This window comes from Flavobacterium sp. KH_001 (assembly GCF_057840745.1).
The window spans coordinates 1326444-1441786 of the sequence record NZ_CM174520.1 but is presented as its reverse complement, the minus strand read 5'-3'; the positions used below and the strand labels follow the sequence as shown (position 1 = coordinate 1441786).

At 34.2% G+C, this 115343-nt stretch carries 89 protein-coding genes (1 of these 89 only partly in view); 63 read left to right on the top strand and 26 right to left on the bottom strand.

Annotation, left to right across the window (positions count from 1 at the left end; translation table 11 throughout):
- Positions 1 to 166 precede the first annotated feature (166 nt).
- Both AC3ITQ_RS06355 and AC3ITQ_RS06350 read right to left on the bottom strand, forming a co-directional pair.
- On the bottom strand, positions 167 to 892 hold the full coding sequence (locus AC3ITQ_RS06355; protein WP_489237400.1) for a tetratricopeptide repeat protein: 726 nt from the start codon (positions 890 to 892) through the stop codon (positions 167 to 169).
- 2 nt (positions 893 to 894) lie between these two features.
- Positions 895 to 1479 carry an RNA polymerase sigma factor gene (locus tag AC3ITQ_RS06350; RefSeq protein WP_375030723.1) on the bottom strand — a complete coding sequence of 195 codons (585 nt, stop codon included), beginning with the start codon at positions 1477 to 1479 and terminating at the stop codon, positions 895 to 897.
- Between the two features lie 127 nt (positions 1480 to 1606).
- Here AC3ITQ_RS06350 and AC3ITQ_RS06345 point away from each other — a divergent pair, with 127 nt between their 5' ends.
- From AC3ITQ_RS06345 to AC3ITQ_RS06320, 6 genes are all read left to right on the top strand, one after another.
- Positions 1607 to 1906: a hypothetical protein gene (locus AC3ITQ_RS06345; RefSeq protein ID WP_489237398.1), complete on the top strand. Its 300-nt coding sequence runs from the start codon at positions 1607 to 1609 to the stop codon at positions 1904 to 1906.
- 131 nt (positions 1907 to 2037) lie between these two features.
- A complete protein-coding gene (locus tag AC3ITQ_RS06340) occupies positions 2038 to 3015 on the top strand; it encodes a hypothetical protein (RefSeq protein ID WP_489237396.1) in 978 nt (325 codons plus the stop codon).
- Between the two features lie 110 nt (positions 3016 to 3125).
- Complete coding sequence (locus AC3ITQ_RS06335) at positions 3126 to 5078, top strand: DUF7849 domain-containing protein (protein WP_489237394.1); 1953 nt, start codon at positions 3126 to 3128, stop codon at positions 5076 to 5078.
- Positions 5079 to 5220: 142 nt separating this feature from the next.
- Positions 5221 to 7878, top strand: coding sequence for a CHAT domain-containing protein (locus tag AC3ITQ_RS06330; RefSeq protein ID WP_489237392.1), 2658 nt, complete (start codon positions 5221 to 5223; stop codon positions 7876 to 7878).
- Positions 7830 to 8270, top strand: a complete 441-nt coding sequence (locus AC3ITQ_RS06325) for a retropepsin-like aspartic protease (protein WP_489237390.1) — start codon at positions 7830 to 7832, stop codon at positions 8268 to 8270. Before AC3ITQ_RS06330 ends, AC3ITQ_RS06325 begins: the two co-directional genes overlap by 49 nt.
- Before the next feature lie 164 nt (positions 8271 to 8434).
- Positions 8435 to 9946 (top strand): T9SS type A sorting domain-containing protein, encoded by a 1512-nt coding sequence (locus AC3ITQ_RS06320; RefSeq protein ID WP_489237388.1) that lies wholly within the window; start codon positions 8435 to 8437, stop codon positions 9944 to 9946.
- A 118-nt stretch (positions 9947 to 10064) separates the two neighbouring features.
- Here the strand turns inward: AC3ITQ_RS06320 and AC3ITQ_RS06315 are convergent, their stop codons facing one another.
- From AC3ITQ_RS06315 to AC3ITQ_RS06295, 5 genes are all read right to left on the bottom strand, one after another.
- A complete protein-coding gene (locus AC3ITQ_RS06315) occupies positions 10065 to 13235 on the bottom strand; it encodes an efflux RND transporter permease subunit (RefSeq protein ID WP_489237387.1) in 3171 nt (1056 codons plus the stop codon).
- Between the two features lie 88 nt (positions 13236 to 13323).
- Complete coding sequence (locus AC3ITQ_RS06310; protein WP_489237385.1) at positions 13324 to 14391, bottom strand: efflux RND transporter periplasmic adaptor subunit; 1068 nt, start codon at positions 14389 to 14391, stop codon at positions 13324 to 13326.
- A gap of 9 nt (positions 14392 to 14400) precedes the next feature.
- Positions 14401 to 15735, bottom strand: coding sequence for a TolC family protein (locus AC3ITQ_RS06305; RefSeq protein ID WP_489237384.1), 1335 nt, complete (start codon positions 15733 to 15735; stop codon positions 14401 to 14403).
- A gap of 13 nt (positions 15736 to 15748) precedes the next feature.
- Positions 15749 to 16348, bottom strand: a complete 600-nt coding sequence (locus AC3ITQ_RS06300; RefSeq protein ID WP_489237382.1) for a TetR/AcrR family transcriptional regulator — start codon at positions 16346 to 16348, stop codon at positions 15749 to 15751.
- A 105-nt stretch (positions 16349 to 16453) separates the two neighbouring features.
- A complete protein-coding gene (locus tag AC3ITQ_RS06295; RefSeq protein ID WP_489237380.1) occupies positions 16454 to 16975 on the bottom strand; it encodes a YceI family protein in 522 nt (173 codons plus the stop codon).
- A 267-nt stretch (positions 16976 to 17242) separates the two neighbouring features.
- On the opposite strand from AC3ITQ_RS06295, the gene AC3ITQ_RS06290 reads away from it, so the two are divergent.
- Entirely contained in the window at positions 17243 to 18217 is a 975-nt protein-coding gene (locus AC3ITQ_RS06290; RefSeq protein WP_489237378.1) for a polyprenyl synthetase family protein, read from the top strand.
- Positions 18218 to 18284: 67 nt separating this feature from the next.
- On the opposite strand, the gene AC3ITQ_RS06285 is transcribed toward AC3ITQ_RS06290, so the two are convergent.
- From AC3ITQ_RS06285 to AC3ITQ_RS06275, 3 genes are all read right to left on the bottom strand, one after another.
- Positions 18285 to 20153 carry a trehalase family glycosidase gene (locus AC3ITQ_RS06285; RefSeq protein ID WP_489237377.1) on the bottom strand — a complete coding sequence of 623 codons (1869 nt, stop codon included), beginning with the start codon at positions 20151 to 20153 and terminating at the stop codon, positions 18285 to 18287.
- A complete protein-coding gene (locus AC3ITQ_RS06280; RefSeq protein ID WP_489237375.1) occupies positions 20143 to 21363 on the bottom strand; it encodes an MFS transporter in 1221 nt (406 codons plus the stop codon). Before AC3ITQ_RS06280 ends, AC3ITQ_RS06285 begins: the two co-directional genes overlap by 11 nt.
- Before the next feature lie 95 nt (positions 21364 to 21458).
- Entirely contained in the window at positions 21459 to 24098 is a 2640-nt protein-coding gene (locus AC3ITQ_RS06275; protein WP_489237374.1) for a TonB-dependent receptor, read from the bottom strand.
- Between the two features lie 164 nt (positions 24099 to 24262).
- Between AC3ITQ_RS06275 and AC3ITQ_RS06270 the strand changes: the two genes are divergently transcribed.
- Both AC3ITQ_RS06270 and AC3ITQ_RS06265 read left to right on the top strand, forming a co-directional pair.
- Complete coding sequence (locus AC3ITQ_RS06270) at positions 24263 to 25288, top strand: LacI family DNA-binding transcriptional regulator (RefSeq protein WP_056189717.1); 1026 nt, start codon at positions 24263 to 24265, stop codon at positions 25286 to 25288.
- 41 nt (positions 25289 to 25329) lie between these two features.
- Entirely contained in the window at positions 25330 to 25683 is a 354-nt protein-coding gene (locus tag AC3ITQ_RS06265; protein WP_489237372.1) for a hypothetical protein, read from the top strand.
- Positions 25684 to 25705: 22 nt separating this feature from the next.
- On the opposite strand, the gene AC3ITQ_RS06260 is transcribed toward AC3ITQ_RS06265, so the two are convergent.
- Together AC3ITQ_RS06260 and AC3ITQ_RS06255 are read right to left on the bottom strand one after the other, a co-directional pair.
- Positions 25706 to 26275, bottom strand: coding sequence for a hypothetical protein (locus tag AC3ITQ_RS06260; protein WP_489237370.1), 570 nt, complete (start codon positions 26273 to 26275; stop codon positions 25706 to 25708).
- Between the two features lie 53 nt (positions 26276 to 26328).
- Positions 26329 to 26880, bottom strand: a complete 552-nt coding sequence (locus tag AC3ITQ_RS06255; RefSeq protein WP_489237368.1) for a hypothetical protein — start codon at positions 26878 to 26880, stop codon at positions 26329 to 26331.
- Positions 26881 to 26996: 116 nt separating this feature from the next.
- Between AC3ITQ_RS06255 and AC3ITQ_RS06250 the strand changes: the two genes are divergently transcribed.
- The 6 genes from AC3ITQ_RS06250 (at position 26997) to AC3ITQ_RS06225 (ending at position 34666) form a co-directional block, all read left to right on the top strand.
- Positions 26997 to 29771: a 2-oxoglutarate dehydrogenase E1 component gene (locus tag AC3ITQ_RS06250; protein WP_489237366.1), complete on the top strand. Its 2775-nt coding sequence runs from the start codon at positions 26997 to 26999 to the stop codon at positions 29769 to 29771.
- A 78-nt stretch (positions 29772 to 29849) separates the two neighbouring features.
- Positions 29850 to 31091 carry a 2-oxoglutarate dehydrogenase complex dihydrolipoyllysine-residue succinyltransferase gene (gene odhB / locus AC3ITQ_RS06245; RefSeq protein ID WP_489237364.1) on the top strand — a complete coding sequence of 414 codons (1242 nt, stop codon included), beginning with the start codon at positions 29850 to 29852 and terminating at the stop codon, positions 31089 to 31091.
- Between the two features lie 187 nt (positions 31092 to 31278).
- Positions 31279 to 31611: a hypothetical protein gene (locus AC3ITQ_RS06240; protein ID WP_489237362.1), complete on the top strand. Its 333-nt coding sequence runs from the start codon at positions 31279 to 31281 to the stop codon at positions 31609 to 31611.
- A gap of 17 nt (positions 31612 to 31628) precedes the next feature.
- Positions 31629 to 31931 carry a hypothetical protein gene (locus AC3ITQ_RS06235; protein ID WP_489237360.1) on the top strand — a complete coding sequence of 101 codons (303 nt, stop codon included), beginning with the start codon at positions 31629 to 31631 and terminating at the stop codon, positions 31929 to 31931.
- Positions 31932 to 31933: 2 nt separating this feature from the next.
- The gene (locus AC3ITQ_RS06230; protein ID WP_489237358.1) at positions 31934 to 33493 is read left to right on the top strand and encodes a PepSY-associated TM helix domain-containing protein; all 1560 of its coding nucleotides are present in this window, start codon (positions 31934 to 31936) and stop codon (positions 33491 to 33493) included.
- 57 nt (positions 33494 to 33550) lie between these two features.
- On the top strand, positions 33551 to 34666 hold the full coding sequence (locus AC3ITQ_RS06225) for a PepSY-associated TM helix domain-containing protein (protein WP_489237356.1): 1116 nt from the start codon (positions 33551 to 33553) through the stop codon (positions 34664 to 34666).
- 47 nt (positions 34667 to 34713) lie between these two features.
- Here AC3ITQ_RS06225 and AC3ITQ_RS06220 read toward each other — a convergent pair whose 3' ends face one another.
- Positions 34714 to 35061, bottom strand: a complete 348-nt coding sequence (locus AC3ITQ_RS06220) for a toxin-antitoxin system YwqK family antitoxin (protein ID WP_489237354.1) — start codon at positions 35059 to 35061, stop codon at positions 34714 to 34716.
- A gap of 209 nt (positions 35062 to 35270) precedes the next feature.
- Complete coding sequence (locus AC3ITQ_RS06215; RefSeq protein WP_489237352.1) at positions 35271 to 36269, bottom strand: TlpA family protein disulfide reductase; 999 nt, start codon at positions 36267 to 36269, stop codon at positions 35271 to 35273.
- Between the two features lie 158 nt (positions 36270 to 36427).
- Between AC3ITQ_RS06215 and aspS the strand changes: the two genes are divergently transcribed.
- From aspS to AC3ITQ_RS06125, 18 genes are all read left to right on the top strand, one after another.
- Positions 36428 to 38179, top strand: coding sequence for an aspartate--tRNA ligase (gene aspS / locus AC3ITQ_RS06210; RefSeq protein WP_489237350.1), 1752 nt, complete (start codon positions 36428 to 36430; stop codon positions 38177 to 38179).
- Positions 38180 to 38536: 357 nt separating this feature from the next.
- A complete protein-coding gene (locus AC3ITQ_RS06205) occupies positions 38537 to 38731 on the top strand; it encodes a cold-shock protein (RefSeq protein WP_007137066.1) in 195 nt (64 codons plus the stop codon).
- A 241-nt stretch (positions 38732 to 38972) separates the two neighbouring features.
- The gene (locus tag AC3ITQ_RS06200; RefSeq protein ID WP_489237348.1) at positions 38973 to 39338 is read left to right on the top strand and encodes an NADH-quinone oxidoreductase subunit A; all 366 of its coding nucleotides are present in this window, start codon (positions 38973 to 38975) and stop codon (positions 39336 to 39338) included.
- A 156-nt stretch (positions 39339 to 39494) separates the two neighbouring features.
- Positions 39495 to 40043 carry an NADH-quinone oxidoreductase subunit B gene (locus tag AC3ITQ_RS06195; protein ID WP_056189678.1) on the top strand — a complete coding sequence of 183 codons (549 nt, stop codon included), beginning with the start codon at positions 39495 to 39497 and terminating at the stop codon, positions 40041 to 40043.
- Position 40044: 1 nt separating this feature from the next.
- Entirely contained in the window at positions 40045 to 40566 is a 522-nt protein-coding gene (locus AC3ITQ_RS06190) for an NADH-quinone oxidoreductase subunit C (protein ID WP_489237346.1), read from the top strand.
- A 25-nt stretch (positions 40567 to 40591) separates the two neighbouring features.
- Positions 40592 to 41830 carry an NADH-quinone oxidoreductase subunit D gene (locus tag AC3ITQ_RS06185; protein WP_489237344.1) on the top strand — a complete coding sequence of 413 codons (1239 nt, stop codon included), beginning with the start codon at positions 40592 to 40594 and terminating at the stop codon, positions 41828 to 41830.
- Between the two features lie 195 nt (positions 41831 to 42025).
- Positions 42026 to 42556 carry a complex I 24 kDa subunit family protein gene (locus tag AC3ITQ_RS06180; RefSeq protein ID WP_026982598.1) on the top strand — a complete coding sequence of 177 codons (531 nt, stop codon included), beginning with the start codon at positions 42026 to 42028 and terminating at the stop codon, positions 42554 to 42556.
- A gap of 1 nt (position 42557) precedes the next feature.
- On the top strand, positions 42558 to 43925 hold the full coding sequence (gene nuoF, locus AC3ITQ_RS06175; protein WP_489237342.1) for an NADH-quinone oxidoreductase subunit NuoF: 1368 nt from the start codon (positions 42558 to 42560) through the stop codon (positions 43923 to 43925).
- A gap of 83 nt (positions 43926 to 44008) precedes the next feature.
- Positions 44009 to 45040 carry an NADH-quinone oxidoreductase subunit G gene (locus AC3ITQ_RS06170; RefSeq protein WP_074662550.1) on the top strand — a complete coding sequence of 344 codons (1032 nt, stop codon included), beginning with the start codon at positions 44009 to 44011 and terminating at the stop codon, positions 45038 to 45040.
- Positions 45040 to 46098 carry an NADH-quinone oxidoreductase subunit NuoH gene (nuoH, locus tag AC3ITQ_RS06165; RefSeq protein ID WP_489237339.1) on the top strand — a complete coding sequence of 353 codons (1059 nt, stop codon included), beginning with the start codon at positions 45040 to 45042 and terminating at the stop codon, positions 46096 to 46098. Before AC3ITQ_RS06170 ends, nuoH begins: the two co-directional genes overlap by 1 nt.
- Positions 46099 to 46258: 160 nt before the next feature.
- Positions 46259 to 46804 carry a NuoI/complex I 23 kDa subunit family protein gene (locus AC3ITQ_RS06160; protein WP_026982593.1) on the top strand — a complete coding sequence of 182 codons (546 nt, stop codon included), beginning with the start codon at positions 46259 to 46261 and terminating at the stop codon, positions 46802 to 46804.
- Positions 46805 to 47344 (top strand): NADH-quinone oxidoreductase subunit J family protein, encoded by a 540-nt coding sequence (locus AC3ITQ_RS06155; protein ID WP_035747761.1) that lies wholly within the window; start codon positions 46805 to 46807, stop codon positions 47342 to 47344.
- Positions 47344 to 47664 carry an NADH-quinone oxidoreductase subunit NuoK gene (gene nuoK / locus AC3ITQ_RS06150; protein ID WP_026982591.1) on the top strand — a complete coding sequence of 107 codons (321 nt, stop codon included), beginning with the start codon at positions 47344 to 47346 and terminating at the stop codon, positions 47662 to 47664. Before AC3ITQ_RS06155 ends, nuoK begins: the two co-directional genes overlap by 1 nt.
- Positions 47665 to 47670: 6 nt before the next feature.
- Complete coding sequence (gene nuoL, locus AC3ITQ_RS06145; RefSeq protein ID WP_489237336.1) at positions 47671 to 49554, top strand: NADH-quinone oxidoreductase subunit L; 1884 nt, start codon at positions 47671 to 47673, stop codon at positions 49552 to 49554.
- 10 nt (positions 49555 to 49564) lie between these two features.
- Entirely contained in the window at positions 49565 to 51004 is a 1440-nt protein-coding gene (locus tag AC3ITQ_RS06140) for a complex I subunit 4 family protein (protein WP_489237334.1), read from the top strand.
- A 63-nt stretch (positions 51005 to 51067) separates the two neighbouring features.
- The gene (locus AC3ITQ_RS06135; RefSeq protein ID WP_072970194.1) at positions 51068 to 52459 is read left to right on the top strand and encodes an NADH-quinone oxidoreductase subunit N; all 1392 of its coding nucleotides are present in this window, start codon (positions 51068 to 51070) and stop codon (positions 52457 to 52459) included.
- A 163-nt stretch (positions 52460 to 52622) separates the two neighbouring features.
- Positions 52623 to 53396 carry a Bax inhibitor-1/YccA family protein gene (locus tag AC3ITQ_RS06130; RefSeq protein ID WP_375030774.1) on the top strand — a complete coding sequence of 258 codons (774 nt, stop codon included), beginning with the start codon at positions 52623 to 52625 and terminating at the stop codon, positions 53394 to 53396.
- 527 nt (positions 53397 to 53923) lie between these two features.
- Positions 53924 to 56767, top strand: a complete 2844-nt coding sequence (locus tag AC3ITQ_RS06125) for a pectate lyase family protein (protein WP_489237332.1) — start codon at positions 53924 to 53926, stop codon at positions 56765 to 56767.
- A gap of 77 nt (positions 56768 to 56844) precedes the next feature.
- On the opposite strand, the gene amaB is transcribed toward AC3ITQ_RS06125, so the two are convergent.
- Positions 56845 to 58398: an L-piperidine-6-carboxylate dehydrogenase gene (gene amaB / locus AC3ITQ_RS06120; RefSeq protein WP_489237330.1), complete on the bottom strand. Its 1554-nt coding sequence runs from the start codon at positions 58396 to 58398 to the stop codon at positions 56845 to 56847.
- 181 nt (positions 58399 to 58579) lie between these two features.
- Between amaB and AC3ITQ_RS06115 the strand changes: the two genes are divergently transcribed.
- A complete protein-coding gene (locus AC3ITQ_RS06115; protein ID WP_489238903.1) occupies positions 58580 to 59539 on the top strand; it encodes an MBL fold metallo-hydrolase in 960 nt (319 codons plus the stop codon).
- 33 nt (positions 59540 to 59572) lie between these two features.
- On the opposite strand, the gene AC3ITQ_RS06110 is transcribed toward AC3ITQ_RS06115, so the two are convergent.
- From AC3ITQ_RS06110 to AC3ITQ_RS06100, 3 genes are all read right to left on the bottom strand, one after another.
- Positions 59573 to 59746, bottom strand: coding sequence for a hypothetical protein (locus AC3ITQ_RS06110; protein ID WP_489237328.1), 174 nt, complete (start codon positions 59744 to 59746; stop codon positions 59573 to 59575).
- A gap of 151 nt (positions 59747 to 59897) precedes the next feature.
- Entirely contained in the window at positions 59898 to 60437 is a 540-nt protein-coding gene (locus AC3ITQ_RS06105) for a 3-hydroxyanthranilate 3,4-dioxygenase (protein WP_489237326.1), read from the bottom strand.
- Positions 60438 to 60541: 104 nt separating this feature from the next.
- On the bottom strand, positions 60542 to 61651 hold the full coding sequence (locus AC3ITQ_RS06100) for an endonuclease/exonuclease/phosphatase family protein (protein WP_489237324.1): 1110 nt from the start codon (positions 61649 to 61651) through the stop codon (positions 60542 to 60544).
- A gap of 218 nt (positions 61652 to 61869) precedes the next feature.
- On the opposite strand from AC3ITQ_RS06100, the gene AC3ITQ_RS06095 reads away from it, so the two are divergent.
- From AC3ITQ_RS06095 to AC3ITQ_RS06045, 11 genes are all read left to right on the top strand, one after another.
- Positions 61870 to 62769, top strand: coding sequence for a S66 peptidase family protein (locus AC3ITQ_RS06095; protein WP_489237322.1), 900 nt, complete (start codon positions 61870 to 61872; stop codon positions 62767 to 62769).
- Positions 62770 to 62927: 158 nt separating this feature from the next.
- Positions 62928 to 63299, top strand: coding sequence for a YraN family protein (locus tag AC3ITQ_RS06090; protein WP_489237320.1), 372 nt, complete (start codon positions 62928 to 62930; stop codon positions 63297 to 63299).
- A gap of 120 nt (positions 63300 to 63419) precedes the next feature.
- Positions 63420 to 64076 (top strand): hypothetical protein, encoded by a 657-nt coding sequence (locus tag AC3ITQ_RS06085; RefSeq protein WP_008466087.1) that lies wholly within the window; start codon positions 63420 to 63422, stop codon positions 64074 to 64076.
- Between the two features lie 362 nt (positions 64077 to 64438).
- Positions 64439 to 65002, top strand: coding sequence for an RNA polymerase sigma factor (locus AC3ITQ_RS06080; RefSeq protein ID WP_489237318.1), 564 nt, complete (start codon positions 64439 to 64441; stop codon positions 65000 to 65002).
- A 423-nt stretch (positions 65003 to 65425) separates the two neighbouring features.
- Positions 65426 to 66604, top strand: a complete 1179-nt coding sequence (locus AC3ITQ_RS06075; protein WP_489237316.1) for a FecR family protein — start codon at positions 65426 to 65428, stop codon at positions 66602 to 66604.
- 188 nt (positions 66605 to 66792) lie between these two features.
- Positions 66793 to 69999: a TonB-dependent receptor gene (locus AC3ITQ_RS06070; protein WP_489237315.1), complete on the top strand. Its 3207-nt coding sequence runs from the start codon at positions 66793 to 66795 to the stop codon at positions 69997 to 69999.
- Positions 70000 to 70008: 9 nt separating this feature from the next.
- Positions 70009 to 71517, top strand: a complete 1509-nt coding sequence (locus AC3ITQ_RS06065) for a RagB/SusD family nutrient uptake outer membrane protein (protein WP_489237313.1) — start codon at positions 70009 to 70011, stop codon at positions 71515 to 71517.
- Positions 71518 to 71532: 15 nt separating this feature from the next.
- Complete coding sequence (locus tag AC3ITQ_RS06060) at positions 71533 to 72612, top strand: SusE domain-containing protein (RefSeq protein WP_489237311.1); 1080 nt, start codon at positions 71533 to 71535, stop codon at positions 72610 to 72612.
- Between the two features lie 104 nt (positions 72613 to 72716).
- Positions 72717 to 74102 (top strand): alpha-amylase family glycosyl hydrolase, encoded by a 1386-nt coding sequence (locus AC3ITQ_RS06055; RefSeq protein WP_489237309.1) that lies wholly within the window; start codon positions 72717 to 72719, stop codon positions 74100 to 74102.
- A gap of 45 nt (positions 74103 to 74147) precedes the next feature.
- A complete protein-coding gene (locus tag AC3ITQ_RS06050; protein ID WP_489237307.1) occupies positions 74148 to 76325 on the top strand; it encodes a glycoside hydrolase family 97 protein in 2178 nt (725 codons plus the stop codon).
- 251 nt (positions 76326 to 76576) lie between these two features.
- Positions 76577 to 79945: an Ig-like domain-containing protein gene (locus AC3ITQ_RS06045; protein WP_489237305.1), complete on the top strand. Its 3369-nt coding sequence runs from the start codon at positions 76577 to 76579 to the stop codon at positions 79943 to 79945.
- A 267-nt stretch (positions 79946 to 80212) separates the two neighbouring features.
- Here the strand turns inward: AC3ITQ_RS06045 and mfd are convergent, their stop codons facing one another.
- Together mfd and AC3ITQ_RS06035 are read right to left on the bottom strand one after the other, a co-directional pair.
- A complete protein-coding gene (gene mfd, locus AC3ITQ_RS06040) occupies positions 80213 to 83578 on the bottom strand; it encodes a transcription-repair coupling factor (RefSeq protein ID WP_489237303.1) in 3366 nt (1121 codons plus the stop codon).
- Positions 83571 to 84185, bottom strand: coding sequence for a hypothetical protein (locus tag AC3ITQ_RS06035; protein ID WP_489237301.1), 615 nt, complete (start codon positions 84183 to 84185; stop codon positions 83571 to 83573). The genes mfd and AC3ITQ_RS06035 overlap by 8 nt, the downstream gene beginning before the upstream one ends.
- A gap of 346 nt (positions 84186 to 84531) precedes the next feature.
- Between AC3ITQ_RS06035 and AC3ITQ_RS06030 the strand changes: the two genes are divergently transcribed.
- Together AC3ITQ_RS06030 and AC3ITQ_RS06025 are read left to right on the top strand one after the other, a co-directional pair.
- The gene (locus tag AC3ITQ_RS06030) at positions 84532 to 85470 is read left to right on the top strand and encodes an L-threonine 3-dehydrogenase (RefSeq protein ID WP_026982567.1); all 939 of its coding nucleotides are present in this window, start codon (positions 84532 to 84534) and stop codon (positions 85468 to 85470) included.
- 193 nt (positions 85471 to 85663) lie between these two features.
- A complete protein-coding gene (locus AC3ITQ_RS06025) occupies positions 85664 to 86860 on the top strand; it encodes a DUF418 domain-containing protein (protein ID WP_489237299.1) in 1197 nt (398 codons plus the stop codon).
- Positions 86861 to 86944: 84 nt separating this feature from the next.
- On the opposite strand, the gene AC3ITQ_RS06020 is transcribed toward AC3ITQ_RS06025, so the two are convergent.
- Positions 86945 to 88825, bottom strand: a complete 1881-nt coding sequence (locus tag AC3ITQ_RS06020; protein ID WP_489238901.1) for a M1 family metallopeptidase — start codon at positions 88823 to 88825, stop codon at positions 86945 to 86947.
- Positions 88826 to 88886: 61 nt separating this feature from the next.
- Positions 88887 to 90521 (bottom strand): S8 family peptidase, encoded by a 1635-nt coding sequence (locus AC3ITQ_RS06015; RefSeq protein WP_489237298.1) that lies wholly within the window; start codon positions 90519 to 90521, stop codon positions 88887 to 88889.
- Between the two features lie 346 nt (positions 90522 to 90867).
- Here AC3ITQ_RS06015 and AC3ITQ_RS06010 point away from each other — a divergent pair, with 346 nt between their 5' ends.
- The 4 genes from AC3ITQ_RS06010 (at position 90868) to AC3ITQ_RS05995 (ending at position 102460) form a co-directional block, all read left to right on the top strand.
- Positions 90868 to 95913 carry an RCC1 domain-containing protein gene (locus AC3ITQ_RS06010; protein WP_489237296.1) on the top strand — a complete coding sequence of 1682 codons (5046 nt, stop codon included), beginning with the start codon at positions 90868 to 90870 and terminating at the stop codon, positions 95911 to 95913.
- 158 nt (positions 95914 to 96071) lie between these two features.
- On the top strand, positions 96072 to 100598 hold the full coding sequence (locus tag AC3ITQ_RS06005; RefSeq protein ID WP_489237294.1) for a T9SS type A sorting domain-containing protein: 4527 nt from the start codon (positions 96072 to 96074) through the stop codon (positions 100596 to 100598).
- A 2-nt stretch (positions 100599 to 100600) separates the two neighbouring features.
- The gene (locus AC3ITQ_RS06000; protein WP_489237292.1) at positions 100601 to 101293 is read left to right on the top strand and encodes a glycoside hydrolase family 78 protein; all 693 of its coding nucleotides are present in this window, start codon (positions 100601 to 100603) and stop codon (positions 101291 to 101293) included.
- Positions 101294 to 101440: 147 nt separating this feature from the next.
- A complete protein-coding gene (locus AC3ITQ_RS05995; RefSeq protein WP_489237290.1) occupies positions 101441 to 102460 on the top strand; it encodes a DUF481 domain-containing protein in 1020 nt (339 codons plus the stop codon).
- Here the strand turns inward: AC3ITQ_RS05995 and AC3ITQ_RS05990 are convergent.
- Both AC3ITQ_RS05990 and AC3ITQ_RS05985 read right to left on the bottom strand, forming a co-directional pair.
- The gene (locus tag AC3ITQ_RS05990; protein ID WP_489237288.1) at positions 102457 to 103314 is read right to left on the bottom strand and encodes an MBL fold metallo-hydrolase; all 858 of its coding nucleotides are present in this window, start codon (positions 103312 to 103314) and stop codon (positions 102457 to 102459) included. The two genes, AC3ITQ_RS05995 and AC3ITQ_RS05990, sit on opposite strands and share 4 nt — an antisense overlap.
- A 90-nt stretch (positions 103315 to 103404) precedes the next feature.
- Positions 103405 to 104328, bottom strand: a complete 924-nt coding sequence (locus AC3ITQ_RS05985) for a hypothetical protein (RefSeq protein WP_489237286.1) — start codon at positions 104326 to 104328, stop codon at positions 103405 to 103407.
- Between the two features lie 350 nt (positions 104329 to 104678).
- Between AC3ITQ_RS05985 and AC3ITQ_RS05980 the strand changes: the two genes are divergently transcribed.
- From AC3ITQ_RS05980 to sufD, 5 genes are all read left to right on the top strand, one after another.
- Positions 104679 to 105008, top strand: a complete 330-nt coding sequence (locus AC3ITQ_RS05980; RefSeq protein ID WP_026982558.1) for a HesB/IscA family protein — start codon at positions 104679 to 104681, stop codon at positions 105006 to 105008.
- An 81-nt stretch (positions 105009 to 105089) separates the two neighbouring features.
- Entirely contained in the window at positions 105090 to 106538 is a 1449-nt protein-coding gene (gene sufB / locus AC3ITQ_RS05975; protein ID WP_489237284.1) for a Fe-S cluster assembly protein SufB, read from the top strand.
- A gap of 7 nt (positions 106539 to 106545) precedes the next feature.
- Entirely contained in the window at positions 106546 to 107034 is a 489-nt protein-coding gene (locus AC3ITQ_RS05970) for a flavodoxin family protein (protein WP_072970166.1), read from the top strand.
- A 14-nt stretch (positions 107035 to 107048) separates the two neighbouring features.
- Entirely contained in the window at positions 107049 to 107795 is a 747-nt protein-coding gene (sufC, locus tag AC3ITQ_RS05965) for a Fe-S cluster assembly ATPase SufC (protein ID WP_056189584.1), read from the top strand.
- A 66-nt stretch (positions 107796 to 107861) separates the two neighbouring features.
- Positions 107862 to 109178 carry a Fe-S cluster assembly protein SufD gene (sufD, locus tag AC3ITQ_RS05960; RefSeq protein WP_194656280.1) on the top strand — a complete coding sequence of 439 codons (1317 nt, stop codon included), beginning with the start codon at positions 107862 to 107864 and terminating at the stop codon, positions 109176 to 109178.
- Positions 109179 to 109318: 140 nt separating this feature from the next.
- Here the strand turns inward: sufD and AC3ITQ_RS05955 are convergent, their stop codons facing one another.
- Positions 109319 to 109864 (bottom strand): hypothetical protein, encoded by a 546-nt coding sequence (locus AC3ITQ_RS05955; RefSeq protein WP_489237281.1) that lies wholly within the window; start codon positions 109862 to 109864, stop codon positions 109319 to 109321.
- Between the two features lie 55 nt (positions 109865 to 109919).
- The gene (locus AC3ITQ_RS05950) at positions 109920 to 111269 is read right to left on the bottom strand and encodes a serine hydrolase domain-containing protein (protein WP_489237279.1); all 1350 of its coding nucleotides are present in this window, start codon (positions 111267 to 111269) and stop codon (positions 109920 to 109922) included.
- 221 nt (positions 111270 to 111490) lie between these two features.
- On the opposite strand from AC3ITQ_RS05950, the gene AC3ITQ_RS05945 reads away from it, so the two are divergent.
- The 7 genes from AC3ITQ_RS05945 to AC3ITQ_RS05915 all read left to right on the top strand — a co-directional run.
- Complete coding sequence (locus AC3ITQ_RS05945) at positions 111491 to 112705, top strand: aminotransferase class V-fold PLP-dependent enzyme (protein ID WP_489237277.1); 1215 nt, start codon at positions 111491 to 111493, stop codon at positions 112703 to 112705.
- A 13-nt stretch (positions 112706 to 112718) separates the two neighbouring features.
- Positions 112719 to 113144, top strand: a complete 426-nt coding sequence (locus tag AC3ITQ_RS05940; protein WP_489237275.1) for a hypothetical protein — start codon at positions 112719 to 112721, stop codon at positions 113142 to 113144.
- A gap of 2 nt (positions 113145 to 113146) precedes the next feature.
- Positions 113147 to 113572, top strand: coding sequence for a SufE family protein (locus AC3ITQ_RS05935; protein ID WP_489237273.1), 426 nt, complete (start codon positions 113147 to 113149; stop codon positions 113570 to 113572).
- Positions 113573 to 113574: 2 nt separating this feature from the next.
- Positions 113575 to 114276 (top strand): hypothetical protein, encoded by a 702-nt coding sequence (locus AC3ITQ_RS05930; RefSeq protein WP_489237271.1) that lies wholly within the window; start codon positions 113575 to 113577, stop codon positions 114274 to 114276.
- A gap of 3 nt (positions 114277 to 114279) precedes the next feature.
- Positions 114280 to 114603 (top strand): iron-sulfur cluster assembly protein, encoded by a 324-nt coding sequence (locus AC3ITQ_RS05925; protein WP_073483842.1) that lies wholly within the window; start codon positions 114280 to 114282, stop codon positions 114601 to 114603.
- Positions 114604 to 114682: 79 nt separating this feature from the next.
- Complete coding sequence (locus AC3ITQ_RS05920) at positions 114683 to 115192, top strand: DUF2480 family protein (protein ID WP_489237268.1); 510 nt, start codon at positions 114683 to 114685, stop codon at positions 115190 to 115192.
- Positions 115193 to 115271: 79 nt separating this feature from the next.
- A protein-coding gene (locus tag AC3ITQ_RS05915) for a DUF3078 domain-containing protein (protein WP_375030811.1) crosses the window boundary here: on the top strand, positions 115272 to 115343 show its beginning. It continues 879 nt past the right edge of the window; 72 of the gene's 951 nt are visible here — the first part of the coding sequence; its start codon is at positions 115272 to 115274; the stop codon falls past the right edge of the window.

The following is a 115343-nucleotide window of genomic DNA, read 5'->3' as shown; positions in this document are numbered from 1 at the left end:
CTCACAGAGATTCGCAAAGATTTAATTTGATATGCTACATTTCGCAGAGATCACAAAGCTTCATCTTTTTAATCTGTGGCAATCTGTGGCAAAAAAAAAATCGCAAAGCTGTCTAAAACTCTGCGAATCTCTGCGAAAATTCTTCGTGTATCTCTGTGAAACTACTTTAATCTAAAGCATCCAAAAGCTCCTGAACTTCATCATAATCCTCATAATCCTGAGAAATGGTTTGCAGGATTTGCTTGCAGCCTTTATAATCTTTTTGCTTCAATTTCATTATAGCTAAATTCCAAAGTGATTTGTCTTTATAAATTGGACTTGATGCTTTTAATTCATTAAAAACTACTTCTGCTTTTTGGTACTCGCTTATTTGTAATAATGAAACCCCGTAATAATATTGAACTTCTGGTGTTTTGTTGTCTTTTAAAGCCATTTCAAAAAACAGAATCGCATCTTTAAACTTTCTGCTATTAAAAGCTTTTTCTGCTTGTAAAAGATGCATATCCGTAGTGCTTCTTTCTGTAAAATGAGCTTGCCCGGGATGATTGTAATCATTAAAAGACGGATTTTGATTGTAGTCAAAAAAGAACAATCCGAATAAAATAATAACTGAGGCCGCCGCCGCTAAATACCACGGACGCATCAATACTACTTTTGGTTTTTCCTTATTGAAATGCTTTTCTGCAATTTGGTTCAGATTTTCCTTAAACGCTTCTCTTTCGGCTTCAAATCCAAATTTATTTTGCAATTGAAGCTCTACTGCTTTAAAAGTCTCAAATTCTGAAGCAAATTCCGGATCTTCGGCTAATTGTTTTTCAAAATCAGTTTTTTCGGCAGCAGTCATTTCGCTTTGAAGATATTGATCAAATAATATATAGCGTTCTTCGTTCATGACTAATTGTTTTTTAGAGAATTAAAATTTTTAGCTTCCTGAATCCACTGCGTTAACTGACCTACGCACAACGATTTCTTTTTACGGACATAACCATAAGTTACGTTGAGTTTTTCAGCAACTTCTTCCATCGATTTAATTGAAAAACTTAGTTTTAAGAGTTCCTGACATTTGTCTCCCAGTTTCTGAAACATCGTATCAAAAAGCTGTTGCCTTTCGTCAAATTCTTCTGTTTGTCCAATTAATTCGATTGCAGATTCATTCATAGATACTATATCTTCATGAATTGTTACCCCTTTATTAGATGTTTTTTTAAACTCATTCAGCCATTTTCTTTTGCACAATAGAAAGAAGTAGGCATCAAATGGGCAGGTTAATTTTAGGGTATTGGTTTTCGCCTGATTAAAAAGCAATAGCATCACTTCCTGAACAATGTCCTGCGCCTGGTCTTTATCGCCGGAATTATTCATGACGAAAAAAACGACTTTGGGAACGAACTTTTTATAAATAGACTGAATAATTGCCGAGTCATTTGCAGCAAGTCCTTCAATATACATTTGGTCAGGATGAATTTTATTTGCGCCCATAAAAAAACTTTTTGATAGCTAATTTAGAAAAAGAATCTGAAATAACTTTCATTTCATGGGGTAACAATTACAAAATCAAGTTGATATAGGAGTACAATAATCTTTTAAACCAAAATAATTAAGAGAAATGGAAACGTATCAATTCACAAACAAACAAAATCATGATCAATTTTACGAAATGATTTCAGCCAAAAAACGAAATGGTTTTGTCATTATCGAACACAACGAAAAACTACCTTATGTCGTTTTATCTAAAGAAAAAAAAGCCATCAAACATTCTTTTCATCTCTTTTTGACTTGCATCACATTCGGACTATGGTCTCTCGTCTGGCTGTATTTAATTGTTACGCTTTCGCGAAAGAAAAACATACTGGTTGCTGTCGACGAAGACGGAAATCTTTTTGAAGACAAATGCCTCTCCGCATAAATAAAAAAAAAATAAAAAACGGGGGTAACAATTTTATTAGTGAGTTGATATAAGAATATAAAATTAAAAATTAACAACCTGAATCTGAAACCGCTTGAATCATCAAGACAGATTTATAAAAACCAGAAATCATGAACACAAAATTTAAAACTATTAGTCTTTTATTTTTATTAATTATCACTTTAGTAAGTTGTGATACCAACACTGATGGCGATGATATTATTATTTCCCCACCAACATCAGCCGCTTTTAAAAGCATTAGCGAAAAAGGACTTAAAAGAAACACGCAAAACTTTACTATTACAGCCGGAGACGGAGTAGTAACCTTTACCTCTGCAAAAGGAGTTAAAGTAAACATCAACGGAAACTGTTTAACCAAAAACGGAAATCCGGCAACAGGAACTGTAAATATCGAATATATCGAACTTTTTGACAAAGGAAATATGTTAGTTACCAACAAACCAACAATGGGAATTATGCCTGACGGAAAGAAAAACCTACTGATTTCCGGAGGAGAAATCTTCATCAAAGCGACTCAGGGCGGTGTTGAACTTCAAAATTCCTGTTCAATGAGTATGATAATTCCAACTGCTTTAACTGATGGTTTGGACAATGCCATGACTTTATGGGCTGGGGTAATCGACGAAAAAGGGGAACTAGCCTGGAGAGAAGACAAAGAAGCCAATGGCGGAAAGGGCGGTGTTCAGGGCGAAGGCGCCAACTATTATGTAACTTTTGGAAACTTTGGATGGACAAATGTGGATCGTTTCTACAGCGATCCAAGACCAAAAACAACGATTCTTGTTGATGCTCCCGAAGGTTATGACAACAATAATAGTGCAGTTTATCTATCTTATGACGGAGAAGGAACTAATGCATTGGCTAAATTAGATACTTACACCACAGCCGGATTATTCAGCGAGCACTATGGTCAAATTCCGATTGGACTGGCTTGTCACGTGATTTTTGTGACCGAAGACAATGGCAACTGGCGTTACGCAATAAAAGCCGTAACCGTTGCTGCAAACGATGTTTATACTTTTACACTTGCAGAAACTGTTGTTGGAACAGAGGCACAACTGGTAGCCGCAATCAATGCTATTCAGTAACTTACAAAATACTTTTAAGAAAAAGTGGTGATTTGCTCATCACTTTTTTTTACATTTAATCCAGTTTTAAAATTAATTCTGATGATTTTAAAGCTAAAAAACTACTAGCTATGAAACCACTCTTGTCTATTTTCTTTATTCTATTTTCTATTCTCTCAATAGGACAAACCAAAGTAAAAGACACCATAACCCGAAGAGCCACTATTGGTTTTATTCAAAACGGAAATGCCGTTACCTATAAACCTGAAACGCCACCTTTGATTCCGATTGCGGGTGCACCAAAACCAAGTTATTCTTATTTATGGGAACTCGGCGATGGCCATTACAGCAAAGAAGCCCAACCGAAACACGTTTATAAAAATAAAGGAACATACACAACCCGATTGGCTGTAACCAACAATTACGACAACGGAAAACCACCTGCAACGCGACCTAAAAAAGTAGCTATAAACGATATTACGGATACGACTTATAAAGACATTGCGTCAATAGAAGATCAAAATGGGTTTGCAATCATCAAAAACTGCGACCCTATTCCGGAACAGGAAATGGTAGTTGTAGTAGGTTATCAAAATCTGGAGAATTATGTAGCGAGTGGAAAACTGTATTTGTTTTATAATGAAAAGCAATTCAAAAACAATAATTTTGAATTAGTGGATTTTAGAACCTATGCCAACGAACGCGAAGTAAAAGAAAACACTGTTGCTTCGGTTGATGATTTGGACGATTCTAAAAATTATCTGGCTTCCGCCGAAAATCGAATCAAACTCAAAAAATACCGAAATACAACTACTGAAGAAGATTTGGATGCTTCGTTATTAGAAGCCAATAAAACCTATCATAACGTTTCGGTTTTAGAATTTGATGATACCAATCCGGGCGAAACACGCAATGTTTTTTATACGTTTAAAACCACTCCGGAAATGATAAAAGATACCAGCGCAACAGTTACGATGCGTGGCATTTTTGTTCCAAATCGAAGTTATAAAAACCACAAAATTAAAAATCTGGAAATGGAGATTGTCACTTCTCACGACCCGAACAAAATGGGATCGAACGGAAGTTTTATGAATTACAGATTGGTACGTTTTAAACGGGTGAATTTTAAAACCCGTTTTCAAAACAACGGCGAAGGTCCGGCAAGAATGATTCGGTTAGAAACTGACATTCCGGATATGTTTGATAAAAAGACTTTTCAGATCGAAGACATGTATCCAAAATGTCCGATTTGTCCAAAAGATGAAGAACCAACTGTAAGTTGTCTCGATACAATTATCAAACAAAAACAGATTTTCTTCACTTTCAAAAACATTTATTTACCGGGAAGTGAACAGAAAAATGTACATGAAAAAGATTCTACAAAAGGCTTTGTAAAATATTCAATGAAGTTTGCCGAAGACTTTCACAAAATAAAAACCCGAAGCCGAACTGCGATTATTTTTGATAAAAACGAACCCATAATTACCAATTACGCCACTACCCGATTCTTGCCCGGAATTTCGATTGGTGCAAAAGCCGGATACAATTTATATCCTGATTTAGATAAATCAACGAGTTATTTTGTGGGTGCCACGATTTCGCCTTTTAAATCCTATCGTTTTTATTGGCAGGCAGAATGGGTTAATGCTTTGAACAAGTACGATAGTGAAGTTGATATTAAAAATGAAATAAACACAAACGCAAACGGAGTAAGACAATTGGTACGTACCACTACAGCAACAGAAAACAAAAATGTCAATTGGGAAGTTCCGCTTTTGATTCGGTACAACATCAATAATTATATTGGAATTGGTGCGGGAATCCAGGCGAATATCAATGTCTCTGAAGAACAAAATCAGAACATAAAAACCGAAACTTTTGAAGCTGAAAAAGAAGTTTTTTTAATTAGTACAACCACAACACCCAACACGGTAAAAAATTCTTTTACTGATATTAAAACAGGGCTTTTATTTGATTTAACGGCTGGTTTCGCGAGAATTGGTCCAAGTTTGGGTGCGAGATACGTAATCAACTTTGAACAGAATTTTAACTATTTCCAGTTTTACGGGATATGGAAGTTTTGATTTTTTCACCATATAAGTAATATAAGTTCATGTTAAAAACTGGATTACTTATTATCGAAATATGCTTCTCTATATTAAAAAGTAACATAGAAGCTTATATGACCTATTTAGTTTTATCTTCGAATTATACGCAACGATTAATATGAACTTATATCACTTATATGGTTTAATCTTTTTTTTCATAAATCTGAATGTTTTTGGACAGTATCAAGAAGATAAAATATATACTGCAATTGATGTTTTTGTCGCTCATCCTTCCGCGAAAGCGCTACAAAATTTAACGAAAACAGAAGCTGATTTCTGGAAAAGTCCAAAACCAAAAACTTCGGATGAATTATTGGCAATTGTGGTTTTAAACTGCAATAAAGCGTATTATGAAAACCAGTTCGGGCAAACGGAAAAAGCGATTTCGAGTTATGAAAAAGCCTGGCAAATTTATCAGAAAAAGAAACTTTCCAATTATGATATTATTGAATTTTGCCTTAAACCTTTAGGCAATTTATATACTGTTTTAGGTGATTATGACAGTGCAGAAAACACTATAAAACAATATTTTTTCATTGTCAATACTGCCAAAAATTATCCCGACACACAAAAACAGAAATTTGCTGCGATTTTGAATTTATCGAATGTGTATCAGAGTTCCGGGAAAACTTCTTTAGCGATTGAGTTATTGGAGAGTACTTTGAAAACAGAGAAATTATCAAATGTCCAGAAAGGAATTTTATTGAATAATTTGGGGAATAGTTATTTGTTAAGTTCCGCTGGAAATTTGATGCGCCCGGAGATTTATGACAAAGCCGAAAATGCTTTTAAGAAAACCGTAAATTATCTCAAAAACGAGAAGGAACAAACTGAAACTTTATCTAATTCTTATCGAAATTTAGCAACACTTAATCGTCAGAGACAAAAGTTTGAAGTTGCCAATTCTTATCTGGAAATGGCAGAAAAACTCTTTTTTGAAACTCCGAATCAGCAACCCAGAAAAATTGCAAAACTTTATTATGAAAAAGCACTGTTACTTTTTGACGAAGGAAAAAATGACGAAAGTATAAAACAAATTTCGGCAATTTTTGAAATTTTACTTCCGAATTACAATCCTCAAAACATTTTACCCAATCAAAACCAATTGTACTCAGAAACTGTTTTAATTGACGCGCTTGATTTACAGGCAGAAATTTCATTTTTTAAACAACCCAAAGAAGCTTTAAAAGCCTTTGAACTTTCCTTTTATATTGAAGATTTATTAATTAATTCATTGGTGTACGAGAATTCTAAAATCATTACTCAAATCAGAAATCGAAATCGTACTGAAAAATGCCTTTCTATTTACAATCGTTTGTTTAAAAAAGAAAATAAAATTCAATATTTAGAAGAGGCTTTTCAATTATCAGAAAAAACCAAGTCGGTTATTTTAAAAGACTATCGCTCAAATATTAAAACAGCTTCTTCAGAAGAAAAAATTTTTTTGCATCAACTTCAAAACTTAAGTAATGATATTTTAAAAGAGCAGCAAAAAGGAAACTCAGCTAATATTTCAACTATTAATTCGGCAATAAAAAAACAAAATGAATTAATGCTTTCGCTGAAAGAAATTCAGGCGAAAAACTTCCATTTCATTCCTGAAAAAACCGATTTAAAAGTGCTTTTTTCTAAATTAGAAAAAGATAAAGCTGTAATGGCTTATTATTTTATAGGGTTTGAAGATCAATATTTTTTCACTCTACAAAACAATCAGATTAGTTTAAATCGAATTAGCAGTAATTTGACCATCCCAAAAATCCTTCAATTTATAGATTATTTTAATACTTCAGATGCCATTACTAATGATATCTCTGGTTATAATAACTGTGGAAAAAAAGTTTATGATCTATTAAAATTACCCACAAATACCATCTACAAAAATCTTATTATTATTCCCGATGGAATTTTAAATTTCCTGCCCTTTGAAGCTTTAATTACACAGGAATCTTCTACAACAAATTTTGCCAAAATGCATTATTTGGTAAACGATTTTAAGATAGCATATAATACTTCGGCTAGTTTTTATTTAAATTCAAAACCGGTTTCCAATTCAGACAAAACAGTTTTGGGCATTTTTCCCATATTCGAAAAAACAGCTTTTGAATTGACTTATTCAAAGAAAGAATTAGAATCAATTCGTAATAATTTCAATGGAAAATATTTAGAAAATTCAAGAGCGAGTTTTTCAAATTTCAAAAACAATGCTTCCAATTATTCCATTTTACATTTAAGTACACATGCTTCTTCCGGCGATGTTGAAACTCCGGCAAGTATTAAATTCTCTGATCAGGAAATATTGTATTCTGAATTGTATAACCTCAACATCAATCCGGATTTAGTAGTTTTAAGTGCCTGTGAAACCGGAATCGGTAAACTCTATAAAGCTGAAGGCGCAATGAGTGTGGCTCGAGGTTTTCAGTTTGCGGGTGCTCAGAATTTGCTGTTTTCTTTATGGAAAGTAAACGATTATACAACCTCGGTTTTTATGACTGATTTCTATAAAAATATCAAAAATGATGTTCCTTATTTTGGGGCTAATTCCGATGCAAAAATTGCTTTTTTGAATGATAAAACCATTCCAAATGCGAAGAAATCTCCTTATTACTGGAGCTCGTTTGTGTATTACGGTTCAATCTCACAGGAAGAAAAAACATCAAATTATATCTATTACATCATTAGTTTATTGAGTGTAATTGGTTTATTTTTGATACTCAATCACTATCGAAAATGGAAAATCTTCACGAGACTCTCAAGAAAAAGAATTACAAAAAAATAAAATTCAAAGTAACCAGAACACAACATCTTTTGATAAAAGCTAAAATTAATGGTATTTTGGGGAATTTTATTCTTGATACTGGAGCTTCCAATACTTGTATAAGTTTTGAAAGTATTGAACTTTTTAGTGTTACAGCAAAAAAATCAAAAACAAAAGCTTCAGGAGCTGGTGGAACCGGTATGCGAACGCAAATTTCGGCCAGCAATCTTTTACAAATCGGAAGCTGGAAAAATGCAGATTTCAGTTTGGTCATTTTTGATCTTTCGCATGTTAATGAAGCATTGCAAGCTTATAAATCAAAGGCGGTTGATGGTATTATTGGTGCTGATGTTTTATTGGAAGGCAAGGCTATTATTGATTACTACAATCATTATTTGTACCTAAAATTATAAATTTAAGTTGTTGAAATTTATAACTCCAAGACTTTATAATTCAAGATTTCGTGTTTAAAGAAAATTTAATTTGAAGTTATTTTTGTGAGAAAATCATTCCTTATACAATTGTAGAATCGCTTTTTGTATATATTTGTTAAGTCCATTTTAACAAATCTAATACTATGAAAAAAACTCTACTTTGTTTTCTTTTCTTGTTTACTACTGTTTTTTATGCCCAGGTTACCAATATTGAACATTGTGCTGGTGATACTAATTTTGACTTAACAATTCGAAAAACAGAATTATTGGGCAATCTAAATCCTGATGAAACCTCGATTAGTTATCATTTAAGTCTTGCAGAAGCAAACAACAATACAAATGCAATTGCAAATCCTTCGAGCTATATCAGTACTGAAAATTCTAAAACTATTTATGCCCGAATTGATAATCTTGGGACTATTACAACCAATTATTTTAATTTAATTTTAAACTCTTATTTGATTTCTCTTATAACTACAGAAGGAATTTCTTGTATAAACCCCAAAGGAACTGTTACTATTATGGGAAGTGGAGGAAAATCTCCTTATCAATATGCATTTAATGGAGGCTCTTATAGCTCTGGTAATGTATTTACCAATTTAGAACCGGGAATGTACATGATAAATACAAAAGATGCTTTAGGCTGTGTCTATTCACTGATGGTTGCCCTTGTTGCTTATCAACCAATCATTGCAGACGTATTAAAAAAAGATGTAACTTGTTCTGGAATGAAAGATGGATCTATTACAATAAATATATCTGGCGGAAATTTACCTTTTACTTATTCTCTTAAAGATCTTTCCGGAACACCGATAGTAAGTGAGCAATCGACAATGGTTTTCGCAAATTTAGAGGCGGGAAATTATACTGTCGAAATTACCGATGCCACTGGATGCAAAGTATTACTTCAGACCTATATAACGGAACCTACACCTTTAATTGCAGATGTTCTTGTAGAAAATCTAACAATAACCATTACAGCAATTGGAGGAAGTGGCCAATATGAATATTCCTTAGAAGGAATTAATTTTCAGTCTAATCCTGTTTTTAAAGTCCCTAATTATGGAAATTATAAAATAACTGTAAGGGATACAAATGGCTGTGGTGTGTATGTAATTGATGTAACTGTAGACCCACCACCACCATTGATAGACGGAAAAGACGAATTAACACTTGAATTTAAACCGGGACAAACTTTAGCTGATCTTATTGTTGAAGGCGACAACATAAAATGGTATAGCAGTCATAATCCTTTGGATAATAAAGCAGGAAAATTAGCTGCTGAAACTCCTTTACCTTTAACAACAGTACTTGTAGACGGAACGACCTATTACGCTTCTCAAACCATAAACGGAATTGAAAGCAAAGAACGTCTTGCCGTAACAGCAAAATTAAATGGCAATCTTTCGACTCCGGACTTTGTTTTACCTAATTTTAAATGCTATCCAAATCCTATTGAGCATGTTTTGACTATTAATAATACTTCAAACATTGAAAAAATCGAAATAATTTCTATTTCAGGAAAATCTATTTTGGAGAAAAAAATCAACAACACACATTCAGAAATTGATTTATCAAATGTTGCATCAGGATTTTATTTCTTAAAAGTAAGCTCAGAAGGTCAAACTAAAACAATTAAAATTGTGAAAAAATAAACCTAATTAAATTCCAAATAAAGAAAATCCCAAATTCCAAATTTGAGAACTTCATACCAATAAAAAATCCCAAACTCCTTTCGGAATTTGGGATTTTTTCAATCTAAAATTAAATCAATTAATGGGTATGTTTAGGATTAAAACCGTCTTCGCTTAATTCGGTGTGCTCATAATCGGCAACCATTTCAGCTTCGTAATCGATTTTTTCTCCTTTAGATAATCTGCGGATTATTCCTTCCATTATTTGGTAAATTACAGGAACTACGATCAAGGTTAAGAATAAAGAAGATATTAATCCTCCAATAATTACCCAGGCCAAACCGTTTTTCCATTCAGCTCCGGCTCCAGATGCTAATGCAATTGGGAACATACCAAATACCATCGCAATTGTGGTCATCAAAATTGGACGTAAACGAGCGTGATTTGCCTGAATTAATGCCGTTCTGATTGATTCTCCTGCTGCTCTTCTTTGATTCGTATAATCGACAAGCATGATCGCATTCTTACACACCAGACCAATCAACATAATAATACCTAAAATGGTAAAGATATTCAATGAGTTATTGGTTAATGCAAGTGCTAATAAAGCCCCAATAAAAGATAGTGGAATAGCAAACAATACTACAAAAGGGTGAACAAAACTATCATACAAACTCACCATTACAAGATAAACTAATATAATAGCGGCTAATAACGCGATTCCTAAAGTACCAAAACCTTCACTTTGGTTTTCCTGGTCACCACCCCAAATGTAATTTACTCCAACTGGCTTTTTAAGTTTATCCAATTTGGCTTGCCATTGCGTAACAATTGTTCCGGAAGGCACCCCAACGTTTTGTCCTTTTACAGTTACAGAAGCCGATTTGTCTCTACGCTCTAACTGGCTAGGTCCAGAACCTTCAGTAATTGTAGCAAATTGAGATAATTTAATTTGTTGACCAGCTGCATTGATGAAAATCAAATTACTAACGTCAGTAATACTTTTTCTATCGAATGCATTGTATCTGATGTTGATATCGTATTCGTATTCACCAGCTCTGTATTTACCATCTGTGTTTCCGCTAAAAGCAGTTTGCATGGTTAAACCAACTGTTTGTAATGTCAATCCTAAAGCAGCCATTTTATCACGATCTACTTTAACGTTAATCTCAGGGTTACCATCTTCAACTGTTAATTTGATCTCTGTTGTTCCAGGAATAGTACGTAATTCAGCTTCTGCTTTTTTAGCAAATGCCATAGCCGCTTCTGTTGAAGGACCTGTTACAATTAATCCTAAAGTTGCATCTTCAGCAGTACCTAAGATACCAACCGGAACTGTTTTTACTTTTGCTCCAACTAATACTTTTTCTAATTTACGTTTGATTTTTGCAGCGTATACGTTTGCATCATCTGTACGATCTTTTTGCTCGATCATTTTTACATCAATCTCTGCTTTATAAGCTGTAGCTTGTGACGCTCCAAATCCTTCAGAAGTTTGTCCTACCGTTGTAATTTGACTGTGAACGTATTCTTCTCCTTTCAAAAAGGCTTCTGCTTTTTGAGTCATAAAGTTGGTTTGTTCCAGTGAAGCATCTTTTGGCATTTCAATTTGAACCAAGAACTCTCCACTATCAGAAGAAGCAAAAAATTCACCTCCAATAAAACCTCCTAAACCAAAAATGGAACCAAAGAACAAGATCAATACCAAAACAATTGTTTTTCCATAGTTATCTAAACACCAGGTTAACAAGCCTGAAATCCAGTTGGTGAAACGTGTCAAATAGCTTTCAAATCCAAGAATAATTCTTCCGAAAACATTTTTTCCTTCAATATGCTCTAATTTACCAAAACGAGAAGACAACCAAGGAATAATGGTGAAAGAAGCTAATAAAGATAGTAAAGTTGAAATAATTACCGTTACACAAAATTGAGTAATAATATTAGAAACCAAACCAGAACTCATCGCGATAGGCAAGAATACCACCACAATTACTAAGGTAATCGAAGTTACGGTTCCACCAATTTCTGCAGTACCATCGTATGATGCACGAATTCGGCTTTTACCCATTTCCATGTGCCTGTAGATATTTTCCAAAACCACAATCGCATCATCCACAAGAATACCAACCACCAGAGATAATCCTAATAAACTCATTAAGTTTAATGTATATCCCATCAAATAAATACCAATAAACGTTGCGATCAAAGAGGCAGGAATAGAAACCATTACGATCAACGAGTTTCTAATACTGTGCAGGAAGAACAACATTACAAATGCTACCAGAATTACCGCAATCAATAAATCGTGAACAACAGAATCTGCTGCTTCAAGAGTAAAGATTGTACTGTCTTTTGCAACTTCTAATTTTAAATGATTTTTTTCATAATCTTTTTCAAGAATGGCAATTGTTTTCAATAATTGCTCACTTACCGCAACCGCGTTTGCATCCGATTGTTTAACGATTTGTAAAACAATCGCACTTTTTTGATCAACACGAGATATTTTCTCTGCTACTTTTTGAGTATCCTGAACGTCTGCAATATCACTTAAACGAACTTGAATTCCGTTTTGAGAAGAAACTACTAAATTTCTTAATTCTTCAACACTTTTATATTTACCCGCTAAACGAATTAATATCTTTTGATTTCTTGTTTGGATATTTCCTGTTGGGAAATCTAAGTTTGAACTCAAAATATTTTGTTGCACCTGAGGAATAGATAATCCGTAACCCTGCATTTTTAATGCATCAAGATTTACCTGAATCTCACGTTCCTCACCACCAATAATATTTACCTGCGCCACACCTTGTACACGAGACAAAATAGGGGCGATTTTTTTATCAATTAAGTCATAAAACTCCGCCTCGTCCATTTTTCCGTTGGCACCAAGCGTCATGATTGGTAAATCACTCAGCGAGAATTTGGTTAACGAAGGTGTTTCAGCATCGTCTGGTAAATCACTAATGATCGCATTGATTTTTCGTTGTGCGTCATTTAATGAGAAATCGACTTTTGCATTTGATGTCAGTGTAATCGAAACGATAGATAAACTTTCGTATGATTTCGAGTCAATTTTCTTGACATTTTCTAGGGATGCAATCGCATCCTCAATTTTCTTGGTTACGGTGTTTTCTACCTCACTTGGAGAAGCTCCAGGATAAATCGTAGAAATTGTAATAACGTTTTGCTCAAATTTAGGGATCAGCTCATAGCCTAACTGGCTGTAACTGAACAATCCACCAAGTGTCAGAATTGTAAACAATACAATTACTAACGACGGACGTTTTATGGATATTTCGGCTAATTTCATATTTTTTTATTTATGCTTTAGGCTATAAGCAATAGGCTTTACGCTTTTAAATGCTTACGGCTTATTGCTTACGGCTTACAGCCTATAATTACTTAATAATTTCTACTTTATTACCGTCTTGTAAGTTAATTTGACCGGTAGTAATTACTTTTTCGCCATCAGATAATCCATTGATGATTTCTACCTGATCTCCTAAAATTCTTCCCGCAGTTACTTTTCTCAATTTTGCGATACCATTCTCAGCTACAAAAATTTCGTTGCTGCTTACACTTCCTACGAATGCGTTTCTAGGTACAACCATCAACTGTTGTTTTTGTTGGTTTGAAGCAAAATTTGCAGTTCCGTACATACCTGCTTTCAGGTCGTTATTTGTATTGTTAGCAATTTCGATTTCAACAGGAAAGTTTAAACTCTCATCAGCTTTTGCTGCAATAAAAGTGATTTTTCCTGAGAAATTTTTATCAGGATAAACACTAGCAGTTACATTGATAGTATTTCCAACTTTTAAACTTGCTACCTGATTTTCGTTTACTGTAACTACTAATTTTAATTTAGAAACATTTACGATATCAAACAATGCAGTTGCCGGCATTCCTGTTAAGATAGATCCTGGCTCAATGTATTTTTTATTGATAAATCCGCTGATTGGCGCTTTTACTCTAGTATCTCCAACGTTGATGTTAGCCTGAGTTAAGTTAGACTGAGCATTTGTTAAAGCCAATTTTGCCTGATCTAATTGTTGTTTTGTAACACCACCCGTTTTAAAAGCATTTTCATATCTCGCATAATCTGATTTTGCATTTGCATAAACAGCCTGTGCTTGCTGTGCATTTACATTGATTACATCACCTCTCATTGTCAATAAAGTTTGACCTACTCTTACGTAATCACCCTCTTTTGCCAAAACGCTGATTACTTTTCCTGATTTCTCAGCAGAAAATGTCAACTGTTGGATTGGTTGAAAGTTTCCGTTAGCAACGAAGTCTAGTGAAACTTCTTCTGTCTTAACAGGAGAAATTTTTACTGAAACCGCAGCATTTTTCTCAGCAACAATATCTGTTTTCTCTTTATTCTCCTTCTTATTATTATTTAAGATATATCCAATCACCCCTAAGGCAGCGATTATGATTACGATTGTTATAATAGTTTTCTTCATTGTAATTAGTTATTTAATAAGAGTTTTTAGTTCGCCTTTTGATTTGATTAGTGTTATCTCAGCAATTTTGTAATTTAAAACTGCTCTTGTAAAATTATTTTGAGCTTCAAGAGATTCGTTTTCAGCATCTAATAAATCGGTTAATGATGCTAATCCCTGAAGGTAATTGTTTTTTGTATCGCTTAAAATTTCTTTAGCTAAACGCATGTTTTCCCTTTGATTATTAATCGTGATAAGGTTGTTCTCAATTTGAGCCATTGCATTTCTGTAATCCAAATCAAGTGAAAGTTTGGTGTCTTTAATATCTTCCTGAAGCGATCTGATTTCAACATCTGCTTGTCTTACTTTAGCACGAGTTCCGAAACCTGTAAAGATTGGCACATGTAAATTCAATCCAATTGCAGAGTAATCAGACCAATAAACACCATCTTTTGGTTTACCAAAAAGTGGCATTTCCGGACCCTGACCTATATAATTATAACCTGCAACCAGGTTTAATGTTGGGTAGTACAACGCTTCAGTAGCTTTCTTATTAAATACCAAAAGCTCTTCTTGTTTTTTCAAAAGCAAATATTCTGTTCTGTTTTCAACATTAGGAACTTCAGTTAAGGCAGCAGGAACCACTTCAAATTCTTCTTTCGGAATCTCGATTTGAGCTTCAATAGGCATCCCCATATAAAACTTCAAAGCATTTTCCTGTAAAGTAATTTGATTTTTAATTTGTTGACGTTCTGTATCAATGTTTGACATTTTTACGATAATACGGTCTAAGTCAATTTTTTTAGCTAAACCATTGTCAAATTGTCCTTGTACGATATCGCGAACTTTAGTAGTATTAACGTAATTGCTATCTAGTAAAATTAATCTTTCACGTTGTACATATACTCCGTAGTAGTTATTTGCAACTCTTTCAATAACTTGTTCCTCTGTCAACTGATCGTTTATTTGATAAAATTCACGAGTAGATTTAGCCGCTCTTAAACCTGTAAAAACAGATTGATCAAACAATGCCTGAGTCAAAGAGATTCCGGCTCCAGAAGTCCATTTTTGACCAAAAGTAGCCTGAATAGAAGTTCCCGGCTGACCAAAAGATCCTCCATCGATTACACTGGTTTGCAAAATTGGATTATAAGTTAAACTTGCATTACCTGAGATTTGTGGTAAAGCTCTTGAGCGAATTTCCTGAATTTGATACTCACTATTTTCAACCTGTAGTTTCGATTTTTTTGCATCCGCTTTGTTTTGCAACGCGTACGTAAGAGCCTCTTTTAAGGTTAGGGTTTTGACTTGTGCGTTGGCAGTCAAGCCAATTGAACACAAAAATATAAGAATTACTCGTTTCATATAGATTGATTAATTAAGTACTAAATTTTTTAAGTTGTTTTTCTAATTCGATTATTCCCTTTTCGGTTGCCATTGCTCTGGTATGATATTCCAAAGCTTCTAATTCTATTTTTTGTGCTTCTCTTTCAGAAATTGTAGTTTCATTAATATGAAAAATTAAGGTGTAATAAAATTTCACATAGATATCAATATTCAAATCTGGTCTGTATAAGTTCTCACGGATTCCTTTTAAAATATTATCTTTAAAATAGTGATTGCACTGATCTATTTCATGTGTCATTACATTTTGATAGATTTCAGGATAATGCTTTTTCAACTGATAAAGAGGCGAAGTATCCGTCGCGTTTTTAAACATATCGCGAAACATTTCGCGAATTTCAAAGTTCTCATGAATGGCATTATAATCTTTCGCAACAATGGTATCAATAACTTCATGAACCTGTTTATGAACCATTGAAGTACTTTCTTCAATCAAAACTTCTTTATTACAGAAATATTTGTAAATCGTTTTTTTAGAGATACACATTTCACCTGCAATATCATCCATCGTAACACTTTTAAAACCGAGTCTTAAAAATAATTCACTCGCTTTTGATATGATTTTCTCTTTCATTTTAATTCAAATTGCATTACAAATATAATTAGGAAACTAAAACTTAAAAAATAGTTTCCGTTATATTTGTAATAATTTTACATTAATTTATTCAATATGTAAGATTTATATGCTAAATTCAAGATTTGCAATTAGTTTGATATCTTTGCCTAATGCTAATCCCCCGTTGAAATTAAATGCATTATAATCTAAACCAAAGTCCTGACGTTTAATATCTCCCTTAATTTCAAAAGCAACTTTTTTCTGTCCGTTATAAGAATTGATACCAATAAATTCTGCATCAAGCTCTACAACTCTGGTAACATCTTTTATGGTTAAATCACCTTTGAAAAAATTGATATTATCATTGATTTTCTGAAAGGATGTTGATTTAAAACTGATAATAGGATGCTCGTTTACATTGAACAAATCATTCAATTGCATATGAGAATCGACGTGTTGAAAACTATCATTTTTATTATTAATATCTAATGAGAATTCGACCGACGCATCTTCGATTTCATTGTCTTCAATATTAACGTAACCGTCAAATTTATTTGTAGTTCCTCCTAAATAGGCAATAATCGAATGTCTCATTTTAATCAAAACATCTGATTGGCTAGAATCTAAGGTCCATGTTGTTTTCATAACTTTTTGGTTTTGTTTAGTTTATAATCTATCTAAACTTCATACGGAAACTTTTACAGTGTTCTGAGTTTCCAATTAAGAGTGCAAATATAAACAGGAAACTCTAAACACCAAATAAGTTTCCAAGTTTTTTTTAAAATAATTTAATAAATTAAAAATGAGGTCAATTTTACCTGATTTTTAATCTTAGTTAGCATTTAAATTTTAGCACATCATATTTCATATTTGAATTGTATCTTTGAGCCTCGTAAATCAGAATTTCATTTTATGCACGATATTAGTCAGTACCAGGAATTTTTCATTAATTATTTAGAAAACCAAAGCATAGACAAAGAACCCAAGAATCTTTATGAACCTATTACCTATATTTTAGGGCTTGGCGGTAAACGAATGCGTCCGGTACTAACTTTAATGGCTGCAGAAGTTTTTGATGCCGATTATAAAATAGCGCTTCCGGCAGCGATGGCGGTTGAAGTTTTTCATAACTTTTCACTAGTTCATGATGATATTATGGACGATGCTCCTTTGCGAAGAGGAAAAGTTACCGTACATGAAAAATGGAATATCAATACCGGAATTCTTTCTGGCGATGCAATGTTGATTCTGGCTTATCAATATTTTGAACAATACGAACCAACTGTTTTTAGGGATTTAGCGAAATTATTCAGCAAAACGGCTCTTGAAGTTTGTGAAGGACAACAATGGGATGTTGATTTTGAAGAAAGAAGCAACGTAACCATTCCGGAATATCTGAAAATGATTGAATACAAAACAGCTGTTTTAGTCGCTGCAGCCATGAAAATGGGTGCTATTGTTGCTAAAACTTCTGAAAAAGAAGCGGATTTGATTTACGATTTCGGACTTAATCTTGGATTGGCATTTCAGCTACAAGATGATTATTTAGATGCTTTTGGAGATCCGGAAACCTTTGGAAAACAAGTGGGTGGCGATATTATCGAAAACAAAAAAACGTACTTATATCTAAAAGCCCTTGAATTTTCATCTGAAGAAAAAGCAGCAGAATTACGAACGTTATTCGGATTACAATTAGAAGATAATTTAGAAAAAATAGAAACTGCGAAAGCGATTTTTAATGCATCAGGAGCTTCAAAAGCGACTCAGGAAGCGATAGAAATGTACACTTTTAAAGCTTTTGAAACTTTAGAAAAAATGGATATTAATGCCGAAAAGAAAAGTATTTTGAGAACTTTCGGTGAAAATCTAATGGGAAGAAAAGTTTAGTTTTCAAAAGGGCTTCGACTCCGCTCAGCCTGACATTACGATTGTCATCCTGAGCGGAGTCGAAGGCTTATGAAAACAAATCATCCGGATCAACTAAAGCTGATAATTTTTGCTTTAAATCCTCTTCTAAAATTGTTAAACCGTATTGAAAAGAAGCATTCATCCATCCAAAACCTTCTTCCGTTATATAATCAAACTCGGTTCCTACGTTTCCATATTCTGCAAAAATCTTGTGAGAACTGATCGATAAATCAAACTTCTCCGGAATGGTTCCGTTATAATCAACTGCATTTCTGGCAATCAGCCAAAGCCAGCGATACACCATTTCCTGCGCTTCTTCATTAAAATTATAATTTAGCAAACCTTCCCACAAAAGCATTTGATGCGGCGCCCAGCCAAAAGGATAATCCCATTGTCGTATTGGTGAATTCTCATCCAGATTCGCAATAGATTCTTTTGTACTTCCGGCAATTCCACCTTTCATTTTAAATCTTGGGAGTGCCTTTTTTACCAAAATTTCTGCTTGTTCAGGCGTACTTATTTTCGCCCAAAGCGGATAAAATGTTGTTGCAGCTTCAAAGAAATGCTGTTCCTCGGTTACAAAATTGTAATCAAAATAAATTCCGTTTTCGGGATTCCAGCACATTGTATTGATCTTTTCTTTTCTGGAAACGGCTTTTGAAATCCAATATTCACTCGAATAAGACTTATCTTCAAAATATTGAAATTCGTTTTTAAAATATTTCTTAATCAGGAAAGCAATGTCAGTTTCGTATTTATAAAGCAAGCTATTGATCGCAACCGTGTTCAAATTAGCACAAATTCCGACCAACCTATTTGTTGTATCGTGACCACTTTCCCGCATGCTTCGATCATGAATAAAATACTTATCAAGTTCTGCGTCTACAACTTCTCTTTCGAGATATTTCTTTTCAAATTCACGCGTAGACAAATTATATTTTGGCGCATATTGCTCCAGAATATCATCAAAATGCCCTTCTTCTACCTCAAACGGAAGCCCGATTCCTTCTGCTTTATAACGATTCAATCCATTTGCGGTAAGTCGTTTTCCTTCTTCCATCCAAACGGTTTGGTATTCTTTTATAGCGGTTTTTAAATGTCTTTCAATCCAAAAAATATCAGGATTAGACTTTTCTAAAACATCCATAATTAGCGATGTATAAAGCGGTGGTTGTGTACGGGTCAAATAATAACTTCGGTTGGCATTTAGAATTTTTCCGTAATGATCAATCTGATATTTAAAGTTTTCTGCAATACCCAATGCAAGATCAATTTTGTCATCGATTAAAAGTCCTTTTGCAATAAAATAACTATCCCAGCCATACATTTCATTAAATCTTCCACCCGGAACAACAAACGGGACCCCCGAAATTTCATTGTTCTTAATTTGAAGTGCCAATGCCAGAATTCCGGGTTGTTTATTGAGTGACAAAACATACTCAGGTGAAATACTTTTAGGCATTTGAACCACTTTTAACTTTGGCGTTGTGGCTTCCAGTTTTTTGAAATAATCAAAAACAATTTCATCACCGAAAGGCACATATAAATAAGCTATTTCATTTTCAATCTTATTATCTTCCAGAATTTTCTTTACACCATTTGCATCAATTGTTCTCGTTAAACCTTTCCAATAGAGATTTTTTATTTTTCTAGAAATCCTTTTTACAGGATCTTCGGTAATTTCGTTTAGATTGATTTCGGCGAAATCTATATTGTTTTTTTTCGCCAGCGCCAATTCCTGCAGTAAATTTGAAAGCTGATAAGTCCCTTCAATAATAGCCGGATTTCCATCTACATCATACAGCAAAAATTTTTTTGGACCATTATCATCAATCGTTATTTTTTTATCGCCATCAGTATCTTCCTGAGCCAATAATTTTTCGATCGTTTGGGTTATATGTAATTTAAATTTCATCTTTTGCAGTTATTTTTTTAAGAATAAAAAAGGATATCAGTAATAATGACATTGGAATTAAGGTAAAATAAAAAGCTTTTTCCGGTCCTTCATTTTTAAACAGCCAACCCGTAATTCTGGAACCTAATGTTCCGCCAAGAGCAGAAAAAATTACAATTAATCCGGTCATTGAACTTTGCAGATTTTTAGGCAAAGCACTTAATACAATTGAATTTAATAAGGGATAAATGGGCGCAATGAACAAACCTATTAAAGGAAATGCAAATCCAATTAAGGGAATGTCCGAAAATGTATTGATGCTTTTTACTTCTAAACCTACTGTTTTTGGAAGTACAAAAATGACAATCAGCATAGCAGAAAGGATACAGAAACTTAAAACCCAAATCCAATTTACTTTTTTGGTCACAATCCCGGCAATCAATCTTCCTATTGCTAAAGAAATAGCCAAAATACTAGCCATCATAATGCTGATATTTTCCGGCAGATGAAGCACTTTGGTATTGAATGTTGGCAGCCACGACAAAATTCCCTGCTCTATCATTACGAACAAAAAGACACTAATTACAAAAATAACGGTAAGCAATTTTGCCATTAATGTGAACATTTGCATGAAATCGTCTTTGAGATTTGCTCCTGCTGAAATTTCAGCTTCTTCAAATTTCACAAAGAATAAAAACAAGAACGAAAGCAGTGATAATCCTGCCAAAAACCAATAAACATTCAGCCATGAATTAGGATCATTTTCATTGTTAAAAGCCGGAAATAAGAAATAAGCCAATGCAATTCCAACCATAAAAAACCCTTCGATACTGCTCATTAAAGCATTGTGTTCTTTCTTGGTTTCGGTCACAGTTCCTATTAACGAATAAACCGAAACTTTGATCAAAGCAAAGGATACTCCAACTGTCGCAAAAAGAATTTTGGCATTATCAAAAGAGTTCCCAAAATACATAGAAATACAAGCCAAAGTAACGAGTCCCAATCCTATAAGCATCGATTTTCTATAGCCAATTCTTGGTAAAAAAGAAGCTATAAAAAAAGATACAATGGCAATTGGCATGTCTTTAAAAGCTTCTAAAATACTAGCCTGAACTTCATCGACTCCGTAATTTTTCTGCGACTTTAAAATCACAATACCTACACTATTTAATAAAATAGCAAAGACAAAATAATTAAGGTAAAGCGATATTTTGATTCCTATGTTTTTCATTTTTTACTTGTTTGTCTATGCTTTGTGGTTACGGTGTGAGAGACGCACTGCTGTGCGCCTCTACAATACCGCATACCCTTTGATTTTATATAAATTTAGAAATTAATAGCTACAGAAAATCTAAAAGCACGTCCTAAAATTGGTCTTGCCATAAACACATCGCTTGCGGCAGATGTTGTTTGTCTTGGATCTCCTTCGGTTAAACCAATTTCATTAAATAAGTTCGAAGCATCGACTGCAAAACGAAGATTATTATAAGTATAATTCAACCCTGCACCAACTTCTTTATATGCCGGCAAAACTTGTTTGTTATCCTGATTGGTGAATTTTTTATCGTAATAAGAAAACTGAACATATGCTGTAAAATCTTTTGTAATGTCTACTTCCGGTCTTAGGTTACAGAAAAATTTAGGGATTCTTCGTGCCGTATTTCCGTTGAAATCAAAAGTAGAACCGTCAGCATTTGTTCCTGTAAAATTATCATATTCCGGTTTTTGAACAGTAAATGTAAAGTTCAGTTTAACCATTTCATATCTTGCATTGGTTTCAACTTCAAGACCAATATTGTTTACGTCTGCAAATTTATTCTCAGAACTTCCGTCAGATAAAATATCAGTAAAAGCAACATTTTTCAAGTTCATGTGAAACAAATTCGCATTCACATTGAAGAATGAATTAGAATATTTATAACCCAATTCGAACTGGTTTACTTCTGTGTTTTCTAACTTGCTTAAATCGGCTGCATTATCATAAAATGACTCTTCAATTGGAGATCTGAAACCATGGCTGTAACGAACATAAGAAGCCATGTTGTCGTTGAATTTGTAGTTTCCCGCGGCAGTATAAGACCATTCACTCACATCATATCTCCAGTAAGTATAAGGATTTCCTTTTACCGTTGTCACAGCATCGTCGGCTGTATTGTTATCTAAAATTCCTAAATCTTCAGCAAAAAATCTTGCATTATCTCTATATCCTGAATACTTGTCTTTATTGTATCTCAAACCAGCATTGAAGGTTAGATTATCAGTAGCTTTAATTTCGGCATCAGCATAAATATCATTCAAAAGTCCTTTTGTCTGAGCATCTCTTTCCAACCAGGTAATTCTTTCTACACCATTCCAGGTATGATCAACTCCGGTTGTGTTGTCTTTTACGTTTAACAATCTCGGATTATCTGAAACGCCTACTAAATACGAATTCCAGTTCCAGTATTGATTTGATTTCCAGTTAGAATAATAGTAACCGGCAGTCAATTGTACAGGATCTAAATCAAAAGAAAAAGAGAAATTATTAGCAAAATTGTTCATCTTTTTCTCAATGTGCCAAAGATCAGCTCTCATAATTAAAGCATTTGGGTCCAAAGTTTGCCCATTGTCTACATAAGAATACGTTAGATTACTGGCTGTTGTATTTTGAACTCCTGTTGCATAAGCGTCTTGTGTCCAAGGACCTCCATTCGGGAAAATGGCATTATAATTTAAATCAATATTGGTTTGTTTGAAGGCATTCTTAAAGGTTACTTTCTCCGATATTTTCTTTTTAAATTCAGCTCCAATTGAGTTTATAATTGGATGAGAGCCATCTTCTAAATCAGCAGTAAAAGTTCCGCCGCCATATTGAGGTACATTTAAATGACTGAAATTTACTGAAGTCAAAGTTCCGTAATTCGGATTAAATCCATCAATACCTTCAATTTTTCCATTGTTACTTTTTAAAGGAATTGGCAAATAGAATGTATTTCTGTCATCAAGATGTTTGAAGTTTACTCTTAAATAATCGCTATCATCAAATTTATATGTAAGATTTCCTTTGATTTGACCACCTTTATTCGCTGTAAAACCTGTATTTCTAACTCCATTGTCAGCTCTGTAAAAACCTCCAACGTTAAAGAATAATTTATCCTGAATTAGAGCACCGGAAAGGTTAAGGTCTGTTCTGAACATTCCGTAATCTGAAGTCGTGAATTTGGCTCTTCCCATAAATTCATTTTGTCCTGTTTTTGAAATAAAGTTGATAATTCCACCCGGAGCATTATTTGCGAAAATTGATGCAGAACCTCCACGAACAGCTTCCATTTTACTTACTGTTTCGTCTAATCTGTAAAATGTATCTGCGTTGGCAAATTGCAAAGCACCATCTTCAAAAACCGGCAAACCATCTTCCTGAATCTGTACATATTCGTAAGCTCCTGCTGATGGAATTCCTCTCGCAAAAAGGTTGTTTCCTATTTCTCCTCCAGAGGCTTCTACTACAAATCCGGGAATTGTCTGCAACAAAGCTGCTGTACTTGATGGCGCTCTGTCTTCGATTGCCTTTGCTCCCATTGTCGTAATAGCAACACTCGATTCAAGCTTTGATCTCGGACTTGATGATCCGGTAACTACAACTTCTTTCAAACTTTGTGATTCGCCTTCAAGAAGTAAATTTACTTCCAAAGATTCTCCTTCTTTTATTGCAATTTTTTTCTCGAAAGTTTTATAACCCACATTGGTTGCAATAATAGTATATGTTCCGGCTTCGATATTTGAGAATGAATATCCTCCGTTTTCATCTGTAGTAGTACCTTTTCCTGTTTCTTTAATAGATACATTAGCACCGGGAATTGTTGCTCCACTGTCATCGAATACTTTTCCTGAAACAGTGTTTTTTACCTGTGCAAACAGGTTATTGGGAACAGAGATTAGGCACATTATTAAAAATAATATACCTAAATAAGATTGCTTTGATTTCATTTTTTTTTGGTTTAGTTGGTAAAGTTTTCTTTTATGATTGTAAACTTAATCACTAATTACCACCAATTTAAGAATTAGAAATCGAAAACGTTTTCGAAATGACCTAAAACGTTTTCGGAACTTAAAAATTTATCAATGCAGTTTATTTTTAGTACTTTTATTTCATGAATGATACTAAATTAATAGATATAGCCTCGGCACTCGGAATTTCGGTTACAACGGTTTCAAAGGCACTAAAAGGCTATACAGATATTAGTAAAGCCACCCGTGCCCGCGTTATCGAAATGGCGGAGACAATGAACTATATGCCCAATTCTGTGGCGGTAAACTTAAGAACCAATGAAACCAAAACCATTGGTGTCATTATTCCGGCGACGGTTCATCATTTCTTTTCCAGCGTATTGAATGGTATTTTAGAAGAAGCAGAAAAAAGAGGTTATTTGGTCATTATACTACAATCAAACGAAAAATATGAACTTGAAAAAAAACAGCTTGCTTTATTAATTCAGAAGCGCGTTGATGGCGTTTTAATGTCGCTTTCGAATGAAACTGATGATTTCACTCATATTAATGAAGCCATTCGAAAAAACACCCCGGTTGTTTTATTTGATAAAATAGCAAAAAGAGTAGATTGCTCCAAAGTAGTAATCAATGATGCCAAAGCCGCTTATGATGCTGTTACCTATCTTATCAATAAAGGATATAAAAAAATTGCACACTTTAGAGGTTCGTATGTTCCTCAAAATTCTATTGATCGCTTTTTAGGGTATAAAAGGGCTCTGGAAGCACATGGAATTGAGTACGATTCAAAACTCGTTTATGTTTGTGATAACAATACCGATTTTGAAGATGGTTACGAAAATGCTCAAAAAATAATGACAGAACATCCTGATATTGACGCTATTTTTGCGATTACTGATTTGGTCGCCATCGGAATTATTAAATATTTTAATGAGGCAGGAATAAAAACACCGGAGCAAGTTGCCGTTTTTGGATTTAGTAACTGGTTTATGAGCACCGTTATTTCACCCAAATTAACTACCATTGATCAGCCCGGATTTGAAATGGGGCATCAGGCAGTTTCCCTTTTAATTGATGAAATAGTTGACATAAAAGAGCATCGTCCGGTAACACATCAAATTATTGAACTCCCTACAAGAATCATTGAAAGAGAATCTACAGTTAAATGATTTTTTAGTTTTAACTTTGCGTCAATTCTTAATAAGCATCAATGTTTCCAATTCCTGAAAATACCGATTTTTTATTGGCTGATGCCGAAAAAGAAAACCTATATCTCAACCTGATCGAACAAATCAACAAGGATTTTAATTTGGCCAATGAAGGCATCGATTTTCCTTTGAGCATTTCTCCCGACGAATTAAAGATTCAGCTACACGAAAAAATCTACCGAATGATTCAGTACAAATTCGCTGAATATTTAAACCTACTTTATATTATTGATGTTTCTGAAATCGAAATAAAAAAACTTGATGGATCTGATTTAGTGATTCTTGCTGAACAGGTTTCGTTTTTAATTTTAAAACGAGAATGGCAGAAAGTTTGGTTTCGAAAGAATTTTAAGTAGAAGGTTCTAAGTTACTGAGATGCTAAGGTTCTAAGGTTTTTGGCCTGATAATACTTTTCAACTTATCTAATTCAGACCAAAGTCCAAATCCATTCGTATCTAGTGTACTTCCTGTTATCTGAAAACGACCACATTTAAAACAGATTTTTGCTATTCCAATGGTTTTTTCTTTCTTCTTAAAAATAAAAATATCCCGATATTCTGCAGCACAAGAAGCGTAAGAATCTGGCGACGAATCTTTTTCGCTAAAAACATTTTGAATGTATTTTTGCTGTTTAATAGTTAAGCCTGATTTTTTATAATTATGCTTTAATAGAATTTTCTCAAAATTTTCTTGTAGAATAGTATCAGGAAAATGATGTACATAAATGTCAAAAAATTCCTCCTCCATTTTAGTATTATTTTCCTTCATAAGGATTTTAGTAAAATCATCTTCAGAAAAATCCAAATAATAATGATCGACTTTATCCGAATCAAAAAAAGGTCTTAGTTCCTTTTTTACAACTTTTTTGCTTTCAGCTTTATCTGCATTTTGAGAATGATTACAACTCAAAGCTATAATTATTGCAATTATGAAAAGGTGTTTTTTCAAATTTTCTTGTTTTAAAAACCTTAGAATCATAGCCCCTCAGAACCTTAGTACCTTTAGAAGTACGCTCTAACGAAAGGCATAAATCCAGATCCGTAAAGACTCTTATTCGGATTATACAGGACATCGTAGCGAGCACCAATCGTTACATTTCCAGTTCTATAACCAGCGCCGAGATATAAGGCTGTGTTCCAAAAATCATCAGAATAAGCAGGCACATAATAGGTTTCCTCGTAGTCTGCATTGACTCTTACTTGCTCTAGTTCAGCAGATAACTGCAATTGTGGAATCGGATTTACATAGGTTAGAAAACTTGCTCCGTACACAAAAGATTCATAATAATTTTTTTGATATAAATAACCAAATTGTAATCCAACACCCAGAGATACAATCTCATTAACATTATAAATTGCACTTGGCATTACAGAAATATCGGTATATCCAGATCCAAATCCAAGACCTAATCCACCTCCGAACTGAACTTTATCCCAAAAATCATTGTGGTTGTTTATAACATAGTTTTGCTGGGCACTTGCATAACTAGAAAAAAAGACTGTCATAATCACAAAAAAAGATTTGAAAACGATTGAAATTTGATTTTTCTTCATAGTTAGATCTATTTTTAACAAATTTTTACGTAAAAGTACGTAAAAAAAAGATTTAAATAAATGTGATTGTTGTACTTTTGCCATTCTATTTAACAAAAAGTATATTCACTAATATTATGGATAGGTTTTCATTTTTAAATGCAGCGCATACAGAGTTTTTCGCACAATTATACGATCAATATTTAGTAAACCCAGACAGCGTTGAGCCTAGCTGGAGAAGTTTTTTTCAAGGTTTCGACTTTGGACAAACAACTTATAATGACGAAAACCCGGTGCAGCAAATCGTTGAGTATGTTACTGCTCCAAGCACAGATTACTCTCAGGTTTCAGAAAAATTACAAAAAGAATTCAACGTATTAAAACTAATCGATGGTTACCGTACACGTGGGCATTTGTTTACAAAAACAAATCCGGTTCGTGATCGCAGAACTTCATCTCCAACTTTAGACATTGAGAATTTCGGATTAACAACAGCTGATCTTTCAACTGTTTTTGATGCAGCTAAGACTATCGGAGTTGGACCGTCTACTTTACAGGATATTGTAACGCGTCTTAAATCTATTTACTGTCAGCATATTGGAATTGAATATATGTACATCAGAAATCCTGGTGTTGTAAAATGGATTCAGGATAAATTAGCGGTTAATGTTAACCAGCCTAATTTTTCTACAGAAGAAAAGAAAACAATCTTAAATAAATTAAACGAAGCAGTTTCTTTCGAGAACTTCTTACACACCAAATATGTTGGACAAAAACGTTTTTCACTAGAAGGTGGAGAATCTATTATTCCAGCTTTAGATGCTTTGATCGAGCAAGCTGCTGAAAAAGGTGTTGAACAATTCGTAATGGGAATGGCACATCGTGGTCGTTTGAACGTTTTGGCAAACATCTTCGGAAAATCTACTCAGGATATTTTTGGTGAGTTTGACGGTAAAGATTACGATCAGGAATATTTTGATGGTGACGTAAAATACCACTTGGGTCTTACGGCTGACAAAAAAACAAGATCAGGAAAAAGCATCAACATCAATTTAGCACCAAACCCTTCTCACCTGGAAACGGTTGGAGCAGTAATTGAAGGAATCACAAGAGCAAAACAAGATAAATATTATGCTGATGATTTCTCTAAAGTATTACCTATCGCCGTTCACGGAGATGCTGCAATTGCAGGACAGGGTATCTTATATGAAATCATTCAGATGGCTCAACTTGACGGTTACAAAACTGGAGGAACAATCCACATTGTCATTAATAACCAGGTTGGTTTTACAACAAACTATTTAGACGCTCGTTCTTCTACTTATTGTACAGATGTTGCCAAAGTAACTTTATCTCCGGTATTACACGTAAATGCTGATGATGCTGAAGCTGTAGTACACGCAGTATCTTTTGCATTAGACTACAGAATGCAATTTGGACGTGACGTATTTATAGATTTATTAGGATACAGAAAATACGGTCATAACGAAGGTGACGAACCTCGTTTCACTCAACCAGTTTTATATAAAATCATTGCAAAACATAAAAATCCAAGAGATATTTATGCTGAAAAATTATTGTCTGACGGCGTAATCGATGCTTCTTATGTAAATGCTTTAGAAAAAGAATACAAATCTAATATGGAGGAGAACTTAGAGGCTTCCCGTAAAAAAGATTTGACAATTATAACGCCATTCATGAAAAACGAATGGGATGGTTTTGTTCAGGTAACGGATACACAGATGCTTCAAAAAGTAGATACTGCTTTTGATAAAAAAGGATTAGATTCTATCATCAATACAATCTCAACTTTACCATCTGACAAGAAGTTCATCAACAAAATAACCAAAATTGTTACAGATAGAAAAACAGGATACGACAATAATACTATTGACTGGGGAACAGCTGAAGCATTAGCTTACGGTTCTCTTTTGACAGAAGGATTTGATGTTCGTATTTCAGGCCAGGACGTAGAGCGTGGTACTTTCTCTCACCGTCATGCAGTAGTTAAAGTTGAAGATTCTGAAGAAGAAGTAATTCTATTGGATGCTATCGAAAACAAAAAAGGAAAATTCGGTGCTTTCAACTCTCTTTTATCTGAGTACGGCGTTCTTGGTTTTGATTATGGATACGCATTAGCAAATCCAAATGCATTAACGATTTGGGAAGCACAATTTGGAGATTTCTCTAATGGAGCTCAAATTATGATTGACCAATATATTTCATGTGGTGAAGACAAATGGAACAACCAAAATGGTATTGTTTTATTATTACCGCACGGATATGAAGGACAAGGTGCAGAACACTCTTCTGCAAGAATGGAACGTTACTTACAACTTTGTGCGAGACAAAATATGTACGTTGCAGATTGTACAACGCCAGCTAACTTCTTCCACTTGTTGAGAAGACAAATGAAAACAAATTTCCGTAAACCTTTGGTAGTTTTCTCTCCAAAAAGTTTATTGCGTGACCCAAGATGCGTTTCTACAGTTGAAGAATTAGCAAACGGAAGTTTCCAAGAAACTATAGACGATAATACAGTAGATAAAAAAGCAGTAAAAACGTTAGTTTTTGTTACTGGTAAATTCTACTATGACATTGTTGCTGAAAGAGAAAACAACGGAAGAAATGATGTTGCAGTTGTTCGTGTTGAGCAATTATTCCCTTTACCAGTGGAGCAATTAAAAGAAATTATTGCTAAATACCCAAATGCTGATGATTATGTTTGGGCACAAGAAGAGCCTAAAAACATGGGAGCTTACAGCTTTATGTTAATGAACTTCGATCTTGTAAAATGGAGATTAGCTTCATTAAAAGCTTACGCTGCTCCGGCATCAGGAAGTTACACAAGAGCTAAACGTCGTCATGCAGATGCGATTAGAATGGTTTTCGATAAAAATTTATTCAGATAAAAAAAATGTTTCAAGTTTAAAGTTTCAAGTTTAACAACATGAAATTTTAAACCATAAAAACCTTAAACAAAAACAAAGATGATTTTAGAAATGAAAGTCCCATCACCAGGGGAATCAATAAAAGAAGTTGAAATTGCAACTTGGTTAGTAAAAGACGGAGATTATGTAGAGAAAGATCAGGCTATTGCTGAAGTTGATTCAGATAAAGCTACTCTTGAATTGCCTGCTGAAATGAGCGGTATCATTACGCTTAAAGCTGAAGAAGGTGATACAGTTGCAGTAGGAGCTGTCGTTTGTTTAATTGATACAGATGCAGCAAAACCTGCAGGTGACGCTCCGGCAGCACCAGCAGCTGAAGCTCCAAAAGCTGAGGCTCCAAAGGCAGAAGTTAAAACAGAAGCACCTAAAGCAGCTCCGGCACCGGCAGCAGCTACAAGTTATGCAGCAGGAACTCCATCTCCAGCAGCAAGAAAAATATTAGACGAAAAAAATATAGCACCAGCAACAGTTTCAGGAACTGGTAAAGGTGGAAGAATCACAAAAGATGATGCTGTAAACGCAGTACCATCTATGGGAACTCCAACAGGGGGAAGCCGTGGATCTGAGCGTACAAAATTATCAATGTTACGTCGTAAAGTAGCTGAGAGATTAGTTGCTGCTAAAAACGAAACAGCGATGTTGACTACTTTCAATGAAGTTAACATGACACCAATCAACCAAATTCGTAATGAATACAAAGATGCATTCAAAGCGAAACATGGTGGTTTAGGTTTAGGTTTCATGTCATTCTTTACAAAAGCAGTTACAAGAGCTTTAGAATTATACCCAGATGTTAACTCAATGATGGATGGTGACTACAAAATCGCTTACGATTTTGCTGATATCTCTATCGCAGTTTCTGGACCAAAAGGTTTAATGGTTCCTGTTGTTCGTAACGCTGAACTTTTAACTTTCCGTGGAATCGAAGCTGAAATCAAAAGATTAGCTTTAAGAGCTCGTGATGGTCAAATTACTGTTGACGATATGACTGGTGGAACTTTCACAATTACTAATGGTGGAGTTTTTGGAAGTATGTTAAGTACTCCAATCATCAACCCTCCTCAATCAGGAATTTTAGGAATGCACAACATAATCGAGCGTCCAATCGCTGTAAACGGTAAAGTTGAAATTCACCCAATGATGTACGTTGCTCTTTCTTATGACCACAGAATCATCGACGGACGTGAGTCAGTTGGTTTCTTGGTTGCTGTAAAAGAAGCTTTAGAAAATCCATTAGAATTATTGATGAATGGTGATGCTAAACGCGCTTTAGAATTGTAATTTTCAAATAATTTTCAATTTATATAAAAAAACCTGCTCAAATAATGAGCAGGTTTTTTTTATGTCCAAAATCAAGAAAACTTACTTAGAATAAATAAAAATAACTTGTTTTGTTTAGATTCTTAACTTAGATTTGCACTATTAAAATTTATTCTAAATAATAGTTGCACGTTTTAAATTTTTAATTATGATAACAATCGCAAGTCTTATCGTTTTTTTAGCTTTTTACACTTTGTATTACACCTCAAAAAGAGCTGCTTTATCATATGATTTAGGTTTTGAAAAATGGATGCAAAAGAATCCAAAACAAACTAAAATCACCGGACTCTTGCTTCTTGTATCTGCTTATTCCGTTTGGCTCTTTTCGCAATCGTTGTGTTGCGGTACTTTCATGTTTTTCATTCAGCTAATGACTATTGGCAGTTTGATTATCATATTGAAGCCTCTGAAAAAAGTAAATAGCATCGCTCTTTTATTGTTATTCATAATTGTTGCCTTATTAGAATTTTATTACTACTAATTATTCTTAAGCTCTATATGCCAGCAAATCCAAAATATTTAACCCAGTCCAAATGGCAACGTTTTGCCAAAATTACCGCTGCCATTCTAGGCGGCTACTTTGTTTCTGTTACCTTTCACTTGGCACTCGCTTCATGGTTTAACCGTGCAAACATATTGATGACAATGGCTTTTAGTGGTTTTATCCTTTGGGTTGCACTTATGGTAATTGCTTTTCTGGCAAAAAGTGGCTGGAAAATTTGGGGCATTTATATTCTTCTAACACTAGTTTTTTCTCTATTAATTTATCTGGGTCTAACCTACAATCCAACGGCACAATAAGCATGAGCAATCGCAATTATAATATCTACTTTCATACACATACCGTTAGCGGAATCGTTATTAGTGTTGTGCTCTTTGTAATTTTCTTTGCAGGATCTTTTTCTTTTTTTAGGGATGAAATCATTAACTGGGAAAGAAGTGAATCTACTCCTATAACAAAGGAAATTCAACTAGACTATAATACTGCTTTACAAAAGCTAGACAAAGAATATGTATTACAAGGCAGAAACATTACCATTTCTAAACCAACTAATGAAAGAAGGGTTGCCATTTATATGGAAGGTACCAAAGATACTTTGGCTCCAGCCAAACAAAAAGAAGGATCGTTTTTTTATCTTGATACCAAAAACTTCAAAACCTTTACCTATGAAGAATCTTATTCTTTAGGAGAGTTTTTGTACCGATTGCATTTCCTGGCACAAGTTCCATATCCTGTTGGTTACTACCTTTCTGGCTTTGTAGCTTTATTTTTCTTGTTTGCAATTATAACCGGCGTTTTATTACACTGGAAAAAAATTGTTTCTAACTTTTATGTGTTCCGTCCAAAGGAAAAATTAAAAACGTTGTGGACAGATGCTCACACAGCTCTCGGAATGATTGGATTACCTTTTCAGTTTGTTTATGCTGTAACAGGCGCTTTTTTTATGATTAAACTTTTAATTGTAGCTCCTGCTGTAATGGCATTATACAAAGGAGATCAGGATAAATTATACAAAGAATTAGAATACAACGATCCTGATTACAAATTTGAAAATAAAAAATTAGCAAATCCTTTTAACATTGATCAACTGGTTGCAAAAGCAAAAAGTAATTGGTCTGATTTTGAAATCACACGCGTTTTCATCCAAAATTACGGCGATACTAACATGCACGTTTTAGTTGAAGGTGAAATGCCAAACCACAAAAAATTCACCGGAATTGGAAAAGTAGTTTACCGAATTGCTGATGAAAAAGAAATTGCAAAGAAAAATCCTGTAACTGACAACAATTATCTGGATGTCGTAAAAAATGTTTTGTACAAAATTCATTTTGGCGATTATGGCGGTTATGCCCTTAAAATAATCAGCTTCATTTTAGGAATTATAACTTGCTTTGTGATCATTTCAGGTGTTATGATTTGGTTAGTGGCCAGACAAAAAAACAATATGCCCGAAAAGAAAAGACGTTTCAACGCAGCTGTTGTTCGTATTTATTTAGCTATTTGTTTAAGTATGTACCCAATCACCGCACTTGCTTTTATCGTTACCAAAATATTCTACCCATTAACTCAGAATAATCTTTATACTGTTTATTTTGTGGGATGGTTAATCCTGACAGTCTTTTTTATACTTAAAAAGAATGACGCCTTTACCAACAAATTTTGCCTGATTTCCGGAAGTATTTTAGGTTTTCTAGTCCCGATCACAAACGGAATTGTTTCCGGAAATTGGTTTTGGGCTTCTTTTATGGAAAATAAAATTCAGGTTTTCTTTATTGATGTTTTCTGGATTGCTCTGGCTTCAATATCGCTTTATGTGGCTTATCATTTAAAACCAAAAAAAGAAGTAGTTGCGGAAAAATAATTGAAATAATTTGTCCCCAATTGATTTAGCGTATACTTTTACGTTTTTATTCAAAAAATGGGTTTCAAAAAACAAATACGTTTTCTACATAAATGGCTCGGATTAATTTCCGGGCTTATTGTTTTTATAATAAGTATTACTGGTTGCATCTTTTGTTTTCATGACGAAATAAAAGATATTACGCGAAAAGAATGGCGATTTGTTGAACCTCAGAACAAATCCTTTCTGATGCCTTCCGTTTTACAGCAAAAGGCAAAAGAAATACTTCCTAAAAATACAGCAAGCATGGTTTCATATTACGGAAGAAATCGGTCTGCAATTGTCTATACCTATTCTGATACTGAAAATTTGTATTTGTATTTTAATCCCTACACAGGAAAATATTTAAAAACAGAAAATCCAAAAACTGACTTTTTTATTATTGTTGAATACATTCACTTGTATTTACTCCTGCCTGATTACATTGGAAAACATATTATTGGCGGAGCAACTATAATCTTCATTTTATTACTAATCTCCGGAATTATTCAATGGTGGCCAAAACGAAAATATGATATCAAAAGAAGTTTCACCGTTAAATGGTCGGCCAAATGGCGTCGTGTAAACTATGACTGGCACAATACGTCTGGCTTTTACATTTCGCTTATTGTACTTGTTCTTGCCATAACAGGCTTAACTTTTACCTACGAATGGGTTGGTGATGGTATTTATAAAACTTTCAATTTTGGCGGAGACAAAGCTGAAGAAACTAAGGTGCCCATAATTGACACAACAAAATTTAAAACAAATAACATAACTGCGGTTGATCGCGCTTTTATTGAAACTGCAAAATTGCAGCCAAAAGCCAAAATGTTTTTTGTTTTGCTTCCGCAGAAAAAAGGCGATATCATTAGTACTGGAGCTTATCCTCATGCTTTAAGATATGATCACCAAAGCAATTACTATTTTCATCCGCTTGACGGAAAATTAATTCAGAGTGACCCTTACAACAAAAAGAGTTTAGGCTTGCAGGTCGTTGAAATGAATTATGGAATTCACACTGGTCAAATCTTGAATTTACCAGGAAAAATTATTGCTTTTATAGTAAGTCTAATTGCCGCAGCTCTTCCCGTATCCGGTTTTGTAATTTGGTATGGAAGAAGAAAAAAAAGCTGTAAAAAACTAAAGGCATAAAAAAACCGCTATTAAAAGCGGTTCTTAAAAGTATCTTAGAAATTACCTTAGTTTCTATTTGCTAAAGCATTTTTCTGTAAGTTTTTAACTGAGCTAACTTTGCTATTCTCATAAGCAACTTCGCATAGGCTATTTTCATTAAAGAAAATCCATTTTCCAGTTTTCAATCCGTCTGCGTACTCTCCCACGGCAACTTTATTTCCTTTTTCATCATACGATACCCAAACGCCATCTAGTTTACCATCCTTAAAGAAACCTTCTTGTTGTACTTTACCATTTTCATGGTAATAAGTAGCTTTTACTTTATTTCCAACAGCTTCTAATTCTGGTTTTACCTCTTGTGCAACTAAAATTCCAGAGAACATCATTGCAACTAAAATCACACATTTTTTCATATCTTTAGGTATTAATGTTATCAAATTGTTATCAAATATAGTTAATAGTTTACATTAAACAAACTTTTACTTAACAATTTGGTAACATTGAATAAAAACTTAACATTGGAGATTTTCAAAAAACAAAAAAACCAACGCCGAAGCATTGGTTTTACTGAGATTTTATAAGAATTATAAAATTACTATATCGTTATAATTTTATACAAAAATTAGTTCAATAATGTGTCTAATTGTGTTTGAAGTTCTGGAGAAGAAGGTCTTGCCGCATTCGCGTCTACGATGTTACCTTTTGGATCTATCAAAATAAATCTAGGAATTCCTGTTACATTATAACTGGTTACAAACGCAGATTTCCATTCATTATCTGAGAAAAGCTGAATACCTCCAAGTTGTTTGTCAATTACAAATTTTTGCCATTTATCATGGTCTTTTGGGGTATCAACAGAAACACTTACAAATTCAATATTTTTTCCATGATATTTTTCTTCGATTTTTTGAAGAAAAGGAATCTCTGCTCTACACGGACCGCACCACGTTGCCCAAAGATCAATGTAAACATATTTTCCTTTTAAATCTGAAAGTTTGGTTTTTCCTCCTTTATGATTCTCATAATCAAAATCTGGTGATGGCGTATTGTTCATTTTTGCCATTTCCTGCGCTTGTTTGCGATATTCTCCAATTTCAGCTATCGCACTAACACCATTTTCAGTTTCAATTTTTACAAATTCAGGATCTAATTTTTTATTATTTAATCGAGCCAAATCAGCAGTCTTTTTTTCTTCAACCAATTTATTGAAAGAAGCATTATCTAATGTTAAAACCGAGTCATTATATAATTTTTCATCGGCTAAAATACGTTGTGCTAAAATATTGTTTTCTAAACTTCCTTTACCGGTATACACAATGGACTCATCAAATTGCTTGGCATCCATTTTTAATTTGATATCATAACCGTTTTTCAAAAATAATTCAGTCGATTCAACTCCATCTGACAATCGGCTTCTTCCTCCATCAACCATCAAAGTATCTTTAAAAATGCCTTTTGCATTAACATTAATTGTTTTTACAATTTTTCCATTATTAACAATCTTAATGACATCTCCATTTCTGTTCGCAATATTTGCTTCAAAAGTGACATATTTTTTAGATTGTCCAACTACACTTAACGTGCTGAAAAGCACCAGACCGGCAATAAAAAGTTTCTTCATAAATATCTAAGGTTTGTTTTTAGTATTTCAAATCTAAAGAAATTAAAAGTGCAAATTTTAACAATTAACAAAATATTTCAAATTAATACACATCTAGTTGCATACTTTCTATATTAATTTGAATTTTGTGTTTACTTTTGCAGTCTAAAATTTTGATCATGTATAGAAGTCATAATTGTGGCGAGTTAAACGCCTCAAATATTAATACGGAAGTTACACTAGCGGGTTGGGTTCAAAAATCACGCGATAAAGGATTTATGAATTGGGTTGATTTACGCGACCGTTACGGAATTACACAACTTATTTTCGACGAAAGTCGTACTGATAAAACTGTTTTTGAATTAGCTAAAACGCTTGGTAGAGAATTTGTAATTCAGGTAAAAGGAACTGTTATTGAACGTGAAGCCAAAAACAAAAACATTCCGACTGGTGAAATCGAAATTTTAGTTTCTGAATTAAACATTTTAAATGCAGCTTTAACACCTCCATTTACAATTGAAGACGAAACGGATGGTGGAGAGGATATACGAATGAAATATCGTTATTTAGACATCAGAAGAAATCCTGTAAAAAACAGTTTGCTATTCCGTCATAAAGTAGCGATGGAAGTTCGTAAATATTTATCTGATTTAGATTTCTGCGAAGTTGAAACGCCTTATTTAATCAAATCAACTCCGGAAGGAGCAAGAGATTTTGTCGTACCAAGCCGTATGAACGAAGGACAATTTTATGCGTTACCACAATCGCCACAAACTTTCAAGCAATTATTGATGGTGGGTGGAATGGATAAATATTTCCAAATTGTGAAATGTTTCCGTGATGAAGATTTACGTGCAGACCGTCAGCCTGAGTTTACACAAATCGATTGCGAAATGGCATTTGTGGAACAAGAAGATATTTTGAATGTTTTTGAAGGATTGACAAGACATTTACTAAAAGAGATTAAAGGTATTGAAGTAGACAAATTCCCAAGAATTACCTACGAATATGCTATGAAAACATACGGAAATGACAAACCGGACATCCGTTTCGGAATGGAGTTTGGTGAGTTAAACGAGTATGCACAACACAAAGATTTTCCAGTATTCAATGCTGCAGAATTGGTAGTAGGGATCGCTGTTCCGGGAGCAGGAAATTATACACGTAAAGAAATTGACGGGTTAATTGACTGGGTTAAGCGCCCACAAGTTGGAGCATCAGGAATGGTTTATGCAAAATGCAATGACGATGGAACTTTCAAATCATCTGTAGATAAATTTTATGATCAGGACGATTTAGGACAATGGGCAAAAATTACAGGTGCAAAACCTGGCGACATGATTTTTGTACTTTCCGGACCGGCAAACAAAACACGTGCACAACTTTCAGCACTTCGTATGGAATTGGCAACTCGTTTAGGATTACGTAATCCTGAAGAATTTGCTCCATTATGGGTTGTAGATTTCCCATTATTGGAACTTGATGAAGAAAGTGGACGCTACCATGCAATGCACCATCCGTTTACATCTCCAAAACCAGAAGACATGCAATTATTGGAAACTGAACCAGGAAAAGTTCGTGCCAATGCGTATGATATGGTATTAAACGGAAATGAAATTGGAGGAGGATCAATTCGTATTCACGATAAAGCTACCCAACAATTAATGTTCAAATATTTAGGATTTACGGAAGAAGAAGCAAAAGCACAATTCGGTTTCTTAATGGATGCTTTCCAATTTGGAGCACCACCACACGGAGGATTAGCATTTGGATTGGACAGACTTGTTGCTATTTTAGGAGGCCAGGAAACGATTAGAGATTTCATTGCTTTTCCAAAAAACAATTCAGGACGTGACGTAATGATTGATGCGCCTGCAACAATTGATGATGCTCAACTAAAAGAATTACATATTAAAGTTGATATTCAATAAAATTCTAAAGAATTTCATAATACAAAACTGCAATTATCTTTTTAGTTGCAGTTTTTTTTGTTTCATTTCCTAATTCTCAAAAACATAACAAAAGGCAACCTTTATCACAATTACTTTCTAAATTATTCAACAATTACAATAATTGTCAAAATGACCTTAAAGTCAGACTAATTTTTCCTAGTTCGTTTCCTACAATTAATGATTCTCAAATAAAGCACATCTGTATAGAATTTGATGCAATATAAATAGCGAAAAGACTGTGAATCAATAATTTTTACAAAAAATTAACACCTTATTGTCTTTTGTATGAATTTATATCTTACATTTGCTTCATTATAAATTATTATTACAATTACAATGCGTACAGGTACAGTAAAATTTTTCAATGAATCTAAAGGTTATGGATTCATTACAGACGAAGAAACAGGAAAAGATATCTTCGTTCACGCTTCAGGAATTAACGCGGAAGAATTACGCGAAGGTGACCGTGTAAGCTATGAAGAAGAAGAAGGAAGAAAAGGGAAAGTTGCTGCTAAAGTAGCAGTAATCTAAGAAAAATATAGCAATTTATTTTTTTTGCCTCTGAATGGTTTTGAAAACGTCCCGAAGTATCGGGACGTTTTTTTTTGCTCAAATCTTAAAAAAATATTAAAATTGGAGAATGTTATTTATAATCAATAAAAATTAGATGCAAACGCCGTTTCCCAACATACTTAAATCATTTTTTATCTTGTGATTTACATAGTTGAAAGTTATCTTTGTGGCTTATTCTTTAAGTAAAAACCCTAAGTTTATGCAATCTGATCAATACAGTTACATTCCTATTCTAATGCAGTTCATTTTAGCTGTTGGTTTCGTAGTAGGAACAATTATTATTTCTGGAAAATTAGGTCCAAAAAGAACCTCTGAAATTAAGGACAAAAACTTTGAGTGCGGTATCGAATCTGTTGGTAATGCCCGTATTCCGTTTTCAGTAAAATACTTTCTGGTAGCAATCCTGTTTGTATTGTTTGACGTAGAGGTTATTTTCCTATATCCATGGGCAGTAAACTTTAAGGAATTAGGAATGGAAGGAATGCTGAAAATGGTTGTTTTCATGTCGCTTCTTTTAGTTGGTTTTTTCTATATCATTAAAAAGAAAGCACTAGACTGGGAATAAAGAAATTTTAGATTTCAGATCTTAGATTTTAGATTGATTTAGAATTTTAGATTTGGAAAGATAATTTCTTAAAATATAATATTGATTTTTAAATATTGATTTCGATTTACAGGATTTACAAAATCTAAAATCAGAAATCTAAAATCTAAAATAAAAATGAGCGATTCAAATGTAAATATGGTTGCGCCGCCGGAAGGAGTTGTAGGAGAAGGTTTCTTCGCTACAAAACTAAATGACGTTGTAGGTTTAGCAAGAGCCAATTCATTATGGCCATTACCTTTTGCAACTTCATGCTGTGGTATCGAATTCATGGCTACAATGGCGTCTCACTACGATTTAGCACGATTTGGTTCTGAGCGTGTGAGTTTCTCTCCTCGTCAGGCAGATATGTTAATGGTAATGGGAACTATTTCTAAAAAAATGGCGCCTATTTTAAGACAGGTTTACGAACAAATGGCTGAACCTCGTTGGGTAATTGCTGTTGGAGCTTGTGCTTCATCAGGCGGAATCTTCGATACTTATTCTGTTTTACAAGGAATTGATAAAGTAATTCCGGTTGACGTTTACGTTCCGGGATGTCCTCCAAGACCAGAACAAATTGTTGATGGAGTAATGAAACTTCAGGAATTGGTAAGAAGCGAATCTGTTAGACGCAGAAGTTCTCCAGAATACCAAGAATTACTAGCTTCATATAATATTTCATAAGATGGCCTTAGAAAATACCCTGATTCAAGATAAACTTACAGAAACATTTGACACAAGTGTTTTTAACTTTCAACAAGAAAGAGATATTTTTTCAATAGAAACAACAGCGGATAAAATCACTGCTTTAATTCTTTTTTTGAAAAATGATTCTGATTTACGTTTTCACTTTTTAACTGATTTATGCGGAATTCACTATCCGGACAACGAAACAGATCGTCAGTTCGCGATAGTATATCATTTGCACAATTGGTACGAAAACAAACGTATCAGAATCAAAGTATACCTTAATGGTGAAAAACCAGAGATAAAAACCATTTCAAATATTTTCTTAAGCTCCAACTGGATGGAAAGAGAAACTTACGATTTTTTCGGGATTAACTTTATTGGACATCCGCAATTGAAACGTATTTTGAATATGGACGAAATGATCTCTTTCCCAATGCGAAAAGAATTCCCAATGGAAGACAGCGGAAGAACGGATAAAGACGACAGATTCTTTGGAAGAACAACAACAAATTGCTAAAAAATAAATAATTCAACATTATAAAATGTCAGAACTATTATTACCACCAGAGCATCGATATGCTAAAATAATAAACGAGAAACTAAACGAAGACGGAAGCGAGCTTTCAGTATTGAATTTAGGTCCAACTCACCCTGCAACTCACGGTATTTTTCAGAATATCTTATTGATGGATGGTGAAAGAATTCTTGAGGCTGAACCAACTATTGGTTATATCCACAGAGCATTCGAAAAAATTGCTGAAAATCGTCCTTTCTATCAAATTACGCCTCTTACCGACCGTATGAACTATTGCTCCTCTCCTATCAATAATATGGGATGGTGGATGACTTTAGAGAAATTGTTAAATATTGAAGTTCCTAAAAGAGCGCAATATTTAAGAGTTATCGTAATGGAATTAGCCCGTATTACAGACCACTTAATCTGTAACTCGATTTTGGGTGTAGATACTGGTGCGTATACTGGTTTCTTATACGTTTTTCAATTTAGAGAAAAAGTTTACGAGATCTACGAAGAAATTTGTGGTGCTCGTTTAACAACAAATATGGGAAGAATCGGTGGTTTCGAAAGAGACTGGTCACCAGAAGCTTTCCGCAAATTAGATGTGTTTTTAAGAGATTTTCCTGTCGCCTGGCAAGAATTTGAAAACTTATTTGAAAGAAACAGAATTTTCCTTGACAGAACTGTAAATGTAGGTGCAATCTCAGCAGAGCAAGCAATGGCCTACGGATTTACAGGTCCAAATTTACGTGCTGCAGGTGTTGATTACGACGTTCGTGTTGCACAGCCTTATTCATCTTACGAAGATTTCGATTTTATTGTTCCTGTTGGAAAATCAGGTGATACATACGATCGTTTCTGCGTTCGTAATGCTGAAGTTCGCGAAAGTTTAAGCATTATTCGTCAGGCTTTAGATAAAATGCCGCCCGGAAATGAATACCACGCAGAAGTTCCGGATTACTACCTGCCTCCAAAAGAAGATGTTTACACTTCAATGGAATCTTTAATTTATCACTTTAAGATTGTAATGGGAGAAGTTCCTGTACCAGTTGCAGAAATTTACCACCCGGTTGAAGGAGGAAATGGAGAGTTAGGATTTTATTTAGTTACTGACGGAAGCAGAACTCCATATAGATTACATTTCAGAAGACCTTGCTTTATTTATTACCAGGCCTATCCTGAAATGATTAAAGGTGCTTTATTATCAGATGCAATTGTTATCCTTTCAAGTTTAAATGTTATTGCAGGAGAGTTAGACGCGTAAAGAATTTTAGATTGAAGATTTTAGATTTTAGATTGTAAAAAGCATCCATAAAATTTAAATTGAAAATCTAAACATTAGATAGAATTGAAGAATTCAGATCAAAAGATCTAAAAACTAATAATAGGATTGCAGAATATGGATTAAGGACAAAGATTGAAAAAATCTAAAATCTAAAATCTAAAATCTAAAATAAAAATGGAACGTAAACATTACAAACAAGAAATAAACATGACTGAAGCATTGATGACCCGCATCAATGAATTGATCAGTCATTATCCTGAAGACAAAAGAAAATCAGCTTTGTTGCCTGTTTTGCATGAAGTGCAGGACGCTCACGATAACTGGTTAAGCACTGAGTTACAGGATAAAGTTGCTGAAATTTTGCACATCAAACCAATTGAGGTTTACGAAGTGGTTACTTTTTATACCATGTACAACCAAAAACCAATTGGAAAATACATGTTCGAATTCTGCCAGACTTCTTGTTGTTGTTTAAATGGTGCTGAAAATTTAATGGATTATACTTCTGAAAAATTAGGCATTAAGATGGGAGAAACAACTCCAGACGGAATGTTTACCATTGCCGGAGTAGAATGTTTAGGTGCTTGCGGATATGCTCCGATGATGCAGTTAGGCGATTTCTACAAAGAAAAATTGACAGAAGAAAAAATCGATCAGTTAATCGCTGATTGTAGAGATGATAAAATAATATTACACGATAAATAAGATGTCACAGAAAATATTATTAGATAAAATCAATGTTCCGGGTATTAAAACCTACGAAGTTTATCGCCAAAATGGTGGTTATGCTTCTGTAGAAAAAGCTTTGAAAACACTTACGCCAGACGAAGTTGTTGAAGAAGTAAAAAAATCAGGACTTCGTGGTCGTGGTGGTGCGGGTTTCCCTGCCGGAATGAAATGGAGTTTTATTGATAAAAAATCAGGTAAACCAAGACACTTAGTTTGCAATGCCGACGAGTCTGAACCGGGAACTTTCAAAGATCGTTATTTGATGGAATTTATTCCTCACTTATTGATCGAAGGAATGATTACTTCTAGTTTTGCCTTAGGCGCTAACCTTTCGTATATCTACATTCGTGGAGAATATATGTGGGTTTTCAAAATTTTAGAAAGAGCAATCGCCGAAGCAAAAGCTGCCGGTTGGTTAGGAAAAAATATATTAGGAACAGGTTATGATTTAGAACTTCATGTTCACTGTGGAGCCGGAGCTTATATTTGTGGAGAAGAAACTGCACTTATTGAGTCTTTGGAAGGTAAGAGAGGAAATCCTCGTATTAAACCACCTTTCCCTGCGGTTTCTGGACTTTGGGCAAACCCAACTGTGGTAAACAATGTTGAAACTATTGCAGCTGTGCCTTGGATCATCAACAACTCTGGAGATGATTACGCAAAAATCGGAATTGGACGTTCAACCGGAACTAAATTAATTTCTGCGTCAGGACACATTAAAAATCCGGGAGTTTACGAAATTGAATTAGGCTTAAGTGTTGACGAGTTCATGAATTCTGATGAGTATTTAGGCGGAATGTCTTCAAGCAGACCTTTGAAAGCGTTTGTTCCTGGAGGATCTTCAGTGCCAATTTTACCAGCTGAATTGATTTTCAAAACAGCAAACGGCGAAGACAGATTAATGACTTACGAATCTTTAAGTGATGGTGGTTTTGCTACCGGATCAATGTTAGGTTCAGGAGGATTTATCGTGTATAATGATACTGCTTGTGTAGTAAGAAATACATGGAATTTTGCACGTTTTTACCACCACGAATCTTGTGGGCAATGTACACCTTGCCGTGAAGGAACTGGTTGGTTAGAAAAAATCTTGTGGAGAATTGAAAACGGTCAGGGCCGTGAAGAAGATATAGAATTATTGTGGAGTATTCAAAGTAAAATCGAGGGTAACACAATTTGCCCACTTGGCGACGCAGCTTCCTGGCCAGTAGCAGCAGCGATCCGTCATTTTAGAGATGAATTTGAATATCACGTTCGTTTCCCTGAAAAAATTAAAAACAGAGATCACTTTGTTGCTGAACCTTTCTCGCAAGTGAAACATTTAGTAGGCAAATTAACAGTATAAAAAAGTTTCAAGTTTCAAGTTTTTTTAGTTTCAAGTGAAAACCTGAAACGTGAAACCTGAAACTAAAAAAACAAAATTAAGAGATGAAAGTAACCATAGACGGTCAAAGTATAGACGTAGAGCCAGGAACAACGATCCTGCAGGCTGCACGTATGATTGGTGGAGATTTGGTACCGCCAGCCATGTGCTATTACTCAAAATTAAAAGGCAGCGGCGGAAAATGTCGTTGTTGTTTAGTTGAAGTTGCTAAAGGTAGTGAAGCTGACCCAAGACCAATGCCAAAATTAATGGCATCTTGTGTAACAGGATGTATGGACGGAATGGAAGTAAACAGTAAATCTTCTGACAGAGTAACGGAAGCCCGTAAATCTGTAACAGAATTTTTATTAATCAATCACCCATTGGATTGCCCGGTTTGTGATCAGGCTGGTGAATGTGATCTTCAAAACTTAAGTTTTGAGCACGGAAATCCAAAGTCGCGTTTTATTGAAGAAAAAAGAACATTTGAACCAGAAGATATTGGTCCAAATATTCAACTACATATGAACCGTTGTATTTTATGTCAAAGATGTGTACAAGTTGCAGATCAATTGACAGACAACAGAGTTCACGGAGTATTAGATCGTGGAGATCATGCTAATATTTCAACAGGAATCTCAAAAGCTATCGACAATGAATTCTCTGGAAATATGATTGACGTATGTCCGGTTGGAGCATTAACGGATAAAACTTTCCGTTTCAAATCAAGAGTTTGGTTCAACAAACCATACAATGCACACAGAGAGTGTACAACTCCGGGATGTTGTGGAAAAACTACTGTTTGGATGTTTGGAGGAGAAATTCAACGTGTAACAGGTCGTAAAGACGAGTACCATGAAGTGGAAGAATTCATCTGTAACTCTTGTCGTTTTGATCACAAAAATGTAAATGACTGGGTTATTGAAGGACCAAGAGAATTTGAAAAAGATTCTGTTATCAACCAAAATAACTACACTCAAAAATTAGAGAAAGTAGAAATTGATACTGAAAAAACTATCCTTATGGGTAGAGATATTGACCGTAAAAAAATTAGTATGGCTGAAATTCCATTAAACACTAACAACAAAATTTCTTAATGATGGTAGATGGTACGTTTATTATAGAGAAAAGTGTTGTAATTGTGGTGGTCTTTGCTATAACAATGATTATGGCGATGTATTCTACCTGGGCTGAACGTAAAGTTGCGGCTTTTCTTCAGGACCGTGTAGGACCAAACCGTGCTGGTTGGGGTGGATTATTACAACCACTTGCGGATGGTATGAAATTATTCTCAAAAGAAGAATTTGAGCCAAATACACCTAATAAATTTTTATTCGTTGTGGGTCCGGCAATTGCCATGAGTACGGCTTTGATGACCAGTGCTGTAATTCCTTGGGGAGACAGACTTCATGTTTTTGGACGTGATGTTCTTTTACAGGCAACAGATGTAAATATTGCTTTATTATATGTTTTCGGAGTAATTTCTGTTGGAGTTTACGGAATCATGATTGGTGGATGGGCTTCAAACAATAAATTTTCTTTGATGGGAGCTGTTCGTGCGGCTTCGCAAATGGTTTCTTATGAAGTTGCTATGGGATTGTCAATGATTGCCTTATTGATGATGACTGGAACTTTAAGCTTAAAAGAAATTTCTGAGCAACAAGCAGGAATGAATTGGAACGTTTTTTACCAACCGTTATCCTTCTTGATTTTCCTGATTTGTGCTTTCGCAGAAACAAACAGAACGCCTTTCGATTTAGCAGAATGTGAATCTGAGTTGATTGGTGGATATCATACTGAATATTCATCCATGAAAATGGGATTCTATTTATTTGCTGAGTATGCCAATATGTTTATCTCGGCTACCATTATATCAGTATTGTTTTTTGGAGGATACAATTATCCTGGAATGCAATGGATGGTAGAAAATGTGGGAGTTAATATTGCTAATGTTTTAGGAATTGCAGTATTGTTTGCTAAAATATGCTTCTGGATCTTTTTCTACATGTGGGTTCGTTGGACAATTCCAAGATTTAGATATGATCAGTTAATGAATTTAGGATGGAAAATTTTGATTCCACTTTCGATCCTTAATATCATAATTACAGGGGTTGTAATTTTAAGACATGATATCGCAGCATACTTAGGGTTTTAATACCTGAGTGCCCTAGCCCTGATAGAAGCGGCATCCTTTTATGGTGGGGTTCACCATAAAAGATACAGCGAATAGCAGGATTAGCTTCAAATTAAAAATAAAACAGATTTTGGATTTGACTTAACCATCAAATTGTGAATCGTAAATCATACATTAAAAAATGTCAATAGAAACTATATCATTATCGGGTAGAAAAAAGATGGTCTCGAACAAAGAGATGACTTTTTGGGAGCGATTGTATCTTGTGGCGATTGTGAAAGGATTGCTTATTACACTTAAGCACCTTTTCAGAAAGAAAGTAACCATTCATTATCCGGAACAAGTACGTGAAATGAGTCCGGTTTATCGTGGTCAACACCAGTTGAAGCGCGATGAGCAAGGTCGTGAGAACTGTACAGCTTGTGGATTATGTGCCTTATCATGTCCAGCTGAAGCAATCACAATGAAAGCTGCTGAGCGCAAACCAGATGAAAAACATTTGTACAGAGAAGAAAAATATGCTGAGATTTATGAAATCAATATGTTACGTTGTATTTTCTGTGGTCTTTGTGAAGAAGCTTGCCCGAAAGATGCCATTTATTTGACAACTTCAAAAGTGTTGGTTCCTTCTAGTTATGAAAGAGAAGATTTCATTTTTGGAAAAGACAGATTAGTGATGCCTCTTGATGTGGCGATCAAAAATGCTCAACTTAATAATGCTAACTAAATGATACATATTCCTGATTTTGCACACGCAACAACTGTACAAATTATATTTTGTTTCTTAGCGTTTATTACGGTGATTACCGCATTTTTGACCATTTTTAGTAGAAATCCAATTCATAGTGCTATTTATTTAGTAATCTGTTTCTTTTCAATTGCTGGTCATTATTTATTATTAAACTCTCAATTTTTGGCTATCGTACATATTATAGTCTATTCGGGGGCGATTATGATTTTGTTCCTGTTCACGATTATGTTAATGAATTTAAACGAACGCCATCAGGTCCACAGACCTAGAATTACACGTTTGGGCGCTATTGTTTCTTTCTGTTTAATTGTTATTGTATTGATTACAATTTTCATCAATTCTAAACCAATTGTTGGAGAATATGATTCGACTGGAGAAGATTTTCAATCTATAAAAGTATTAGGTAAAATATTATTGAACGAATATATGGTTCCGTTTGAATTTGCTTCGATTTTACTTTTAGTAGCCATGATTGGAACAGTATTATTGTCTAAAAAAGAAAAATTAAATAAATAATGGGTAATATATTAAATCAAATAGGTATTGAAAACTACATCTTTTTAAGTGTTGTACTTTTTTGTATTGGTGTTTTTGGTGTATTGTACAGACGAAATGCTATTATCGTTTTCATGTCTATCGAAATCATGTTGAATGCAGTTAACCTTTTATTTGTTGCTTTTTCAACGTATCATCAAGATGCACAGGGACAAGTTTTTGTGTTCTTTTCGATGGCAGTTGCTGCAGCAGAAGTTGCGGTAGGATTGGCCATTCTGGTTTCTATTTTTAGAAATTTAGGCTCAATTAGTATCGATAATTTAAAAAATTTAAAAGGATAAATGGAAATGGATACCAATTTAGCTTTAGTCTTAGTTTTATCTCCTTTTTTAGGATTTTTAATCAATGTTTTTTTCGGGAAAAGCTTAGGAAAAACGGTTTCGGGTATTATCGGAACAGTTGCCGTAGCAGTTTCTTTTGTGGTTACTCTTATACTTTTTAATCAAATTACTTCAACTGGAAAATCCATTCAGGTAACTTTATTTGACTGGATCCAGATCAGTAATCTTCATATTGATTTAGGATTTTTATTAGATCAACTCTCTGTTCTTTGGTTGCTTTTTGTAACCGGAATTGGATCATTGATTCACTTATACTCTATCAGTTACATGCACGACGATGAGAATATGCATAAGTTTTTTGCGTATTTGAATCTGTTCATATTCTTCATGATTACATTGGTAACCGGAAGTAACTTATTAGTATTATTTATTGGATGGGAAGGCGTTGGACTTTGTTCGTACTTATTAATTGGATTCTGGCATAAAAACCAGGATTACAATGATGCTGCGAAAAAAGCTTTCATCATGAACAGAATTGGAGATTTAGGTTTATTAATCGGAATGTTCATTCTTGGTGCAATGTTTTCCACCTTAGATTATGCAACTTTAAAAACGGCGATTGCCGGAGCGACAAATCTAAACATACCTTTGCTTTCGTTAGCAGCTTTATGTTTATTTATTGGAGCTTGTGGTAAATCAGCTCAAATTCCGTTATACACCTGGTTACCTGATGCGATGGCTGGACCAACTCCGGTTTCTGCCTTGATTCACGCAGCGACGATGGTTACTGCAGGTATCTTTATGGTAACGAGATTAAACTTTGTTTTTGATTTAGCGCCAGCCGTTCAGACTGTAATTGCTATTGTTGGAGCTATAACTTCATTAGTTGCTGCAACAATTGGTTTGGTTCAGACTGACATTAAAAAAGTATTGGCCTACTCTACCGTTTCTCAATTAGGATTAATGTTTTTAGCCTTAGGATTCGGTGCTTATGAAGTAGCCGTTTTTCACGTAATTACACATGCTTTCTTTAAAGCTTGTTTGTTCTTAGGATCAGGATCTGTAATTCACGGATTGCACGGAGAGCAAGATATGAGTAAAATGGGTGGTTTGCGTAAAGCAATGCCAATCACTTTCTGGACTATGTTGATTTCATCATTAGCGATTTCAGGTGTGCCATTTTTCTCTGGTTTCTTCTCTAAAGATGAAATTTTAATGACTGCTTTTCACCACAGTATTCCACTTTACGTTATTGGATCTGTTGCTTCAATCATGACGGCATTTTATATGTTCCGATTGATGTTCCTTACTTTCTTTAAAGATTTTAGAGGAACTGAAGAGCAAAAACATCATTTACACGAAAGTGACGGATTAATTACTTTCCCATTAATGATATTAGCTTTGTTAGCCACTTTTGGAGGTCTTATTAGTCTTCCTGGAAACAGCTGGTTAAATGAATATATGGCTCCTCTTTTCACGAAAGTAGCCGGAGAAGAGCACCATTTAGGCACGACAGAATATACTCTTATGGGAGTTGCTGTTTTAGGTGGATTGATCGGTATCTTGATTGCATATATTAAATATTTCAAACAAGATAATGTTCCTGAAGCTGACGAAAACATTACTGGTTTAACCAAGGTTTTATATAACAAATATTATGTAGACGAAATTTACGATGCAATATTTGTACGCTCTATAAATGGATTGTCAAAATTCTTTAGAGACTATGTTGAAACTGGTTTATCTGCAGTTGTTTTCGGATTAGGCAAAGTGACTAATGAACTGGCTTTTCAAGGTAAAAAATTACAAAACGGAAGTATCGGATTATATCTGTTTGCTTTTGTTTTGGGTCTTTGTGCCATTATTTCCTATATATTTTTAGCTCAATAATTTTATAACTATGAACGTTTCTCTTATATTAATTATTCTTTTAATTGGTGCATTTGTCACTTATTTTGCTGGCGATAAACTAGCATCAAAAGTAGCTTTGTTCTTTAGTTTGGCAGCTTTGGGCTGTTCGGTTGTCTTGTTAAATCATTTTTGTGCTGGTGAAAACATCAGTGTAATTAATGCGTGGATTACACAACCTAAAATTTCATTTGCTTTAAATGCTGATGGATTGGCAATTGCTATGCTTTTATTGACTGTAGCTTTAACGCCAATTATTATATTCTCTTCTTTTGGGAATGAATATAAAAACGCTAAAGCTTTTTATGCTTTAATTTTATTTATGGCTTTTGCAATGACAGGAACTTTCCTGGCTGCAGACGGTCTTTTATATTATATTTTCTGGGAATTAGCCTTAATTCCGATTTACTTTATCGCACTTATTTGGGGTAATGGTGATGCTGAAGAACGCAGAAAAGCAGTGGTAAAATTCTTTATTTACACACTTGCCGGTTCATTGTTCATGTTAATAGCTTTCATTTACTTATACCAAAAAGCCGGAAGTTTCTTAATCGAGGATTTATACAAAGTAAATTTATCTGCTGATGAACAGCTTTGGATATTCTTAGCTTTCTTTTTAGCTTACGCAATCAAAATTCCAATTATTCCTTTCCATACATGGCAGGCAAATGTGTACCAAAAAGCACCAACTGTTGGAACTATGCTTTTATCTGGTATCATGCTAAAAATGGGATTATATAGTGTTATTCGTTGGCAATTGCCAATTGCACCTCTTGCTGCAAAAGAATACATGCATATTTTCATTGCTTTAGGAGTTGCTGGTGTAATCTACGGATCAATCGTTGCTTTGAGACAAAAAGATTTAAAGAAATTATTAGCCTATTCTTCTCTTGCTCACGTTGGATTAATTGCTGCAGGAACTTATACTTTAACAGTTGATGGTTTACGTGGAGCCGTTTTACAAATGATCGCTCACGGTTTTGTTGTAGTTGGATTATTCTACGCAGCTGAAATCATTTATAGAAGATATGAAACAAGAAACATTTCAGAAATGGGTGGTATCCGCACACAGTCGCCAAAATTCACTTCTATGTTTTTAATTTTGGTTTTAGCTTCGGTAGCTTTGCCAGGTACTTTTAACTTCATTGGAGAATTTACGGTTTTATATAGTCTTTCTCAAATCAATATCTGCTTCGCTGTTTTAGGTGGAACAACTATTATTTTAGGAGCTTACTATATGCTTAAGATGTTTCAGGGTGTGATGTTAGGAGAAACGAATTCGAAAACTTTTGCAGATGTAACTATTAATGAAGGAATCTCATTAGTAGTAATTATAGCTGTTTTAATTTTCTTCGGATTTTATCCAAAACCAATTACAGATTTGATTACACCAAGTTTAGAAACGATTTTGAACGTTATCAATAAAAATTAATATTTTAAATAAAAATAAATTAGGGCATCTGTAGTTTGGATTTCCTAAATCAAAAAAGCAAAAATGAATACATTAATAGCTATAACAGGATTGGGTATTTTCTGCCTATTATTTGAAATTCTTAATTTAAGAAAAGCCATTGTTCCAATAACGATTCTGGGTTTATTGGGCGTTTTGGCAATTAATTTTTCTGAATTTGGATCAACAGAAAGTTACTACAACAATATGATCACAGTGAGTAAATTCTCTACTGCGTTTTCTTCATTGTTCATCATCCTGACCATTTTCCTAGTGGCATTAAGTCATAATTTCTATGAAAACCATCCAACCAAAATTTCAGATTTTGTTGCTATAAAAATATTTTTATTAGCTGGTGGAGTTGCAATGGTTTCTTTTGGAAACTTAGCAATGTTTTTCTTAGGAATCGAAATTTTATCAATTGCATTGTATGTACTTGCTGCAAGTGAGCGTTTGAATCTGAAAAGTAACGAAGCCGGTATGAAATACTTTTTGATGGGATCTTTCGCATCAGGAATTATCTTATTTGGTATTTGTTTAATTTACGGTGCTATGGGAAGTTTTGACGTTGTTGAAATCAGCGAAAGTTCTTTATCTGCTGAATTACCAATATGGTTTCCTATTGGAATGGTTTTAATGGTAATCGGAATGTTATTTAAAGTAGCTGCAGTTCCATTTCACTTTTGGGCTCCGGACGTTTATGAAGGATCACCTGCATTGACAACTGCTTTAATGAGTACCTTGGCAAAAGTTGTCGCTATTGCAACATTGTATAAATTAATCTCAGCATTGAATTTAATTCCATCACTTGAGAATCAGGATTTATTACCAACTTTTGAAACTATTGTAGTTATCATTTCTATTGCTTCCATGACTGTTGGAAATATTATGGCTTTGCGTCAGGTAAATGTAAAACGTATGTTAGCATTCTCAGGAATCTCACATGCAGGTTTTATGTTGATGACTTTATTAACGATCGCTACATCTGCTGGTGTTTTATTATATTATACAGCCGCTTATGCATTAGCCGGAATCGCTGCATTTAGTGTTATATTATATGTTTGCAAAAATCAGGACAATGAAGACATTACCAATTTCCATGGTTTAGGAAAAACGAATCCGTTATTGGCTGCAATATTAACTGGATCCTTATTATCAATGGCAGGTATTCCAATTTTCTCTGGATTTTTTGCCAAATTATTCTTATTCAACCAAACAATCGAATCTGGTTACATCGCTTTAGTAATTGTAGCTGTTATCAACTCAATCATCAGTGTTGGATATTATTTCAAACTAATTCTGGCAATGTATTCTAAAGAACCAAATCAGGAACGTACCGGAAAACCATTTCTTATTTATGCTGTAGCAATCGTTTCTATGGTATTAAATATTGTTTTAGGTTTGTTCCCATCTTTAGTTTTAGATTTATTGAACTAAATATTTCATCAAAATAAATACAAGTCCATCAAGAGTTTTTTTGATGGACTTTTTATTTTAAAGCCTTTTTAAGTAACGAAAATTTCATGTTAAAAATTTAACGCAAACAATTGCACTTCAAAAAAACTCCATATATTTGAATACAATTAAATGTATTAGAAATATGAACTTCAATTCAAAAAATCCATTTTTAAGCGACAAGCGTTTTTCATCAAATGCTGTTTCAAAAGCTGAAGAAGTGCACGAAGCAAAGATTATTGATTACAATCAGGAAATGACTTTGTCAGGTACTATCAATAAAACAGCTATTTTATTTTTAATTTTAACGGCTGCTGCTATGGTAACATGGTGGATGGCATTTAACGGAATGAATCCAATTGTACCCGCTTTTGGAGGTGCAATTATTGGTTTAATTCTAGTTGTTGTGTCTTCTTTCAAACCCCATCTTTCTCCTTATTTAGCACCAGGTTATGCCTTATTTGAAGGTTTATTTATTGGAGGAATCTCTGCTATTTTTGAAATAAAATATCCCGGAATTGTTGTGAACGCTGTTAGCGCAACCTTAGTAACGTTCTTAGTTTGCTTAGGTTTATATAAATTTAAAATTGTAAAAGTTACAGAGCAGTTCAAATCTGTAGTTATTGCTTCTACACTGGCAATAGCAACGTACTATTTGTTTTCATGGCTAGCTTCTCTAATTTTCAATTTCACACCAGTGCATTATGGAAACGGTATGATGAGTATTGGAATTAGTGTTTTTGTCATTATTATTGCCGCTTTAAATCTTTTCTTAGATTTTGACCAAATCGAAAAAGGAGTTCAACAAAGAATGCCAAAATTCATGGAGTGGTTTGGCGCTATGGGATTAATGATCACGCTAGTTTGGTTGTACGTTGAATTTTTAAGATTACTATCTAAATTATCAAGTAAAGACTAAATTTACTTTTCAACATATTTTAAAAGCCTTTTTGAATTTTCAAGAGGGCTTTTTTTTATGCGATAATTTTACCTTCATTTTATCCACTTCCGTAAAAAAAAGAAGAATGCTTTTTAAGCTAAGCCATTAAAAAAGGAATCGAATAAACTCTTTTTTAATGAAAATTTACTGCTTTAAAAAATTAAAAAGTAATCTTTTTCATTCAAAAATATAGTAGTGTCCAAATAATTGATTTAAAATTAAAAATGGCCTTTTCAAAAATAAAGTTCCAATCTTCAACTTCAGGAAAGCTAATAAAATTAAGACTTTTCACGGTTTATTTTTTGTATGTAATAAATTACAATCTATGCAATTTATTACATTATTGCAAATGCAAAGCGCAATTTTTTACACAATATTATTTTTTATTGCAAAAATATTAAGAATTTGAAAAAAATCATATATTTTTGTGTAATCGATTACAAAAAAAATTAAAGTAAAAGATTAAAAAACCACATTAACTATTTAACCACTTAAACCAAACAATTATGAAAAAAAACCTACTTTTTCTGACTGCGTTTTTTCTTACCGTTCAAATTTGGGCCCAACAAGTTCAAATCAACGAAGCATCCGGCTGGTTGGAATCAGCTTTTGTAAAATGGCAGCCCGTTAGTGGCGCACAAACGTACAACGTCTACTTCACCGGGCAAGGGGTGACAGACAAAAAAATTGATGATCAGCTTATTCGTAGTTACGGAAGTTACTTTAGAGCTGATATTCCAGGATTACAGGCCGGAACCTACACTGTAAAAGTAAAACCTGTAATTTCTGGTGTTGAAGGAACCGGAGCAACGACCGGTAATTTAACTGTTGCCGCACAGGATCGTAACGGCTTCGCTTTTGACGGAGGTCGCGTTCCCGGAGGATACAAAGCAGATGGAACTGCAAAAGACAATGCAGTAATTGCCTACATTACTCCAGATACTAAAAACACCATCTCGATGAACATCACTGGCGCAAGCTCAAATCCTTGCGTTGGTTTACAAAATATTTTGTACGCTATCAAAAAAGGACAAGACACACGTCCGTTTATTTTTCGATTGATAGGAAATATTACTGATTTAACAGTAATGGAAGGCGGAGATATTGTTATTGAAAACGCCAATAACGCATCAAGCTATATCACTTTAGAAGGTGTCGGAACTGATGCTGTTGCAAATGGCTGGGGAATTCGCCTTAAATCAGCTTCTAATATTGAAGTTAGCAATATTGGTGTAATGAACTGTAACAGTACTGCAGGAGACAATATTGGAATGCAACAAGCTAACGACCACATTTGGGTTCATAACTGCGACTTGTTTTATGGAAATGCGGGAAGCGATGCAGACCAAATCAAAGGAGATGGAGCTCTTGATAATAAAACATCAACTTATATTACTTTATCTTACAATCACTTTTGGGATAGTGGAAAAGCAAGTCTTCTTGGTTTAAGCGAAGGAACAACAAGTGGTTTGTACATCACATATCACCACAACTGGTTTGACCACTCTGATTCTCGTCACCCACGTGTACGTTATTATTCTGCCCATATTTATAACAACTATTTTGATGGTGTTTCTAAATATGGTTCAGGATCAACATTGGGCTCTTCTTTATTTATTGAGGGAAATTATTTCCGTAATACTAAAAACCCAATGCTTACCTCTTTACAAGGAACGGATATATGGGACGAAGCGAATCAGGTAAATAATGCCGGAACAATGGGAACCTTTTCAGGTGAAGCTGGCGGATCAATCAAAGCGTTCAATAATACTTTTGATGCCTCAATCGGAACAAATGATATGCGTTTTGTCGCTTATAATGATCCAAATCCTTTGTACAATATTGCTGGTAAAATTAGTTCAACAACTGATTTTGATGCTTATGTTGCAACAACAAGAGGCGAAACGGTAAGCAGCGCTGTTAAATCTAAATCAGGCGCAAATGTTTATAACAACTTTGATACTGATGCTTCTTTATACGTTAAAAATTTAGTAGTAGATCAGCCTGAAACTGCCAAAACCAAAACGACGCAATACGCGGGACGTGTTTCTGGAGGAGATTTAAAATGGACTTTTGACAATAGTATAGATGACAAATCTCCACTTGTAATTACTGCTCTTAAATCGGCATTGACAAATTATTCAGGAACTCTTGTTGCGGTACAGGGAGAAGGAAATCCTCCAGCAAGTTCTCAATCATTAACTTCTACAGGTAATAATAATCAAACCGTAACAAGCGGAACTGCCATTGCAACAATTGTATTTACATGGGGCGGAGATGCAACAGATGCTACTGTTACAGGATTACCAGCTTCGGGAATTAGTTTTGTAAAAAATACTACAGCTAAAACAATCACTATTACAGGAACTCCAACGGCAACATTATCATACTCAATTGCTACAACTGGTACTGGAACGCCTGCAACTGGATCTGGAACAATTACGGTTAATCCGGCAGGAACGCAAACCTTGACTTCAACTATTAACAATAATCAAACAGTTGCGAGTGGTACGGCTATCAGTTCAATTGTTTTCACTTGGGGTGGAACTGCAACAGATGCAACTGTTACAGGATTACCGGCTTCAGGAATTAGTTTTGTAAAAAATTCTACAGCTAAAACTATTACTATTACCGGAACGCCAACAGCAACTTTGTCTTACTCAATTGCAACTACCGGAACGGGAACAGTAGCAACAGGTTCAGGGACAATCACGGTTACAACCGGAACACCAAGCGGTGATCAAATTCACAACTTTACAACTTCTGGAAAAACAAGTTCCTTTTATACTATTACAGGAAATATGAATTCTACTCCGGGATCTGTAACGTATGCAGGATTAACATTGACAGCTCGTTTAAAAATTGAATCAAGTACTTCAATTACTTATACAACTACAAGTGCTTCAACCTTAACTTTAGTTTTTGATTCTAATTTTACAGGAACAATTAAAGTGAACAACGTTTCTTACACCGCATCAGCCGGAATCGTTACGGCTTCAATTCCTGCAGGTTCAAACACAATTACTAAAGGATCTGTTGCAAACTTGTTCTACATCAGTACACAGTATACTGGCGGTACAGCTCGTATGGTACAAACAACAGAAGTTGTTGCAGAACCAGAAGCAGCGAAAATAATTTTATATCCAAATCCGGTTACTGATGTTTTATATCTTACAAAAGCAACTCAGACAATAGAAAAAGTTCAGGTTTACAATATGTCTGGTACATTAGTTAAGAGTGCTGGAAAAGATGTTGAAAGTATTGATTTAAACAACCTTATTCAGGGAACTTATTTAGTAAAAGTGTATACAAATGATGGTTCATTCAACCAAACTATACTTAAAAAGTAAAACGCTAAAACAATTTTAAAAAGTAAAAGGCTTCCAAATTTGGAAGCCTTTTACATTACTTAAGTTTTGAATATTTATTACAAATCAAATTTAATTCCTTGTGCCAAAGGCAAACTTGTGGTATAATTGATTGTATTTGTTTGACGACGCATGTAAATTTTCCAGGCATCAGAACCCGATTCTCGACCTCCTCCGGTTTCTTTTTCACCACCAAAAGCACCACCAATTTCAGCACCTGAAGTTCCGATGTTTACGTTTGCAATTCCGCAATCAGATCCTACTACAGATAAAAATCTCTCTGCTTCACGTAAATTATTTGTCATAATTGCAGAAGATAATCCTTGTCCTACTCCATTCTGAATTTCGATCGCATTATCAACTTCTCCCGAATATTTAATTAAATATAAAACCGGGGCAAATGTTTCATGCTGTACAATTGCAAATGAATTTTTAGCCTCAGCAATTGCAGGTTTTACATAACAACCACTTTCGTAGCCATCGCCTGAAAGTACTCCGCCTTCAACCAGAATTTTTCCACCTTCAGCAACCACTTTGTTCAGCGCGATTGCATACATTTCGACTGCATGAGTATCGATAAGTGGCCCAACATGATTGTTTTCGTCAAGCGGATTTCCGATACGTAATTGTTTATATGCTGCCACTAAAGCATCTTTCACTTTATCATAAATACTTTCGTGAATAATCAATCGACGAGTTGAAGTACAACGTTGTCCGGCCGTTCCTACGGCTCCAAAAACAGCTCCAATAACCGTCATTTTAATATCAGCATCCGGAGTTACAATAATGGCATTATTTCCTCCTAACTCTAATAGTGATTTCCCTAAACGTCCGGCTACAGCTTGTGCAACGATTTTCCCCATTCGGGTTGAACCCGTTGCAGAAATTAAGGGTATACGAGTATCTTTTGTCATTAACTCTCCTATTTGATAATCGCCATTAATCAAACATGAAATTCCTTCCGGAAGATTGTTTTCTTTAATTACCTGAGCAATAATATTTTGACATGCAATTCCGCATAAAGGTGTTTTTTCAGAAGGTTTCCAAACGCAAACATCTCCGGAAATCCAGGCTAAAGCTGTATTCCACGACCAAACTGCCACTGGGAAATTGAACGCAGAAATAATTCCAACAACGCCCAATGAATGATATTGTTCATACATACGGTGTCCTGGTCTTTCAGAATGCATAGTTAATCCGTGCAATTGTCTTGACAAACCCACTGCAAAATCACAGATATCGATCATTTCCTGAACTTCTCCGTAACCTTCCTGCAATGATTTTCCCATTTCATAAGAAACCAATTTACCCAAAGCTTCTTTATTCTGGCGTAATTTTTCTCCAAACTGGCGTACAATTTCACCACGTTGTGGCGCAGGAATCAAACGAAATGTTTTGAATGCTTCCGTTGCTGAACGCATTACTTTTTCGTAATCTTCCTGTGTTGACATTTTTACCGAAGCAATCAATTTTCCGTCAACTGGTGAAAAACTATCCAGAATTTCTCCTGATGAAAAGTTTTGTAAACCTGTTGAAGTTCCGTCATTTATCAATTTGATGCCCAATTTATCCAGAGCCTCATTCATTCCAAATTGCGATGCTATTGTTGTCATTGTAACTTTTTTAGTTAAAATTGTTATATTTTTTCGTAAAGATATTATTTCGAGTTGAATTCTGATCTAATTCTGATGTTAAAAACAAAGTAAATTTAGGGCTATTTATGATGAATTTCGGAAGTACAAGCCAATTTATTCGCTTTAATTCATGAAATTTGCAATACAAAATTATTTAGATATGACCATTTTCAATCGGTTTTTGATTTGTTTCCTTTTAATCTCATTGAATGCTTTTTCACAAAAAACAGAGAAACCGTCCTTTCAGGTTGTTCCTTTAGGAGTAAAAGGCGGTATAGATGAAAAAAATCTATCGGCTTATTTACTGGCACCAATCAACACGAATGACTACATCAGTTTAGACGCCGGAACTATAAATGCCGGAATTGAAAAAGCCATTGAAAATAAAGTTTTCAAAGTTTCAACAAATGAAGTTTTGAGAAAGTATATAAAAGGGTATTTCATTTCGCATGCGCATTTAGATCATGTTTCGGGCTTGATTATTAATTCGCCTGCCGATTCTGCTAAGACTGTTTACGCTACTAATAAATGCATGGAAATGATGGAAAACCATTATTTCAACGACCAAACCTGGGCCAATTTTGGAGATATAGGTCCCGGAAAACCCTTGAAAAAATATCATTTCCAAACTTTAAATATTGGCGAAGAAACTCCGATCACCAATACTACAATGACAGTTAAAGCTTTTCCGTTAAGCCACGTTAATCCTTTTGAGAGTACAGCTTTTTTAATTAAAAATGGAGATTCTTACGCTTTATATTTAGGAGATACAGGACCTGATGCTGTTGAAAACAGTACTGATTTGAAAGACTTATGGACAGCAATTGCGCCCCTTATAAAAGCCAAACAACTAAAAGGAATTTTTATTGAAGTATCCTTTCCAAATGAACAGCCGGACCAATTTTTATTTGGGCATTTAACTCCAAATTATTTGATGAAAGAACTTCACGTTTTAGAAGAGTTAGCTGGAAAAGGAACTTTGAAAGGTTTTAAAATTATCGTGACGCATTTAAAACCTCCAACAAAAAATATTGTAACGCTTAAAGAACAGATCAAAAATCAGAATGATTTAGGATTGCAAATTATTTATCCGGAGCAAGGGAAACGATTTGAATTATAGTTTTTTTGCCACAGATTTCACAAATTAAAGGGATTATATAATTCCTTTATTTTTCAATTCAAGAAGCATCTCTTCATGAGTAATAAATCTACCTTCTTTAAAATCTAATTTCGCTTGTTCAATTTCTGCTTTTAGCTCTTTATAATTAATTTCTTTAATACTATTTACAGTACTATCAGCGCTTTCTATTTCATTTGAATTTTTCATCTCTATTATTTAAATCTATAATTATCTTTTGAAAATGAGTGCCCTAGCCCTGATGGGAGGGAAAATCCTTTTGTGCGGGGGTTCCGCACAAAAGATTTGGAAGGACAGCAGGAAATAGCTCCTTAAAATTAGTATTATTAAACTTTTCTAATTATTTCTTCGCCACAAACCTCGGATCAGATTCCATTACAGTCCCGCAATTATCACAAGTTCTTAATTCCTCAGAATTATAGAAATGTTCGAAATGAGGCAAGAAATCTTTCTCGATATTATGCAGTTCAAAATACACTTCGTATAATTTATGATTGCAATTGTCGCAATGCCAAAGCAATCCGTCAGTATAACCTTTTCCGGCACGTTTACGCTCGATTACCAACCCGATTGAACCCGCAGAACGAACCGGAGAATGCGGAATCTTTGCAGGATGCAGGTACATATCCCCAGCATTTAATTCCATTTCTTTGCGTTCACCCTCTTCCTGAATAATGACTTTTATGCTTCCTTCAAGTTGATAAAAAAGCTCCTCAGTTTCATTGTAATGATAGTCTTTTCGGGCATTTGGACCCGCCACAATCATTACGATATAATCGCCTGAATCAACGTAGAGATTTTTATTTCCAACTGGTGGTTTTAATAAATGACGGTTTTCGTCGATCCATTTAGTAAGATTGAAAGGTTTTGCTATTGACATTTTCTTGAAGTACTGAATTTATATTTAGCTAAGTTAATGAAAAGTTTTCAGTCGCGGTCGCAGTTTTCAGTCCAAAACTGTAAACTGTGACTGAAAACTGCGACTTATTTCTTTTCTTTTACCAAATAAATATAAACCGGAAAGTGATCGCTAAAACCAACTTCTGTCTGACTATGCCGAAGTGGATATCCTTTGTATTGACCTGAAGTCTGAACCAAAAAGGGTCTATTAAAAATCCCCGCTTTCCAAAACGTAAAAGCGGAATAATCGGGTTTTATAACGGATTCTGTCATCATGATTTGATCGAAAATATCCCAGGAATCTCGAAAAGCAATAGTTCCCATTCCTTTGTTTGCCATTTCTTCGAAAGGATTAAAAATGCCAAATTCGGGAACTTCTATCTTTTTTGATTTTGCACCTAAAGCAATTTTTACACTTTTATTAAATGGACCATCATTTAAATCACCCATTGTAAAAACTTTGGCATTTGGGTTAATTCGCTGTAGAGAATCGATAATCTTTCTGTTTAATCTTCCCGCGGCTTCACGAAATTGGCTTGAAGCTTTTTCTCCCCCCGATCGCGATGGCCAGTGATTTACAATAATATTTATTTCCTCGCCTTCTAAAAATCCGGTTATTAAAAGCTGATCTCTGGTAAAAACACGATTATTATCTTTTGTTATTTCTGTTTTATCTTCCAGTTCATCGTCAGTTTCTTCTTTTTTCTCTTCTTTTATTACAACCTTATTTTTATAAATTAACAATGGAATATTAGAAAATGAAGTTGGTTTAAAATATTTCTTTTGATACAGTAACGCAACGTCGATTCCGCGTTTATCTGGTGAATCAAAATGAATAATTCCATAATCAAAAGGAAGCAATTTTGGTTCTTTAATTAAATCTTCTAAAACTCCTCGATTTTCAATCTCTGAACCTCCAATAATTGTTGGTGCATTTGGATTTTCTGGTGTTCCAATTTCAGAAATAACTCTGGAAAGATTTTTTAATTTTTGATGGTATTTCTCTTCTGTCCAATGCTGTGCTCCTGTTGGCGTCCATTCGTCATCATTTGTATTGATGTCATTATTGGTATCAAAGAGGTTTTCGAAATTGTAAAATGCAATGGTGTGAATGATATATTTTTTGGATTGCGCTTGTAAATTTGCAATTGATAGAAGAAAAATAAAATAAATTCTGGCTTGAAAGTTGCGCATAATTGCTGAGTAATTAAAAATATAAAATTACGAAAATACTACTTTGTAGGAAATTTCTAATAATTTAAATTTTTAAAATCTCTATATTTGTTATTCTATTCCAATTACAACTTATGATCAACCCTATATATAAAAATTTAAAGAAGCACTTTACACGCTATAAATTCGTATTTCTTATTTTTGCTTTACAATCATTCACCTGTCAATCTCAACAAAACATGATCACACCACCTTATTTACAAAAAGGAGATACTGTAGCACTTTTAGCAACTGCCAGAAAAAACATTGATGACAACCTTAAACCTACTATAGATTTATTGCATAGCTGGGGTTTAGAAGCTGTTGTTGGAAGCACAATTGGACTTGATTTTAACCAATTAGCCGGAACAGATGAGCAACGTGCAGCTGATTTTCAGAAGCAATTGGACAATCCGAATATTAAGGCGATTTGGTGTGTTCGTGGTGGATATGGAACTGTGAGAATGCTTGATTTATTGGATTTTACCAAATTCAAACAACATCCAAAATGGATTATTGGTTTTAGTGATGTGACCGTTTTACACAACCATTTAAATACAATGGGGTATAAATCGATTCATGGTGTAATGCCTGTAACGATTCCGAGAGCAACTCCGGCAGCTATTAGTTCTATGAAATCGAGTTTGTTTGGAGAGCCTTTATCCTATTCTATTGGTCCCGATAAAATGAATCGTTTCGGAAAAGCAACTGGAGAATTAGTGGGTGGAAATTTATCTATTTTGTACAGTTTATTAGGATCTCCATCTGCTATAGATTGTAAGGACAAGATTTTATTTATTGAAGATTTAGATGAATACCTTTATCATATCGATCGTATGATGATGAACCTTTGTCGTAATGGTTGCATCGAGAGCCTGAAAGGGATTGTTGTTGGAGGAATGACAAAAATGAAGGATAACGAAGTTCCATGGGGTAAAAATGCAGTCGAAATTATAGACGATGTAACCAAAAAATATAATATTCCTGTAATTTTCAATTTTCCTGCCGGCCATATTCAGGACAATAGAGCTTTGATTATGGGAAATACTGTAACTATTGATGTAAATGCAGCAGGAAGTACACTTACTTTTAAAAAATAAATTCCGCTGGCTATTCATTAATTGAAAAGCCTTAAATACCACATATAATAATCTCGCAAAGACGCAAAGTCGCAAAGTAAATTAAAACTTTGCGACTTTGCGTCTTTGCGTGAAATTACTAACACGTACAGCACAGCTGCGACTGAAAACTCAAAAAAATGGCTGAACACAATGAACTAGGAAAAGAAGGAGAAAAACTGGCCGCAAAATACCTTCAGGAAAATGGATATGAAATTTTAGATCGAAACTGGACTTTTCAAAAAGCTGAAATTGATATTATTGCACAAAAAGATAACTATTTGGCCATAGTTGAAGTAAAGACAAGATCGAGTTTAGATTTTGGAGATCCGCAGGATTTTGTGAAACCCAAAAAAATTCAGTTACTCATAAAAGCAGTAAATGCCTACATAAACGATAGGGAAATGGATTTTAAAGATTCAATTCAGGTTCGTTTCGACATCATTGCGATCCATAAAGACGGCGAAACATTTGCAATTGAACATCTTACCGATGCTTTTTATCATTTTTAACATATTTTTTTATTGTTATAATTGTAACAAATTGTTTTTTTATTTATCTTTGCAAAGATTTATAACATCACTATTAAACCAAACCAACACAATTACATTACAAAAAAAAGAAAAAAAATTATGAAAACCGTTTCTTCAATCGTCGAAAATTACATCAAAACAAAGCCGTTTTTGTTAAATGCATTATCTCTCGGAATAATTAATTTAACCTCTCTTTCTCGGAACATTATGACCGAATTAGAAAGCGAATTTGGCAAAGAAGTAAAACAAGGCGCTGTAGTAATGTCACTTAAAAGACTTACTGAAGAATTAGATTTCAAATTGAACCATAAAATCAATAAAGTAATCAAGAATATTGGTGAAATTACGGTTCGTTCTGAGTTGACGGATTACACTTTTGCAGCTTCAGAAACGGTATTAAATAAACAAGCCGATTTAATTTCTGATATCAATGCTTTATCTGATATTTTCTATACCTCATCTCGTGGTGTAAACGAAACGAATATCGTAGTCAGCAGCAGTGTTAATCATTTAGTTGAAAAACACTTTATGCGTGAAAAATTGATTCAAAAATTAGATAATTTAGCTTCAATCACCGTAAAATTACCAAAAGAAAATATTGTAGTTCCGGGTATTTATTACTTCATTTTCCAGCGTTTAGCATGGGAAGGAATTATCATTAATGAGGTAATTTCTACTTCAAATGAATTCACTATTTTAGTGGGAGAAGATCAGGTTGATGTAGCTTTTAAAGTAATAAAAGATCTTAAAAACTAGTTATATTTTAATTTTCATTAGAGAATCCTTTTGTACTTCAATTGAAGACAAAAGGATTTTTTTTGAATTGTTTTTTGTCATTCTCTTTAAATTTTCATTTTCGCAAATAAGAATATTCTCAAAAGATAAATTCTAAATTAAATAGCAATTTATTAAAGCGTAAAAAATACACTTACTTGGTAAGAAAGGACTTTTAGACTGTTTTTGCTTCATTCATTCAAAAAACGTTATAAAAATAAGAATTAAGTTTTTTTAGATATAATTTGTTGCGAATAATATTTTTATATATTTGCTGTGAAGTCAAACAACAATCTTCTGTTTGACAGCCAGATATAATTAGAATTAAATAAAGACTAATTAAATTGCCAGATACAAAAAACCATAGCGAACAATTATTAGTTAGTGAACTCAAAAATGGGAACGAAAAAGCCTTTCGCCAACTTTTTGATTTATACTATCAGGATATCTATGGTTACAGCACTAGTCTTTTAAAATCGAAAGAAGCAGCAGAAGAAAATGTGCAGGATGTTTTTATGAAAGTGTGGCTGCATCGCGAAAACTTAAATCCGGATCAGTCTTTTAAAGCCTACATTTTTACCATTGCACGAAATCAGGCTTTTAATACCCTAAATAAAGCTGCAAACGATTTGGCTCTTAAAGAAGCCGTTTTTTACGAAAGTCAAAAATCTCATGAATATGGAGATTATTCCATACGGGAAGCCGATTGTAAAAAGCTTCGAAAGCAAGCCATGAAACAGCTTCCTCCCAAACGAAAGCAAATATTTAAAATGTCACGAAAGAAAGGCATGAGTTACGAAGAAATTAGTCAGGAACTCGGCATCTCTATAAATACAGTCAGGAACCAAATGAGTAAAGCATTAGAATCGATGCGAGTCTTTTTTCACGTTCATGATGAAATTATCTAAACCAAAAAACCACAAACCATTAAAATCATCCTTTTCGGGTGATTTTTTTTTGTTTTAACCACAGAGTTCACAAAGGTTTTCACAGAGATCGCAAAGTTTGTCATTGCGAGGAACGAAGCAACCACACTAACGAGAGTCATTAATTGATTTCGGCAAATGAGATTGTTAGGTTCCTCGCAAAGACCAGTCGTTGTCGAGTTTCTTGTGTGATTTCTCCCTTCGCTCGAAATGACAAAAAAACCTCTGTTATCAAAAAAACAAAAAAAAAAATAATATTCTTTCTCATAAACCTCAGCAAAATCAATATATAACAAAGGTTTATTCAATAGCAAAATGTTAAAATTTAAAAATTTATAACGTTTGAGTAGTACTCAACTTCCTTTCAACTGTATTATATAAAACCGGACCTAAAAACATTTCGTAATGAATTCAAATTCTGAAATAAAAAACCTTTTACAAAAGTTTGTTTTAAACCAATGTACCCCTGAGGAAACAAATGAAGTAATTGCCTATTACAAAAAAAATCAACTTACAGACGATTTTCCGACTGTAGAAGACATTCAAAATCTTTTGGGTGAAATGCCAAAAATGAATCAACAAACTGCTGATGATATTTTCTTAAACATTTTGGGTGCTGTTAAAGAAAATGAAACTACAATTTCTATCGCGCCTAAAAAATCAAATTTCAGAAAATACATTTCGATTGCCGCTTCGGTAGTTGTTTTATTAGGAATTGGACTTGCGTATCAAAAAGGAGCTTTCAATAGTAAATCAGAACCAAAATTCGATTTTAAAAGTACCGACATCGTACTACAACTAGAAAACGGAAATATTCAAATTATTTCTGAGAATAATAAAGTTGAAGTAAGAGATGCTGACGGAAATATAGTTGGAAATCAGGACGGAGATAAAATTACTTACGACAATAATTCTGATCTAGAAAAAATCGCTTATAACACCATCAAGATTCCTTATGGCAAAAGATTTCAATTGCAGTTGTCTGACGGAACTACTGTTCATTTAAACTCCGGAACTACTTTAAAATATCCTGTAAAATTTATTGCAGGCGAAAACAGACAGGTCTTTTTAGATGGAGAAGCTTTCTTTGATGTTGCCAAAGACAAAAAACATCCTTTTATCGTAAATGCTGAGAATTTGAATGTTCGTGTTTTAGGAACGCATTTTAATGTGTCGAATTATCCTGAAGATGCAGTAACAGATGTTGTTTTGGTTGAAGGTTCTGTTGGAATGTATAATGTAAAAGAAGAATTTGATGCCAATAAAAATACAATCCTGAAACCAGGCTACAAGGGAAGTTTCAACAAACAGAATAACATGATTTTTACTAAATCAGTTATTACCGATATCTATACTTCATGGGTTAATGGTGGATTGACTTTTAGAAATATGACTTTCAAAAATATCATCACCAAATTAGAAAGACGATACAACGTAACTATTGTAAACAAAAATGAAAAACTGGCAAACGAGAAATTCAATGCAAGTTTCAAAGAAGAGTCTATCGAAAATGTGATGAGCTATTTTAATGACATTCATGGCATTAATTACACCATAAAAAACAATCAAATACTAATTAAATAACCACTAAAACCAATGAAAAAGCATGAAGAGAAAGTACTAAAATAAAAAAATCGGAAAGAGCTGCGAACAATTTCCGATTAACTAAGTGATTGAATATAACGAATTAACTACAATCAATTAACAAAATTATGAAAAAAAAATCAAAGAATACTGGGTTTCTATACCGAGTGTTCCAAAATGACCTAAAATTGAAACTAACTACACTACTTATTTTGGTCGCCATGTTTAATATTAGAGGGAATACTTATGCCCAAAAGACAAAAGTAACCCTGGAATTAAACAATTCAACCATCGAGAAGGTTATTGAGACCATAGAACAAAAAACAGATTTCAGATTTATTTACAAATTGAGTGATATCGATTTAGATCGAACAATTTCAATTTCTGTGAAAGATCAACCCATAAATATTGTTTTAGATAAACTTTTTAAAGGAACTCCAACTGAATTTAAAGTTAGAGATACTCAGATCATTTTAAAAAAGCCCGAGCTAAAAACGGAGGTCGTTAAATATCAAAAACAAACGGTTTCTGGTGTTATTACTGATGAAAATGGTTTGCCATTACCCGGAGCTTCTGTTCTTGAAGAAGGAACCAGAAATGGAATGGTAACCGATTTTGATGGAAAATACAAGATTACAGTTGAAAGCACTTCATCTGTAATCATAGTAAGCTTTATTGGATATAAAGAAAAAAAAGTAACCGCTAATCAAAGTATTATAAATATTCAGCTTATTCCGGATGCAACTGATTTACAAGAAATTGTAGTAGTGGGTTATGGTACTGCTTCCAGAAGAGATGTTACGGGAGCCGTTTCCTCCGTAGCAGCAAAAGACATGAATCAGGGTGCAATTGTAAATCCATTGTCCTTGATTTCAGGAAAAGCTGCGGGTGTAAATATTACTCAGGTTGGAAGTGAACCAGGTTCAACACCAAGTGTTCGTATTCGTGGTATTTCTTCTTTAATTGGAGGAAATGATCCGCTTGTAGTGGTTGATGGAATTCAGGGAAACATGGATTTGTTAAATCAGGTTCCGCCAAGTGAGATTGAAAGCATAGATATTTTAAAAGATGCTTCAGCTACTGCGGTTTACGGTTCAAGAGGAGCACCTGGGGTTATCATTGTAAGCACAAAAAAAAATAAAGCAGGCAAAACTACGATGGAATATATAGGATACACTTCTATAGATTTTATTCCAGAAAAATTGGATATGCTGGATGCAAATCAGTGGTGGGAAACTGCTCAAAATGTTGGTGTTCCGGCCTCTTCAAATCATGGTTCGAATACAGATTGGTACGGTCTTTTAACGCAAACCGGAATCACACAAACGCATACGCTATCATTTGGTGGAGGAACTGATAAATTTAATTACAGAGCATCTATCACGGCTATTCTGCAAGATGGTGTAGTCATTAATTCAAGCAATCAAAAATATATTGGTCGTTTACAAGCAACGCAATTGGCGCTGAATGACAAATTAAAATTGACTTTTAATTTAAATACAGGAGTAAATAATGTAACAAGCAGTATTGGGAATATTGGAACCGTAGGTTATTCATCTAACCTAATTACAAATGCATTATTAGCCAGACCAACAGATCCTGTTTTTAATACTGATGAAAGCTACTTTACAGATCCGACCGTATTTCATTACTTAAATCCTTATGCAGCTGCACAAGAAGTTACCAATGAAACTCAAAATGACAATTTATTTGGAAGTTTAAAGGCAGAGTTAGATTTAGGCAAAGGTTTTTCAGCAAACTGGTTTGGAAGCTGGAGAAAGACGAATAGAACTGCAGGATATTATATGCCGGCAAAATCTACTTTTGCAGATGCAGTTGAGCAAAACGGTTTTGGTAATATTGAAAATAACAGACAAAATGAAAAATTAACCAATCTAAGTCTTAACTACAAAAAGTCTTTCGGAATCCATAGCTTTAATGCATTGGCTTTATACGAATGGCAAAGTCAAACTTATCAGGGTAATTTCACTCAGGCAAGAGGTTTTATCAGTGATGAAGCTAGTTACAATGCACTTCAGTTCGGTGATTTATCTAAAGTGAGAGCTGCAGATATCAGATCTTATAAAAATGACAGGTCTTTAGTTTCTTATTTAGGAAGATTAAACTACTCTTTATTAGATCGTTATTTACTCACAGCAAGTATCAGACGAGATGGTTCATCTGTTTTTGGTACTAACAACAAATGGGGAAATTTCCCGTCTGCATCTGTGGCATGGCAAATTAACAAAGAATCATTCATGACCAATCAGAATTTATTTTCTGAATTAAAATTACGCGTAGGTTATGGGGAAACTGGTAATCAGCAAGGTCTTGTGCCACAAACTTCACTGCCGTTAGTGGATAGTGCCGGAACTATTTATTTTGGAGGATCGCTTATTACCAATTTTGGTATTTCTCAAAATGCAAATGCTGATTTGAAATGGGAAACCAAAAAACAAACCAATATTGGACTTGATTTTGCTCTTCTAGACAATAGGTTGAGAGGTAGTGTAGATGTTTATGATTCCACAACAGATAATTTATTGTTCAACTACACTGTACCGCAACCACCTTATCCATACGATCAAATTAAAGCAAACGTAGGAAGTATTTCAAACAAAGGTTTAGAAGTTGCTCTTGCGTATGATGTTATTAAATCAGAAAACAGCATACTTACCTTAGCAGGAAACGTATCCTTCATGAAAAACGAAGTGCTTAATTTAAGCGGCAGCATTAATGGTATTCCTTTAAATACTAATTATGTGGGCTGGGGCGCACCAAACTCCTATTTAGTACAAGGACAACCAATTGGTTCATTTTTTATTTTAGAGCATACCGGAGTTAATGGGAATGGTGTCGAAACTGTAAAGGATCGTGATGGAAGCGGACTTATAGATCAAGGTGCCAGAAGCGCAGATCGCTATAATGCAGGATCAGCATTACCAACTTATACATTTGCATTTAATCCGACTTACAGATACAAGAATTTTGATACGTCTATGTTATGGAGAGGTTCCGGTGGGAATAAAATCTACAACACTCTTAACCAAAGGTTGAGCATGCTGGAGAATACGGGTAGTTCAAATATTTTAGAAAGCGGTGTTGAGAAAGGAATTCGTTCTTCTCCATACGGATCTGATATATGGTTAGAAGATGGTTCATACATACGCCTGGATAATGTTACAGCAGGATATACTTTCCGTTTTACTGACAAATATGTAGACAATATTAGACTTTCTCTTACAGGAAACAATTTGCTTCTTATCACAGATTACACAGGTTTGGACCCAGAATTGAACGTAAGCGCAAATAATGAAGAAACTTTTGGAGGAGATAAAGGTATTTATCCTCGTACCAGAAGCATTGCATTTGGTTTGACTGTAAAATTTAAATAGTAAAAAGAAATGAAAATTAAAAATATAGTAATAGCAGGAAGTGTATGCTTCCTAACCCTTTTTAGCTGTACAGATTTAAACGAAAATGTATACGATAAATATCAACCTGACAGCTTTTACGGAACTCCTGAGGGAGCCAATATTGCATTGGCAAGTGTTTATGCTGAAATTCCGGGTGATTTTGAACGCAAAGGTGTCCCTGGAGTAGGTTATGCAGGAGCTGATAACGGCTGGTATGATATGAACTGTATGTCATCGGATGAGCAGGTTATTCCGCATAGAAATGACGGTAACTGGCAACAGGATTTTGCCCGTTTGCACAAACATGTATGGCTTCCAAGCGAGGGCATTATTAATAATACCTGGAGATGGTTATACAATGGTATTTTCAAAGCCAACTTAGCAGTTGAGTTATTAGAAAAAGGAAATGCTGATCCTTCAAAAATAGCGGAAGCAAAAGTAGTGCGTGCTTTTTTTTACTATTTATTGATTGATGATTTTGGAGATGTTCCTTTTTATACTGATAATAATATTACGGTAGACAAGATTCCTCAGGCAAGCCGTAAAGTAGTATTTGATTTTATTGTAAAGGAATTAACAGAAAATGTAGAATTACTTTCAATAACAAAAGGTGGAAATTATTACGGAAGATTTAATAAATGGGCCGGATATACATTATTAGCAAAAGTATATCTAAATGCTCAGGTATATACAGGAGAAGCGAAATGGAACGAGTGTCTGGCTGCTTGTAACAAAGTAAGCGAAGGTGGTTTTACATTGCATTCAGGTGAAGAAAATACTAATAGTCCTCTGGGAAATAAATATTACGAATTGTTTGGAGATGTACTGCCAGACGATGAAACTATTTTACCTATCTATGCTACTCTTGATGTTGTATCACGTAATATTTACACCAATCGTAGTTTGTATGGACCACATGGAAAAGCTTTATTTGGTTTTGACACCTGGAACGGAACTATAGTTCCTAAAGATTTCTTCCTGAAATACGACTTAAAGGATATTAGAAGAAAACAGTTTTTAGTTGGAGAACAAAAAGGCGGATTTAATTATACTCTTGATGTGGCTTCTTTAGATGATCCGGGAGCTGATCCTCAGGCTGGCGTTCGCAACATTAAATTTTATCCTGCAGGAGCACAAACTGGTGGAGGAGCTTCAAATGACTTCCCGATTTACAGATATGCTGATGTAATTTTAATGATGGCAGAGTGTAATGCTCGTTTAGGAAATCCTGCTGCTGCAAAACCTTTCGTCGATCAAATCAGACAACGTGCGGGATTAGATCCTTTGGAAGGAAACCCAACTCTGGATGACATTTATAACGAAAGAGGGTTCGAATTAAACTGGGAAGGTCACAGAAGACAAGATATGATTCGTTTTGACAAATTTTTATTAGCAAACGAGTTCAGAGCAGCATCTCCTGCTTTCAGAAAATTGTTCCCAATTCCAACATCTGCTTTAGATGCTAATCCCGGACTTAAACAAAATCCTGGTTACTAAAAACAAAAAACTATTATGAAAAAATATATAAATAAATTATTCGTACTAGGCAGTTTGCTTTTTTTAGCTGCTTCCTGCGAAACTGATGGGCAACTAACAACTTTAGCAAAAGTAAGTTTCCCTTCTGCGATTGAAGTTTCATCGAAAACAATTGTGCTTAAAGAAGATGTGTCTGATCAGCAAGCGTTACTTGTTTCATGGCCAAAAGTGACTTATCCAATCGCGGCACCTGTTACCTATGCGCTACAATTTGACTTAACGACTGACATCAAAGGAAGCGAGGCTTGGGGAAAAGCTAAACGAGTTGAAGTTGGTGAAGATGTTTTAAGTAAATCTTTTACGGTCTTCGAATTGAACAAAATCGCGACAGAATTAGGCTTAAAACCTAATACTCCAGGAGAATTAGTAATACGTGTAGAGTCTTCAATGGATCATAGAATTTATTCAAATCCTGTCACAATAACGGTTACACCTTACGAAAAAGTAGTGGTGTTCGGCGAAATCTATATGCCGGGAAGTTATCAGGGATGGGGTATAGAAACAGCAGCTGCATTAACTGAAATACAAGTAGGAATTTATCAGGGGTATATGACTGTGCCTGAAGGTGCCGGTCCTGGGTTTAAATTAAATAAAGCAAGAAACTGGGCTCAATTCTACGGTGCAGGTGCAACAAATGCTGATTTAAAAAACATGAGTGATACGGATTTAACACTTCCGGGAGCAGGTTCATATCAAATAAAAGTAAATTTAAATACTTTAAAATGGAGCGGCACACCTTATTCATGGGGAATTGTTGGAACAGCAACAGCAGGAAGTTGGGATGCAAGTACTCCAATGAGCTATGATCATCAAAACAAAACATGGAAAATTACTACCACCCTACTACCAGGAGCCTTAAAGTTTAGATTAAATAATTCCTGGGACGTAAACTATGGTCCTGCAGATGCTTCAACCAATACAATTAACCTTGGTAATACAGCTGCTTATAGCATTGGAATAGAGGGAACTTATGAAGTAACCTTTACAATAAACGAAGTAGATCCGGTATCAAATGGTTACCCTGCAACTGCAACTTGTACTATAGTTAAAAAATAATCTAACATTAAAATAAGCTAGATTAGTTTGAGTGATACCTGCCTTTTTGAGCGAAAGGCAGGATATCTTTAAACTTTGTACTTATTTAATCAAATTTAAAAAATATGAAATCAAATATAAACATCGTCTACACGCTGCTAATTGCATTGGCTTTTATTTCGTGCAGTTCTTCTGATGACAATTCCACCCCTATTACCCCTTCCCCTTATACCCAATATGGTGCTTCTTTTGAAAAAATGCCAAAGAAGGAAGACGCCATCATTTATCAGGTAAACATTCGTGCTTTTAGTCAGGCAGGAACTTTAAAAGGTGTTCAGGACCGCCTTGCCCAAATTCAGGAATTAGGCGTAAATGTGATTTACCTAATGCCTGTTTATCCTGTTGGAAAAATAAAAGCTTCAGGAGAACTTGGTTCACCTTATGCTGTGCAAGATTACAAAGCAGTAAATCCTGATTTTGGAACGCTACAAGATCTGCAGGTTTTGGTTGAAGAGGCACACAAAAAAAACATGGCTGTAATTTTGGACTGGGTTGCCAATCATACAGCTTGGGATAATGCCTGGATTACACAACATCCAAATTGGTATCAAAAAAATGATAAAGGAGAAATCATCATTCCTCCGGGAACAAATTATAATGATGTTGCGCAATTAGATTTCAATAATGCAGAAATGAAAGACGCCATGATTGATGCAATGTCATACTGGATTTACAATGCAAACATTGATGGTTTCAGATGCGATTACGCTGATTTCGTTCCTCAAAACTTTTGGACAGATGCAATTACGAAATTAAGAAACATCAAAAAAAATCAAAACATATTAATGCTTGCTGAGGGTACAAAAGTGAATCATTTTGCCTCTGGTTTTGATTATACATTTGGTTTTAACTTTTTCTCGACTTTGGAAAAACTTTTCAAGGAAAATAAATCTGCCACTACTATTCAGGATTCAAACGCTGCTGAATATGCAAACAATTACAAACCTGAAAATAGAATTGTAAGATATACAAGCAATCATGATGTGAACCTTTCCGAAGGAACTCCTTATGAACTTTTTGGAGGAAAAGAAGGCTCTATAGCTACATTTGTTGTTGCTGCGTATTTGAAATCTGTTCCAATGATTTACAACGGACAAGAAGTAGGATATAATCAAAGAATCAATTATTTTGCAAAAACGCCGATCGACTGGTCTACTGCTGATGCAGCTGTTTTGGCAGAATACAAAAAAATAATCGCTTTCAGAAATGCTAGTAATGCTATAAAAAAAGGAACTTATACAGGATACAGTACTAGTGCCGTAAGTGCTTTTACAATGGTAAACGATAATGAAAAAGTGCTGGTTCTTTCTAATTTAACAAATTCAGCTGTTAAATATTTGGTTGCTCCTACATTAAAAGGAACATGGAAAGATGCTTTTAGCGGAAATGCCGTAACTGTTGGTGCCGAAGTGACACTACAACCTTTTCAATATTTAGTATTGAAAAACTAATACTAAAGCAATTTTAAAAATTAGCTTTGCAAAAAACTAAATAACATGAATTTTCAATCCCAAAAAATGCTTCAAATTCGTTTGAGCAAAAAACTAGCGCTTTTACTCTTCGTGTGTGCGAATTCCTTATGGATTCAGGCACAGGAAATCAATTCGCCAGACAAAAATCTTTCCTTAAAATTTGAATTAAAAGAAGGCGGAATTCCGTCTTACCAATTATCATATAAACAAAAAGCAGTTATAAAACCAAGTTCTTTGGGTTTAGAGCTTCAAAATTTGCCTTCGTTTTTGGATGGTTTTACCGTAACAAATACAGCACAATCCTCTGTTGATGAAAATTGGAATCCGGTTTTAGGAGAAGAAAAAACAATTCGTAACAATTACAATGAGTTGGTTGTCACTTTAGCGCAAGCAAAAAACAACAACCGATATATTCGCATTCGTTTCCGTTTATTCAATGACGGATTAGGTTTTAGATATGAATTTCCGAAGCAAAATGACCTGAGTTATTTTGTGATTAAAGAAGAGCGTTCTGAATTTAATTTGGCTGGAAATCATAAAATTTTCTGGATTCCGGGAGATTATGATACCAATGAATATGCGTATACGACTTCGAAAATTTCTGAGATTCCTTCCCTGATGAAAAAAGCGACGATCGAAATTAATTCGCAATGGCCAATTAAAGAACTTGCTGTTCAAACGCCATCTATGATGAAGTCTGACGATGGTTTATACATCAATATTCACGAAGCTGGTTTAATCAATTATCCTGCAATGTATCTTGAAGTTGATGCTGTAAATAACAAAATGCGCAGTCACTTAGCGCCTGATGCAGTGGGTGCAAAAGGTTATATGCAAACTGATGCCCAATCGCCTTGGAGAACTATTGTCGTTAGTGATAAAGCAACGGAGATTTTGGCTTCAAAATTAATTCTGAACCTTAATGAGCCAACAAGCTATAAAGATGTTTCCTGGATCAAACCGGTAAAATTCATCGGGATTTGGTGGGAATATTTTGTGGCAGGAAGAAGCACCTGGGCTTTCGGAAAAGAAAACAACGTAAAACTAACTGATGATTTCACAAAGCTTACGCCGAATGGAAAACACGGAGCTACAACAGAAAGAGCAAAAGAATATATTGATTTTGCTTCTAAAAATGGTTTCGATGCAATCCTTATCGAAGGATGGAACATTGGATGGGAAGACTGGATCAACAACTGGAAAGAAGAAGTTTTTGATTACGTTACTGCTTACCCTGATTTTGATGTAAAAGCGGTTCATGCATATGCGGCTTCAAAAGGAGTTAAAATTATCATGCACCACGAAACTTCAGGATCTGCAACCAATTACGAACGTCGTTTAGATCGTGCTTTTCAATTTATGAATGACAACGGTTACGATGCTGTAAAAACAGGATATGTAGGTAAAATTATTCCGCGTGGCGAACATCATGACGGGCAATGGATGGTGAATCATTATATCAATGTGGCCAAACGTGCCGCCGATTATAAAATCATGATTGACAGTCACGAAGCGGTTCGACCAACAGGTTTAAACAGAACTTTCCCAAACTGGATTGCACAAGAATCTGCTCGCGGAACTGAGTTTGAATCGATGGGAGGTTTAGCACCGGATCATACTACTATTTTGCCTTTTACAAGATTAATGGGAGGCCCAATGGACTATACTCCGGGGATTTTCCAAACTGATCTTTCGTATTACGGAACTGGAAGTACACAACGTGTCAACACCACTTTGGTAAAACAATTAGCGTATTATGTTACCATGTACAGCCCGTTGCAAATGGCGGCTGATATTCCGGGGAACTACGAACGTTTTCCAGATGCTTTTCAGTTCATTAAAGATGTTGCAGTCGATTGGGACAACAGTTATATTTTAGAAGCTGAACCAGGAGATTACATCACAATCGCACGTAAAGCCAAAGGAAAAGATGCTTGGTTTGTGGGAGGAATCACAGACGAAAATGCAAGAACGGCTAATATCACATTTGATTATCTACCTGCCGGAAAAAAATTCATTGCCACTATTTATGCCGATGCTAAAGAAGCCAACTGGGATAAAAATCCACAGAAATATACTGTCACTAAAGTTGTTGTAACCTCAAAAACAATTTTAAAACAGTATTTAGCTCCGGGCGGAGGTGTTGCCATCAGCATCAAAGAAGGAAATGCTACAGAATTAAAGGGATTGAAAAAGTTATAATTTAAGGTTCTGAGACACTAAGTTTCTAAGCTTTTTGCCACGAATTTCGAATTGGCATGAATTAAGGCTGCAGATTAAAATTTGTGCTAATTCGTGAAATTCGTGGCAATACCTATGTCTTTTTTAGACAGAAATTAAAATTTTACTACTTGAAAACTATTAACCACAAAATGTTTGTCGAATTTAAAACCAATGCGAGTGAGAATGAATTTTAGTTAGAGATGCTGACAAGCATGCAAAAAACCGAAATTATGAAAATCAAAATTACCACTAGATTATTTCATTTCACGAAAGCAGTAATCTGTTTTCTATTATTATTTGCAAGTTCCGTTTATGCACAAGATCCGCCTCAGTATGGTACGCCATTTGCCGGTGTTCCCGATACCAGGGATGTCAACATGTATCAGGTACATATTCGTCCGTTTAGTGCCAACGGAAATTTAGCCGGAGTAACCGCCCGTTTAGATAATATTAAAACACTCGGTACCAACGTTATTTATTTAATGCCTATTTACCCTCACGGTACTGATTCTCGAAGCTCGCCTTCTCCTTATTGTATTAAAGATTTTAAAGCCGTTGGCTCAGAATATGGTTCGCTTTCCGATCTAAGAACTTTAGTTGATGGAGCTCATAGTCGTGGAATGGCCGTTATTTTGGATATCGCCATCAATGGTACTTCTTGGGATAATGCCTGGACAACCACGCATCCTGAGTATTATATGAGAAGCGGTACAACCATTCAGCAATTAGGAAACTTCTCCGATATTGCTGCGCTTGACCTTAACAGTTCAGCTACAAGAAATGCTATAAAAGATGCGATGCGTTATTGGATTTTAGCTGCAAACGTTGACGGATACCGTTGCGATTATGCCAATAATCCTCCCCTGGATTTCTGGTCAGAAGTTATCGGAAACATTCGTGGAATTTCTTCTCATAAATTATTAATGTTAGCCGAAGGAGACAGACAAGCCAATTTTACGGCAGGTTTTGACATGAACTTTGGTGACAGATGGTTTTGGAATGCCTTAAAAGATGTGGCTGCCGGCGGTCCGGTTTCGACTCGTTTTCAAACGATCAATGATTACGAATATGCCAATGCAACAGGTTCTAACCAAGCAGTTCGTTATACCGGAAATCATGATACATATACCAATGATAATGGTGTGCAAAGACCATTCGTAATCTTCAATAATCACAACGGAATTGTAGCCAACTTTTTGGTTTCAGCTTATATGAAAGGAGTTCCTTTTTTAATGAGCGGACAAGAAATCGACTACGAACCCAAAACCGACTGGCCTTGGCAAGGCTTTAAATTCAATTGGTCTCAAAATCCAACTGCTGCTGCTGATTTTGCCAAGATTTTAAATTTTAGAACCTCAAGCGCAGCCATTAGACGTGGAGATTTAACAATGTATGCGAATGATGATATCAGCATTTTCACTAAAACATTAGGTACTGAAAAAGTAATCGTAATGTCAAATTTACGAAACGCTTCTAAATCATATGTTATTCCGGCCGCATTGGCGGGAACTTATGTAAATCCATACAACAATAATGCTTCTGTAACTTTAACTGCAGGTGCGACAAGATCATTTGCGGCTTATGAATATTTGGTTTTAACCAATACCAACGCTCCGGTTGTTGCGGTAACAGGCGTTTCTGTTAGCCCATCGACGGTAACGGTTGGTTTGGGTTCTACGCAACAATTAAGTGCAACGATCGCTCCGGCGAATGCAACAAATCAAAATATAAACTGGACATCAAGCAATACAGCGGTTGCAACCGTAAATTCTTCCGGTTTAGTTACAGCAGTTGCTGCGGGAACAACTACAATTACAGCTACAACTGTTGATGGCAACAAAACAGCGACTTCTGCTGTAACGGTTGCAGCGATTCCAGTTGCTTCAGTAAGTGTTACACCAACTACGGCAAGTTTATACGCAGGAAATACGCAACAGCTTACCGCAACCGTTTTACCAGCAAATGCTACTAATAAAAACGTAAGTTATACCTCAAGCAATACTGCAATTGCAACTGTAAATTCAAGCGGACTTGTAACAGCAGTTTCAGCAGGAACAGCCAATATTACCACTACAACGCAAGATGGAAATAAAACCGCAGTTGCTTCCATTACGGTAAATCCAAATAGTAATTTTACGGTGTATTTCTACAAACCATCCAATTGGGGAACTGGAATTAAAATTTATTATTGGAGCGCCTTACCAACAGGAGTTTTGGCAAATGCAATCTGGCCGGGAGTTAATATGACTGATGCAGGAAATGGATGGTACAGTTATACGTTCACCAATGTAACTTCAACGAATTTAATTTTTAATGACGGAACAAGTCAATCTGCCGATTTAAGCCGAAACAAAACAGGCTGGTACATGAACAACGCCTGGTATGATTCGAATCCGGGAACTGTTGTTGCGGTGACGGGAGTTACTTTATCGCCAACAACGGCCACTTTATTGGTTGGCGCCACACAACAAGTATCACCAACAGTTGCGCCTGCAACGGCAACGAACAAAACGGTTTCTTATAGTTCAAGCAATACGGCTATCGCAACTGTAAACGCAACTGGATTAATAACTGCAATCGCAGCAGGTTCTGCAACTATTACTGTAACCACTCAGGATGGAGCAAAAACAGCGACTTGTGCGGTAACGGTAAATGCAACAAATGTTGCAGTAACGAGTGTAAGTTTGAGTCCAACTACAGCTTCATTGGCTGTTGGAGGAACGCAACAATTGACGCCGACAATTCTTCCTGCTAATGCAACAAATAAATCGGTTACTTATAGTTCTGGCAATACAGCTGTAGCGACGGTAAATGCTTCGGGATTAATTACAGCAGTTGCAAACGGAACTGCAACAATAACAGTAACAACAGTGAGTGGAAACAAAACAGCAACTTGTACTGTAACCGTTTCAACTGCAACAGGAAATTATTACACTATTAAAAACAGATGGACAGGAGCTTATTTATCTGATGCCGGAGCAAATGTTGGTTACGGAACTACTATTTCTGGTAACAGTTACAAATGGCAAAAAATAGCTATTGATGCGACTTATTTTGTATTGAAAAATGTAGCCACTGGTGAATTGATCAATATCGAAGGACAAACGGGTAGTGTTCAAAGCAATATTACCGATACCACTTTCTGGAGTGCTCAATGGTCTAGTGATTATATTGATGGAACATGGACAAGATTGAGAAACAGATGGCAATCAGGAAACATTATTCATGTTGAAAACCAAACAGGATCGGCACAATACGGAAATTCACAAGATGGCTGGTACAGCGCACAATGGCAACTAGAACCAACAACGGTTGGAACAGGTAAATCGGCTTTAAAAATTGATGCTGTTTCAGAAACTGAAGCTGTAATTGGGATTTATCCGAATCCGGCGACTGACAGTGAATTTCATGTTTTAATACCTGAATTAAAAGCTGATGATATGGCTTCGATCACGGTTTCAGACATGAACGGAAGAACGGTTTTAACAGACAAACTTTCGACTTCAGGACAAATTAATCACAGTTTAGCTTCGGGGATTTATATTATAAATATTAATTCGAATGAATTTAATGTGACAAAGAAGCTGATTGTGAAATAATAAGTTTTCGCCACGAATTCACGAATTAGCGTGAATTAATATTTTTTAAAAAGTAAATGCCGGATGAAAATTTCATCCGGCATTTTTTTATGTTTACTTTTCTACACAAGGTTTAAAAAAGGTAAATAGAAATATAAAACGTTCTTAACTAGCCCCGATAGGACTGAAAATCCTTTTGTCCCGGTGTTCGGGGCAAAAGATTGAAAGGGATAGCGGGACTGGTCGTCTTTTGAAAAAGAATCTTTCTGCTTCTAAAAAACAAAAAAATTACTCCCCTAATAATTCCATCAATTCCAAAGCTCTTTTGGTCGATTTTACATTATCAAAAGTCAACAAAAGTCTTAAACCATTTGGGGTTTGTTTTTCTTTCATCTGACAAAGTGAGCTGTATTTTTGAACAAATTGTAAAACCTTTCTGAACTTAGAAGATTGATAATAATCAGACTGTTGATCGGAGACGAAATAGCCAATCATTTTACCTTTTTTCATCACGAGCTTTTCGATTCCAATGTTGGTTGCAATCCATTTGATGCGAATGCTGTTCATCAAGGCATTGGCGCGCGGAGGCATTGGTCCGAAACGGTCAATTAATTTGTTTTGGAAAATAACCAACTCGGCTTCATTTTTTACAGAGCCCAACTCGTTGTATAAACTCAAACGCTCGGTAACATTATTGATATATTCGTCAGAAAACAACAACTCAAAATCGGTATCGATTTGTAAATCTTTTACATATTCCTTCGTTTCAATATCATTCTCTTCCGGATATAAATCTTTGAACTCGTTTTCCTTCAATTCTTCGATGGCTTCATTCATGATTTTTTGGTACGTATCAAAACCAATTTCATTGATGAAACCGCTTTGTTCGCCACCTAATAAATCTCCGGCACCACGAATTTCAAGATCCTTCATGGCGATGTTGAAACCGCTTCCTAGTTCGCTGAATTGTTCCAAAGCCTGAATACGTTTTCTGGCGTCTTCGGTCATAGAAGAATACGGCGGACAGATAAAATAACAGAATGCTTTTTTGTTGCTTCGCCCTACTCGACCTCGCATTTGATGCAGATCTGATAATCCGAAATTATTGGCGTTGTTGATGAAAATCGTGTTGGCATTGGGTACATCCAAACCGCTTTCGATAATTGTGGTTGCCACCAAAACATCAAAATCGCCGTTCATGAAACCTAACATTAATTCTTCAAGTTTGGCGCCTTCCATTTGTCCATGACCAATTCCGACTCTGGCATTTGGTACCAAACGCTGAATCATTCCGGCCACTTCTTTTATATTTTCGATTCGGTTATTTATGAAGAAAACTTGTCCGTTTCGCTGAATTTCATACGAAATGGCATCACGAATAATCTCTTCATTAAATCCAACCACATTTGTCTCAATCGGATAACGATTTGGCGGAGGCGTTGTAATTACAGATAAATCGCGCGCGGCCATTAGTGAAAACTGAAGTGTTCTTGGAATTGGCGTTGCGGTTAATGTCAATGTGTCGACATTTGCAGCAATGGTTTTTAATTTATCTTTTACGTTTACACCAAACTTTTGTTCCTCATCGACAATCAATAAACCAAGGTCTTTAAAAACCACATTTTTGTTTACTAACTGATGTGTTCCGATGACAATATCCAGTTTTCCTTCGGCTAAATCTTTTAAGGTTTGTGCTTTTTGTTTTGCCGTTCTGAATCGGTTTAAGTAACCAATTGAAACCGGCATATCTTTCAATCTTTCGGTAAAAGTTCTATAATGCTGGTACGCTAAAATAGTTGTCGGCACTAAAATCGCAACTTGTTTACTATTATCAACCGCCTTAAAAGCGGCACGAATCGCAACTTCGGTTTTACCGAAACCAACATCACCACAAACCAAACGATCCATTGGGCGATCGCTTTCCATGTCGGCTTTTACTTCTTGTGTTGACTTGGTTTGATCCGGTGTATCTTCATAGATAAACGAACTTTCTAATTCGTTTTGAAGATAACTGTCCGGCGCAAATTGAAACCCTTTTTCTAAACGGCGTTTTGCATACAACTGAATCAAATTGAAAGCAATATGTTTGACGCGCGCTTTGGTTTTTTGTTTTAAAATCTTCCAGGCATTCGATCCTAATTTATAGATTTTCGGAGGCGTTCCGTCTTTTCCGTTGTATTTTGAGATTTTATGAAGCGAGTGAATGCTTACATAAACGATATCATTATCGGCATAAACCAGTTTTATGGCTTCCTGCGTTTTGCCTTCCACCTGAATTTTCTGCAAGCCACCGAATTTTCCAATTCCGTGATCAATATGCGTTACATAATCGCCAACGGAAAGTGCAGTCAATTCTTTTAGTGTAATATTTTGCTTTTTAGAATAACCGTTTTTGATGTTGAATTTATGATAACGTTCAAAAATCTGGTGATCGGTATAAGCCGTTATTTGATTTTCTTCATCAATAAAACCTTGGTACAAAGGCAATACAATCGTGTGATATTGCTTGCGAATATTCTCTGAATTCGCTTCATCTAGCGATTCGAAAATATCATGAAAGCGTTTTGCCTGCGCATCATTCGAACAAAACAGATAATTTTTATAGCCGTTAAAATGATTGTCGCTCAAATTATTCAACAGCAAATCAAACTGTTTGTTGAAAGAAGGCTGTGGCTGAAAATGAAATTCGACCTTTTTTGTAGTTTTGAAAATTGGTTTTGAGGCCAATTCTACTATCGAAAAATCCAGGGCACGTTTAATAAACGAACTCTGATTTAAAAATAATTGTTCCGGAGTAGCGTGTTTAATTTCGCCTGAAAGTTTCTCAAAAGCTTCTTCTGCCCTTGCGAACTGTTTGTCTAACTGACTGAAAAGCCCGTCTGTATTTTGAATGAAAAGAACGGTTTTCTCTGCAATATAATCCAGGAAGCTTTCACGGTTTTCCTGAAAAATCTTGTTTTCGACATTCGGGATAATCGTGATTTTTTTATGGGTTTCTACAGACAACTGCGTTTCAACATCAAAACTTCGGATACTGTCAACTTCGTTCCCAAAGAATTCAATTCTATACGGATGATCGTTTGAAAAAGAGAACACATCAACAATTCCACCACGAACGGAGAATTCACCCGGTTCAGTAATAAAATCAACTCTTTTGAATTCGTATTCAAATAAAACTTCGTTGATGAAATCAATTGAAATTTTATCGTTCAAAGCAACTTTTAAAGTGTTTTTATCTAATTGCTGACGTGTTACCACTTTTTCAAAAAGTGCTTCCGGATACGTAACAATTATGGCTGGTTTTTTACGGGAATTGATTCGGTTTAAAACCTCAGCACGAAGCAAAACATTGGCATTATCAGTTTCATCAACCTGATACGGACGACGAAATGAAGCCGGATAAAACAATACATCCTGCTCGCCGATCATTTGTTCGAGATCGTTCAAGTAATAAGCAGCTTCTTCTTTATTGTCTAAAATAATCAAAAAAGGCAATTCGGTTTTTTTGAAAACAGCGCGAATAATAAATGAAACTGCTGATCCCAACAAACCGCTAAGATGCATTTTTACCTGATTTTGCTCTAGCAATTGGTTGGCAATCTGCTCTGTTTTTGGCAGATTATCGTAGGTAGTATATAAGGCGTTTTTACTCAACTTTAGGCGTATTTTTATCTATAAGAGGCGAAGATTGTAAATTCGGAATCGCGCGTGTTGTATCTAACATTCTTAAAAAATCAGCTTCTCCTTCTTCTTTCGGGATTTTAGCTTTCTCAACAATTTTGTCCATTTGTCTTTCTAATGAAACCAATTCTTTGTTGATTTCTCCAATCAGAAAAGTTACTTTCTCATCTGGAATCGCACTCAAATGAATGAATAGATCCAGCATTTTGACTTTTGTAATCAAAATAGAAATTCGGCTTTTTATTTGAGGCTGATTAAATTCTGCAGGAATATTATTGTTCAGTGCCATCGCTTTTTTTGAAATAGCAGTTGACTTTTTCTGAAAGGCACCAATTGTCTTTCTAGGTTTTTCACCAAGTTCTTTTAAAAAATCACGCCATTCGTTCCAGGAGCTTACATTTTTCTCTGAAGCTTCATTAATTGGTTCGTCTATAAAGACCCAGGCTTTATTAATATTGTTAAATATTTTTTCGTTCTTTTTTGCCACTTTTAGATTTTCAGCAAGGCGTTTTTCATTTTCATTTTGACATGAATTCAACACAAAAATCAAAAGCAAAAAAAGAGATATTTTATATTTCATTTGGTAAAACATTAAGCTACAAAGTTACAAAGTAAATTTACAATTACGAATTCTGTTTTTTGCTAAAGAATCTATAAAACAAGGTTATTTTTTTGTCACTTCCGACAGCGCCCTCCATGACCATTTAAAAGGATTCTTTTTACCTTTTATACTCAAAAAAATGTTTTTTAAGAAGGACTTCTATAAGGCACACGAACACATCCTTGCCGGCACAAAGGCACACCCTTGTAAAAGAGAATTATCCAACAAACAAACTTTTTCATTATTGAATCTATAATTTATGATTCTAAAAAGCTTGCGTAATTGCGAAAACGTTATATTTGCTTAACTAAAAAAACTACAAAAAATGAATCCAAAAATCTTGATTATTGGCGCTTGCGGTCAAATTGGGACAGAATTAACCCAGAAATTACGTAAGTTATACGGAACAGAGAATGTAATTGCTTCTGATATCCGAAAATTAAATACTGATGTTGTTAATTCAGGACCTTTTGAAGTGGTCAATGCTTTAGATTTTAACCAAATTGAGCATCTTGTAGAAGTACATAAAATTACTGATATCTATTTGATGGCAGCACTTTTATCGGCTACAGCCGAAAAAAATCCTGCATTTGCGTGGGATTTGAATATGAATTCCTTATTTCATGTTTTAAATTTGGCGAAAGCGAAAAAAGTAAAAAAGATATTCTGGCCATCAAGTATTGCGGTTTTTGGGCCAACTACTCCAAAAGAAAATACTCCACAATATACTGTTATGGAACCTTCGACTGTTTACGGAATTAGTAAACAAGCTGGCGAAAGATGGTGCGAATACTATCATAATATTTATGGCGTTGATGTTCGAAGCATCCGTTATCCTGGCTTAATTAGCTGGTCTACACCTCCTGGTGGTGGAACTACAGATTATGCTGTTGATATTTTCTACAAGGCTATTGCCGATAAAAAATACGAATGTTTTTTATCCTCAGAAACTAAAATGCCAATGATGTATATGGATGATGCTATTGATGCAACCATCAACATTATGAAAGCACCAGCAGAAAAAATTAAAATACATTCCTCTTATAACTTAGCGGCAATGAGTTTTACACCAACTGAAATTGCTGCCGAAATCAAAAAATATATTCCGGAATTTGAGATTACTTACAATCCTGATTTCCGTCAAAAAATTGCAGACAGCTGGCCGGCAAGTATTGATGATGCTGAGGCAAGAAAAGATTGGGACTGGAAACATACCTTCGATCTTGAAACGATGACCAAAGATATGCTGGAGCATTTGAGTTAAGCTAAAATTGCCTAAATAATTTAAAGCGTGTTATTTTAAAAGAAATTCTTTTAAAATAACACGCTTTTCTTTTTGCAATATATTTTTAGTCAAAAGGTATTGGTTGTATAATTTTCTTACTTTTGGTTGCGTTAGAATAATTTCAAATTTTATCTAAAATCATCAATCAATCACAAACAAAAATGTTAATCAAATGACAAATTCTTATCATCCTGTCGAACAAAGCAAACGAACTGCTATTGTCGACATTCTTCGGGGCTGGGCCATTTTGGGCGTTGCCATTGGCAATTATTCTGATTTTTTACACATCGGTGTAGAACACAAAATCAATAATAGTCTTATATCAGATATACTATTTTATTTCAACCGTTATTTTTTCGCAGCAAAATCCTGGACTTTATTAACGCTTTTATTTGGCTATGGTTTTGCAATTTTAATTAATAATGTAGCAGCTAAAGGAAAAGATCCCGTCAGGTTTTTTGCGTGGCGAATGATTTTACTTTTCATTTTAGCCTTTATCAATTCGTCGTTTTGGCTTGGTGACATCTTAAAAGATTATGCTTTTTTAGGACTTGTAATGCTGCTGTTTTATAAAAGTTCAGCAAAAACACTTAGCATAATTTGTGCAGTTCTTGTTGTTACGACTCCTTTTATTATGGCATTTGTGAATGGCTTTACGGTCGAACATCCTGAAATTACTACAAATCCGGAATATTTAAAATTGTATCATTCCGGAAACTGGCTGGACTTTTTTAAATTCAATTTACTGGCTTCTTTTTACGAACAAATCATTATTCCGGGTTACGCTATTACGGCGCATATTGTAATGTTTGCTTGTATGCTTTTTGGATTTCTGCTTCAAAAATTAGATTTCTTTAACCGTTTAAACGAACAGAAAAAGCTATTGCAAAAGACACTTTGGATTAGTTTAGTTACGGCTATTATTATTGGTGTTGGTTTCAATTTAATGATTTTCTATAAGCTGGCTCCTCTTAAATTTTTTCACCCACTTTACTGGTTAGTTTTAAGCACGATGATTTTTATAGCAACTGGAATTTGCCTGCTTTATACCAATGGAAAACTAAAAACAGTTTTCAGTTATTTTAGTGCTGGTGGAAAAATGACGCTTACGAATTATATCACTCAAAACATTCTGGCCGCTTTTATTTTCTCGGGAATTGGATTGGGAATAGGAAATACAATGCCCTATTGGTTTTACTTTTCGCTGGCTGTTTTGGTTTTTATCATCCAATTATTCATTAGCAAATGGTGGCTTTCTAAATACAATTACGGACCAATCGAATGGCTTTGGAGATCTGCCAGTTACCTAAAGTTATTTCCTTTTAAAAAAACGCAACCGCAGGCAGTTACTGAAATCAAAACAGTATAATCTCAATTTTAGATAAAATTTGAAAATGAAAAAGCCCTTAAAAAATTATTTTTAAGGGCTTTTTTTATAAAATAGATTTTTGATTTATTTCACTTCAAAAACATTGTTTGCAGCTTTTATATCAGCCATTAATCCGCTTGGATCAATTGTGATTTTTTTGATTGCAGTTTTGCTCTTTTCAATTGAAAAACTATAGTTGGATTGTGCCCACGCCCAATCCTCCAAAACAGTTCTTTTTACATTTGGATTTGGATTTGGTTTGATGAAATTCATCATTCTTAACGGAATGTAGAAACTTTCAGAAGTTCCATCTGTATACTCAATAGTTAAATCGATTGGCATTGGCATTCTTCCAATTCTTTCTAGTGTTACAGTTGTTTTTCCTGCGTTATCTGCTACGTCTTTGATTCCGTAATCAATTGTATTTGCAGTTTCAGCCCAGTCAATTAAATACCAATCCAATTCAGCTCCGGAAACTCTTTCAGCAGATCTTTTGATATCATTTGGCGTAGGATGTTTGAATTTAAAATCGTTAAAATATCTTTTTAAAGTTGCATCTAAATTCTCTTGTCCAATTACATAACTCAATTGTGATAAAAAGATACATCCTTTCACATAAGATGAAATACTATAAGGTCTGTTTTCGTCGTAACGATCACCATGAGTGGTTTGTGGTTGTTCTTTTCCAGAATTTACTAACTGATAATAAGCTCCATAAGCTCCTTTAAACGGATTTACTTCTTTTTTATCTCCTTTTAATTCATTCAAAGCACTGTCTTCGATGTAAGTTGTAAAACCTTCATCCATCCATGGGTGCTTTGATTCATTTGAAGCCAAAATATGCTGGAACCAAGAGTGTCCTAGTTCATGCGTTGCTGTACCTAAAATTCCTTCCAATTTTCCGCTTCCTAACATCAAAGTACACATTGCGTACTCCATTCCACCATCTCCACCCTGAATAAATGAATATTGTTTGTATGGATATGGTCCAACTTTATGGTTGTAATAATCCATTACTTTTACCATTAAAGGCTCTAATTGTTTCCAGTTTTCAGTTGTTTTTGGATCATTTTTGTAGAAGAAATGTAAATCAACATCGTTTGGTCCTTTTACGACATCATGCGTATATGCTTTATCAGCAGCCCATGTAAAATCGTGAACATTTGGTGCAATAAAATGCCATGTTAATGTTTTTGCTTTTTTTGGATAAACAACTGTTACACCAGCATCCTGATACCCGTGACCAATTTGGTTTTTATCCTGCAAATATCCTGAACCGCCAATTGTATAGTCTTTATCAATTGTAATTTTCACATCAAAATTCCCCCAAACACCGTGAAATTCTCTTGCAATGTAAGGATCTGCGTGCCATCCTTCGAAATCAAATTCGGCTAATTTTGGATACCATTGTGACATTGAAAGGGCAACTCCTTCAGTATTATTTCGTCCAGAACGACGAATCTGAACCGGAACCTGACCGTCAAAATCTAAAGTGAAAGTTGTTTTAGAATTTGGCAAAATTGGTTTAGCCAAGGTCACTTCAAGAATAGTTCCCGAAGTTCTGGTTTGAGCCGTTACACCATCTTGTTTGAAATTTGTGATTTTTAAAAATCCAATTTCATTTGGTTTCAAAGTTTCAATTCTACTTTGTTTTACTTCTTTTCCATCGGCACCTTTTACTTTAGTTACCATTCTGCCATCCGGATCTTTAATAGAATGCAGACGCGCATCCATTTCGCTTCCTGGCTGGAAAGCATTTGGGAATAAGTGATAAAATACTTTTCTTAGAGTATCAGGAGAATTATTGGTATAAACCAATTCTTGTTTTCCTTTGTACAGGTAGTTTTTGACATCCATGGATACCTCCATTTTGTAATCGGCATGTTGTTGCCAATAGGGAGCATTTTGTGCAAATGCAGAGTTTAAACCAAAACTCAGAAAAGATAATAGTATAATTTTTCGCATCATTGTTTTAATAAAAATGGAAGAGTTGCCACTCTTCCATCGTGATTAGTATTTTATATTTTTATTTCTTCGACATTTTTTCAGCCATTAGCAATGCATTATAAGCATTCACCATTTTAGCTGTTTTTGATGATTCAACTGATGAAACAGCCACTGGTGCTTCATTTGGATTAGGATTTTCTCCTAAAACTACTTTTGAAGGAAGTGCAACTCCAGAATCCATCAAAATTTGTTTTACCTGATTCGCTTTCAATTTTGGATAGTAAGAACGAATTAAGGCAGCAACTCCGGCAGCATTTGGAGCCGCCATTGATGTTCCCTGCAAATATTTGTATTTATTGTTTGGAACCGTTGCGTAAATTTCTTCACCCGGAGCAAAAACATCTACATTGATTTTTCCGAAGTTTGAAAATGGAGCTATAACAGTTTCTCCATATGCTTTATTAATTGCACCAATTGTAATCACGTTATCTGTAAACTCTTTTAGGTTGTCTTCAGAATCATTTGGATAATTAATGTTTTTTGTTTCGTCAATATTGTATCCGTCATTTCCAGCCGCATGAACAATTAAAACATCTTTTTTCTTTGCATATTTTAAAGCGTCATACACCCATTGTTTGTGTGGAGAAAAACTTTTTCCGAAACTTCCGTTAATTACTTTTGCTCCATTATCTACTGCATAACGAATTGCCAATGCAATATCTTTATCATATTCGTCTCCATCTGGCACGGCTCTTACCGTTAAAATTTCAACGTTATTAGTGATTCCGTCTCCTCCTAAATTATTACCGCGAACTTGAGCAATAATTCCGGCAACATGCGTTCCGTGAAGTGCTTCTTCTTTATCCGGGCCAAAGACAACATTGTTTCCGTAATGATCGTTTTTAATATCTTCCGGATTATCGCCTACAATTTTTCTTCCGTCAAATTCTTTGTTTAAACTGTAATCTAGCTGATCGTAAACTTGTTTTCTATAGTCTTCTAATTCTGCTTCAGGATCAAAAGTTGGACCTGCATTGGTTAAAATCTGCGTCATTATTCTTTTACTATCTAAAACCTTTGGATCTGCAGAAGTAATAGAACTTAAATCTTCTAATTTATAATCTGTTTTATTTAATGCCTTTTTAACAGTATTGTGAATATCTAATAATCGATCAACCTGCTGTTTGTCCTTTAAAGCTTCTTCATATTTTTTGTTATATTGAGCTAAAGCTTCTTTATACTGTGCAGAACCATCGTCTCCTTTTTTAACAACACGTGTCATTTCAAGATTTTCATGAACTGCGTTACCAAGGAAATTCCAACCGTGAACATCATCAATAAATCCATTTTTGTCATCATCAATTCCGTTTCCTGGGATTTCTTTAGGATTGGTCCAGATCATTCCTTTTAGGTCTTCATGTTCTATATCAACACCTGAATCTACAATACCAACAATTACTTTTACACCTGTTTTCCCTTGTAATAATTCGGCGTAAGCCTTATCCACACTCATTCCTGCAATGGTATCTTTTGCCAAATCAAGATGGCTCCATCTTTTTAATTCATTTTCAGTAACCGGAGCTTTTTTTACAATAGCTAAAGGAGCAGTAATCGCTGTTTTAGGAGTTGAATTTTGTGCTTGTAGCGTTACACTACAACCTGCTAAAACAAGTAATGCAAAAGCAGATAAACTATTTGGTTTTATATGACTCATGTATGTAATTATAATAAAAGTTAAAATATGGGCCTAAATTATGATTTTTTGTTACATAATACTAACGATTAACACTGTGTTATGATTTTTTAGTTATGATTTAAGAAAATGTAAATAGGAGTAAAACTCTTTGCAACAAAGGATTAAACTATTTCCTACGAAAGGCAATTATTTTAATTTTTCAAATCTTATAAATTAAATTATTGACAAATAAGCGCTCCTTTACGTCTTCCCGTAAGGATAATCTAATTAAAATAGGTATACTTGCGTGTAGGTACTAAAACTGAATTTATGAAAATAAATTTCAATCAAAACCATAAATTCAAATAATAGAAAATCTTAACATATGAGAAAAACTTTACTTTTATTTTTAATACTTTCTTATTCACAAATAAATGCCCAATGCTGGAAAACAGTAACTGCTGGATATAGTTATACTGTAGCTACACAAACAGATAATAGTTTATGGAGCTGGGGTAGCAACAAGGAAGGGCAATTGGGAGATGGCACCATTATAAATAACTATACACCACAAAAAATCGGAACAGCTACTGATTGGAAAATAGTAGTTACCGGAACTAATCATACGGTTGCACTAAAAAACGATGGTTCTTTGTGGGCCTGGGGAAGCAACAAGGAAGGGCAATTGGGAGATGGTACCTCTACAAATAAAAGTGTTCCTACACAAATCGGAACTGCTACTAATTGGCAGACAGTGGCAGCAGGAAATCAATATACAGTTGCCTTAAAGAACGATGGAACTTTATGGGCTTGGGGAGATAATTATTTTGGAGAACTAGGCAACGGTACCAGTTCGGGTAGCAACACTCCTAAGCAGATTGGAACAGCTGCAGATTGGAAATCGATAACCGTAGGTTATTATCACACGATTGCCATAAAAACCGATGGCTCTTTATGGACGTGGGGAGGAAATAATGCTGGACAATTAGGAGACGGTACCACTACTAAAAGTTATTCACCAAAAAAAATCGGAACAGCAACTGATTGGAAAACGATATGTGGAGGAGGCAGTCATACACTTGCTATAAAAACAGACGGATCCTTATGGGCTTGGGGACAAAATAAATATGGAGAATTAGGAAACGGTACAACTACGGATAGTTATGTTCCGACGAAAATAGGAACGTCCACCAATTGGAAAAGTTTAGGAGCGGCGGGCGATCATACAATTGCCATAAAAACAGATGGCTCTTTATGGAGCTGGGGATATAATTCGCATAACGAATTAGGAAATGGCACAACTCTCAACAGCCTCATCCCAGTACAAATAGGAGCTTCAAAAAATTGGCAAGAGGTAAACGCAGGTTGGTATTATACAGCTGCTGTGAGTTCTGATGGCGTTATGTGGACTTTCGGAGATAATTCTGATGGTCAATTAGGTGATGGTACAAATGTTTATAAAAATGTACCAATAACCGTTGTGTGTCCAGCTTCGTTTGTAATAACAACATCTCAAGCCAATATAACTTGTTTTGGCGATAAAAATGGTTCAGCTTCTATAACAGCTGTTTCGGGCGGTACGGCTCCCTATACATATCTTTGGTCTAATGGAAAAACAACCAGTTCTATAACGGCATTAGCTGCCGGAAATTACTCCTGTACCATAACAGATGCTGCTTCATTATCAATTACAAAAAATTTCACTATCACGCAGCCAGCGCTTCTTAATTTAATAGTAACAAGTACAAATTCGTCATGTGACAACAATAATGGTAAAATAACCGCTATTGCAACTGGAGGAACACTACCATACGAATATGCACTTTCGCCCTTTAGTTATCAATCTTCGAATGTATTTGCTGGTTTATCTCCAGGAAATTATGTGATAGATGCAAGAGATGTAAATGGGTGTATAGTTTCATATAATATAGTCATTTCTGCAGGTGAGACACCTCCTCCAACTGCCAGTTCACAAACATTCAATAATATCACTACAGTTGCAGACTTAAAAGCTTCCGGAATTAATTTGAAATGGTATGACGTTCCTGTTGCCGGAACTGCTTTAAATTTATCGACTGTATTACAAACAGGTACTTACTATGTTTCGCAAACAATCGACGGATGCGAAAGTCTACTGAGAGCCGCAGTCAACATAACAGTTACATTGCCTTCAGGAAATGAGCAAATACCAACAAATGGTTTAGTTGCTTATTATCCTTTTAATGGAAGTGCAAATGATACTAGCGGAAACGGATCGAATGGAACTGTTACTGCCGCTACCTTAACATCAGACAGATTCGGAAATAGCAATACTGCATATAGTTTTGATGGTGTAAACAGCTATATCGATGCGGTTATACCAAATATTCCTCAAAATAATGCTCCCAGAACAATTTCAGGATGGTTTAAAACAAATGATGCTTTTTCTGATCCCAATAAAAGTGAAGTTTCAATTTTTAATTACGGTACCTTAGCTAAATTACAAAGATTGTCTCTTTCTATTTATGGTAAAGGTTATCTCCAAATGATAAGTGGAGCCTATTCATCTAGTGACGACTATTATATCAACAACTTTAATTACTCCAATAATGATTGGTACTTTTTTACGCTTACCTATGATGGATCTAAACTTTCGATATTTGTAAATGGTAATTTTGTAGATCAAAAAGCTGTAAATTTAAATACTGTTGGCAACATCTTTAGAGTCGGTCAAAGAATTTCTGGAGATAGCGTAAACGAAGGTTTTAAAGGAACAATAGATGATATTGCCATCTGGAATCGTGTTTTGACTCCGGAAGAAATTTCGGCTTTATATACACCAGGAAAACCTGAAATTGCTTATACCTTAATTCCCGATGCCAATTTTGAACAAAAACTAATTAATTTAGGAATTGACACTGATGGATTAAATGGAAAAGTTCTTACTGATACTATTAGCACTGTAAAGTTCTTAGACCTTACCAAAAGTAATATTTCAGATTTAACAGGAATAGAAGACTTTGTATCATTAACTGATTTGTATTGTGGTCAAAATTCATTAACAAAAATAAATGTAAGTAAGAATACCGCTCTGACTACTCTGGACTGCAACAACAATATGATAACCTCTTTAGATGTAAGTAATAATATTGCTTTACTTAATTTGAGCTGCTATTCAAATCAATTAACAGCTTTAGATGTTAAAGTAAATACAGCGTTAACAAAATTAGATTCGGGTTCAAACAAATATACTACTCTGGATGTAAGCTCAAATACTGCGTTAACATTTTTGGGCTGTAATACTAGTCAATTAACCAGTTTAGATGTAAGTAATAATACAGCTTTAAATCTGCTGGATTGTCGCGAAAATAAATTAACCCAATTGGATGTTTCTAACATCACTACTCTAACAGAGCTATATTGTCAATCTAATCAATTAACAAATTTAGATATAAACAAAAACAAAGCTTTAGAATTTTTAAATTGCTCAAAAAATCAACTAACCACTTTAGATGTTAGCGTAAATACTGCCTTAGTCGGTTTATATTCTAATTCTAATCAATTAACGAGTCTAAATTTAAAGAATGCAAACAATATTAAACTTGCATATCTAAATTTTATAAACAATCCAAATCTAAGCTGTATTCAGGTTGATGACGTTTCATATGCAAACACCAATTGGGCGACTAAAAAAGATGCTGCCGCAATTTTTAATACTAGTTGTGAAACTTATACCTTAATTCCGGATATTAATTTTGAAAAAGCTTTAATCGCAAAAGGAATTGATTCAGGAGTTACAGACGGCAAAGTCCTTACATCTAATGCAGTTGCAGTTACTGATTTATTTATAAGCTCAAACTCTATTAGCGATTTAACCGGAATTCAGGATTTTACATCTTTAATAAATTTCGAATGCGACAATAATAATGTTTCAGATATTGATGTTTCGAACAACACCAAATTAAAATATTTATCTGTCGGAGGTAATCAGTTGAAAAAATTAGATGTTTCTAAGAATACAGCTTTATTAGATTTGTACTTTCATGAAAATCAAATTTCAAACATAGATGTTTCTCAAAATACTGCCTTGAAAACGTTATATTTTACAAATAATGCAATTACAAATATTGATGTAACCAATAATCCTGCTTTAACACATTTGTATTGTAATTCTAATCAATTAACTACATTAAACGTTTCTAAAAATACAGCTTTAACAAACTTATTTTGTGATCATAACCAACTAACGAATTTAGACATTTCAAATAATACTATGCTTGAGGCTATATACTGTAATAGCAATCAATTAAAAAGTTTAAATACCTCTAAAAACACAGTATTAATAAGAATAGAATGTGACACTAATCAAATAACAAGTTTGGATACTTCCAAAAATCCTTTACATATTTTAAATTGCTCATCTAATCAATTAACAGATCTCGATCTTTCAATGAATACCGGTTTAAATTCCTTGTCTTGTAATAATAATCAATTAACAAGCCTAAATTTAAAAAATGGAAATAACTCGAGTTTTGGAAATATGGGCGATAATTTCAAGTACAATCCAAATTTAACTTGTATTCAAGTTGATGATGTAGCTTTTTCAAATGAAAGATGGTCCGGGGCAAAAGATGCTACAGCTAGTTACAGCGTTTTATGCGAAAACCAGATTATTCTAATTCCCGACGCCAATTTTGAACAAAAATTAATTGATTTAGGAATTGATTCTGATGGTTTGAATGGAAAAATAACAATTACCGATGTTAAGCAGGTTACCAGCCTGGACCTTTCTAACAGTAACATTAAAGATTTGGCGGGAATTGAAAATTTCACGGCACTAACTTATCTGGATTGCAGTAATAATCAATTGACATCACTAGATCTTACTAATAATGTACTTTTAGAAACGCTGAATGCTTCTTCAAATCAAATTACATCATTAGACTTATCTAAAAACAGTAAGCTTACAATTGTGTATGTAGTTTCAAATCCGCTGCTGTATTTAAATCTACAAAACGGGAATAATACAAATATGATCATCCTGAATGTTACCGGAAAAAATACTGCAAATAATATTACAACCACCTTTCTTGGTCTCGATAAACTTGCTTGTGTAAAGGTAGATGACGCGGTTTTTTCAAATGCTAACTGGTCAAAAATTAAAGAAGAAAGCACTGTTTATTCCACAACTTGTACTTTAGGAGTTGAAGATTCTGTTTTTGAAAAAACAGTTTTATATCCAAATCCAACAAAAGGAGAAGTGAGCATAGATAATCTTGCTTTAAAAAAAGTAACTATTTACAGTACAACCGGGCAATTGGTAAGAACATTTAATTTTGATTCGAACAGTACTAATAACACAATCAATTTGGCCAGTCTTCCAAAAGGAATTTACTACGTTTATTTAATCAGTGATGACGCTGCTTCTGTTAAAAAAATAATAGTAGAATAATTTTTACAACCAGAAATTCTGTTTTCATTAAGCCGAAAATAGAATTTCTTGTTTTTATTCTTTCCTAGTTTAAAAAAAAACGCACTCTTTACGTCTTCCCGTAAGAAAAAATAATTTAAAACCCGTACACTTGCGCGACCAAATCATAATCTTAATCTATGAAAACAAAACTACTTTTAATCTTATTATTACTTTCTTTAACCACAATGGCCCAAACCAATTTGGTGCCAAATGGTAATTTTGAAACCTGGACTTCATCCTCGCAGCCAGACAATTGGTATGGCTTTTTTAGTGGTTATATTTCACAAAGTACAACTGCCCAAAATGGATCATCGAGTACAAATATGATGATTGCCACTGGTACATTTACTTATATTAATAGTGAATATTTTGCTGTTGAGGCAAATAAAACCTATCGTGTAACTTTATATCATAAAGCTATTTTAGGAACATTTTCTTCTCTTGATTTGAGTGTTTATCATAAACCTGGTACTTTTAAAGAAGAAATTGCTAAAAAATCAGATGTTACTTTTTCGACATCAGAATGGAGAAAAATTGAATTCGAATATACATCAACCGTATCTGAAAATATAGAAATTGATGTTACAGCAAACGGGGCTCTAAACTCTGAAATTTTAGTTGACAATGTTTCTGTTGTAGATATTGCAGAAGTACCTGAGCAATACACAAATATTCCGGATGCAGAGTTTGAAAGCTATCTGGGTTATCTGGGTTATGACAAAGACGGTATTAACGGAAAAGTGCTTACAAGCGCGATTTCGACAGTAAAATCATTTGATCTTTCATACTATCAATGGAACATTAATGATTTAACCGGAATTGAAGGCTTTACTGCACTTGAAAACTTGACTTTTAGAGGTAATACAGGTAGTCTTACATCTTTAAATGTTTCCAAAAATTTAATGCTTAAAAAACTAGATTGTAGTTTAAACACATTGACAACTCTGGACGTTTCTAATAATCTGGAGCTAGAAAGCTTAATTTGCAGAAGTAATAAACTTACGACTTTAGATGTTTCTAAAAATTTAAAACTTAAAACATTAAACTTTGATGGTAACCAAATAACTTCTATTTCTATAGCAGACAATAAGGAATTGGTTGAATTTAATTGTTATAATAACAAAATAACTAGCCTAGATGTCTCCGACAACGTATTATTAACAGATTTAAATTTCGGAATTAATCAACTAACTTCAATAGACATTTCTAATAACGTTTTATTAAAAAATTTAATCTGTAATAATAATAAATTAACAGAATTAAATCTTTCTAAAAACAACAAACTAGAAATAGTAAGAACTGCCAATAATAGTTTAGTTACGCTGGATTTGAGCCAACAGCCAAACTTAAAAACACTTGAGTGTTATGGAAATAAAATAAACAATTTAAACATATCTAAGAATACTTTATTGACCGGTCTGGCATGTTATAACAATGAGTTGACACAACTGGACGTTTCTAACAACAAAGAACTTCTAACAATAGACTGTCTTTCTAACAGACTAAAAAACTTAGACGTTACTCAAAACACAAAATTAGTTACACTGACTGCACATTTTAATGATTTAACTAAAATAGACGTATCTAATAACGTATTACTTAACCGACTATCTCTAGATTACAATGAATTAACCGATATAGATTTATCCCATAATTTAAAATTAGAATCATTTGATGGAAGTAATAACCCTTTAAAAAATCTTGACCTATCTAAAAATGCAGCTTTAATTTATTTGTATTTGGAAGGAACTAAAATCGAAAGTTTAGATTTGTCATTTAATACAAAATTAACTTATGCAAAACTTGCCTCTAACAAGTTATTATATGATCTTAACTTAAAAAACGGGAACAATAGTGCATTAGATATTAACTTACTAAACGATCTAAGTTTAGCTTGTGTTTTAGTAGACAATAAAGTCAATGCAGACACAAAATGGAGCGATAAGAAAGAAATCTGGACAAAATTTTCTGAAGATTGCAGGCCTTACACTGTTATCCCCGATTCCAATTTTGAAGATAAATTAATCGCTTTAAAAATTGATATTGATGGTAAAAATGGTCAGGTTTTAACTTCGAGCATTGCCACAATAAAAACACTAGATGTTTCAAACAGTACTATTGCTGATCTAACAGGAATTCAGGATTTTGCAAGTCTGCAAACTTTAAACTGTAAAGACAATCAATTATTATTTTTAGATCTTTCTAAAAATAGTGCCTTAACTTCTGTAAATACTTCGAACAATAAACTAGTAAGTTTAGATTTAAAAAATGGTAAAAATACTTTACTAAACAAAAGCACTTCTTTATTTACAAACAACACAAATTTAAAATGTATTCAGGTAGATAATGAAGATTATTCGAATACAAACTGGTCAGGTTTAAAAGATGCTACTGCAAATTATAATACAATTTGTAATGCTTTTGTAGCAATTCCCGACTCCAATTTTGAAAATAAATTAATTGATTTAGGAATTGATGTTGATGGTAAAAACGGGAAAGTATTAACCTCAAGCATTGCTACAGTAACAACTTTAGATATATCTTCAAGTTCGATCTCAAACTTAACCGGAATCGAAGGATTTGTTGCATTAAAACAATTGGATTTTTCTTCAAATAATTTAAAAGCTGTTGATTTGACTAAAAATGTTGCACTAACGTCATTGAATGCTACGTCAAATCAGTTACTAAACTTAGATCTTTCAAAAAATACGGCATTAGTGCAGGTAGACTGTTCAACAAATAACTTATTTAGTTTGAATTTGAAAAATGGAAACAATCTAAATTTCACTGGCGGTAACTTTAAAAACAACCCTAAACTAACTTGTATTCAGGTTGATGACAAAGATTTTTCAGACACGAACTGGCCAAATTTAAAAGAAACAACCATTTCTTATGCTTTAGTTTGTGACGATAATAGTTTTACATTAATTCCGGATGCTGTTTTTGAAAGCAAATTAATTCAACTTGGAATAGACAAAGATGGTGCTAATGGGGGTGTTTTGACATCAAGTATTTCTTCTTTAAAAGAAGTAAATCTTTATTTACCTCAAGGCTCAAATGAATCTACCATTCAGGATTTAACAGGAATACAAGATTTTAAAGCTTTAGAAAAACTATATGTTTCTAACAATCAATTAACCGAACTCGATCTTTCTGGCAATATTGCGTTAACCGAATTAAGTTGTGGTTATAATCGTTTAAGTAAGATTAACTTATCTAAAAACACTTTACTTACAAAAGTAGACTGTCAAAACAATTATTTTACACAAATAGATTTTTCTAAAAATACAGAGCTTTTAACTGTTAATTGTCAGGAAAACAAATTGACATCATTAGATTTTTCTAAAAATCCAAAATTTAATTATTTATACGCCCACACTAATAAATTAACCAGCTTGAATTTAACAGCAAATCCAAGTCTTAACTATTTGAACTGTGCTAATAGTTTGCTTGAAACTTTAGATCTGTCAAACAATAAGTCTATAATGTATCTTTTTTGCGAAGGCAATCGATTTAAAACTTTAGACGTTTCAAACCAAACCTCATTGTCACAATTTGGCTGTGACAACAATTTACTAACTTCAATTAATGTGTCTAAAAACACCTATATGTCTCACTTTTCATGTAGCGGAAATCAATTGACCGTTTTAGATCTGTCAAGCAATTCAAATTTATGGACATTATATTGTAAGGAAAACAAATTAACAACTCTAAATATTTCAAAAAATAAAAAATTAGAATACATCAATTGCAGTTCAAACAATCTAGTAAGTCTAAACATTAAGAATGGAAATAATGTTAATTTCGAAGGATTAGACAATGATTATTCTATAGACTTTAGAAACAATCCTAATTTAACTTGCATCCAGGTTGATGATATTACTTTTGCTAACGAAAAAATGGCCAGTAAAAAAGATGCTACAGCCACTTATAATACCAATTGTGGATCTACTCTTGTATTACCTAACGATAATTTTACTGTAGAGACAAAGGGCGAATCATGTTTAGGGGAAAACAATGGAGAAATTAATGTAACAGCACAAGCAACCTATGTTTATGAGGCCATTATTAGTGGAAAAACATATCCTTTCACTAACAACAGTTTAAAAGTTGCAAGCTTAGCTCCGGGAAATTACACTATTTCAGTTACTATTCCTGATGAAAACTTTGAGCAAAACTTCAATTTTACAATTGTAAAAGCTGCTACTACTACTGGAAAGTCTAGCATAACTTCTAAAAAAGTAGATATAGAAATTACTGAAGGCACAGCGCCATTTACAGTTTCTATTGACGGAACAGAACAGTTTCAAACGAACAATTCTATTTTCTCAATAGAACTTAAAGAAGGTGGATTAATTGAAGTAGCAACAGCAAAAGCCTGTGAAGGAATTTATTCTAAGAAGGTTCAAACAGCAGATATTTTAGGAACAATTCTTTCTGCACACCCAAATCCAACTACTGGAATTTTTGAAATCGAAGTTCCAACTAATAAAAATGAAGTTGTAATAGAACTTTACAATTTTGGCGGGCAATTAATTTCGAGCAAAAATTATGTTATCGAAAACGGAACAGCAAAATTAACTCTTGAAAATCAGCCTTCAGGGATTTATGCAGCCAAAATCTATTTAGAAAAGCCAGAATATATTAAAATCATAAAAAGATAAAGATGAAGAATTTTATATACCTCTCAATTATTGGACTTTCACTAATTTCATGTGGCGGAGGAGAAGATTCACCGCCTGTTGAAGAAGTAAATGTTGCTCCTAGCACACCAACTTTAACACTTCCGGTTGACAATAAATTATGTGTCGACAATACTGTTGCTTTTCAATGGAATGTTTCTACAGATGCAAACAAGGATATTATTACCTACAAAATTGAAGTTGCAAAAGACAATGCTTTCTCTCAAATTGTAAAAACAGCCGAAATTAAGACCAACAGCACTTCTGTAGCTTTAGAAAAAAATACTGCTTATTATTGGAGAATAAAAGCAACAGACAGCAAAGGTTTATCAAGCGCTTATTCTGCTACTTTTAAACTTTACACTACCGGAGAGGCTGTGGTTAATCATTTGCCTTTTTCACCTGAATTAGTTGCGCCTGTATTAAATACAGCTTTAGACGGAACAACCACTTTATTAAAATGGAGTGCTTCTGATGTTGACACTTCTGACGCTCTTACGTATGATGTTTATTTTGGAACATCCAATCCGCCAACTGAAAAAGTAAGTGAAAATGCGGCTGCAATTTCTACCACTGTCACAATAGAACCTGCTAAACAATATTACTGGAAAGTTGTGGTAAAAGATAACAAGGGAGGAGAGACCATTGGTCAGGTTTGGAAATTTAAAACAAACTAGTATTCTTTAAAATAACACTATACTCTAATCTAAAATCCCATTTTCACTACTACTGAAAATGGGATTTTTTTTTGAATCTGTTTTACATTGCATTTTTATTCCTAACTTTAATTTTACAGCTGATAACCAACACAATAAATTCGGTTTATGAATAAAATTATCTTCTTGTTTTTTATTCTATTCTTCTCTTCAATCTATGCGCAAAAGTCAGATACTTTGGTGCTAAAAAACAATGATATTATTATAGGTGAAATAAAATCAATGAATAAAGGAATATTGCAGATCGAAACTGATTATAGCAAAGACGATTTTAAACTGGAATGGAAACATGTAAAAAACATTTCTTCAACAAGGACTCATATCATAACCTTGTCTTCTGGCGCTTTATTAAACGGAACGATTTCAAAAAGCAAAACTCCAAATAAATGTGACATTAAAGATATCGAGACCCAAAATAGAACCGAAGTTAGTCTAACCGATATTGTATATATAAAACCCGTCGATGATAGTTTCTGGGACCGACTCGATGCCAGTTTTGATGTGGGAATAAAATTGACAAAAGCCGAAAACTTACAGCAATTAACGATAAATGCAAATCTCGGATACACAGCAAAAAGATGGTTTGCCACCGGAACCTATAAACAAATTCAATCAGTCCAGGATGATAGCGATCCTATACGGAGGATTGATACTGATCTCAGTTATGTACATCTTCTGGCAAAAGATTATTTTATTCCGCTATCCGTAACTACTTTATCTAACACAGAACAAGATATTGCCCTACGTATTATTTCAAAAGCAGGTTACGGAAAATACATCCTGCATGACAATAAAAAATACTGGGGAGTTGCCTCCGGATTGTCCTTCAATCACGAGCGCTATACAGGTGTAAGCGATGCCAATAAAAGTTTGGAACTTTTTTTAGGAACCGATTTTAATCTCTATGATCTTGGTGATTTCAGCATTCAATCAAAAGTAACCGTTTTTCCAAGTTTAACAGAAAATAAAAGGGTGCGTACCGATTTTAATCTGGATACCAAATACGATCTGCCACTTGATTTCTTTATTAAACTTTCGTTTGTTTATAATTATGATAACAAGCCAAAAAACGATGCGCCTAAAGACGATTATGTTTTTCAGACAACATTTGGATGGAAATTAGATTAAAAAATATCTTCGCAGGTTAACACCTCTTTTAAACGAACTCCTTTTTCAGTATGCTCCACAGTTATAATTTGATTGTGAGCATCGTGCTCCAGAAATAAATAATAATTTTGATCAGCCGCCGCATTCAATAATTTTGCTTTTTCAGGCATTGTTAATAAAGGTCGTGTATCATAACCCATTACATAAGGAAGCGGGATATGTCCGGCTGTTGCCAATAAATCGGCACAAAAAACGATGGTTTTATCTTTATATTGAATATGCGGAATCATTTGCTTTTCGGTATGACCATCGACATAGAAAATTCCAAAATTCATTTCTTCTGAAAAGCCGTAATCAACATCAGGACGCTTTATAAAATTTAGTTGTCCGCTTTCCTGCATTGGTAAAATATTCTCTGATAAAAAAGAAGCTTTTTCTCTTGGGTTTGGTTTCGTTGCCCATTCCCAATGATTTTCATTCGTCCAATATTTAGCATTTTTAAATGCTGGTTCATATCCGGTTTTATCAGCATTCCATTGCACACTTCCTCCGCAATGGTCAAAGTGCAAATGCGTCATAAAAACATCCGTAATATCATCCCTTTGAAAACCATATTTTGCCAATGATTTATCAATAGAATGGGAACCCCAAAGCGAATAATAACTGAAAAATTTCTCTGATTGTTTGTCTCCCATTCCGGTATCAATCAAAATCAGGCGATTTTGATCTTCAATAAGTAAACAGCGCGCTGCAATATCAATTAAATTGTTTGCATCTGCGGGATTGGTTTTGTTCCAGATTGTTTTAGGAACAACGCCAAACATAGCACCACCATCTAATTTAAAATTTCCGGATTCTATTGGGTAAAGTTTCATGAGAGTAAATTTCTGATAGAACAAATCTAGGAAATCCAATTTCCTTATACTAGAAATTTCTATTTAAAACTTCCTTCAAAAAACAGAGGCTTACTCTAAGGTAATTGAAGTACTTCCAAAAATTTCCTGCTTGTCGAAGAAGTTGACAAAATAAGTTCCTTTTGGAAAATGACCATCATCAGAATTCAAAACCCCATAAACATTGGCAGGTTTTCCCTGAAAATCAACTGCTACAATAAAACTGTAAACTAAAGCTTTGTCGTTTCCGAATTCGATTAATTTATCTTCGCCTAAAACCTTGTTCTTTTGATCCAGAACCTGAATATAAAAAATTCGTTTTCCGGTTTTTGCGATCGAATTTCCATTTATTGTAAAACTTATTTTTAGCTTTTGAGCATTTTTAGCTTTATCCGTCTCAAGCTCTACGCCCGACTTTTTCTCACGAAGCGCTACTACCTTAAAATTATTCATTGCCAATTTTGAAGCATCTTTTAAGGTCGACTCTAACATTTTTTGTTTAGAAATTAATGTGTCATTTTCAGCTTTTTGTTGGTACATTACCACATTCTGATCCTCAATTTCAGACAATAGATTTTTATTCTGTGATTTTAAATTTTTAACCTCTAAAACACTTGAATTTAATGATTGTCGTAAGTCTGCGAATTGCTTACGATAAAGTATAATCTGATCTGTCGAAGGATTCTTTGAAGCTTTTATTATTTCCGTCAAATTTTGGATATTCTTTCTTTCTAATTCTAATTGTTGCGACAAAGCTGTTTTTTCTAAAATAGCGACATCATACGCCAATTTTAAAATATTCAAAGAATCCAATATGTCCTTTTGTGCAAGTTCTTGTTCGCTAAATTTGCTAACATCCTGTTTTTCCTTCTTTATAGTTAGAGATGAATCAGGATTAGATTCATTACTAAAAATATAAAATGTAGCACCTAATCCAAAAACAAATAATACTGCAAAAAGTGCTTTTATCCACCCAATTTTGTAATGTTTTTTCATAATTACCCATAATTTTGTGCAAAAATACCACAATTCTATCGGTTAAAACAAGTATAAATACGGTATTTTTAACTTATATCCCAAATTATTATCAATTTAAAAAGCTTTCAAGTGAAATTCAAAAAAATGAATTTTGTTTATCATAAAACAGATTTTTCTAAAACAAAATAACTTCTATCTATTTTAACATTTGTTATAATAATGTGAACCGTTATGGAAAAAGGTTTTTAAGTCGTATCTTTGCAGACAATTTCATTTGAACATTGAAACACAGCACTTTAAAATTGTAATAATTTCATTACTATTTGAATTGCAATTTAAAAATGAAAGAAAATTAAATACCATAAACAATGATAAAAGTTTCTGATACAGCCAAAAAGAAAATCATCGACTTGATGAGTGATGATGGTTTTGATGCCGCACATGACTACGTACGTGTAGGTGTGAAAAGTGGCGGATGCTCTGGTTTGTCGTATGATTTAAAATTTGACAAAACCAAAGGCGAAGACGATAAAATATTTGTAGACAACGACATAACAATTGCAGTTGAGAAAAAATCATTTCTATATTTAGCTGGAACAATTCTGGAATTTTCAGGAGGGCTAAACGGAAAAGGATTTGTATTCAATAATCCAAATGCAAGCAGAACTTGTGGTTGTGGAGAATCATTCTCTCTATAATTAAAAAAGAATAACAAGACTAATAAAGCGTAATTCTTTGAAATTTTTGAAAAATTATAGCTTTAAATCTTTACATCAAAAATGAGCAAATACACAGAAGACGATTTAAAAATCGAACTCGAAACTAAAGAATACGAATACGGGTTTTACACCGATATCGAATCGGAAACGTTCCCTATTGGCTTAAACGAAGATATCGTAAGAGCTATTTCTCTTAAAAAAGAAGAGCCAGAATGGATGACCGAATGGCGCATCGAGGCTTTTCGTGCCTGGAAAGAAATGATTGAGCCGGAATGGGCAAATGTTCATTATCAAAAACCAGATTTCCAAGCCATTTCTTATTATTCGGCTCCAAAACAAGTTGATCCAAACAAAACTTTGGATGATGTAGATCCGGAACTTTTAGAAATGTACAAAAAGTTAGGAATCTCTGTTGACGAACAAAAAATGATGAACAATGTCGCTATGGATATTGTGGTCGATTCTGTTTCTGTTGCAACTACTTTCAAGAAAACATTGGGAGAAAAAGGAATTATTTTCTGCCCGATTTCTGAAGCTATCAAAGAACATCCAGAATTGGTAAAAAAATATTTAGGAACTGTTGTACCTCAAAAAGACAACTTCTACGCAGCATTAAACTCAGCAGTTTTCTCTGACGGAAGTTTCTGTTATATTCCAAAAGGCGTTCGTTGCCCAATGGAACTTTCAACGTATTTCAGAATCAATCAGGCAGGTACAGGACAATTCGAAAGAACGCTTGTTATTGCTGATGCGGGAAGTTACGTTTCTTACCTTGAAGGCTGTACAGCTCCAAGCCGTGATGAAAATCAATTGCACGCTGCTGTGGTTGAATTAATCGCTTTGGATGATGCAGAAATTAAATATTCGACTGTTCAAAACTGGTTCCCAGGAAACAAAGAAGGAAAAGGTGGGGTTTACAACTTCGTAACCAAAAGAGGTTTATGCGAAACAAACGCTAAAATTTCATGGACACAAGTTGAAACAGGTTCTGCTGTAACCTGGAAATATCCTTCTTGTGTATTAAAAGGAGATAATTCGGTAGGAGAATTTTATTCTATTGCCGTTACCAATAATTACCAACAGGCAGATACCGGAACTAAAATGATCCATTTAGGTAAGAACACTAAATCGACTATTATTTCTAAAGGTATTTCGGCTGGTAAATCACAAAACAGTTACCGTGGATTAGTGCAAATTAGCCCAAGAGCTGAGAATGCAAGAAACTTTTCACAATGCGATTCTCTTTTAATGGGTAACAATTGTGGAGCGCATACTTTCCCTTACATCGAAAGTAAAAATCCATCGGCTAAAATCGAGCACGAAGCAACTACAAGTAAAATTGGAGAAGATCAGGTTTTTTATTGCAACCAAAGAGGTATTCCGACAGAAAAAGCGATTGCCTTAATTGTAAACGGTTTCAGTAAAGATGTATTGAACAAATTACCAATGGAATTTGCTGTTGAAGCTCAAAAATTATTAGAGATTTCTTTAGAAGGATCTGTTGGATAATTGAAAGATGGAAAGCAAAAAAGTCATCATTTTAGGTTCAGCCAGAAAAAACGGAAACACAACAAAAATTGTCGATGAAATTGCAAAAGAATCGGGAATTGATGTGATTGACTTAAGTGATTATAATATTTCTCATTATGATTACGAAAGCAAAAACAGAGAAGATGATTTTCTGCCTTTAATAAGAAGAATACTCGAAGAGTACGACACTTTAATTTTTGCAACGCCCATATATTGGTATAATATGAGTGGAATTATGAAGGTTTTCTTTGATCGCTTTTCGGATTTAATCCGAATTGAAAAAGAAACCGGACGAAAGCTTAGAGGGAAGAAAATTGGTGTGATATCAAATTCACACGACAACGAAATTGAAGAGAGTTTTTACATTCCGTTCAAAAAAACAGCCGATTATTTAGGCATGGAATATTTAGGACACGCGCATTTTAATGCCAATATCCTGAACCAAACAACAAAAATAGAATTGACATTTATATAAAAATAAAAAAAACAATGTTATCAATAAAAAACCTTCACGCCGGAATTGGTGATAAAGAAATCCTTAAAGGAATTAATATAGAAGTTAAAGCTGGCGAAGTACACGCTATCATGGGACCAAACGGTTCCGGAAAAAGTACACTTTCTGCAGTTATCGCAGGAAACGAAAACTACGAAGTTACTGACGGACAAGTTTTCCTTGACGGAGAAGATCTTGCTGATCTTGCTCCTGAAGAAAGAGCACACAAAGGAGTTTTCCTTTCGTTTCAATATCCTGTAGAAATCCCTGGAGTTAGTGTAACTAACTTTATGAAAACTGCAATCAACGAAACTCGTAAAGCAAACGGACAAGAAGAAATGCCGGCTAACGAAATGCTAAAAGTAATTCGTGAGAAATCTGAATTATTAGAAATAGATCGTAAATTTTTATCCCGTTCTCTAAACGAAGGTTTTTCAGGAGGAGAGAAAAAAAGAAACGAGATTTTTCAAATGGCAATGTTAGAACCAAAATTGGCTATCCTTGACGAAACCGATTCTGGTCTTGATATCGATGCTTTGAGAATTGTGGCTAACGGAGTTAACAAATTGAAAAGCGAGAAAAACGCAATTATCGTGATCACGCACTACCAACGTTTGTTAGATTATATCGTGCCGGATTTCGTTCACGTTCTTTACAACGGAAGAATCGTAAAATCTGGAGGAAAAGAATTGGCTTACGAATTGGAAGAAAAAGGATACGACTGGATTAAAGCGGAAAACTAGTTTACAGTTACAGTTTACAGTTTACAAAAACTCATAACTCATAACTCATAACTTACAACTACAGAAATGGATTTAAAAGAAAAATTAGTATCGTCTTTTATGGCTTTTGAAGAGCGTGTCGATGTACATTCAGATTTGCATGACATTCGCACAAATGCCTTAAAAAACTTCGAAAATAAAGGTTTCCCAACCAAAAAAGAAGAAGCCTGGAAATATACATCGTTAAACGCCATCTTAAAAAATGACTTTACGGTTTTTCCTAAGCAAGAAAATGCAATCGAATTTAATCAGGTAAAAAAATATTTTTTACACGAAATCGACACTTATAAATTAGTGTTTATTGATGGTGTTTTCAGTTCGCATTTGTCTTCTACTACGCATGACGGAATTGATGTTTGCTTGATGTCATCGGCATTGACTAAACCAAAATATAAAATGGTTATCGATAAATACTTCAACCAAATTGCAAGTAAAGATGAAAGCTTGACTTCGTTGAATACTGCTTTTGCAAGCGAAGGGGCTTTTATCAATATTCCGCAAAAGAAAGTGGCTGACAAACCTATTGAGATCATGTATTTCTCAACAGGAAATGAATCTGCTTTATTGGTTCAGCCAAGAAATTTGATTATTGTGGGGGAGAATTCACATGTTCAAATTATCGAACGCCACCAAAGTTTGAATGAAAATCCGGTTTTAACCAATTCGGTTACGGAGATTTTTGCTCAAAAACGTGCGATTGTAGATCACTACAAAATTCAAAACGACAATCTTGAAGCGAACTTAATTGACAACACTTACGTTTCGCAACAACAAGAAAGTCATGTTTACGTGCATACTTTCTCTTTTGGAGGAAATCTGACTCGTAACAATTTGAACTTCTATCATTTCGGAGAAAGATTGACAAGTACACTAAACGGAATCACCATCATTGGCGAAAAACAACACGTTGATCATTATACTTTGGTAAACCACGCAACACCAAATTGCGAGAGTTTCCAGGATTATAAAGGAATTTTCTCTGATCGTTCGACTGGAGTTTTCAACGGAAAAGTTTTGGTAGAAAAAGAAGCTCAAAAAACAAATGCTTTCCAAAAAAGCAACAATATTTTATTGAGTGATAAAGCAACTATCAACGCAAAACCACAATTAGAAATTTTTGCTGATGACGTAAAATGTTCTCACGGTTGTACTGTTGGACAATTAGACGAAACAGCAATGTTCTACATGCAATCTCGTGGTATTCCTAAAAAAGAAGCTAAAGCTTTATTGATGTACGCATTCTCAAATGCCGTTATCGAAAGCATTAAAATACCGGAATTAAAACAAAGAATTACTAAAATCATTGCCATGAAATTGGGCGTGAATTTAGGATTTGATTTGTAGAAATTGATAAATACAAAAAAAACCACTCTTTTGAGTGGTTTTTTTATTTTGTAAAAAGAGCTTCCCAGATTTTTGTCCTGTCTATTAGACTTCCCAGAGTATTATCCTGCTCTTTATACAAAGGTAATATTTTTATTCATTTAATAAATATATTCATCTATCAAAATCTCATTTCCTCTCACTTTAAACATTAATTTGATTTTATCGAAATCAAAAATAATTCCATATTGACCATCTGATAAAGTAAAATTTTCTTTTCTTAAAGCTGTAATAACTGTCACTTCATATAAATTAAGTTCAATAAAATTATATTCAGCAATAATATTTAAAGTTTCATTCTCTTCAAAAATTTGTTTTAAAACTATCCTTATTGGTCTAATTTTTTTAGGTGGGAAATTTACAAACTGAAACCTTCCATTCTTGAAATTAAAATACTTCAATATTTTAAACGATTTATTTACAACATCCTCTACCGTTTTTATATCAATACCTTCTCTTTTTCCAAAATCATCTCCATGTTGATCTCTGATAGAATAATGTTTATCGATCCAAAATTCTGTAATTATATTTTCAGATATATCATTAATCTTTTTTGCGTTTTTTGAACATGCGTTTTCAATATAAGTATCCTCATCAATTATAATTTCCGAAATTTTTTTAATTCGAGGTCTTTTGTATTCAGACATAAAATAATATTTCGGTAAAAATAGTAATCTAATTCCTATATTTTTAAAAATGAAACTATTTTTTTATAGAAGAAATTATCCCCTTCAAAAACCCATTAAAATCAAATCCCGGTTCTTCTTCCTTCACTCCCATTCTCACAATTACCATATCTAAAGACGGAATAATCGCTACCATTTGTCCTTGGTAACCACTGCAGTAAAACATATCGCGAGGTACATCCGGGAATTTTCCTCCGGCGTTTAGCCAAAATTGTGCTCCGTATTTCCCTTCAGAAGTATTTGTTGGTGTTGCAGTATATTTAACCCAGCTTTCATCAAGGATTTGTTCTCCATTCCAGTTTCCTTTATGCAGGTATAACAATCCAAATTTTGACCAGTCTCTTGGTGTTGCCCATCCGTAAGAGGAACCAACAAAAGTTCCTGACATATCTTGTTCCACAATCATAGAGTTCATTCCGATTTTGTCGATTACAGCGCCGTACCAAAAGTCCAAATATTCTTGTTGTGTTTTGAATTGGCTTCTTAAAATTCGGGATAATAAATTGGTTGTTCCAGAGGAGTAATTCCAATGTGTGTTGGGTTTAAATTGCGCTGGTTTATCCATTTGCACTTTTCCCATATCTTCTGCCTGAAAAAGCATTTTTGTCGCATCACAGATCGTACTGTAATTCTCTTCCCATTCTAAACCTGAATTCATATGAAGCAAATCATTTATTGTTATAATCTTACGATCATCATTTTGCCATTCTGCAATTGGAGCCGGTTTATAAATATCAATTTTCCCTTGTTTGGCTAAAACGCCAAAAGCCGAACTTGTGATACTTTTTGTCATCGACCAACCTAAAATTTTACTATCTTTATTAAAACCTGTATCGTATTTTTCGGCTATCAATTTATCTTTATACAAAACCACAACGGCGCGGGTTCTCTTCGCTTTTCCTCCATTTTTATCGAATGAATTAGCAACAGCACGTTTCAATTTTGTATAATCAACAGTTGAAAACGCAGTATCTTTTGGTTCATTATTCCCGTAAGGAAAAGGAAGATTGTTGACTAATTTTGTTCTTTTCGGAAGTAAATATGGTTTAGAAACATCAAAATCTTCATTGATCAAAGTTGCTCCTAAACCTTCTCTGTAAATTGCTTTTCTTTCTTTTAAACCATAAACCGAAGCCGTAGCAAACTTACCAGCTTCATCAATAGAGTTTTTTGCCAAATCAATCATATCGATGTCATTGTCCGTTTTCTGGATCAAGTCTAACGACCGATTATCCATAAAATGACCAGAAGCCACACTTTTGGCCGAGAAACCGGAAATCAAATCAAGTTTGGGATAAGTTGTAAATCCGAAATACAAAAAGGCAAGAACTAAAACAAGAAGAAGTACTTTGAGAAATTTTTTCATAATGATGTCAGCTATTTTTAATGCAATATAATTAATTTATGATCACGATATTATGATCGAATTTAGATTTCCTTTTCAGATAATTTATAAAATCAAATCTAATTTTACGGAATCAACATTTAAGCCTGCAATTGATGGCACTATAAAAGGAAATTATCGAATTGCCATAGAAACCAATTTAGTTTTAGTACTTTTGTAGATAGAATTTTTCTAAATAAGACATGCTAGATATCCAAAAAATAAGAGCTGAATTTCCAATACTTTCACAAAAAGTAAACGGAAAACCATTGGTATATTTCGATAACGGAGCAACTTCGCAAAAGCCACAAATTGTGATCGATGCTGAAGTGAAATATTATCAGGAAATAAACGCCAACATTCATAGAGGTGTTCATACTTTAAGTCAATTAGCTACTGATGCTTACGAGGTTTCTCGTGGTAAAGTACAACAACATATTAATGCAAAATTTGCTCACGAAGTACTTTTTACTTCAGGAACAACACACGGAATCAATTTAGTAACGAACGGTTTTGCATCTATTTTAAAACCGGGCGATGAAGTAATTGTTTCTTCTTTAGAGCATCACAGTAATATTGTGCCTTGGCAAATGTTATGCGAAAAAACCGGAGCCACTTTAAAAGTGATACCGATGAACGAAGACGGCGAATTGATTATGGAAGCTTTTGATGCTTTGTTGTCAGAAAAAACCAAAGTCGTTACCGTAAATCATATTTCGAACGCATTGGGAATCATCAATCCTATAAAATATATTATTGATAAAGCACACGCTGTTGGAGCAGCTGTTTTAATTGATGGTGCACAGGCGGTTCCGCATTTAAAACCGAACGTTCAGGAATTAGATTGCGATTTTTATGCTTTTTCAGGTCATAAAATGTGTGGCCCAACCGGAACCGGAATTTTATACGGAAAAGAAGAATGGTTGAATAAACTTCCTCCATATCAGGGTGGTGGCGAGATGATCAAAGAGGTTACTTTCGAGAAAACGACTTATGCTGATCTTCCTCATAAATTCGAAGCCGGAACTCCAAATATCGCTGGCGGAATTGTTTTAGGAACTGCTATTGATTATTTAAACAATATTGGTTTTGAAAACATTCAGCAATACGAAAACGAATTATTAGAGCATGCTACAAAACGTTTATTAGAAATTGAAGGTTTACGAATTTACGGAACCGGAAAAAATAAAGCGTCTGTAGTTTCGTTTAATATTGATGGAATTCATCCTTATGATGTTGGTTCAATTATCGATAAATTAGGAATCGCAGTTCGTACGGGACATCATTGCGCACAACCCATCATGAATTTCTTCTGTATTCCGGGAACTATTCGTGCTTCTTTCTCTTTTTACAATACTAAAGAAGAAATTGATGCGATGGTTGAAGCGGTAAAAAAAGCAAAAACCATGTTAAGCTAATAAAACACATTTTATGAGAATACTATCTTTATTACTCCTGACAATTTTCTTCGGAACAGGCTGTTCAAGCCAAAAACTTGCTGATATGACAACAACACAAATGGAATATTCTGCGGTTTCGAGAGGAGTCTACAAAAAGATCGTTGTGCAGAATAAAACAGTTTCGATTACCAATGGCAGAGATACACAACCGATAGAAAAGAAAATCACCGATGCAAAATGGAAACAGATTGTAACAGAGTTTTCAAAAATTAAATTAGAAAGCATCCCATCCTTAAAAGCACCAACTGAAAAGCGATTTTATGACGGTGCGGCAATTGGAAATTTAAAAATAACTCAAAATCAAAAGACCTATGAAACTACAGGTTTCGACAATGGTTTTCCTCCAAAGGAAATAGAAAAATTGGTAAATTTGCTAGTTGATTTTGCTAAAGAATAATTATGACAATAAAAGAGATACAAAACGAAATAATAGACGAATTCTCAATGTTCGATGATTGGATGCAACGTTATGAATACATCATCGAATTAGGAAAAAGTCTTCCGTTAATTAATGAAGAGTATAAAACTGACGAGAATTTAATCAAAGGATGTCAATCTAAGGTTTGGTTACATGGCGAACAAAACGACGATAAAATTGTCTTTACAGCAGATAGTGATGCGATTTTAACGAAGGGGATAATCGCGATTTTAATCCGTGCGTTCTCCAACCAAAACGCAGAAGATATCATAAATGCCGACACTGAATTTATTGATGAAATTGGTTTAAAAGAGCATTTATCAGCAACACGTGCAAACGGATTAGTTTCGATGATTAAAAACATCAAAATGTACGCTTTGGCTTTTAATGCTAAAAATAATAACTGAGTATGAAAATTAATCTTTGTTTAATATTTTTAATAGTAGTCAACTTTGTTTTTTCTCAAAATAAAGAAAAAGCAACACATACAATTAATTTTAAATACGAACAAAGACCAAACTGTGTTCTGGTAAAAAAGGGATTATATGCTAACAAACAATATCTGGAAGCAAATTTTCCTAACTTAAAATATGAACTTGTTGAAAATAATCAAACATCAACAGGATTTATTGCTTTAAAAGAGTTCTCTAAAGATGATTTAAAGAAACTTTCGAGTTTACTATCACATACATCACATAGTATTGAAGGATCATACGATCCGGTTAAAAACTATACAAAATTTGTAATCAAGTTAGATATAGACTATTTAAACAACTCATTCGCAGAAATTTTAAATACCAAATTTAGAAAACACAATTACTCTTTAAAAATAGATTATAACAAGAAGAAAATTAAATATCTGTCTTCTGCTTCGGCATATGAAGAGACATTTGATGAAAGCATGAAAGAAATCAAGTTTACGGCAAACAATTCTTTAAACGGGAAATTTATTTATAAAACAAACAATAGAATTTACACAGACTCCGTAGAATTAAACGATCAATATAATAGTAAAATAACACCTTACATTTTATTCTCAAATACGGACCTTGGAGTTCAAAAAATAATCAATGTAGAATATACTATTGATTTAAAATCATATAGCAAATAAAAAATGGAACAAGAAATTGACACAAACGAATTAGGAGAATCTATTGTAAAAGTTTTAAAAGGCATTTACGATCCGGAGATTCCTGTAGATATATATGAATTAGGATTGATTTATGATGTAATGGTTAACACAGATTACGAAGTAAAAATCTTAATGACATTAACGTCTCCAAACTGTCCCGTGGCGGAAAGTTTACCAAGAGAAGTAGAAGAAAAAGTAAAAACAATCGAATACATTAAAGATGTTGATGTCGAAATTACTTTCGATCCGCCCTGGAGTAAAGATTTAATGAGCGAAGAAGCAAAATTAGAATTAGGAATGCTTTAAAAAAAGTGTTCAGTATTTAGTTTTTTAGTGTTCAGTTAAAACTGATCACTAAAAACTGATCACTGTCTACTATAAAATTATGGAAGAAATTATCAATAAAGTTGCCAACAGCGCACTCGAAGTATTCGATTTGGAAGATTATTATCCAAAGGGAATGCGTGTGCAAATTGACATTTCGCAATGGCTTTTAGAAGGATTTTTGTTGAAAGAAAAAGACTTTAGAGAGCACTTAAAAAACCATGATTGGTCACAATATCAAGATCAATATGTGGCTGTAAATTGCAGTACAGATGCAATTGTTCCGGCTTGGGCATTAATTTTAGTAAGTGTTCACCTGGCTCCTTATGCCAAAAAAGTGGTGAATGGAACTATCGAAGATTTAGACGGAAGTTTATACGAAGAAATCTTAAAAAACATTGATTATTCAGCATACAAAAACAAACCTGTCATCGTAAAGGGCTGTTCAAAAAAACCAGTTCCAATGCGTGCGTATATTTTAGCTACTACATATCTACAGCCTTTTGCAAGAAGTATTATGTACGGAGAAGCGTGTTCAGCGGTTCCATTATACAAAGAAACTAAGAAATAACTTTCTTTTACAAGCAATAAACCCTGAACCTTTTGACGGTTTTTAGTATATTTGTTAATACACTTCTAAACTAAAAACTATGAGAAAGCTAGCGTTATTACTTTTCGTTTTAGTAAATTTCACTTTTGTACAAGCCCAAAATACCGAAAAA

Excerpts from the sequence above, each read along its gene's own strand:
- AC3ITQ_RS06355 (WP_489237400.1), bottom strand. The coding sequence starts at position 892 with ATGAACGAAGAACGCTATATATTATTTGATCAATATCTTCAAAGCGAA.
- AC3ITQ_RS06350 (WP_375030723.1), bottom strand. The coding sequence starts at position 1,479 with ATGGGCGCAAATAAAATTCATCCTGACCAAATGTATATTGAAGGACTT.
- AC3ITQ_RS06345 (WP_489237398.1), top strand. The coding sequence starts at position 1,607 with ATGGAAACGTATCAATTCACAAACAAACAAAATCATGATCAATTTTAC.
- AC3ITQ_RS06340 (WP_489237396.1), top strand. The coding sequence starts at position 2,038 with ATGAACACAAAATTTAAAACTATTAGTCTTTTATTTTTATTAATTATC.
- AC3ITQ_RS06335 (WP_489237394.1), top strand. The coding sequence starts at position 3,126 with ATGAAACCACTCTTGTCTATTTTCTTTATTCTATTTTCTATTCTCTCA.
- AC3ITQ_RS06330 (WP_489237392.1), top strand. The coding sequence starts at position 5,221 with ATGAACTTATATCACTTATATGGTTTAATCTTTTTTTTCATAAATCTG.
- AC3ITQ_RS06325 (WP_489237390.1), top strand. The coding sequence starts at position 7,830 with ATGGAAAATCTTCACGAGACTCTCAAGAAAAAGAATTACAAAAAAATA.
- AC3ITQ_RS06320 (WP_489237388.1), top strand. The coding sequence starts at position 8,435 with ATGAAAAAAACTCTACTTTGTTTTCTTTTCTTGTTTACTACTGTTTTT.
- AC3ITQ_RS06315 (WP_489237387.1), bottom strand. The coding sequence starts at position 13,235 with ATGAAATTAGCCGAAATATCCATAAAACGTCCGTCGTTAGTAATTGTA.
- AC3ITQ_RS06310 (WP_489237385.1), bottom strand. The coding sequence starts at position 14,391 with ATGAAGAAAACTATTATAACAATCGTAATCATAATCGCTGCCTTAGGG.
- AC3ITQ_RS06305 (WP_489237384.1), bottom strand. The coding sequence starts at position 15,735 with ATGAAACGAGTAATTCTTATATTTTTGTGTTCAATTGGCTTGACTGCC.
- AC3ITQ_RS06300 (WP_489237382.1), bottom strand. The coding sequence starts at position 16,348 with ATGAAAGAGAAAATCATATCAAAAGCGAGTGAATTATTTTTAAGACTC.
- AC3ITQ_RS06295 (WP_489237380.1), bottom strand. The coding sequence starts at position 16,975 with ATGAAAACAACATGGACCTTAGATTCTAGCCAATCAGATGTTTTGATT.
- AC3ITQ_RS06290 (WP_489237378.1), top strand. The coding sequence starts at position 17,243 with ATGCACGATATTAGTCAGTACCAGGAATTTTTCATTAATTATTTAGAA.
- AC3ITQ_RS06285 (WP_489237377.1), bottom strand. The coding sequence starts at position 20,153 with ATGAAATTTAAATTACATATAACCCAAACGATCGAAAAATTATTGGCT.
- AC3ITQ_RS06280 (WP_489237375.1), bottom strand. The coding sequence starts at position 21,363 with ATGAAAAACATAGGAATCAAAATATCGCTTTACCTTAATTATTTTGTC.
- AC3ITQ_RS06275 (WP_489237374.1), bottom strand. The coding sequence starts at position 24,098 with ATGAAATCAAAGCAATCTTATTTAGGTATATTATTTTTAATAATGTGC.
- AC3ITQ_RS06270 (WP_056189717.1), top strand. The coding sequence starts at position 24,263 with ATGAATGATACTAAATTAATAGATATAGCCTCGGCACTCGGAATTTCG.
- AC3ITQ_RS06265 (WP_489237372.1), top strand. The coding sequence starts at position 25,330 with ATGTTTCCAATTCCTGAAAATACCGATTTTTTATTGGCTGATGCCGAA.
- AC3ITQ_RS06255 (WP_489237368.1), bottom strand. The coding sequence starts at position 26,880 with ATGAAGAAAAATCAAATTTCAATCGTTTTCAAATCTTTTTTTGTGATT.
- AC3ITQ_RS06250 (WP_489237366.1), top strand. The coding sequence starts at position 26,997 with ATGGATAGGTTTTCATTTTTAAATGCAGCGCATACAGAGTTTTTCGCA.
- odhB (WP_489237364.1), top strand. The coding sequence starts at position 29,850 with ATGATTTTAGAAATGAAAGTCCCATCACCAGGGGAATCAATAAAAGAA.
- AC3ITQ_RS06240 (WP_489237362.1), top strand. The coding sequence starts at position 31,279 with ATGATAACAATCGCAAGTCTTATCGTTTTTTTAGCTTTTTACACTTTG.
- AC3ITQ_RS06235 (WP_489237360.1), top strand. The coding sequence starts at position 31,629 with ATGCCAGCAAATCCAAAATATTTAACCCAGTCCAAATGGCAACGTTTT.
- AC3ITQ_RS06230 (WP_489237358.1), top strand. The coding sequence starts at position 31,934 with ATGAGCAATCGCAATTATAATATCTACTTTCATACACATACCGTTAGC.
- AC3ITQ_RS06225 (WP_489237356.1), top strand. The coding sequence starts at position 33,551 with ATGGGTTTCAAAAAACAAATACGTTTTCTACATAAATGGCTCGGATTA.
- AC3ITQ_RS06220 (WP_489237354.1), bottom strand. The coding sequence starts at position 35,061 with ATGAAAAAATGTGTGATTTTAGTTGCAATGATGTTCTCTGGAATTTTA.
- AC3ITQ_RS06215 (WP_489237352.1), bottom strand. The coding sequence starts at position 36,269 with ATGAAGAAACTTTTTATTGCCGGTCTGGTGCTTTTCAGCACGTTAAGT.
- aspS (WP_489237350.1), top strand. The coding sequence starts at position 36,428 with ATGTATAGAAGTCATAATTGTGGCGAGTTAAACGCCTCAAATATTAAT.
- AC3ITQ_RS06205 (WP_007137066.1), top strand. The coding sequence starts at position 38,537 with ATGCGTACAGGTACAGTAAAATTTTTCAATGAATCTAAAGGTTATGGA.
- AC3ITQ_RS06200 (WP_489237348.1), top strand. The coding sequence starts at position 38,973 with ATGCAATCTGATCAATACAGTTACATTCCTATTCTAATGCAGTTCATT.
- AC3ITQ_RS06195 (WP_056189678.1), top strand. The coding sequence starts at position 39,495 with ATGAGCGATTCAAATGTAAATATGGTTGCGCCGCCGGAAGGAGTTGTA.
- AC3ITQ_RS06190 (WP_489237346.1), top strand. The coding sequence starts at position 40,045 with ATGGCCTTAGAAAATACCCTGATTCAAGATAAACTTACAGAAACATTT.
- AC3ITQ_RS06185 (WP_489237344.1), top strand. The coding sequence starts at position 40,592 with ATGTCAGAACTATTATTACCACCAGAGCATCGATATGCTAAAATAATA.
- AC3ITQ_RS06180 (WP_026982598.1), top strand. The coding sequence starts at position 42,026 with ATGGAACGTAAACATTACAAACAAGAAATAAACATGACTGAAGCATTG.
- nuoF (WP_489237342.1), top strand. The coding sequence starts at position 42,558 with ATGTCACAGAAAATATTATTAGATAAAATCAATGTTCCGGGTATTAAA.
- AC3ITQ_RS06170 (WP_074662550.1), top strand. The coding sequence starts at position 44,009 with ATGAAAGTAACCATAGACGGTCAAAGTATAGACGTAGAGCCAGGAACA.
- nuoH (WP_489237339.1), top strand. The coding sequence starts at position 45,040 with ATGATGGTAGATGGTACGTTTATTATAGAGAAAAGTGTTGTAATTGTG.
- AC3ITQ_RS06160 (WP_026982593.1), top strand. The coding sequence starts at position 46,259 with ATGTCAATAGAAACTATATCATTATCGGGTAGAAAAAAGATGGTCTCG.
- AC3ITQ_RS06155 (WP_035747761.1), top strand. The coding sequence starts at position 46,805 with ATGATACATATTCCTGATTTTGCACACGCAACAACTGTACAAATTATA.
- nuoK (WP_026982591.1), top strand. The coding sequence starts at position 47,344 with ATGGGTAATATATTAAATCAAATAGGTATTGAAAACTACATCTTTTTA.
- nuoL (WP_489237336.1), top strand. The coding sequence starts at position 47,671 with ATGGATACCAATTTAGCTTTAGTCTTAGTTTTATCTCCTTTTTTAGGA.
- AC3ITQ_RS06140 (WP_489237334.1), top strand. The coding sequence starts at position 49,565 with ATGAACGTTTCTCTTATATTAATTATTCTTTTAATTGGTGCATTTGTC.
- AC3ITQ_RS06135 (WP_072970194.1), top strand. The coding sequence starts at position 51,068 with ATGAATACATTAATAGCTATAACAGGATTGGGTATTTTCTGCCTATTA.
- AC3ITQ_RS06130 (WP_375030774.1), top strand. The coding sequence starts at position 52,623 with ATGAACTTCAATTCAAAAAATCCATTTTTAAGCGACAAGCGTTTTTCA.
- AC3ITQ_RS06125 (WP_489237332.1), top strand. The coding sequence starts at position 53,924 with ATGAAAAAAAACCTACTTTTTCTGACTGCGTTTTTTCTTACCGTTCAA.
- amaB (WP_489237330.1), bottom strand. The coding sequence starts at position 58,398 with ATGACAACAATAGCATCGCAATTTGGAATGAATGAGGCTCTGGATAAA.
- AC3ITQ_RS06115 (WP_489238903.1), top strand. The coding sequence starts at position 58,580 with ATGACCATTTTCAATCGGTTTTTGATTTGTTTCCTTTTAATCTCATTG.
- AC3ITQ_RS06110 (WP_489237328.1), bottom strand. The coding sequence starts at position 59,746 with ATGAAAAATTCAAATGAAATAGAAAGCGCTGATAGTACTGTAAATAGT.
- AC3ITQ_RS06105 (WP_489237326.1), bottom strand. The coding sequence starts at position 60,437 with ATGTCAATAGCAAAACCTTTCAATCTTACTAAATGGATCGACGAAAAC.
- AC3ITQ_RS06100 (WP_489237324.1), bottom strand. The coding sequence starts at position 61,651 with ATGCGCAACTTTCAAGCCAGAATTTATTTTATTTTTCTTCTATCAATT.
- AC3ITQ_RS06095 (WP_489237322.1), top strand. The coding sequence starts at position 61,870 with ATGATCACACCACCTTATTTACAAAAAGGAGATACTGTAGCACTTTTA.
- AC3ITQ_RS06090 (WP_489237320.1), top strand. The coding sequence starts at position 62,928 with ATGGCTGAACACAATGAACTAGGAAAAGAAGGAGAAAAACTGGCCGCA.
- AC3ITQ_RS06085 (WP_008466087.1), top strand. The coding sequence starts at position 63,420 with ATGAAAACCGTTTCTTCAATCGTCGAAAATTACATCAAAACAAAGCCG.
- AC3ITQ_RS06075 (WP_489237316.1), top strand. The coding sequence starts at position 65,426 with ATGAATTCAAATTCTGAAATAAAAAACCTTTTACAAAAGTTTGTTTTA.
- AC3ITQ_RS06065 (WP_489237313.1), top strand. The coding sequence starts at position 70,009 with ATGAAAATTAAAAATATAGTAATAGCAGGAAGTGTATGCTTCCTAACC.
- AC3ITQ_RS06060 (WP_489237311.1), top strand. The coding sequence starts at position 71,533 with ATGAAAAAATATATAAATAAATTATTCGTACTAGGCAGTTTGCTTTTT.
- AC3ITQ_RS06055 (WP_489237309.1), top strand. The coding sequence starts at position 72,717 with ATGAAATCAAATATAAACATCGTCTACACGCTGCTAATTGCATTGGCT.
- AC3ITQ_RS06050 (WP_489237307.1), top strand. The coding sequence starts at position 74,148 with ATGAATTTTCAATCCCAAAAAATGCTTCAAATTCGTTTGAGCAAAAAA.
- AC3ITQ_RS06045 (WP_489237305.1), top strand. The coding sequence starts at position 76,577 with ATGAAAATCAAAATTACCACTAGATTATTTCATTTCACGAAAGCAGTA.
- AC3ITQ_RS06035 (WP_489237301.1), bottom strand. The coding sequence starts at position 84,185 with ATGAAATATAAAATATCTCTTTTTTTGCTTTTGATTTTTGTGTTGAAT.
- AC3ITQ_RS06030 (WP_026982567.1), top strand. The coding sequence starts at position 84,532 with ATGAATCCAAAAATCTTGATTATTGGCGCTTGCGGTCAAATTGGGACA.
- AC3ITQ_RS06025 (WP_489237299.1), top strand. The coding sequence starts at position 85,664 with ATGACAAATTCTTATCATCCTGTCGAACAAAGCAAACGAACTGCTATT.
- AC3ITQ_RS06020 (WP_489238901.1), bottom strand. The coding sequence starts at position 88,825 with ATGCGAAAAATTATACTATTATCTTTTCTGAGTTTTGGTTTAAACTCT.
- AC3ITQ_RS06015 (WP_489237298.1), bottom strand. The coding sequence starts at position 90,521 with ATGAGTCATATAAAACCAAATAGTTTATCTGCTTTTGCATTACTTGTT.
- AC3ITQ_RS06010 (WP_489237296.1), top strand. The coding sequence starts at position 90,868 with ATGAGAAAAACTTTACTTTTATTTTTAATACTTTCTTATTCACAAATA.
- AC3ITQ_RS06005 (WP_489237294.1), top strand. The coding sequence starts at position 96,072 with ATGAAAACAAAACTACTTTTAATCTTATTATTACTTTCTTTAACCACA.
- AC3ITQ_RS06000 (WP_489237292.1), top strand. The coding sequence starts at position 100,601 with ATGAAGAATTTTATATACCTCTCAATTATTGGACTTTCACTAATTTCA.
- AC3ITQ_RS05995 (WP_489237290.1), top strand. The coding sequence starts at position 101,441 with ATGAATAAAATTATCTTCTTGTTTTTTATTCTATTCTTCTCTTCAATC.
- AC3ITQ_RS05990 (WP_489237288.1), bottom strand. The coding sequence starts at position 103,314 with ATGAAACTTTACCCAATAGAATCCGGAAATTTTAAATTAGATGGTGGT.
- AC3ITQ_RS05985 (WP_489237286.1), bottom strand. The coding sequence starts at position 104,328 with ATGAAAAAACATTACAAAATTGGGTGGATAAAAGCACTTTTTGCAGTA.
- AC3ITQ_RS05980 (WP_026982558.1), top strand. The coding sequence starts at position 104,679 with ATGATAAAAGTTTCTGATACAGCCAAAAAGAAAATCATCGACTTGATG.
- sufB (WP_489237284.1), top strand. The coding sequence starts at position 105,090 with ATGAGCAAATACACAGAAGACGATTTAAAAATCGAACTCGAAACTAAA.
- AC3ITQ_RS05970 (WP_072970166.1), top strand. The coding sequence starts at position 106,546 with ATGGAAAGCAAAAAAGTCATCATTTTAGGTTCAGCCAGAAAAAACGGA.
- sufC (WP_056189584.1), top strand. The coding sequence starts at position 107,049 with ATGTTATCAATAAAAAACCTTCACGCCGGAATTGGTGATAAAGAAATC.
- sufD (WP_194656280.1), top strand. The coding sequence starts at position 107,862 with ATGGATTTAAAAGAAAAATTAGTATCGTCTTTTATGGCTTTTGAAGAG.
- AC3ITQ_RS05955 (WP_489237281.1), bottom strand. The coding sequence starts at position 109,864 with ATGTCTGAATACAAAAGACCTCGAATTAAAAAAATTTCGGAAATTATA.
- AC3ITQ_RS05950 (WP_489237279.1), bottom strand. The coding sequence starts at position 111,269 with ATGAAAAAATTTCTCAAAGTACTTCTTCTTGTTTTAGTTCTTGCCTTT.
- AC3ITQ_RS05945 (WP_489237277.1), top strand. The coding sequence starts at position 111,491 with ATGCTAGATATCCAAAAAATAAGAGCTGAATTTCCAATACTTTCACAA.
- AC3ITQ_RS05940 (WP_489237275.1), top strand. The coding sequence starts at position 112,719 with ATGAGAATACTATCTTTATTACTCCTGACAATTTTCTTCGGAACAGGC.
- AC3ITQ_RS05935 (WP_489237273.1), top strand. The coding sequence starts at position 113,147 with ATGACAATAAAAGAGATACAAAACGAAATAATAGACGAATTCTCAATG.
- AC3ITQ_RS05930 (WP_489237271.1), top strand. The coding sequence starts at position 113,575 with ATGAAAATTAATCTTTGTTTAATATTTTTAATAGTAGTCAACTTTGTT.
- AC3ITQ_RS05925 (WP_073483842.1), top strand. The coding sequence starts at position 114,280 with ATGGAACAAGAAATTGACACAAACGAATTAGGAGAATCTATTGTAAAA.
- AC3ITQ_RS05920 (WP_489237268.1), top strand. The coding sequence starts at position 114,683 with ATGGAAGAAATTATCAATAAAGTTGCCAACAGCGCACTCGAAGTATTC.